The sequence below is a fragment of the Streptomyces sp. NPDC094032 genome, from assembly GCF_040303965.1.
Classification (GTDB): Bacteria; Actinomycetota; Actinomycetes; order Streptomycetales; family Streptomycetaceae; genus Streptomyces.
In genome coordinates this window covers 284,640-394,385 of the sequence record NZ_JBEOUE010000001.1, presented here as the reverse complement: position 1 = coordinate 394,385, position 109,746 = coordinate 284,640, and the positions used below count along the sequence as shown (strand labels likewise).

The window sequence follows — 109,746 nt, the reverse complement described above, 5'->3', positions numbered from 1 at the left end:
ATACTGGAGGGCCCACGGGATCAGCGAGAAGGAGGGCCGGGTGGAGTTCCGCCTGCTTGGGACGGTGTCGATCGCGACCGAGGCAGGTGAACTGCCGCTCGGCCCCGCCAAGCGGCGCAGCGTCCTCGCGGCGCTGCTGCTGCGGGCGAACGCCGTCGTTCCGGTGGACCGGCTGATCGACGCCGTCTGGGACGAGCTGCCGCCCGCCCGGGCCCGCACCGTCGTCCAGGGGCATGTCTCGCGGCTGCGGGCGCTGTTCGAGCAGGGCGGCGCCGGTGAGTACGGGGTCGAGCTGGCCACCCACGGGCAGGCGTACGAGCTGCGGATACCCGACCACCTCCTGGACGCCTACCGCTTCGAGGAGCTGGTCCAGCTCGCCGGGCACCAGAAGCACCCCGGGGACGCGGTCCTCATGCTGCGCGAGGCGCTCGCCCTGTGGCGCGGGCCCGCGCTGACCGGGACGGTCGCCAGCGAACCGCTGCTCGTGGCGGCGCGGGCCCTGGAGGAGACCCGGCTGGTGACCGTCGAGCAGCTCGCGGCCGCGTACGGGCGGCTCGGCGAGCATGTGAAGGCGGCGGCGCTGCTGCGCGCGGAGTCGGTGGCCCATCCGCTGCGCGAGTCCCTGGCGGCGGCGCTGATGCTGTCGCTGTACCGGGCGGGGCACCAGTCGGACGCGCTCGACTGCTACCACCGCACGCGGACCCAGCTCGCCGACGAGCTCGGCGTGGACCCGGGCCCCGCGCTGCGGGCGGCGTACGAGGCCGTGCTGCGCGGCACCCCTCCCGCCGCCCCGCACACCGCGGGCGACGCGCCCGTGGCGGGCGGCGCCGCCGAGTGGCCCGAGGTCGCGGGCGCCCCGGCCGCCGAGCCCGAGCCCGTGGCCCCCGCCCCGGCGCTGCCCGCCCCCGACCTGCTGCCCCGCGCCCCGCGCGGCTTCCTCGGCCGGGCCAGGGAGCTCGCGGCGCTCGACACCGCCGTCGAGCGGGCCCGGGTCGCGCTCGTCACCGGCCCGGCCGGGGTCGGCAAGACCGCGCTCGCGCTGAACTGGGCGCACCGGCGGTCCTCCCACTACCCGGACGGGGTGCTCTACGCCGACCTGCGGGGCTTCAGCCCCGACGACGGGGTCGACAGCGCCGACGTGCTGCGCGAGTTCCTGCCGGCGCTCGGTGTGCCGCCGCGCCAGGTGCCGGAGTCGCCGACGGCCGCCGCCGCGCTGTACCGGTCGCTCACCGAGGACCGGGCGCTGCTCGTCGTCCTGGACAACGTGCGCAGCGCCGACCGGGCCAGGCCGCTGCTGCCCGCCGGTGCGCGGAGCGCGACCGTGGTGACCTCGCGGCTGCGGCTGGGCGGCCTGGTCGTGACCGAGCTCGCCCGCCCGGTGCCGCTCGGCGTGCTCGGACTCGACGACGCGGCGGCGCTGCTCGCCGCCGCGGTGGGCGGGGACCGGGTGGACGCCGAGCCCGCGGCCGCGCGGCGGCTCGCCGCGCTCTGCGACGGCCTGCCGCTCGCCCTGCGGGTCACCGCCGCGCAGCTCGCCGCCCGGCCGCACTGGCGGCTCGCCGATCTGGCCAGTGAACTCGCCGACGAGCAGCGCCGGTTGTCGCTGCTCTCGGTGGACCACTCCGAGGGCTGTGACGGGCAGGGCGTGGCCGCCGCGCTCCGCCTCACCGTGCAGGGCCTGCCGGAGGAGGCCGCGCGGCTCTTCCGGCAGCTCGGCGTGGTGCCCGGCACGGACCTGGACCGGCACGCGGCGGCGGCGCTGCTCGACCGGACGCCGCCGGTGGCGGCCGAGGCCCTCGACCGGCTCTGCGACGCGCACCTGCTCACCGAGTACGCGCCCGGCCGGCACACCCTGCACGACCTGGTGCGGCTGTACGCCCGGGGCCTCGACGCCGACGAGGACGCCCTGCTGCGGCTCCTCGACCACTACACGCTGACCGCCATGGCCGCCGCCCGCGCCGCCGAGCCGGACGACCAGCCCTGCTGCGCTGCGCCGTCCAACGCCCGACGGCCCAGGACGGCGCCGCAGTTCGCGGGGCGGGACGCGGCGCTGCTCTGGTACGCGGCGGAGCGCGACAACCTGGCGGCGGCCGTCGCCGCCGCCCGCGCGGCGGGGCTCCACGACCGGGCCTGGCGGCTGGCCGTCCTCCAGTGGCCGTACATCCTGTGGCACAGCCACGACGGCTGGGTGCCGCTCCTGGAGGCGGCCGCCGACTCCGCCTCCCGGGAGAAGGACGCCGACGCCGAGTCCCGGGTCCGCGCCCTCCTCGGCTGGGTCCTCACCCAGGAGAACCGTCTCCCCGAGGCCCTGGTCCATCTGCGGCTCGCGCCGCCGCTGGCCGCCCGCGCGGGCGAGGCCTCCAGCGAGGCGACCGCGCTGGTCAACCTGGCCGTCGCGCTCGACCGCTTCGGGGTGAGCGACGAGTCCCTCGCCCACACCGAGCGGGCCGCCGCCCTCGTACGCGGCAGCGGGGACGTGATGACCGAGCTGCTGGCCCTGGAGCACCGGGCCCGTCAGCTGCTCTCCGTGGGGGACCCGGCCGGGGCCCTGGCCTGCGCCCGGGAGGGCCTCGCCCTGGACGGCGACACCGTCAACGGCCTGGTGGGCGTGCGGCACAGCATGCTGACGGCGACGGCGGGCGCCGCCCTGCTGGACCTGGGGCTGACCGAGGAGGCCGGCACCCTGCTCGTACGGGCCAGGGAGCTGGGTCTCGCGCACGGCTACAAGGAGAGCGTGCAGCGGGTGGAGGCGCAGCTGCGCCGGCTCGAATCGATGGCCAAGGCAGCGACGGAGCGTTAGCCGGGCGTTAGCGGGGCGGCAGCGGGACGGAAGGGGCCCCCGTGAATGTGGTGGAGACCAATGGAACGGCCGTCAACTCGGCGTCCACCAGCACATTCTTGGGGGAAGGGCAGGCATTCGGGCATGCTCACCAAGCGCGTGGCAGTGACCGTCCACGCTACCGATCCGCTCAGCCGGGCCGGACTCATCAGTCATTTACAGCACCAGCCGACCATAGAGGTGGTGCCCGAGCACGCGGGCGACGAAGCCGAGGAGCGGGGGACCGACACGCCCTCCGTCGCCGTGATGCTCGCCGACCGGATCGACGACGCGGCCACCACCGAGCTGCGGCGCGTCCTGCGCGGCGGGGACCAGCGGGTGGTGCTCGTCGCCGGTGAACTGCGCGAGCCGGATCTGCTCACGGTCGTCGAGTACGGGGTACGGGCGATCCTCTGGCGCCACCAGGCGACCGAGCAGCGGCTCCTGAACGCGGTGCACAGCGCGGCCCGCGGCGACGGGGAACTGCCCCCGGACCTGATCAGCCGCCTCCTCAACCAGGTGGGACGGCTCCAGCGGGCGACGACCACCACCTCCACGGCTACCGCGCCGCTGTTCGGGATGGCGCCCCGCGAGGTGGACGTCCTGCGGCTGCTGGCCGAGGGCCTCGACACCCGGCAGATCAGCGAGAAGCTGGCCTACTCCGAGCGCACCGTCAAGAACATCCTGCACGCGCTGATGACGCGTCTCCATCTCGCCAACCGGGCTCATGCCGTGGCGTACGCACTCCGCGAGGGCTACATCTAGATGATCCACGAGATCGACGCGGCGCTCGGCCGCCTCCTGGCCCCCGCCGTCACCGGGGACGTCTCCTTCGACCCGCCCACCCGCGACTGGGCCGCCCGCCGCAACGCGCCGACCCTCAACGCGTATCTCTTCGACATACGGGAGGACGTGGCCCGCCGCGAGCGCGGCGCCTACGCGGAGCGCGACGCCCGCGGGGCCGTGGTGCGCCGCCGGCAGCCGCGCCGCTGGTTCCGTCTCTCCTACCTGGTGACGGCCTGGACCGCCCGGCCCGAGGACGAGCACCGGCTGCTCTCGGGCGCGCTGGCGCTGCTGCTGCCGCACGAGGCGCTGCCGGAGGAGTTCGTACCCGAGGTGCTGCGCGGGCCCACGGGCACCCCGGCGCTGCCGCTGACCGTCGCGGTGCCGCCGGGCGAGTCCCGTTCCCTGGCGGAGATCTGGTCGGCGCTGGGCGGGGAGCTCAAGCCCTCGCTCGACGTGGTGATCACCACCCCGTTCCCGGTCGTCCCCGTGTACGACGTGGCGCCGCCGGTCACCGAGGGCGTGATCACCGTGCGCGGCACCGACGGCGGGCCGTCGGACGCCGCGCCCCGCGTGATCCGGCGGACGGAGTACCTGCCGTGACCGGGAACGCCTTGACCGACGACTCCCTGACCCGGCGCCTCGCGGCCCTGCGGGAGCGGGTGGCGGCCCTGGTGGAGAGCCGTGCCGCCGACGACCCGACGGCCGGTGATCCGCTGCGCGGCCTGTACGTGACACCGGAGTCGGCCCTGCGGGCGGCGGCGCTGCCGCTGGGCGAAGGGGGCGCGCCTGCGGTCGACGGGCGGGACGACGGGCCGGACGCCGGGCCGGACGCCGGACCCGGTGCGGACCGGCTGGGGTCGCTCGCCCGGGTCTTCGGGCTCTCCGCGCTGGACGCCCACGTCCTGCTGACGGCTCTCGCGCCGGAGGTCGACCCGGCGTTCGAGCCGCTGTTCGGGTATCTCAACAACGACGTCGGGCGCCGGCGGGCGACGGTGGGGCTCGCCCTCGGGCTCGCGGGCACCGGACCCCACGAGGCCGCCGCCCGCGACCGCTTCCATCCCTCGGCCCCCCTGTGCTCCGGCGGCCTGCTGGTCGTCGAGGACGAGGACCGGCCGCTGCCGGGACGCGCGCTGCGGGTCCCGGAGCGGGTGGTGGCGCATCTGCTGGGCGACGACGGCAGGCTGGACGCGGGCCTGCGGGACGCGGGGGTGGAGCTGCTGCCGCCGACACCGGACGAACCGGCCCTGGTGTCCGAGGCGCTGGACGGGCTCGCCGCCCGCGTCCGGGCCGCCGCGCCGGTCGCCGTGCATCTGCGCGAGCGGACCGCCGGAGCCGCGGCGGACGCCGTCGCCGCCGCGCTGTGCGCCGCCGGGCGGACGGTGCTGCGGATGCGCGCGGGCGCCGGTGACGACGGCGCCGCCGTGGCGTCCGTACTGCTGCGGGAGGCCCGGCTGCGCGGTGCGGCCGTCGTGGTCGAGCCGCTGCCCCGGGAGGCCGGTCCGCTGGTGCGGGCCCTGGCGGCGCCGGACGTGACGGTCGTCCTCGCGGGGACGGACGCCCCGGATCCGCGCTGGGCGCCGGGGGTGGAGCTGCTCGCCCTGGAGGCGCCCGGGGACGGCGTGGGCTCCGCCGAGCTGTGGCGCCGCGAACTCGGCCCGGAGGAGCCCGCCTTCGACCTGGCCGAGGCGGTCGCCCCGTACCGGCTCGGTGGCGGCCAGATCCACCGGGCGGCCCGTTCGGCGCGGGCCTTCGCCGCCTTCGAGGGGGCGGAGCTGACGGCCGCGCACGTCCAGCGCGGGGCGCGGCTGATGTCGGCGCCGCTGCTCGACAGCCACGCCCGCCGGGTCCGCCCGGCCGTCGGCTTCGCCGACCTCGTGCTGCCCGAGGAGCCACTGCGGCAGCTCCACGAGCTGACCGGGCGTGCCAGGCACCGGGACCAGGTGCTCGGCACCTGGCGGCTGCGCACCGGCGGCGGGCGCGGGCGGGGCGTCGTGGGCCTGTTCGCCGGGGAGTCGGGTACCGGCAAGACCCTGGGCGCGGAGGTGGTGGCGGGCGAACTCGGCCTGGACCTCTATGTGGTGGACCTGTCCTCGGTCGTCGACAAGTACGTGGGCGAGACGGAGAAGAACCTGGAGCGGATCTTCGCCGAGGTCGACCGGACCGACTGCGTGCTGCTCTTCGACGAGGCCGACGCGGTCTTCGGCAAGCGCTCGGAGGTGCGCAGCTCGAACGACCGCTACGCGAACCTGGAGAGCGCCTATCTGCTCCAGCGCCTGGAGGCCTTCGACGGGATCGCCCTGCTGACCACCAATCTGCGGGCCAACATCGACGAGGCGTTCACCCGGCGGCTCGACCTGGTCGTGGACTTCCCGTTCCCGGACGCGGAACTGCGGCTCTCCCTGTGGGAGGCGTGTCTGGCGGGCGTGCCGCAGGGACCGGACCTGGCGGAGGCGGTCGCCGAATGCGCGAAGGGCTTCGAGCTGGCGGGCGGCGCGATCAGGTCGGCGGCGGTGACCGCCGGCTATCTGGCGGCGGCCCGTGGCGGTCCGGTGACCGGGGACGACGTACGGGCGGGGGCCCGGCGCGAGTACCAGAAGGCGGGCCGGCTGCTGCCGGACGCCGGGGTGCCCTGGGCACCCTGAGGGAAGGATGAGGAGGCCCGCCGGGTGGGACGCGCGGGCCTCCTCGGTCTTTCGGGGCGCTGTCAGGGGCGCCAGACGACTCCGCCGCCGAGCATGGTGCGGACGGTGGCCCAGTCGACGGTGCCGTTCGCCGTCAGGCCCATCGCCTTCTGGTAGTCGCGGACGTGCGCGATGAAGTTGGCGTCGTAGCGGGTGCCGGAACCCCGGACCCCGTTGCGGAAGTAGTCGATGCCGAGGCCGGCGTTGGTCCGGGCGACATCCATGTCGTGGGAGTCGAACGTCCCGTTGATCGCCCAGTAGAACGCGGCCATGAACCGGCTGGTCTCCCAGCCGCCCTGCTTGATCTCGTCGGGCGTGATCCCCTGCATCCACAGCGAGGTGAGGGTGGCGGGGCCGAGCATGCCCTCCTCCTCGACGTCGAGGATCTTCCTCGGGTTCTTGCCGCTCGCGTCGACGCTCCGCTGGTAGCAGACGATCGAGTTGAGGGTCACCGTGTCGATCACGCCGCGGGTGAAGCTGCCGCGGGGGCTGCACGAGTTCTTGAGGGCGACCAGGCGGTCCTGGGCGAACTCCACCACGACGTCCTGCTGGTAGCCGGGGCCCCAGGCCGGACCGGTCTTCTTCGGCGCCGGCACGTTCGGCCGCTGCGCGGGGGTGCCGCCACCGCCGCCGCTGGTGGTGGTCGATCCGCCACCGCCGCCGCCACCGCCGCCACCGTCACCGGAACCGCCGCCGTCGGAGGGCGGCGGGGCGCCGCCGGTGTCGGGGTCGCCCCCGTCGGCGGGCGGCGGCGACGCGCCGCCGGGGCCGCTGCCCGCGTCGTCCCCGGTGTCCGGGGGCAGCGGCGGAGGCGTCGGGAGGTTCTTGCCGTCGCCCTGCTGTACGGGGTTGGGCGCGCCCGAGGCGAGGAGTTCCTTGGCCGAGCTGCCGATCTTCGGCGAGAAGCCGAACCACAGCACCGCGAAGGCGATGACCGCCGCGGTGAGCAGGCCGCCGACCGACATCAGCCAGGCCCCGATCACCGGCCGCTGGACGTAACTGCCCTCCAGCTCCTGCCCGGTGTCGTCGCCCGACCTGCGCAGCGCGAGGGTGAAGCGGTGGGTCTGCTCGCCGCCGGTCCACCGGATGTCCCTGGGGCGCAGCGTCAGCTCGGCGAACGCGGCCCGGCCCGGGTCGACGCGCACGGCGTTCGGCGCCAGGTCGAACTCCAGGGCGTCGGTCTCGTCGCGGGCCACGAGGGAGGCGGTGACCGGGGTGTTGCCGAGGTTGTCGACGGCGGCCCGGGCCTTGCCGCGGAAGCGGCCGGTCAGGGCGGGCGGCAGGAGTTCGGCCCGGATCTCCGTGAAGGGCGCGATGGTGAGCTGCCCCTCGACGACATCCCGTACGGCGGTGTTCTCCCGGGGCTCGACCCGGATGCCGTAGGCGGCGGGCCCCGCCTCCGCGTCCGAGGTGCGCGGCGGGGCGAACGAGATCTCCGCGGTCCCCTCGGCACCCGGGTAGAGGCGCAGCACATCGGGTTCGACGCGGCCCCAGCCCGCGGGCCTGCCGACGAGGGAAAGCCGGTACTCCTCGACGGTGTCGCCGGTGTTCCGCACCCGCAGCCGGGCGGTGGCCCGGGAGCCGGGCTCCACGGCCACGGCGGCCGGGTCCAGAGAGGTCCAGATGGTCATGGGCGGCAGGCTACGGGCGGGCGGGGCGTCCGGGCGTGTCCGATGGTCCCGGTGCGGGGGCAGGCCGGGCTGCCCTTCCGTACGGTCTGCCCTTCCGGGTGTCCGCTGAGGCAGCGATCGCTGCCCTCGGCGCCGCCCGTTCGTCCACGCGCCGGGGCGCGGGGGCGCGAGAGGGTCGGAAACGTCACCGCCCCTTTCCCGTCCTCCGTACCCTCCGAGGAGCGCACGTACCCATGCCCACCTACCTCTCCCCCGGTGTCTACGTCGAGGAAGTCGCCAGCGGCTCCCGCCCCATCGAGGGGGTCGGCACCTCCGTCGCCGCGTTCGTCGGACTCGCGCCGTACGGACCGCTGCACGAGCCGACGCTGGTGACCAACTGGTCCCAGTACGTCGCCTCCTTCGGAGACTTCACGGACGGGTACTACCTGGCGCACTCCGTCTACGGCTTCTTCAACAACGGCGGCACCGCGGCGTACATCGTCCGGGTCGGCGGCGGGGACGCCTCCGGCGCGCTGCCCTCGACGCCGGGCGCGAGCGGTACGGACGCCCCGAAGGAGCTGCTGCCCGGCACCGCCGTCGCGCTCGGCGCCTTCCGGGTCGCCGCCATCGCCGCGGGTTCCGGCCCGGACGGCACGCTCACCGTCGAGGTGCAGGAGGCCGAGGGCGACGACGAGCGCTTCAAGCTGGTCGTCAAGGACGGGGACAAGGCCGTCGAGACCTTCGAGGTCAGCGCGAAGAAGAGCGCCCGCAATTTCGTCGTGACCCAGGTCCGGCAGCGGTCCAAGACGATCGTGGTCGAGGAGGCCGCGGCCGGTGCCGCGCTCGCCCGTCCTGACGCGCAGTCCGTGACCCTCACCCCGCCGGCCCCGGCCGCGCTGCCCGTCGCTGCGGCCCGCGCCGGCCAGGAGAAGGCCCTGGAGTCCGGCGAGTTCATCGGCGACTCGGCGGACCGCACCGGCTTCGGCGGCCTGGAGGCGTTCGACGAGATCACCATGGTCGCCGTGCCGGACCTGATGGCCGCCTACCAGCAGGGCCTCATCGACCTGGAGCAGGTCAAGGCCGTCCAGCTCGGCCTCATCGCGCACTGCGAGCTGATGGGCGACCGGATGGCGCTCCTCGACCCGCCGCCGGCCATGAACGCCCGCGACATCCGCAAGTGGCGGCAGGAGACGGCCGGTTACGACTCGCGCTACGCGGCCCTCTACTACCCGTGGATCAAGGCCTTCGACCCTGCCTCCGGCCAGACCCGCACCGTCCCGCCGTCGGGCCACCTGGCCGGCGTGTGGGCCCGCAACGACTCCGAGCGCGGTGTGCACAAGGCGCCCGCCAACGAGATCGTGCGCGGCGCCGTCGACCTGGAGCTCCAGATCACCCGCGGTGAGCAGGACCTGCTCAACCCCGTCGGCGTCAACTGCATCCGCGCGTTCCCCGGCCGCGGCATCCGCGTGTGGGGCGCCCGCACCCTCGCCTCCGACCCGGCGTGGCGCTACCTCAACGTGCGCCGCTACTTCAACTACCTCGAAGAGTCGATCCTCATCGGCACCCAGTGGGTCGTCTTCGAGCCGAACGACCAGGCGCTGTGGGCCCGTATCCGCCGCAACATCTCGGCGTTCCTCGTGAACGAGTGGCGCTCCGGGGCCCTCTTCGGGCAGCGCCCCGAGGACGCGTTCTACGTGAAGTGCGACGAGGAGACGAACCCGCCGGAGTCCGTGGACCTCGGCCGGGTGGTCTGCGAGATCGGCATCGCCCCGGTGAAGCCGGCGGAGTTCGTGGTCTTCCGGCTGGCGCAGTTCCAGGGCGGCGGCGGCGAGCTGGAGGAGTAGCAGCCCCCCTCCCGGGTGGGAGGAACCCCCTCCCACCCGGCCCCCCCTCGCGCGCCGGTGGCGCCCTACCTCAGCGGACCAGAACCAAGGAGTGACCCCGTATGTCCCTGCAGCCCGGTGACGCCCTCACCACCCATAACTTCGGCCTCCAGATCGACGGCGTCATGGTCGAGTACCTCCAGGAGGTCAGCGGCCTGTCGATGGAGCAGGACGTCATCGAGTACCAGCAGGTCTCGGCCGACGGCAAGCCCGTCGTGAAGAAGATGCCCGGCGTGAAGAAGGCCGGTCAGTGCACGGTCGTGCGCGGCATGACGCAGAGCGCGACCTTCAACGAGTGGATCAACCAGTCCATCGCGGGCGACATGGGATCGGCGCGCAAGAACGCCACGATCATGATGATGGACTACCAGAACAACCCGGTGAAGCGGTACAACCTGCGCAACGCCTGGTGCAGCAAGGTCGACACGAGCGGGGTCAAGGCGGGCGACGCCGCCGCGCTCACCGAGACCGTCACCATCGTGTTCGAAGAGCTGGTCATCGAGTAATGCGACGCGAAGGCCCCGGGGGCGCGGTCGCGTCCCCCTCCGCCGAAGAGCGGCGCGAACCGCTGCGCACGGAGTTCGAGTTCGAGCTGCCGCGCGGTTACGTGGACGAGTCCGGCACCGTGCACCGGCGCGGCGCGATGCGTCTCGCGACGGCCCGGGACGAGCTCGTGCCGCTGCGCGACGTCCGGGTGCGGGAGAACCCCGCGTACCTGTCGGTCGTGCTGCTCGGCCGGGTCGTCACCCGGCTCGGCACGCTGCCGTCGGTGCACGACGGGACGGTGGAGAACATGTTCGCCTCCGACCTGGCGTTCCTCCAGGACTTCTACCGGCAGATCAACGCGGAGGGCCACACCCGGGCCGCCGTGGCCTGCCCGCACTGCTCGGAGTCCTTCGAGGTCGAGCTGGCCGGGAGCCGCCTGGGGGAATCGTGACGTACGCGGCCGACCGGATCGAGGAGGAGACCGCGTACCTCGCCTACCACTTCCACTGGTCCCTCGACACGGTCCTGGACCTCGAACACGGGGACCGGAGGCGGTACGTCGAGCGGGCCGCGTCGCTGGTGGAGCGGTCGGCCCAGGCGTGACGGGGTGAAGTTGAGAGGGGAGCGGGAGGGGATGGGAATGTTCGGCAGGTGGAGGTCGCGGCGCGGCGCGGGCGACGAGACGTCGCCGGAGCCGTCGGCGGAGACCGCGGCGGCGCCGCGACCGGGCCGGGGCGACGCGTGGGCGGCGCTCCCGCCGGTCCAGCGCGTCCTCGCCCCGCCGCAGCGGGTCGCCGACCCGTCCTTCTCCACCCGCCTCGCCACCCACGCGGACCCGTCCTTCCAACGCGAACTCGGCCACGGCCGCACCCCGTCCGCCCCGGGCGGCCTCCTCCTCGACGCCGTCCGCGTCATCCCCGACCCGCCGCCCGGCGTCGAACTCCCGGCCGTACGGCTGCCGGTGACGGGGGCGGGGGCCGCGCCACGGGGCGCGGGGGCCGGCTCGGATCCGGCGGCGCCGGTCCAGCGGGCGTCCGGGGCCGCGCCGGTCCAGCGGGCGTCCGGCGTGCCGGGTGCGGCGACCGGGGTCGCGTCGGCCTCGCGGGCTTCCGGCGTGCCGGGCGCGGCGACCGGGACCACGCCGATCCCACGGGCCTCCAACGTGCCGGTTGCCGCGACCGGGACCACGCCGGTCCAGCGGGCCTCCAACGTGCCGGGGGCGGCGACCGGGACCACGCCGGCCCCGTGGGCCGGCGGCGCCAACGGTCCGGGCGAGGCCGTCCAGCGGGCGTCCGGCGCCTCCGGGACCATGTCGGCCCACCGGGCCGGCGACACCAGCGCTCCCGTCACGCCCGCACGGCGGGCGTCCGGCACCCCGGGGGCGACGCCCGCGGCCACGCCGGTGCGAACGGCGACGGACACCGATGCCGCGGGTGCGGCGCCCAAGGCGGGCGCGGCGGCACCCGTACCTGGCGCGGGGGTGCCCGTCCGGCGGGCCACGGCTCCGGGGTCGGCGGCTGCGCCCGTCCAGCGGGACGCTGGGGTGCCTGGGGCGACTGGTGCGTCCGGGGCGACTGGCTCGACCAGCACGTCCGGCGTGTCTGGCACGTCCGGGTTGATCGGCACGTCCCGGTCGACCAGCACGACCGGCTCGCCCAGCGTGCCCGGCACGTCCAGCACATCCGGCTCGACCAGCGCGCCCAGCGCGCCCGGCACGTCCAGCGTGCCCCGCTCGTCCAGCTCGTCCAGCACGTCCAGCACGTCCAGCACGTCCAGCGTGCCCCGCTCGACCAGCACGTCCAGCACGTCCAGCACGTCCAGCGTGCCCCGCTCGACCAGCGCGCCCGGCACGTCCAGCGTGCCCGGCACGTCCAGCACGTCCAGCACGTCCAGCGTGCCCGGCACGTCCAGCGTGCCCAGCTCGACCAGCACGTCCGGCGCGCCCAGCACGTCCGCATCGGACGCGCCCGTTCAGCGGGCCACGGCGAAGGCGGCCCCTCCGGGTGCCGCCGCGATCGCCGCCCGCCGGGCGGCCGGGACGGCGCACCGCGCCTCCGGGACGCCCGCCGAGGTTCCGGCCTCGGCTCCTCGGGCGACCGAGCCCGTGCGTCCTGCCGTCCCGACGACCGGGACGGCACCCACCACCCCCCGCGCGCAGGACACCGCGGCATCGACCGCCTCCGTCCAGCGCGCGCCCAGGACGAGCGTCGCCCCTGCGGCGCTCCCCGTCAGGGGCGACTCGGCCGTGGGCCCCTCCCCCGTGCCGAGCACCCCTGTCGTCCAGCGGGCCGAACCGGCGCACCCGGTTCGGCCCGCCGTGGACGTCACGCCCGTCGCCCGTCCCGTACGCGAAGGGTTCTTCACCACGGCGCGCGCCACTGCCGGTACGGCACCGCAGCGGCGCCTTGCACCCGTGGGCGCGCCCGGCACACCGCAGCCGACGCCCCCGGTCCAGCGGGCGGAGAGCGCCCCCACTGCAGGAGCCGTAACCGCGACCCCGGCTCCCGAGCCCGAGCCCACGCCCGCGCGACCCCTCGACGGACCCGGGACCCCGTCCGACGACACCGCCGCACGGTCCGGCCCCCCGGTGCGCCGCTCCCGCCGCGCTCCGGGCGCCGACTGGAGTACGGCGACGCCGACGGCCCCGGCCCGCAAGGGAGTCGGGGCGCCGGTCCAGCGCGCCGTGGCGGACCCGGCCGCGACGCCGACCGGACCTCGGCCCCGCCGCTCCCCGATCGGCCCGCCGATCACCCCGGCGGCTCCTTCGACGCCGCCCTCGCAGGCGTCCCACACGGCGACCCCGATCCATTCCGCCACCCCGGCGCAGAGCGCGCCCGCAGCCCCCTCCACCACACCTGTGCAGCCGGCCTCCAAGGCGCCCACGGCGCCGTCCACCACACCCGCGCAGCCGGCCTCGAAGGCAACCTCAGGGCTGTCCACCACCCCGGCACACGGCGCACCCTCGACGGCCCCGGCACCGACCACAACGCCCGTGCAGCCGGCCCCCAAGGCAACCCCGGCTCCGTCCGTCACCCGGGCGCAGAGCACGCCCGCAGCCCCCTCGGCGTCGACCGTCCCACCCGTGCAACTTGCCCCCAAGGCAACCCCGGCGCCGACCAACACCCCTGTGCGCCCGGCCCCCCAGGATCCGGTCCCGCCTGCGTCGGCGACCCCCACGACTCCCGTGCAGTCGGCGCCCCCGGCCACGCCGGAGACGGCCCCGCGTCCCTCCGTCACGCCCCCGCCGCAGGCGGCCACGGGCCGGGCCGGCCCCGTCCAGCGCATCGCGCTCCCCCGCGCCCGGACAACAGGCCCCGCCCCCCTGCCCCTGGCGACGGCACGCCCCCTCGCCCCCCAGCACTCGGCGCCAAGCGCCCCCGCCCCGGCCCCGGCGGCAGGGCCCGTCACGCCCACCGCCCGCACCGCCCCCGCCGCCGTGCAACGAAGCACCCCCGCACCCCCCGTCGTACCCCTGTCGGCACCGCGCCCCGCGCAGCCCGTGCGGACTCCGGTCGCGGTGCAGCAGGCGCCCGCCGTCGTGCCGGCGCCCGTGCCGAGCCGGGCCCTCCCGGTGAGTGCGCCAGCTCCCGCGCCCGCGCCCGCGCCGGTCGTCCCGACCCCGCTACCGCCCCGGGCGCCCGTGCAGCGCTCGGCCGGTTCCGCGCCCGCCCCGGCGGCTCCCGCTCCGGCTCCGGAGCAGGCCGCGGCCACCGCCTCCTCGCCCGCGCAGCTCGACGAGTTGGCGCGGCGGCTGGTCACGCCGCTGTCCCGGCTGTTGCGGGCCGAGCTGCGGGCGGACCGCGAGCGGATCGGGCGGCTGCGTGATCACGGGCGCTGAGATGGCGTCGTCTCCGTCCACCCTCCACCCTCCCCACCGAGTCCGAGAGAACTCCCATGCCCCAGCCCCTGGACCCCGCCTCCACCATCTTCTTCAGACTCACGATCGACGGTCAGGACCTCGGTCTCTTCAACGGCTGTGACGGCCTCGCCTCCGAGGTGGAGGTCGAGCAGCGGCAGGAAGGCGGGAACAACGGCTTCGTGTGGCAGTTGCCCACCCGTGTCACGTTCTCGACCATCCGGCTGACCCGTCCGCTGACCCCGGACACCGCCCGGGTCGCCGCGTGGATCTCCTCGCTGGCCACCGGCATCACCCGCCCGACGGCACAGATCGCCGCGCTGCGCGCCGACAAGTCGGTGGTGGCCCAGTGGGGCCTGGTGGAGGTGCTGCCGGTCCGGTGGACGGGGCCGAGCCTGGACCCGGGGAACCCGGCCGTGGCGACCGAGACCCTGGAGATCGCGCACCACGGGTTCACCGACGCCGGAGGGGCCTGAGATGGCGGCGCCCTCGGGCGGTAAGGCGGCGCGCGGTCTGTCGCGGGCCTCGTTGTCGATCCATCAGCCGCCGACGGACCTCGGCGGCTCGATGGGCGGCGCCATCGGCGAGGTGAAGTTCCAGTTCAACCCGGACCAGCTGCGGCTGAGCCGCTCGGCGGACTGGCACACCGAGCCCGCGGTCGCCTACACCCGGGGCGCGCCGCCGAAGTTCACCGGCAGCCGGCCCGCCTCGCTGGATCTGGAGGTGTTCCTGGACGCGTCGGGGACGCCGAGTTCGACGGCGGTGCAGAGCCAGGTGGAGCTGCTGCTGTCCTGCTGCGAGGTGACGGCGCAGAGCGTCGACTCGAAGGCGCCGAGCCCGCCGTGGGTGCGCTTCTCGTGGGGTTCGTTCTCGACGGTGCAGTTCGTCGCGTACGTGACCAACGTATCGGCGACGTACACCCTGTTCAGCCCGAGCGGTGTGCCGATCCGTGCCACCTGCTCGCTGTCGCTGACCGAGGTCGCCTCCGAGACGAAGAAGCAGAACCCGACGTCCGGCGCGCTCTCCGCGCGCCGGGTGCACCGTACCGTCGCCGGTGACTCGCTGGCCTCCCTGGCGTGGCGGGAGTACGGCGACGCGACCCGCTGGCGGGTGATCGCCGAGGCGAACGGCATCGACGACCCGATGCGGCTGAGCCCCGGCACGGAGCTGCTGCTGCCGTCCGCCTCCGAGCTTCCGGCGGCCGTCCGGCCGCCCGTATCGACCTTCCCATCGCAGACTTCGCCGACCGAGGGCGCCGCATGAGCGAGAAGACCTTCACCACCGTCCTGCACGTGCAGCTGGACGGGGTGACCCTGCCCGACGCGCTGGCGGTCCGCCTCACGGAGGGCTGGGTGGACGCGAGCGTCAACGTGCCGTCGGCGTTCCAGCTGACCTTCAGCGACAAGGACGGCACGCTGACGGAGAAGTTCCCCTTCCTGAAGGTGGGGGCGATGGCGGTGCTTTCGCCGTTCACCGACGGGCGGCTCGGCGCGCCGATGCTCACGGGCGAGGTGACGGCGCTGGAGGCGGACGCGGCGCCGTCGCTCGGGCGGTATCTGATCGTGCGCGGTTACGACCCGGGGCACCGGCTGCTGCGCAACCGCCGGGTCGAGGGCTATCCGAACATGACCGCCTCCGACATCGTGCGGAAGGTGGCGGCGCTGAACCGGGTGCCGCTCGGGAAGGTCGACGCGACGCCCACGGTGTACGAGCTGGCGACCCAGCCGAACATCACCGACTGGGACTTCCTGTCGCGGCTCGCCCAGGCGAACGACGTGCGGCTTTCGGTCGACCCGGCGGGCCGGCTCACCTTCGCCGCCCTGCCGCCCGCCGCCTCCGCGCCCGCCGACACGACGCCGGCCGCGCAGAGCCCGTACGTCCTGGACTTCGGGCACAACACGCTGCACAGCAGGGTGTCGGTGACGGCCGCGGGCCAGGTCGGCCGGGTCGACGTACGGGGCTGGGATCCCCGGACACGGCAGGCGCTGTCCTCGCCGACCCCGGCGGTGAGCAGCACGGAGATCGTCTCGGACATCACTCCGGCGCAGCTCGCCGCGCCGTTCGGGACGGCCGAACTCACGCTCGCGGACCGCCCGTTCACCACCCAGTCGGAGGTGCGGCAGGCGGCGAAGTCGCTCGCGGACGACGTCACGGGCTCCTTCGCGGAGGTGGAGGTGGCCGTGACCGGCAACCCGGAGCTGAAGCCGGGGCAGCCGGTGGCGGTGAAGGGCGCCGGGTTCCCGTTCGAGGGGCGCTACACGGCGACCGGGGTGCGGCATGTCTTCGCCTCGGGGCGGCAGTTCACGTCCTGGCTGACCGTGTCGGGCCGCCAGTTCCGTTCGCTGTACGGGACGGCCGCGGGCGGCGGTGAACCGGCGCCGCCGATGCCCGGGGTGGCGGTCGCGCTTGTCACCAACACCAAGGACCCGCTGTCGCTGGGCCGGGTCAGGCTGCGTTTCCCGTGGCTGTCGGCGACGTACGAGAGCGACTGGTGCCGGGTCGCCCAGCTGGGCGGGCGCGGGGGCGGCGGGCTGATGCTGCCGGACGTCGACGACGAGGTGCTCTGCGCCTTCGACCGGGGCTCGCTGGAGCATCCGTACGTCCTGGCGGGGCTGTACAACGGCGTCGACAAGCACACCCCGGCGACCGACCGGGTGCCGCCGGTCGATCCGACCAGCGGCCGGGTCCAGTGGCGTGCGCTGACCTCGCGCACCGGGCACACGGTGGAGCTGCGGGAGGAGGGCGGCGGCCGGACCCGCGCCTCGCACGGCATCCGGCTGCGCACCGCGAAGGGGAAGCTGAGCATCGAGCTCAACGAGGCCCGTACGACGCTGACCGTCGACAGCGACGGCACGGTGACGATCAGCGGCGCCCAGGGCGTGACGGTGGAGTCGGGGGAGGATCTCACGCTGTCGGCGATGGGGCAGATCAGGCTCGCCGCGGGCCGGGGGGTCGAGATCACCTCGGCCACCGGGGTCGACGTGAAGGCGCTGACGCGGTTCAAGGCGTCGGCGCCGCAGACCGTCATCAACTCCCCCGCCCTGGTCACCTACACGGTCCCGATCCCCAACCCGGTGCTCGCGGCCTCGCCGCTCTGACGGCCCCGTACGAGCGGAGAGAGCAGCTTCCATGAGTGAGCATTTCGTCGGCGCGGGCTGGGCGTTCCCCTTGCGCACCGGCCCGAGCGGGGCCATCGCGCTGGTCCGGCGCGACCGCGAGATCGAGGAGTCGATGCGTCTGGTGCTGGCCACGGCGCCGGGCGAGCGGCCGATGCGGCCCGAGTTCGGCTGCGCGGTGCACGAGCTGGTCTTCGCGCCGGTGAACGACGCGACGACGGGGCGGATCCGGTACGAGGTGCTGACCTCGCTGGAGCGCTGGGAGCCGCGCATCCAGGTGGAGGAGGTCATGGTGACCCCGGCCCCGGGGGATCCGGCCACGCTGCACATCGACGTCCGCTACCGGGTGCGCGGCACCAACAACCCGCGCAACCTCGTCTTCCCCTTCTACGTCATCCCCTCCGAGGACTGAACCGCCATGGCCCTGCCCGCACCCCATCTCGACGACCGGCGCTTCCAGCAGTTCGTCGACGACGCCAAGCGCTACATCCAGCAGGCGTGTCCCGAGTGGACGGACCACAACGTCTCGGATCCCGGCGTCACGCTCGTCGAGGCCGTCGCGCACATGGCGGACCAGCTGGTCTACCGTCTGAACCGGGTCCCGGAGAAGAACCACCTGGCCTTCCTCGACCTGCTCGGCATCACCCTCTTCCCGCCCGCCGCGGCCCACGCCGACGTCACGTTCCGGCTTTCGGCGCCGCAGAGCGAGCCGGTGCTGCTGCCGGCCGGCACGGAGGTGTCGACGGGGCGTACGGAGACGGAGGAGGCGGTCGTCTTCGCCACCACCGACGATCTGACGGTGGTCCCCTGCGAGCTGGCCCGTTTTCTGCGCCAGCCGGCCGACGCCACGCCGGAGGACCGTACGCAGGACGTCCTCGGCGGCTCCGACGTGCCCGCCTTCGGCCCCCTGCCGGCCGTCGGCGACCTGCTGCTGTTCGGCCTGTCGGCGGCCGTCCCGGCCTGTGTCCTGGTGCTTGGCCTGGACAGCCGGGTGGACGGCGTGGGCGTGGACCCGCGGATGCCTCCGCTGGTGTGGGAGGCGTGGACGGCGACGGACGGCTGGGTGGCCTGCGAGGTCGACGAGGACACCACGGGCGGTCTCAACCGGCCCGGCGAGGTGGTGCTGCACATACCGGCCGGGCACGCCGTCTCCCGTCTGGGCCGGCACGAGGCCGGCTGGGTGCGCTGCCGGGTCGTCCGGGCGGCCGAGGGCCAGCCCGCGTACAGCGAGTCGCCGACGGTCCGCGCGGCGAGCGCCTTCACCATCGGCGGTACGGTGCGGGCGGCGCACGCGGAGACGGTACGGGACGAGTCGCTGGGCGCGTCGGAGGGCGTCCCCGGGCAGCGGGTCCGGCTGAGCCACGCGCCGGTGGTGAACCGGCCGCCACTGCTGCTCCAGATCGCCGAGCACCCGGACGGGCCGGGACCCGGGCAGCACGAGGGCGAGGCCCCCGGCGAGGGCGACTCCGCGACCGGGTGGCACGAGTGGACCCTGGTCCCCGACTTCGCGTCCTCGCGCCCCCGCGACCGGCACTTCACCCTGGACGCGACGACCGGCGAGATCGCCTTCGGCCCGAGCGTGCGCCAACCGGACGGCACCCTGCGCCAGTTCGGCGCCGTGCCGCCGAAGGGCGCGGCGATCCGGGTCGCCCGGTACGGCACCGGCGGCGGCCGGTCCGGCAACGTCGCCCGCTCCGCGATCAGCGTGCTGCGCAGCTCCATCCCGTACATCGCCCGGGTCGAGAACCGTGAGGCGGCGCGCGGCGGGGTGGACGGCGAGACCGTCGAGGAGGCGCGGCTGCGCGCGCCGATCGCGCTGCGCGCCCAGGAGCGGGCGGTCACCGCCCGCGACTACGAGGAGCTGGCCCGCCGGGCGGCGCCCGAGACCGCGCGGATCGCGTGTCTCGCGGCGGACGCGGCGGAGGCCGGGGACAACGCGGTGCGGGTGCTCGTGGTACCGCAGGCGGTGCCGGACCGGGGCGGCCGGCTGCGCTTCGAACAGCTCGTGCCCGGCGAGGAGTTGCTGGCCCGGGTGACCGACTTCCTCGACGAGCGGCGTCCGCTGGGCACCCGGCTCGCGGTCGGGCCGCCGTTCTACCAGGGGGCGACGGTGGTGGCCACGCTGCACGCCTTCCGGGCCGTCAAGCCCGAGAAGGTGCGCTCCGACGCACTGGACGCGCTCTACGCGTACCTCGACCCGCTGACCGGCGGTGTGCACGGCGAGGGCTGGCCGTTCGGGCGTCCGCTGCGCGCCGGGGAGATCTTCGCGGCGCTCCAGCGGGTGCCGGGCGTGGAGCTCGTCGACGAGGTGCTGCTCCACCCGGCCGACCCGCTGACCGGCCGCCGCGGCGAGGCGACGGACCGGATCGAACTGGCCCCGTCCGCGCTGCTGTTCCCGTTCGACCACCACGTCCGCGTGATCGAGGCCCGGTGAACGGGCCGCGGCCCGGCGTCGCGGGCGGCTCCGCGCGCGGTACGGTGCCGGGCCTGGCGACGCCGTACCCGCTGGGCGACGCGCTGCCCGCCGTGTACGCGGAGGACGACTTCGGGCGCCGGTTCGTGTCGGGCCTCGACGTGGTCCTCGCGCCCCTCTTCAACGTGCTGGACTCGCTGGAGGCGTACTTCTCGCCCGCGCTGGCCCCCGCCGACTTCGTCGACTACCTGGCGACCTGGGTCGGCGCCGAACTCGACGGATCCGAGCCGCTGGAGACACGCCGCCGGGCGGTCGCGGCGGCCGTCGCGCTGCACCGGGTGCGGGGCACCCGGCGCGGGCTCGTGGCGGCCGTGCGGCTCGCCTTCGGCACCGCCCCCGAGGTCGTCGAGAGCGGCGGCGCGCACTGGCAGGTGCGCCCGCTCGGCCCGTTCCCCGGCACGCCGGTGCCCGGACTCCACGTGACCCTGCGGGTCGCCGACCCGGGCGCCGTGGACCCGTACCGGCTGCGCGCGGTCGTGGCGGCCGCGCGCCCGGCCCATCTTCCGTTCACCACCACGGTGACCACCGCTTCCGCCTCCGAAGGAGCCTCCACCCCATGAGCGACACCGGCAACACCCGTCCCTGCCCGGACTGCGCCCGTCCCGTCCGGGCGACGGACCAGTCCTTCTGCGACGCGTGCGGCGCCTTCCTCCGCTGGGACACGCCCTCGGCGCGCCCGGCGGCGACCGGCTCCGGGGACGGGTCCGGGGACGCCGGTTCGGCGGCCCCCGCCGGGGAGTCCGGCGGCGCAGGTACGGGCGCGGGCGCCCCGGCGTCCGAGGCGGTCACCGCACCGCTGCCCGCGGTGCGGGACGCGGAGGGCGACGGCGGGGAGGACGGTGCCGGATCCGGTACGGGGTCCCCCGAGGCGCCCTCCACGGAGGCGCCCGGCCGCTCCGAAGCCCCGGAAGCACCCCAGGCCACGACGGCACCGGCCCCCGCTCCCACTCCCACTCCCACTCCCCCCGCCCGCCCCTCCGACACCGTCGTCCGCGCCCTCCTCGTCCCGGTCCCGGAGGGCGACCCGTCCGCCCCCGCCGCCGTGCTGCCCGGCCGCCCGGACGCGCCCCGGCCGACGGTGCGGGCGGCCGAGGCGCCCGTGGTCCCCCAGGGCGGCAAGCCCTGCCACGCCTGCGGGACCCCCAACACGCCCGGCCGGCACTTCTGCCGGCTGTGCGCGACGCCGCTGTCCGCCCGGCCGGTGACCGAGGCCGAAGGCCCGTACGCCGGTCAGCGTCCCCGGCTCGCCCGGGACCGGGGGCGCTGGATCGTGCGGGTCGCGGCGACGGCCGCCGTGGTGGCCCTGCTCGTCGGCGGGATCTTCGGCGGCCCGCCCGCCGCCCGCGCGGTGCAGGACCACTTCGCCGACCGGGCCCCGGTCCACCCGGCGGCCTGGCGCGCCTCGCACTCGGCCCCGAAGCAGGGTCCCGCGATGGCGGGCGACGGCTACTCCAACACCTGGTGGGGCACCGGGTACGCGGGCGACTCGGCGGGCCAGTACCTGGAGGCGCTGTTCGGCGAGCCGACGGACCTGCTGGCGGTCCTGATCACCCCCGGCAGCGGGAAGAACACGACCCGGGCCGACGGTCAGGCCACGCCGCGCACCTTCGACCTGGTGGTCACGGACGCGGGCGGCGAGACGCACACCTCCCAGCACCGGATCAACGACGGCGGCACCCAGAAGATCGAGCTGCGGGTGCGTGACGCCGTGTCCGTGCGGCTGGTGGTGCGCACGGCGTGGCGGGCGGACCCGACCCGTCAGGTGGCCGTCGCCGAGCTGGAGTTCTTCGGCCGCTCCTTCTCCTGACCGCGTAGCGGGGGCCGCGTCCCGGGGCCGGTCTTCAGGGCCACGCAGAGCCAGTGGTGGGTGGCGCCCGCCGTCGGCTCGGCGGGGCCCGAGGCCGGTGCGGTGACCTCTCCCACGAGCTCCCAGTAGCGGGCGATCAGCGGGTCGAAGCCCCGGACCATGAGCCCGGCGAGGCGGCGCCGGAAGGCGCGGGTGTCGGGCACGCCGAGCGCGGCGGCGTAGGCGGCGACGAAGCAGTCGAGCGCCTCGCCCCGGTCCGGCGCCCCGCCCTCCCGGATGCGCGCCGCCGCGAGGGCGTACGCCTCGCCGAGGCCGTCGTACAGCACGGCGGGGCGGTGGTCGAGCCCGTCCAGGTGGACGACGGGGGCGGGCGCGCGGGCGACGAGCGCGTGCAGGCGGGCGAAGGCCAGCACCTGGGCGGGGGTGGGGTCCTGGGGAGGTTCGGGCACGGCGACGCCGACCACCGCGGCGGCGAGCCGGGGCGGCAGCCGCACGGGCAGCGTCCGGCGCCAGAAGCGCGCCAGGGCCGTCGTGTCGGGCGGTACGGGCACGGCCCCGAGCAGCCGCAGCCGTTCCGCGCGCTCCTCGGGCGCGCAGTCCTGGAGGAGCCGGAGCGAGGCCTCCTGCCAGCGCAGGGCGGCGAGTCGCCCGCCGACCTCCCGCAACCGGGCCGCGACCACGTCCTCCAGGTCGTCGTCGCGGTCGAGCACCCGCCCGACGGCCGAGACCGGCAGGTCCAGGGTACGCAGGGAGCGGATCAGCCGGATCCGGTCCAGGGCCTCGGGCCCGTACCGCCGATGACCGCCACCGCTGCGCCCGGCCTCGGGCAGGAGACCACGGTCGGAGTAGAAGCGCACGGTCTTGACGGTGACCCCCGCGCGTTCGGCGAGCTCCCCGATGCTCCACCACTCCTCAGCCGACACGCCCTGCCCCCTCCCTCGCCGGGAGCCACCAGGCTATCCGGGGCGTCCCGCTTGAACCTCCCCCAGGGGGAGTTCCTACCGTTCCCGCGTCACCAGGAACGGCAGGAACGTGAGGAGACGGAACGATGACCGCATTCGTATTGGTGTCGGGGCCCTTCACCGGGGGCTGGGTCTGGGGAGAGGTCGCGGAGCGGCTGCGGGCTGCGGGGGCCGAGGTGGTTCCGGTGGGGCTCACGGGGATGGTGGACGGGCCGCCCGGGGGGCCGGAGACGGATCTGGAGACGCATGTCGCCAACGTGGTGCGGGCGGTCGACGGCTGTGCGGCGGACGAGGTGGTGGTCGTGGGGCACGACTACGGCATCCATCCGGCGCTGGGCGCCGCCGACCGGCGGCCGGGGCGGGTGGCGCGGGTGGTGTACCTGGACGCGGGGATGCCGGGGGACGGGGACGCGGCGCTCGCGCTCGTACCCGAGGGGGCCGTGGCGGAGCGGGACGGGTTCGTGGCGCCGCCGTCGGGTGAGGAGTGGCGGCGGTGGGGCAGCCTGGACGGGGTCCCGGCCGAGGCGCTGGCGCGGCTGGACCGGCTCGCCGTGCCGCAGCCCGCGCGGACGCTGACCCAGCCGCTGCGGCTGACCCGCAGTCCCTTCGAGCGGCCGACGACCGGGGTGCTGTGCACGGCGAACGGCAACGGGATCGCGATGGTGGAGATGCTGGTGGCGACGGGCCCGCCGGCGTTCCGGGTGCTCGCCGGGCCACGGGTGGGCTTCCTCGAACTGGCCACCGGGCACTGGCCGATGCTCTCCGCGCCCGGTGAGCTGGCCGGGGCGCTGCTGCGGGCCGCCGCCGACGAGGGGCACCGGGTGGCGGCGCCGGAGCAGGCGTCTCCGGCGCACGCCGGGTCCTTCCTCCTGGACGTCGCCGAGCGGCCCCGGGTGCGCGAGGGGCGGGTCGACCTGCATCTGCCGGAGGCCGAGGGGCCACGCCCGGCGGTGCTGTTCGTGCACGGCGGTCCGGTCTCGCCCGGCACCCGGCCGACGCCGCGCGACTCGCCGACCCTGCTCGGCTACGCCCGGTACGTGGCGAGCCTGGGCGCGGTGGGGGCGACCCTGGACCATCGCCTGCACGACCTGGGGGACTATCCGCGCGCGGCGGAGGACCTGGCCGGGGCGGTCGAGCTCGTCCGGGCCGATCCTCGGGTGGACGGGGAGCGGATCGCGCTGTGGTTCCTGTCGGCCGGCGGCCTGCTCTCGGCGGACTGGCTCGCGGCGCCGCCGCCCTGGCTGCGGGCGGTGGCCCTGAGCTATCCCGTCCTCGCTCCCCCGCCGGCCTGGCGTGCCGTGCATCCCCGCTTCCGGCCGGCCGAGGCGGTGTCGGCGGCGAGCCCGCCGGTGGTGCTGACCCGGGCGGGCCTGGAGCACGAGGTGTTCGCGACGACGGTGGAGGCGTTCGTCGGCGCGGCCGAAGAGGCCGGGGCCGCGCTCGACCTGGTCGATGTCCCGCTGGCCCGGCACGCCTTCGAGACCCTCGACCACACGGCGGAGACCCGCGCCGCCGTGGCCCGCGCGACGCGCGCGGTGCTGGGGCACCTGGAGGGGTAGCCGGGGCGGCGGACGCGCGTCAGCCGCTGGTGCGGGCGGCCTCGATCTCCTGCTCCGCCCAGGCGGCCCACTCGGCCTGGAGCAGCGTGATCCGCTTGCCCCATTCCAGGGTGAGGCGGCCGTAGACGGACAGGCCGCCCTCGTCCCAGTCGGTGTCCCGCTCCACCGCCTGGAGCTCCGCGTGCTTGCGGCGGGCGGCCTCGGCCTCGCGGCGCAGATAGGCCCCGGCCTCGGCGGTGTCGACCGCGCCGAGCAGGAAGACCCGCAGCAGGTTGTCGTTGCGCCGGTAGCCGCTCGGGGGGACCTCCAGGAGCCAGTGGCGCAGTTCGTCGCGGCCCGCCTCGGTGATCTCGTACGTCTTGCGTCCGCGCGGCCCCTCGTCGGCGACGCGGGTGAGACCGGCGGCGTCCAGCTTGGTCAGCTCGGTGTAGATCTGGCTCTGGGTGGCCGGCCAGACGTGCGAGAGCGAGGTGCGGAAAGTGCCGAGCAGGTCGTAGCCGCTGGCCGGGCCCTCCGCGAGGAGACCGAGGAGTGCGTGTCGAAGGCTCATGGGATCACTCTAGCTGCCATATTCCACTGTTGACAGGTCACAGGTGGAGTTTCTACATTCGACATGTCAGCATAGGAATGTCGAGCAGGTGGAAGTGGAACATGAGGAGCGTGGGGGACCCATGACGTACCTGGTCAGCTTTCTTCCGTGGATCGCCGTCAGCGCGCTGACCGGCGTCGTCGACATCCGCTACGCCCTGCTCACCGGCCTGGTGCTCGCCGTCGCGGTGACCCTCCGGCAGCGGCGGGCGGGCCGTGCCTGGGACGCCCTGGTGATCGAGGCGAGCGCGGCCGTCTACTTCGCGGGCTGCGCGGTCGCGGCCTTCGCCGCGCCGGACTCCGCCTTCGTGACGCACTACGCCTCGGCCGGGGCCTCGCTGTGGCTCGCCGCGGTGGCCTGGGGCTCGCTCGCCGTGGGCAGGCCGTTCACGCTGGGGATCGCGCGCACCTCGGTGCCCGCCGAGCTCTGGGACAACCCGCTCTTCCGCCGGGTCAACGTCGTCATCACCCGCGTCTGGGCCGCGGCGTTCACGGTCGGCGGCGTGGGCGCGGTGTGGCTGCGGCACGCACGGCCCGAGGACGGCGCCGCGCGCACGGTCCTGACGGTGGTCTGCTTCCTCGTGCCGATCGTCTTCACCGTGCGCTATCCCGCCGTCGCCCGCGCGCGGTACCTGCGGGACCACGCCGAGTGACCCCCCGGCCGCCCGAGGCGGCCGGGGAGCGGTGACGGCGGCTGCCGGAAGGTCAGTTGACGAAGACCACCGGGCTGCCGGCCTGCGTGGTGTCGCGCACCGGGCCGTACTTGGCGGTGAAGTAGCCGTTGGCCGGACAGGTGCTGGGGCCGCTGAACTTGGTGAACAACTGGTCCTTGAAGCTCAGCGAGTTGTCCGCGTTGGCGGGCGTGGCGGTCAGGCTGCCGGCCCGGTAGACGCAGGTGGTGAGGCCCAGGATCGTGTTGATCTTCAGGGTGGTCTGGATCGGCCCCGCGGCGCCCGCCGAGACGGTGAGCGAACCGCCGGAGGTGACGGCCGCGTTGAAGGGCAGGTTGTTGACGGTGATGCTCTGCACGCCGGTGGCGCCGACGATGTTGGTCGAGCAGGTGCTGAGCGTGTGCGCGGTGACCGTCTCGGTCGCGGTGCCGGGCGCCGTCGGGTTGGTGTTCGCCGTGGCGGTGAACGCCGAGGCGGTGCAGGTGATGCCGGTGCTGCCGCCCAGGGTGGTGGCGATTCTCGCCGTGGACCCGGTGGCGAGCGAGGCGGAGAGCACGTCGCCGGAGGCGACGGCGGGGCCGGTCGGGCTGCCGGTGGTGAGGACCTCGCCGGCGGAGGCGGTCGCGGCGGCGGAGCCGGTGATCGCGAGCACGGCGGCGACGGCGGCACCTAAGGCCGCGGTGAGGGCACGCTTGTCCATGAGGGTTCCTTTCGCACGAGGCGGAGGGTGGGAGAACGCGACGGGCATGCGTGCGTGGCCGGGTACCCGAGGACGTACGGGCACACGGGGACGCACGAGGGGGTCGCGCCGCGCGGGGATCGCGTACCGGGGACGGCCGTCGGGAAACGGCGCGCCGGAGCTCACGGGGACGCGGTGACACGGCGACGACACGAGGGCGACGGACGCCGCCGGAGGGATCCGGCGCCACGGATCTCCGACAGCGGTGTCGCGATACGGGGTGGAGCGTAATACTCGGTGTGCGGTACGCGGCGGCGACGCATCCCGTCCCACAGGGGTGCGGCTCCACCGGCCCGCCCGGAACACCGAGAGGAAAACCCACGAGGGTTGTAATCCTGTCGGGCACGTGACGTCAACAACCACCGGAGGATGTGGCCGATGACGAGCACTCGCCGCGCCGAGGAGGAACTGGTCCTGCCGGGAGCCCGCACGGGCCGCGAGCCCGAGCGCTCGCTGCGGCCCGGGCCGCGCCGGCTCAGCCCCGAGCAGGTGGCCTCGCGCCAGCGCGAGCGGCTCCTCGACGGCATGGCCCGCACGGTCGCGGCCAACGGCTACACGGGCGCCCGGATCAGCGACATCTGCCGGGCCGCCGGGGTGACCCGACCGGTCTTCTACGAGCTGTTCTCCGGCAAGGAGGACGCGATGGTCGCCGCCTACCGCAGCGGCACGCAGACGGTGGTACGGGCCATGGAACGGGCGTACGAGGAGGCGGGCGCGGCCGCCGGCGCCGGGTCCTGGCCGACCGCCGTGCGGGCCGGGCTGCGGGTGCTGCTCACCCTGCTCGCCGAGACCCCGGCCTTCGCCGTGATGGTGGTCGAGATCGAGTCGGTGGGGCCCGCGGGGCGCCGGGCGCGGTCCGAACTTCTGGCCAGTTTTCGCCGGTTCTTCACGGACGCCCCGCCGGGTCCGCCGGGGGTCGGCCGGGCCGAGCTGGTGGACACGGTGGTGGGCGCCGTCCACGCGGCCGTGCACCAGGCGGTCGACGAGGGCCGCTTCGACGCGCTGCCGGACCTCCTCGACGCGCTGGTGCACGTGGTCGTGGCGCCCTTCGCACACCCGGCGGGGCAGCCCGGCGCCCGGCCTTCTTGATCCCCAACACCCTTTTGTTACCGGGTAGTTGACTGCGTGTATAACCCGGCGTACGGTCCGATCGGTTCCCTGCGGCACGACTGCCTCCGCACGAGTCCCGGAAGACCCAGGCGGGTGGGGGAACCGTCCGCGCCAGGACGTCGCCGCGCTCCGATTCCTCACTCATGTCAGGAGCACCGCATGGCCCTGCCCGAAGACACCAACGGACCCGACTCCCCGCCCGACTCCCCGCCCGCCACGGACCGCCGCGGCGGGGTGCGCTACCGCCGCGCCGCCCTGATGGGCGTCCCCGCGTTCCTCATCGCCGGAGCCCTGGTGGGGCTGACCGCCTCCGGGGCACTCGCCGCCCAGTTCGCCATCTCCGGCATGCCGTTCGTCGTGACCGCCGACTCCCTGGAGGGCTCGGGCTTCGGGCAGTTCGGGGCGCTCGACAACATGGCCGACGGCAGCCCCAACGCGGGCGACACCGGCGGCCAGGTCCTGGTGATCGTCACCGCGTTCCGCGAGGCGAAGCTCACCAACCTGTGCCAGAGCGTGGAGCTCGGCGGCACGCATCTGCTGATCACCGCGGGCAACAAGGGCACCCCGGTCAAGGCCTCGGGGCTCACCACCGACTCCTCCGACATGTCGGCCAAGCTGGCCGAGTTCGAGAACATCGAGATCGGCGGCGACGCCAGCACCTACGACAAGCCGCCGATCAAGGGCCCGCTGGGCTCCTTCGGCCAACAGGCCGACTCGGTCACCATCACCAAGGTGCGGCAGAACAACTACGCCACCACCGCGACCCGGTTCACCCTGCCCGACCTCTCCATGGGCTTCAGCTCGAAGGGCTGCTGAGCGTGGCGCCTGACGCCCCGCGGAGCACGGACCAGGCCGTCGCCCCGGCACCGGCGGCCGAGCAACGCGGCCACCCGTGGCGGACCTTCCGGCGCTGGCGGCACCGCAGGCCGTTCGGCGCGGGCCTCGCCGTGGCGCTGGGCGGCGTGGAGATCCTGGTCACCCAGCGCGCGAGCGTCGCCGTGGTGCTCGCGGCGGGGGCGGACAGCCTGGCCGGCTACGTCCTGCCGATCCTGATGGTGGTCTGCGGGCTGCTCATCGTCTTCAACCCCCGCCAGCGCCTGTTCTACTCGATCATCGGCGTGCTGGCCTCCCTGGCGACCTGGGTGACCTCCAACCTGGGCGGCTTCTTCGTCGGGATGCTGCTGGGCGTCGTCGGCAGCTCGCTGGCCTTCGGCTGGCTGCCCGACCGGCCCCGCCGCCGCCGTTGGCTGCGCCGGGGCGTCCGTACGGCCCAGAAGACCGCGTAGCGGTCCGCACGGCCCGCGTCAGGCATCGGCCGGACGCGGGCCTTGTGCTGTCCGCCGTACGCCGTCCGCCATACGCCGTCCGCCGTGCGTCCTCCTCCGACACCCACTTTTTTGTGGGTACTTGTCGGCGTCCCCGCCCCCGGGAGAGTCTGAGGGAGGCCGAGGGACGGCCGGACAGGCCCGGGAACAGGAGGACCGGGCGAGGTATCAGGACGCGGCGCGCTCCTCGGCGAGCCGCTCCAGCCGGCGGTGGCCCCAGTCCGAGAGCGGAGCCAGCGCCCGGGCGAGCTCGCGGCCGAAGCCGGTCAGCGAGTAGACGGTCTTCGGCGGCACCACGTCGTGCACCTCCCGGTGGACGAGACCGTCCGTCTCCATCTCCCGCAGGGCCTGCGTCAGCACCTTCTCGCTGATCGCCGGGACCTTCCGGCGCAGCTCGCCGGGCCGGTGCGGGCCGGATTCCAGCAGCCACAGCAGCAGGGTCTTCCACTTGCCGTCGATCACGGCGACGGCGGCGGTCACTCCGCACACATCCGTCTCCTGGGCGCGGCTGCGCGTCATCGGCGTCGTCCTCCGGCGTCGTACGTCTCGATCCTTCTTCTCTTTCTTCTTACCTCATGCACAAGGGAGTTCCGTCATGTCTTCTTCCCCCGATTCCCCCTCCGCCTCCGCCTCCGGGCAGTCCGCCGTCACGGTGATCGGGCTCGGTCCCATGGGCCGCGCCCTCGCCGGGGCCTTCGTGGCCGCCGGGGTGCGCACCACCGTCTGGAACCGCACGCCCGGCCGGGACGGCGAGCTGGTGGCCCGTGGCGCGATCGGTGCGGCGAGCGCGGAGGAGGCGGTCGCGGCGAGCCCGCTGACCGTGGTCTGCGTGGTCGACTACGACGCCTCGGACGCGGTGCTGCGACGCGAGCCCGTCACCGCCGCGCTCAAGGGGCGCACCCTGCTGAACCTGACCGCCGACACCCCCTCGCGGGCCCGGGACACCGGGCGGTGGGCCGAGGAGCACGGCATCCGCTACCTCGACGGCGCGATCATGACGCCGACCCCGACGATCGGCACGCCGCACGCGGTGTTCCTGTTCAGCGGCCCGGCGGAACTGCACGTCGAGCACCGGCCGGTGCTCGACGCCCTGGGCGGCAGCCACACCCACCTCGGCGAGGACGTCGGGCGGGCCGCCGCGTACGACATCGCGCTGCTGGACATCTTCTGGACCTCGATGGCGGGGTACACCCACGCGCTGGCGCTGGCCGCCGCGGAGGGCGTGTCGCCGCGCGAACTGGCCCCGTTCGCGGAGGGGATCGGGGCGATCCTGCCGCCGCTCTTCCGGGAGTGGGCCGACGACGTGGAGAGCGGATCGTACTCGGGCGAGGGCAATCCGCTGACCTCGGCGGTGTCGTCGATGGCCCACATCGTGCACACCTCCGAGGACCACGGCATCGAGGCGGGCGTGATGCGCGCCGCCGAGGGCCTGGCCCGCAGGACCATCGCCCTCGGGCACGGCGCGGACGGCTTCTCCCGGCTCGCGGAGGTCCTCGGACGGCGCTGAGGGCGCGCCGCGAGCGGCCCCCTCACACCCGGCGCAGGGCTCCCTCCGCCCGCAGGTCGGCGAGGGCCGGGTAGCCGTCGACGGCCATCACGAGGTCGGCCTCGGCGAGCAGGGAGCGCAGGACGTGGACGATGCCGTCGGCGCCGTCGAGGGCGAGCCCGTAGGCGTACGGGCGGCCGACGGCGACGGCGGTGGCGCCGAGGGCCAGGGCCTTGACGACGTCGGCGCCGGTGCGGACGCCCGAGTCGAAGAGCACGGGCAGTCCGTCGGCGGCGGCCACCACGTCCGGCAGGGCGTCGAGCGCGGGCAGTCCTCCGTTGGCCTGCCGTCCGCCGTGGTTGGAGCAGTACACGCCGTCCACGCCGCCGTCCCTGGCGCGGCGGACGTCCTCGGGGTGGCAGAGGCCCTTGAGGATGAGGGGGAGGGTGGTGAGGGAGCGCAGCCAGGGCAGGTCGTCCCAGGTGAGCGGGTTGCCGAAGACGCCGGTCCACTCCAGGACGGCGGCCTGCGGGTCCTCCTCCGGCGACTTGGCGAGGCGGGCGCGGAAGACGGGGTCGGAGGTGTAGTTGGCGAGCGCGTGGCCGCGCAGCTGGGGGAAGTTGCCGGTGGCGAGGTCGCGGGGGCGCCAGCCGGTGACCCAGGTGTCGAGGGTGACGACGATGCCCCGGAAGCCGGCCGCCTCGGCGCGGCGCACCAGGCTCTCGGCGAGGGCGCGGTCGGTCGGGGTGTAGAGCTGGAAGAAGCCCGGGGTGTCGCCGAACTCGGCGGCGACGTCCTCCAGGGGGTCGACGCTCAGGGTGGAGGCGATCATCGGGACGCCGGTGCGGGCCGCCGCGCGGGCGGTGGCGAGGTCGCCGTGGCCGTCCTGGGCGCACAGGCCGATGACGCCGACGGGGGCCATGAGCAGGGGGCTGGGCAGCCGCAGGCCGAACAGGTCGACGGTGAGGTCGCGGTCCTTGGCGCCGACCATCATCCGGGGCACCAGGCCCCAGTCGCGGAAGGCCTCGGTGTTGGCCCGCTGGGTGTGCTCGTCGCCCGCGCCTCCGGCGACGTACGACCAGACGGACGGCGGGAGCGCGGCGCGGGCCCGCTCCTCAAGCTCGGCGAAGGTCATGGGCAGCCTGGGCAGGGTGCCGAAGAGCCCGGCCAGGTAGATCTCGTTCTGGTAGTCGCCGAACCGCTGGGTCATCGCGCGTGTCGTCCTTCCGCAGGTCTTCGCCGTGCGGCGACGCTACCGCCCGGTACCCGCGGAGGGCCATGGCCCGGGACGGCGGGCCGAGGCGTGGTGCGGGAGGGTCAGGCGGTAAGGGTCAGGCGGCGAGGGTCCGCGCGAGGTCCTGGCGCAGGACGATCGCGTTCAGGCGGATCGCGAACGGGACGGCGTCGGTCATCTCCAGGGCGCCGACGGCCGCCTTGCCGAGACCGATGGTGACGTCGATGCAGAAGGCGATGGCGTACATGTGGTCACCGGTCTCCTCGTCCTGGAGGGCGAAGAACAGGTCCCGGTAGTAGCGGGTGCGGTCGGCGCCCTCCTCGTAGTACGCGAGTCCCGGCAGACCCTCCTGGGCGGCGAGGCCCGTGAAGGCGTCGACGAGTTCGCGTTCGACGGTGTCCCAGAAGGACGCCTGCGCCGACTCGGGCGGCAGCGCCTGGCGGACGGCCTCCTTGAGGGAGAGCACCATGACCAGGACGGGGGCGTGCTCCTGGAGTCCCCAGCCGCGCACCATCCTCACGATGGTGCTGTCGGGGATCGCGGCGGCCGCGTCGCGGATGTGGTCGAAGTCGTAGTTGACGGTGGCGGGGGCGATGGCCTCCTGGAAAGCGTGTCCGAGGGCCTGCGCCTGGTCGAGGTGGGCGGGGCCCACCTCGATGACGGTCTTGAAGCTGGCGGCCAAGAGTCCTCCTTGAACAATCTGTTGATCGAGCGGCGTCAGTATGACCCAGCGCCGGGCGGGTGGCCCAGGAGGGTCCGGGCGTAGCCTGGAAGGACCATGTGCCCCTCCGTGATCCCGCGCGGGCCGGGCGCCACCGCATGGGCACCGGAGACGGTGACCACCGACCCGTACAACGCCGAGACGCCGTCGGCCGCCCTGACCGAACCGGTCACCCCCGCCGGCGCCCTCTTCGTCCGCGACCACTTCGGGGTCCCGCGCCTCACCCCCGCCGGCTGGCGGCTGCGGATCGACGGGGCGGTACACGGCCCCTTCGCCCTCGGCTACGAGGAGCTGCTCGTCCTCCCGCACACGGAGCTGGACGTGGTCCTGGAGTGCGCGGGCAACGGGCGCGCCCTGATGACGCCCCTCCCGCCGGGACTGCCGTGGGGGCAGCGGGCGGTCGGCTGCGCGCGGTTCGCGGGCGTGCCGTTCCGGCTGCTCGCGGAGCGGGCCGGGGTCGACGCCGAGGCCGTCGAGTTCGTCTTCACCGGGGCGGACTCGGGGAGCGTGCGCGGGCGCCGGACGCCCTTCGCCCGCAGTCTGCCGCTCGCCGTCGCCCTCCACCCCGGCACCCTCCTCGCCACCCGCCTGGACGGCGCCCCGCTCAGCCCCGAGCACGGGGCGCCGGTGCGCCTGGTCGTCCCCGGCCGGTTCGCCGTGGCGGACGTGAAGTGGCTGGTCGAGGCGCGGGCGGTGACCGAGCCCTTCAGCGGGGTGTTCCAGACCGAGGAGTACGTGTACGTGGACGCGGACGGCGGCGCCGAGGGGCCGGTCGCCGGGCTGCGGGTCAAGTCGCTGATCACCGCGCCCGAGCCGGACGAGGACCTGCGGCGCGGCCGGGAGACGCTGGTGCGGGGCCGGGCCTGGTCCGGCGACGGGGTGGCGGTGCGGCGGGTCGAGGTGCGGACCACGCACGAGGACGACCCGGCGGGGCCGTCGGCGCGCTGGCGGGACGCGGAACTGACGGCGCCCTCCGGGCCGTACGCGTGGACCGGCTGGTCCTGCCGCTGGACGCCGCGCTCCCCCGGCCGCTACCGGGTGCTCGCGCGGGCGACCGACGCGGACGGCGCGGTCCAGCCGGAGCGGGCGCCGTGGAACGCCCGGGGCTACGGCTGCAATCCGGTGGCCTCGGTCGACGTGGTCGTGGTCTGAAGGGGGCACGCGTGCACCGGATCGAGATCGTCACCACCGCGTCGCTCGGCGACAGCAGCTATCTCCTGGTCAGCGGCGACGAGGCCGCCCTGGTGGACCCGCAGCGCGACAGCTGGGCGCTGGTCGAGTCCTGCGCCGGGCGGGGCGTGCGCATCCGCTACGTCCTGGAGACCCATGTCCACAACGACTACGTCTCCGGGGCCCTTGAGGTGCGCGCGGCGACCGGCGCCGTCGTGGCGGGCCCGGCCCGCGCCCCGTGCGCCTTCGGCCATCTGCCGCTCGCCGAGGACGACGAGCTCGCGGTCGGCGACGTGACCGTGCGGGCGATGGAGACCCCGGGGCACACGGCCGAGCACACCGCCTACCTGGTCCTCGACCCGGACGACGGGCCGCCGTCCGCCGTCTTCACCGGTGGCAGCCTGCTCGTCGGCGGCGCGGGCCGCACCGATCTGTCGGGGGCGGCGCGCACCGAGGAGCTGGCCCGCGCCCAGTACCGCTCGTTGCGGCGCCTGTCGCTGCTGCCGGACGCCACCCGGGTGCTGCCGACGCACGGCGCGGGCAGCTCCTGCGCGGCCGGACCCGTGCGGGGCGGCGGGGAGCGGACGACGACGGTCGGGGCGGAACGGCGCGGCAACCCGGCGCTCGTGCCGCCCGACGAGGAGCGGTACGTCGCCGAGCGGGCCACGGGTCTGCCGCCGTACCCGGCCTACTACCGCCACATGGCGCCGATCAACCGCTCCGGGCCCCCGGTCCTCGGCGGGCCGCCGGTGCCCCGCCCGCTCTCCCCCGCGGCGGTCGCCGGTCTGGCCGGCGACGGCGCGCAGGTCGTGGACGCCCGCGACCGCCGGTCCTTCGCGGCGGGACATCTGCCGGGCGCGCTCTGCGAGGAGCTGGACGAACGCTTCGCGAGCCTGGTCGCGGAGGTGGTGCCGTTCGGGACGCGGCTGGTACTGGTCCTTCCCGAACCGGCGGCCGAGGCGGCCGAGGAGGCGCTGGTCCAGCTGCTGCGGATCGGGTACGAGCAGGTGGCCGGTGTGCTCGCGGGCGGGGTCGACGCGTGGCGGATCGCGGGACGGCCGCTGCGCTCCTTCCCCACGGCGGACGCGTCCGAGCTGGCCGCCCGGCTCACCGAGGTCCGGGTCCTCGACGTGCGGCCGGAGCGGCCCGAGGGCGGGATCCCGGGCACGCTCTTCGTCCCGCTGCCCGAACTTCCGCGCCGGGTCGGCGAGTTGCCGCGCGACCGGGAGATCTGGACGGTCTGCGGGAGCGGCCGCCGGGCGACGATCGCGGCGAGCCTGCTGGACCGGGCGGGCCTGGCGGTCCGGGCGGTGACTAGTGGCGGGGTGCGGGACCTTCGGTGACCAGTGGCGGGGGGTGCGGGACCTTCGGACCGGGCCGGGTCAGCCGATCGGATGACCCGAAGGGGCGGGGGACGGCCGGAGCATGGAGTACGGGCGGCCCCGCCGCCCAGCGCACCGCCACCGCCCCGCCCCGCCCCGCCCCAGGAGTCCCGCCGATGAACCGTCACCGCGCCCTCGCCGGACTGGCCGCCGCCGTCGCCCTGCTGGCGGGCTGCGCCCAGGGCGGTGCGGAGGGCGGCGCCATGGGCGGCACCGGAGCCGCCCGGGCCACCCCGCCACCGTCCCCGGCCTCCCCCTCCCCCGTTCCCCCTCCGGCGTCCGCCTCCCCTGCCGCGCCCACCCCGGCGGGCACGCTGCTCGTCACGGACTTCGGCGCGGACACGGTCACCTTCGTCGACCCGGAGCGCGGCCCGGTCGCCTCGGTGCGGGTCGGCACCGCGCCGTACGGGCTCGCGGTGGGCGCCGACGGCCGGGCGTGGGTGGCCACGGCCGAGGGCGTGGCCGTCGTGGACACGGCCGCCCGCACCCGCCTCGCGCTCGTCCCGTACCGGACGGCGACGGGCCCCGTGACCACCGGCGAGTACCGGGGCGGCGGCATGGGCATCGCGCTGTCGCCCGACGGACGCCGGGTGTACGTGGGTGTCAACGTGCCCGGCGGGAACGGCACCCTGGAGGTGCTGGACACGGCGGCCCTGAAGGTCACGGAGACCGTGCCGGTCGGGCGGCGCCCCTTCGACGTGGACGTGGCGCGCGACGGCTCGGAGGTGTACGCGACGAACCACGACTCCTTCGACGTGACCGTGGTCCGCGCCGACACCCTGCGCCCGCGCCGTATCGAAGTGGCCCCGTACGGCACGGAGGGCGGCCTCGGCTCCTGGCTGAAGCCGCACTACGCGGCCGTGCGCCCCTCGGACGGGCGGCTGCTGCTGCCCTTCGAGGGCGAGCGGCTCGTCGTCCTCGACCCGCGCACCGGCCGTTCCGAGGTCCTGCCGATGACCGCGAACACGCATCAGCACGGCGTCACGGTCACCCCCGACGGCACCCTCCTCGCCGTCGGCACGGGCCCCATCGACCCGGCCTCCGACCGTGGCCCGTCCCTCACCGTCCGCTCCCCCGGCGGCGCCGAGCGCGTCTACCCGCTGGACGGCCCGCACGAGGACGTCACGGTCTCCGCCGACGGGCGCACCGCCTACGTCACCGGCGGCTTCACCCGCGACGGCTTCTGGGACGGCCTGACGGTCGTCGACCTCACCGACGGCTCCACCCACCGCCTCCCGGCGGGCTCGCGGCCCCTGGGCGTCGCGGTGCTGTGACCGCTGTCGGTGCGGTGGTGTTGGCTGGGAAGCGCAACGAGCCCCGTTCCGAGGAGAGTCCATGCCGGCCGCCCACCGCAACACCCAGCCCCCGCCCGCGCAGGCCTCCCTCGGCGCGGGCGTGGTGGTGACCGACGCCACCGGACGGGTGCTGCTCGGTCTGCACCGCTCCGGCGTGTGGGAGCTCCCCGGCGGCAAGGTCGAGCCGGGCGAGTCGATCGAGCAGGCGGCGGTGCGCGAGCTGGCCGAGGAGACCACGCTGGTGGCGGACGAGGCGGACGCCCGGGTCGTCGGGCTGATCCTGGACACCCAGACCTCCGCCGCGCTCACCCGGATGACCGCCGCGACGATCGTCCACGCCCACACCGGCACTCCGGCCGTCGCCGAGCCGGACAGGATCGAGCGCTGGGAGTGGACCGACCCCGGCGAGTTGCCTGCGGAGCTGTTCGTCCCCTCGGCCCAGGTGCTGAAGCTGTGGCGTCCCGAACTGCCGCTCCCGGACGGGCCGTTCCACCGCTACGCCGTCGAGCGTCTGGCACCCCGGGGGCGCCCCTGACATCATGCCGAGGAGGGGGAGGGGGGTGCGCTGTGGCGACGGGCGACCGGGTGACGGTGCCACCGCCGGGCGAGGAGGCCACGCGGAGCGCGCGGGCGGCCGGGCTCGGGGTGTATCTGCGGGGGTTTCGGGCGCACCACTCCGAGGGCGAGCGGCGCCGGGGCGTGCCGCCCTCCGCGCTGCTGCTCCTCGCGGTCGCGGCCCTCTGGCTCCCGGTGCTGGCCACGCGGCTGGTCGGGGTCTGGGCCGGGGTCGTGCTCCTCGCGCTGCCGTTCGGGCTGCTCGGGCGGCAGGTGTGGCGGTACGGCAGGGTGCCGAGCGCGTCGCTGCGGCCCGACGAGTACGTGTATCTGTACGAGCGGGGGCTGCTCTGTCCGGGCGCGGACGGGGGTGCGCGGGCGGTGCCCTGGGCCTCGGTGACGGCGATGCACCAGGACGTGACCCGTACGTACGTCCACGGGGGCTACGCGGGGACCCGCTACGCCTACCGGCTGTCGGCCGGCGGGCGCCGGGCCGTGACGGTGGACGGCTTCGTCAACGAGGAGACGGTGCCGAAGCCGAGCGACTCGCAGATCCGCGAGCTGGCCCAGATCGTCCTGGACGAGACGGTGCGCCGTGCGCTGCCGGCGGCGGTGACGGTCCTGGAGGAGGGCGGGAGCGTGGCCTTCGGGGAGGTGTCGCTGGACGGGCGGGGCATCACGCTGCCGTCGGGGACGTCCCCGTGGGAGCGGGTGCGGTGGTGCGAGCTGCGCGGGGACGGCCTGGTGGTGGTGCGGACGGCCGGCGGCGGCCGGTGGGCGCGGGAGTCGAAGGAGATCCCGGACTTCCCGGTCTTCTGGACGCTGGTCAAGGAGCTGTCGCCCACCACCCGCGAGCACCGCCGGTGACACGCCCGGTCACCCTGCGTCACCAGGCGGGCCGGGGCGGACGTGGTTAGCGTGGCCGTAGACACGCACATCGATCGGAAGAAGGTCCCGTCATGGCCTCACGCACGGAAGGCACGCCGGTCTGGACCGACGCGATGTTCGCGGACGTCGAGGGCGCCAAGTCGTTCTACGGCGACGTGCTCGGCTGGACCTTCGGCGAGTCCGCCTCGGAGTTCGGGAACTACACCCAGGCCTACCGGGGCGGCAAGGCGGTCGCGGCGGTCGTCCCGCCGATGCCCGGCCAGGACGGCGAGCCGCAGTCGGCCTGGTGTCTCTACTTCGCGTCGCCGGACGTGGAGACCACGGCGGAGAAGATCAAGGCGGCGGGCGGCACGCTGGTGATGGAGCCGATGCGGGTGGGCACCTTCGGCTCGATGTGCCTGGCGCAGGACCCGGCGGGCGTCGTCTTCGGCGTCTGGCAGGCCGGCGACCACGAGGGCTTCGAGGTCGAGGGCGAGTCGGGCAGCTATGTGTGGGCGGAGGTCTTCACCCGTGAGCCGGCGAAGTCCGACGCCTTCTTCACCGAGGTCTTCGACTTCGGCTCGAAGAAGATCAAGGACGAGCACATGGACTACCGGGTCTTCGACCTGGGCGCCGATCCCGTCCTGGGCCGGATGGTGATGAGCGCGGAGGACTTCCCGGCCGAGATCCCCTCGTACATCCAGATCTACTTCGCCGTCGACAACTGCGACAAGGCCGTGGAGTCGGCCGAGCGGGCCGGCGGGCGGAAGGTGTTCGGGCCGATGGACAGCCCCTTCGGGCGGTTCGCGGCCATCGTGGACCCGCAGGGCGCCGCGTTCGCGGTGATCGACGTGAAGACCACGGTCGGCGAGATGCCCGAGATGGAATGAGCCCCACCACCGGACGGGAGTGCCCGGGACCCCTGGAGGTCCCGGGCACCCGTGTGTCGGCGGGGGCCGTCAGGCGCCGTCGCGGACGGCGACGATGCCGTTGAAGACGCCGACGTACGCGGTGCCGTCGGGGCCGATGGTGATCGGCGCCCAGTTGTTGTCGTAGGCGGGTCCGGTGCCGGTCAGCCGGGACCAGGCCCGCTTGCCGGTGCGGAAGTCGACGGCGGTCAGGTACCAGGCGTCGATGCCGAGGACGTTGGGCCGCTTCTCGTAGAAGTAGAGCAGGCCGTTGGCGGTGGACAGCTTGGGCACGGTGGAGGGCGAGCGGACGTCGCTCTCCCAGACGGTGTCGCAGCCGCTGCCGTCGGCGCGGACGTCGACGCGGGTGGCGCCGCCGACGACGCTGCGGCCGAAGGTCAGCGAAGTGATGTTCTCGTAGCCGTAGTTGTTCTCGACGACGAGGCTGTTGCCCCAGCTGATCAGCGAGTTGTCGGTGGTGGAGGCGCCGGAGCCGAAGACGGGGACCTTGCAGACGAGGCGGTCGGCCTCGGCGACGTCGGTGCCGCGCCGGTAGACCAGGATGTTCATCCGGTCGTCGGCGTTGTCGGTGATGGCGACGTACTTCGCGCCGTTCTGGCCGAAGAGGTCGGGGGTGGTGCCCGAACCCTGGTTCACGGAGCCGGGCTTGGTGCCGGTGCCCCGGTCGTAGGTCTGGCGCCACTGGACGCGCGGGGTGCCGTCGGCGTCGGCGCGGAAGCTGTAGAGCGCGTGGTCGGTGACGATGGAGACGCCGTCCTCGGCGACGGAGAAGGAGTTCTGGATCTCCTCGCCGTCCAGCCGGATCGCGCGCAGGGCGCCGGTGGCGGGGTCGACGGTGCCGACGCGGCCGAGCCGGGTCACCCACCAGATCCGCCCGTCCCAGTCGGGCATCACGGAGGTGACGGGGTCGCACACGCCGCTGGGGAAGAGATTGGTCCAGCTGACGCAGTCGTGCGGGACGAGCGAGGTCAGGTCCCAGTCGTTGTCGACGAAGAACTCCCAGGCGCCGTCGGCCTTCTGACGGTGCGCCAGCCTCAGGATGTGCTGGCGCGAGTCGGCCAGGACGACCCGGTCGCGGTCGTCGAGGTAGAAGTAGGCGCCGCCGGAGGTGTCCTTGAAGATCTTCTCGAAGTCGAGCCGGGTGATGGCCTCGACGGTGGAGGAGCGCTGCGGCAGCTGGTACTCGGCGAGGGTGGCCAGGCTGCGCGGGTCGAGCAGCTTGAGCAGGAAGCCGTTGAAGGTGCCGCAGACGGTGACGAGCCGGCCGCCCGCGTCGAAGGTGACGGTGGCGCACTCGCCGCCGAGCGCGGCGATCTTCTCGCTGCTGACCTTCGGGTCGCGGCCGAGCGGCCCGGAGAAGGGGTGGGTGCCGCTGCCTGCGGCGTCGGCGTGCATGCCGCTGCGCCCGTTGGGGGCGAGGTACGGGTGCTGGGGCGGGGCCTCGGCCGGGACGGGCCGGGCGGTGACGGGCGCCCCCTCGTAGGAGGCGACGAGCCGGTGCCCGGGGGCGAGCGGTATCTCGTCGGCGAGGGCGACGGGCGTGGCGAGGGCGAGCGCGGTCGCGCTCATGGCGGCGATCAGCGCGAGTGCGCGGGCTCGCCGACCGGGGGGTCGGGTGGTCAATGCGGCTCCTCGGGTGCGTGCGGACAAGGTCGCGCCGCCGCGACGCTAAGCCCGAGGGATTGAGATGTACATGGAAACACGGGTCGCTTCACGCGCACTTCACGATCAAGAAACGATCCGGCGGACGCGGTCAGGGCCGGAGGCTGGACACCACCTCGGCGGTGGCGGCGACCCCGTTCTGGATGGAGGGCGCCATGCTCGTGCTGGCCAGGAAGAAGCCGAGCAGCGCGCAGACCAGCGCGTGGGAGAACTTCAGGCCCCCGCTGCGCAGGAAGATCACGGCGAGCACCGCCAGGAGCACCAGTACGGATACGGAAACGGCCATCGCGCAACCTCCTCTCGCCGCACCGGATTGCGGCGTTCGGCCGACAGTGTGGCGGAACGGGCGATCCGGACGGCGGTATGGCGGCGCGCCCATACGGGTGGTCTTCCGGAGCGGGCCGTTCCTCAGGGAACGGGCCGTCCCTCAGCTCCTGGCCCAGACCTCGGCGATGCTCGGGTGGCGCACGGCCTCCAGCTCCTCGTCGGCCAGGAGCGCGGCGATCAGCTCGGCGCTGCCGAAGACCTCGGTGGCGCACAGGTCCCAGTCGGTCAGCACGAACCAGGACCCGTCCACCGCCCACCAGGTGGCGGGGAACTGGCACCGTCCGTCGGTGTCCGGGTCCCAGCAGTGGGCGTGATGGGCGGGCGCGTCGGCGAGCCGGCCGGCGCGGGCCGGGAGGGGCGTGCCGAGCTCCTCGATCGGCGCCTGGGCCGCGTAGCACGGGGTGTCGGGACCGTCGGCGCCGTGCCGGGCGAGCAGGGTGACGAGCCGCGCCAGGCACTCCCGGTCGATCTCCCCGTCCGAGGGGCCCTCGTGCTCGTCCCGCCCCTCGATGCCCTGGAACAGGAGGTACGAGGGGGTCAGCGGCCACTCCGCGAGGCTTCGCCCGGCGCCCGCCAGGACCTCGCGCCAGCGCAGCCGCCGGTCGCCGGAGCGGATCGTGTGCAGCACCCAGCAGCGGTCCGCGTACCCGTCCCGTGGCTCATGGCCGAGGACGGCGTCCGGCGCCTCCAGGACGGGGCGCAGCCCGCCGAGGGGGTGGGAGCCGGGCAGCGGGGTCCAGGGGCTGGTCATGCCGCATTCTCCCCCGGGGCTCCGGCGGCCAGGCAGTCGGCCCACTCCACCGTGCGGTCGCACCAGCGCTCCAGGAGCACCCGGTCGTGCCCGACGGCCAGCAGGCCCGCGCCGGTCTCCGCCCGGTAGGCCTCCACCGCGCCGACCAGGGCGGCGGTCGTCGAGGCGTCGAGCATCGCGGTCATCTCGTCGCAGATCAGCCAGCGGGGCCGCAGCACCAGGGCGCGGGCCAGGCAGGCGCGCTGCAACTGCCCGTCGCTGACCTCGTGCGGGCGGCGCTCAAGGAGGTCGCCGGTGAGCCCGACGGAGGGGGTGAGGGCGGCGAGGCGCTCGGGGATCAGGGCGCGCCGGCCGGTGGCGCGCAGCGGCTCGGCGATCAGGTCGGCGAGCCGCAGCCGTGGGTCGGCGGAGAGGCGGGGCTGCTGGAAGACGACGCCGATCGAGGTGCGCAGCGCGCGCGGGGCGCGGTGCCGCCAGGCCCGTATCTCGGTGCCGTCGAGGCGGACCCGCCCGGCGTCGGGGCGGTGAAGCAGGGCGGCGACCCGGGCCAGGGTGGACTTGCCGCAGCCGCTGGGGCCGAGCAGGCCGACGGCCTCGCCGGGGGCGACGGTGAGCGTGGCGTCCCGGAAGGCGGGCGCGCGGCGCTCGTATCCGGCGGTGACGCCCTGGAGTTCAAGCATCCTCGGCTCCCCACGGGTGGTGGCAGGCGGTGCCCGCCAGGAGGTCCGGCCGGACGGCGCAGGCGGCGTCGGCGCGGGCGCAGCGCGGGGCGAAGGCGCAGCCCTCCGGCAGGTCGGACAGCTCGGGCGGCAGTCCGGGGATCGGGGTGAACTCCCGCTCCGGGAGCGCGTCGAGCAGGCCCCTGGCGTACGGATGGCGGGGGCCGGGGGTGCCGAAGAAGCGGGCGGCGGAGGTGAGTTCGACGATCCGTCCGGCGTACATGACGGCGACCCGGTCGGCGACCCGCCGGGCCGCCGCCAGGTCGTGGGTGATGAGCAGCAGGGCCTTGCCCTCGTCGGCGTGGCGGCGCAGCTCGTCGGCGGTGCGGTCGACGAGTTCCCGGTCGAGTCCGGTGGTGGGCTCGTCGGCGAGCAGCAGCGGGGCGTCGCCGATCAGGGCGAGGGCGGTGGCCGCGCGCTGGGCGAGGCCGCCGGAGAGCTCGTGGGGGTAGCGGTCGAGGTGGCCGGCGGGGAACGCGGCCCGTTCGGCGGCGGCCTCGGCGACGGCCCGCCGGCCGCGCCGGGGGGTGTCGGTGAGGGCCCGGACGGTCTCCTCCAGGTGGGCCCGTACGGTGCGCACCGGGGTGAGGTGGGCGGCGGGGCTCTGGGGGACGAGGCCGACGCGCCGTCCCCGTACGGTGCGGGCGAGGGTGCGTTCGTCGGCGGCGAGCAGGTCGGTGCCGTCGAGGTGGGCGCTGCCTTCGGTCTCGGCGTTGCCGGGGAGGAGGCCGAGGAGGGCGGAGGCGAGGACGGACTTGCCGCAGCCGCTCTCGCCGACCAGCGCGAGGCACTCCCCCGCCGCCAGGTCGAAGTCGGCGCCGGTGACGGCGGCGACGCTCCGTCCGCCGCGCAGCCGGAAGCGTACGGTCAGGCCCCGGACGCTGAGGACGGCGTCCCCGGCCCGCTCGGCGGTGACGGCGGCGAGGGCGCGGGCGATCTGCGGATCCACGGCGTTCCCGGTCACAGGGACAGCTCCGATCGGCGGCGCGGGTTGAGCCGGTCGCGCCAGATCCCGGCGAGTCCGGCGATGGCGAGGGTCGGCACGATCAGCAGCAGCCCGGGGAAGAGCGTCGGCCACCAGGCTCCGGCGAGCAGCGAGGAGCGCGCGGTCTGGACGAGGTTGCCGAGGCTGGCCTGGTGGCTGGGCAGGCCGAGGCCGAGGAAGGAGAGCGCCGACTCGTGCCACATGGCGTGCGGCACCATGAGGACGGCGGCGAGCCCGGCCTGCGGCAGGACGGCGGGCAGCAGGTGCCGGACGCCGACCCGCCATCGCGAGGCGCCGCCCGAGATCGCGGCGTCCACGAAGGGCCGGGAGCGCAGCGAGAGGACCTCGGAGCGCACGATCCGGGCGGTGGAGAGCCAGTGGGTGAGCGCCACGGAGACGATCACGGGCCAGACCCCGGGCCGGAACATGGCCACGATGAAGATGCCGAGCAGCAGGTGCGGCACGGAGGAGAAGGCATCGACGATCCGCATCGTGAAGCGGTCGAAGCGGCCGCCGAGAGCGCCCGCGGCGGCGCCGACGGCCGTCCCGATGACGGTGGCGACGAGGGCGGCGACCAGGCCGACGAGGAGCGAGATCCGCAGGCCGTAGACGCAGCGCAGGAGCAGGTCCCGGCCGAGGTCGTCGGTGCCGAAGGGATGCTCCCAGGACGGCGGCAGCAGCTTGCTGCCGAGGTCGACGGCCTGTTCGTCGAGCTGGACCAGGGGCGGGACAAGCAGGACGGCGAGGACGACGGCGCCGGTGACGAGGGCGGAGCTCCACAGCCGCGCGCGCCGGGTGCGGTCGGCGGGGGCGCCCCTGCGCGGGCGGGCGCTTCGGCGGGTGAGGGTCGTGTCAGCCATCGAATCCCACCCGGGGGTCGGCGAGCCCGTACAGCAGGTCGGAGAGCAGGTTGCCGAGCAGCACGGCCGCGGTGGCGAGCACGGTGAGCGCGGCGAGCAGCGGGAAGTCGACGGAGACGGCGGCCTGCACGGTGGCGGCGGCGATACCGGGCCAGCTGAAGACGGTCTCGACGAGGAGGGCGCCGGTGATGAGCTCGGGCACCCGGGAGCCGATGAGGGTGAGCATGGGGAGCATCCCGGAGCGCAGGGCGTGGCCGGTGAGGACGGTGCGCTCGGAGAGGCCGCGGGCGCGGGCGCCGCGCACCGGGTCCTCCTCAAGCGCGTCGCCGACGCCCTGTCTCACGTACAGGAAGAACCACGGCAGTTGGGAGACGCCGAGGACGAGGGCGGGCAGCACGAGGTGGGTGGCGACCTGGCCGGCGGTGACGGTGTCGCTGCCGGTGTCGGTGAGTCCGCCGGCGGGCAGCGCGCCGAGCCGCAGCGCGAAGAACCAGATGGCGAGCAGACCGAGCCAGAAGGCGGGGGCGGCTTCCAGGGTGTACGCGGCGGAGCTCACCGCCCGGTCGAGGAGGCCGCCGCGGCGGCGTCCGGCGAGGACGCCGAGGAACGTGCCGAGGGTGACGGCGACAAGGAAGGCGGTGGCGGCGAGCAGCACGGACCAGCCGACGCGTTCGGCGATGACGTCGGCGACGGGCTGGCGCATGACGCCGGAGTCGCCGAGGTCGCCGGTGACAGCGCCGCCGAGCCAGTCCCACCAGCGGGTGAGCAGGGGCCGGTCGACGCCGAGGTTGGCGCGCAGCTGGTCCAGGTTCTCCTGGGAGGCGGTGAGTCCGGCGGTCCCGGCGTAGGCCTTGACGGGGTCGAAGGGGGAGGCCTCGGCGACGGCGAAGACCGCGAGGGTGACGCCGAGGAGGACCGGGACGGCGGCCAGGGCGCGCCGTCCCGTCATCCGGGCCATGGCCCCCCAGGGGAGGCGGCGGCTCACGGCTTCGGCTTCCAGCTCTCGACGTTCCACCAGGGGCCGGAGGCGAGGCCGTGGTCGTGCGGCTCGACCTGGGTGCTCAGGCCGGTGGACGTGCTGTCCCAGCGGTCGTTCACCACGTACAGGTGGTCGATGTGGGTGAGGAAGGTGTAGCCGGGGTTCTTGACCAGTTCGCGCTGGACGGTGTCGTACGCGGCGCGGCGCTGGGCCGGGTCGTTGGTGCGGCGGCCGTCCTCCAGGGCGCGGTCGACGGTCTTGTTGTCGTACCAGGCCATGTTGTTGAAGCCGTCGCCCGCGAGGGAGGACTTCAGCAGCAGGTACTGGTCGAAGTCGGGGTCGCCGGGCGAGCCGCCGCCGGCCAGGACGGCGTCGGTCTTCATCCGGGGCTCGATGACCTCCCAGGTGCCGGCCTGGGCTTTGATCTCGATGCCGGCCTTCTTGGCGTCGGAGGCGTAGGCGAGGGCGTGGTCCTGGCGCAGCTTGTCGCCGGAGAGGTACCAGAGCGGGAAGGAGGCGCGGACGCCGTCGCGGACCCGGACACCGTCGGGGCCGGGCTTCCAGCCGGCCTCGTCGAGGATCTTCTGGGCGCCCGCGAGGTCGTGGCGGCGCTCGGTGCCCTTCGTGAACCAGGGGCTGTCGGTGGGGACGGGCCCGTAGGCGGGCTTCCCGGCGCCTTCGAGGATCTTGTCGACCATGGCCTCGCGGTCCACGGCGATGTCGAGGGCGCGGCGGACGGCGGTGTCGCCGGTGACCTTGTGGTGGGTGGGCAGGGTGACCGTGCGGTAGTCGTAGGTCTTCGCCGCGTAGGTCTTCTTCGCCTTGTCCTTCGCGAAGCCGGTGGCGAGGGCGGGCGGCAGGATGGCGCCGTCGAGGTCGCCTGCGCGCAGCCGGGTGGCGCGGACGTCGTCGTCCTTGATGACCGCCATGGTGAACTTCTTCACGGCGGGCTCCCCGCCCCAGTAGCCGGGGTTGGCCTTGAAGGTGAGCTTCTCGCCCTTGGACCAGCCGGTGAGGAGGTACGGCCCGGTGCCGATCGGCCGCGTGGTGAAGGAGCCGGTGTTGACGTCCTGGCGGCCCGCGACGTGCTCGGGGGCGATGGCGAGGACGGTGCGCTCGGCGAAGGGCGCGTAGGGGTACTTGAGGGTGAACACGACGCTGTCGTCACCGACGGCCCGGACGTCCTTGAGGGCGTCGAGCTCGGTCCGGGAGGCGTTGTTGGTCTTCGGGTCGAGCACCGTGCGGTACGTGAAGACGACGTCCTTCGCGGTGAAGGGCTGCCCGTCGCTGAACTTCACGCCCTTGCGCAGCTGGTACGTGTAGGTGAGGCCGTCGGCGCTGATCTTCGGCAGCGCGGTGGCGAGGGCGGGCCGCAGCTTCATGTCGGCGTCGAAGGCGAGCAGCCCGTCGAAGATCTTGGAGTTGCCGTCCTTGCCGTAGCCGAGGAGCGGGCTGAGCGACTCGGGCTCGTAGGCGATGCCGACGACCGCCGCATCCTTGGGACCGCCGGAGCCCGCGCCGCCGCCAGGGGTCGAGCAGGCCGCCGCGGTGAGGGCCAGGGCTCCGGCCAGCGTCGCGGCGGCCGTGCCGCGTATGGATCGGGCGGTCATGGTGTCCACACCCCTTTTGAAGATCAACTGTTGTTGCGAACGACTCGCAATTAAACAGTAGGTAAAGGGGTGCGGACAAAGAGGGCCCCTTACCGGCCCTTACGCGGGGGCCGGAAGGTCCGCCAGAGCGGCGATCGTGTCCTGGTGGCGGCCGGCCGAACCGAGCGCGACGGCATCGGACTTGGCCCGCTTCAGCGCCAGGTGGGCCGGGTGCTCCCAGGTCATCCCGATGCCGCCGTGCAGCTGGACGCACTCCTCCGCCGCGCGCACCGCCGCCTTCGAGCAGTACGCCTGGGCGACGGCCACGGTCAGCGCGGCGTCCTCGGCGCCGGTCGCGAGCGCGTCCGCCGCGGCCCGCGCCACCGCCCTGGCACCCGCGAGGTCCAGCCAGAGCTGGGCCATCCGGTGCTTCAGCGCCTGGAAGGAGCCGACCGGCCGGTTGAACTGATGCCGGTCCCCGGTGTGCCGCACGGTCTCCTCCAGGCACCACTCGGCGATCCCGAGCTGCTCGGAGGCGAGCAGTCCGGCCCCCGTCAGGAGCCCGTGCCGCACCGCCGCGCGCCTGGCACCGGCGTCGGCGAGCCGGACACCCGTGGCGCCGCCCGGGTCCACGGTGGCGAGCGGCCGGGTGAGGTCGAGCGAGGAGACCGGGGTGACGAGGGCGTCCGAGGCATCGACGGCGTACAGCCCGTCGGCGCGCGGGACGAGGAAGACGTCGGCGGCGAGGGCGTCGGGGACGGCGGGGACGGGGCTGCCGGATGCGTCGGGGTCGGGGCTGCCGGATGCGGCCGGGACGGGGCTGCCGGATGCGGCGGGGACTCCGGGCGCGAGGCTGCCGGATCCGGCGGCGGCCCCGACCGGGCCGGCGGCGCCCTCGCCCGTCACGGGCCCCGCCCCCGCCGGACGCCCGTCCGGGGCCGTGGAGAGCGGGACGGCCAGGACGGCGACGCGTTCGCCGGCCGCCAGCGCGCCGAGGAGGTCCGCGGCGGGGCCCGTCTCCGTGCCGAGGGCCAGCAGCGTGGCGGTCGCCACCACCGCGCTCGTCAGGTACGGGGCGGGGGTCACCGCGCGCCCCAGCTCCTCCAGGACCACGGCCGCCTCGCGGGGGCCCGCGCCCTGGCCGCCCAGCTTCTCGGGCACGAGCAGTCCGGCGGCGCCGATGCCGCCCGCGAGGGCCGCCCAGAGGCCCGGCGGGTACGGGTCCGGGGTCTCGATCCGGGCGAGCACGGTCCGCGCGTCCGCCCGGTCCGCGAGCAGGGAGCGGACGGCGGCGCGCAGGTCGTCCTCGGTCCCGGAGTACAGCAGATCGCTCATCGCGCGAGGTCCTTCCAGGCGACGTCCTTGTCATCACGGGGCTCGGCGGGCAGCCCGAGGACCCGCTCGGCGACGATGTTGAGCAGCACCTCGCTCGTACCGCCCTCGATCGAGTTGCCCTTGGAGCGCAGATAGCGGTAGCCCGCGTCGCGCCCGGTGAAGTCGACGAGCTCGGGCCGGACCATCGCCCAGTCCCCGTACGTCAGGCCCTCGTCGCCCAGGAGTTCCACCTCCAGGCCGCTGATGGCCTGGTTGAGGCGGGCGAAGAGCAGCTTCATCGCGCTGCCCTCGGGCCCCGGCCGGCCCGCGACGAGCTGCTGGCGCAGGCGCTCGCCGGTGAGCCGGGCGACCTCGGCGTCCACCCACAGGTCGAGCAGCCGCCGGTGCAGCTCGTGGGTGCGCAGCTCGGGCCGGGCGCGCCAGGTCGCGGCGGCCTTGCCGATCATGCCGCCCTCGCGGGGGATACGGGCGCCGCCGATGGAGACCCGCTCGTTCATGAGGGTGGTCCGGGCGACCCGCCAGCCGTCCCCGACGTCACCGAGGCGGTGGGCGTCGGGGATGCGCACGTCGGTGAGGAAGACCTCGTTGAACTCGGCCTCGCCGGTGATCTGGCGCAGCGGCCGGACCTCGACGCCCGGGTCGGTCATGTCGCAGACGAAGTAGGTGATGCCGCGGTGCTTGGGCAGCTCCGGGTCGGTGCGGGCGATGAGGATGGCCCAGCGGGCCACATGGGCGCTGGAGGTCCACACCTTCTGCCCGTTGACCACCCAGGAGTCGCCGTCCCGTACGGCACGGGTGCCGAGGGCGGCGAGGTCGGAGCCCGCGCCGGGCTCGCTGAAGAGCTGGCACCAGACCTCGTCGCCGACCCAGAGCGGCTTGAGGAAGCGCTCCTTGACCTCGTCGGAGCCGTGCGCGAGGAGGGTGGGGGCGGCCATGCCGAGGCCGATGCCGATCCGGCGCGGGTCGTTGTCGGGGGCTCCGGCGGCGGCGAGTTGGGCATCGACGACGACCTGGAGGGAGCGCGGGGCGTCGAGTCCGCCGAGGCCGACGGGGTAGTGCACCCAGGCGAGTCCGGCGTCGAAGCGGGCCCGCAGGAAGTCGGTGCGGCCGGTGGTGGCGGGCGGGTGCTCGGCGAGCAGCCGGCGGGTGCGCTCGGCCAGGGCCTCGGCGCCGGGGGGCGTGTCCGTCACGCGCGGGCTCCTTCCGGGAGGACGACGAGGCGCCCGGTGGTGACGCCCTCGGAGACGCGCTGCACGGCGTCGGCGGCGCCGTCGAAGGGGACGCGCTCGCTGACGTACGGCTTGATCAGGCCCTTGGCGGCGAGTGCGGTCAGGGTCTCGTGGCAGCGCAGGACGGCGGCCGGGTCCTTGAGGTTGTAGAGGCCCCAGTGCAGGCCCAGGATCGCGTAGTTCTTGATCAGGGCGTGGTTGAGGGCGGGGGCGGGCACGGTGCCGCTGGCGAAGCCGACGACGACGATCCGGCCCTCGAATGCGACCAGTTTGGCGGACTGCTGGTAGGCGGCGCCGCCGACGGGGTCGTAGATCACGTCGGCGCCCCGGCCTCCGGTGGCCTCCTTGACTGCGCCGACGACGTCCTCGGCGTGCCGGTCGACGACGGTGTCGCAGCCGAGCGCGCGGGCGGCGGCGGCCTTGTCGGCGCCGCCGACGACGCCGATGACGGTGGCGCCCGCGGCCTTGCCGAGCTGGACGGCGGCGCTGCCGACGCCGCCCGCGGCGGCGTGCACGAGCAGCGTCTCGCCCTCCTTCAGGGCGGCCCTGCGGTGCAGGCCGAACCAGCCGGTCTGGTACGCGATGTGGAGGGCGGCGGCCTCGGCGTCGTCCAGGGCCTCGGGGGCCGGCAGCAGGGCGGCGGCGTCGGCGACCGCGTATCCGGCGAGGCCGCCGTACGGGAGGGCGGGGGTGGCGATCACCCGGCGCCCGTCCTCGGTCTCGGCGCAGATCTCCACGCCGGGGGTGAAGGGCAGCGGGGGCCGCACCTGGTACTGGCCGCGGCAGAGCAGCGCGTCGGGGAAGTTGATGCCGGTGGCGAGGACCCTGAGCAGGACCTGACCGTCGCCGGGCACCGGCCGTTCGACCTCGTCCCGCTGCATCACCTCGCCCGGTTCGCCGTTCTCGTGCACTCGCCATGCCTGCATCGGGGGCCTCCAGCAGCCGTCGTCGGTCCTGCGCGGTTCTTCGGAGCTGTCGGCATACTAAGCGGTCGCTTGGACTGGCGGAACCAGGCGCTCGCGACTTCCCGGGGGCGCGCCTCACTTCTTGGGGCGCGCCCTCACATGCATCCGCTCCCCCTGCGGCCCGTACAGGCTCAGGAACTCCACCGGCCGGTCGCCCGCCGGGCCGAACCAGTGCGGCACCCGGGTGTCGAACTCGGCCGCCTCGCCGGAGCCGAGCACCACGTCGTGGTCGCCGAGCACGAGCCGCAGGCTGCCGGAGAGCACGTACAGCCACTCGTACCCCTCATGGACCCGCGGCTCGCCCGTCTCGGCGCCGGGCTCCTGGACGATCTTGTATGCCTGGAGGCCGCCGGGCTGGCGGGTGAGCGGGTACATGGTGCGCCCGTGCCGGACGATCGGCTTCGCCCGGACCCGGGGGTCGCCGACCGGCGGGGCGCCGACCAGCTCGTCGAGCGGCACCTGATGGGCGCGGGCGATCGGCAGCAGCAGCTCAAGGCTGGGCTTGCGCTGCCCGGACTCCAGCCGCGAGAGGGTGCTCACGGAGATGCCGGTGGCGGCGGAGAGCTCCGCCAGGGTGGCCCCGCGCTCCCGCCGGATGCGGCGCAGCCGGGGGCCGACCTCGGTCAGCACGGCGTCGATGCGGTCGTCGTCTTCGGTCATGCGTCCATTGCAGAAACGGCAACTTCATTTGTCAAGCGAGCACGGCCCGCGTGACCCTCGCGGCATGAACGGCATCGAGCAGAACCTTGACACGTACGACGTCGTGGTCGTCGGCGGCGGCGCGGCCGGCCTGAGCGCGGCCCTCGTCCTCGGCCGGGCCCGGCGCGGGACCCTGGTGGTCGACGCGGGCGAGCCCCGCAACGCGCCCGCCGCGCACATGCAGGGCTACCTCACCCGGGACGGGATGAGCCCGGCAGCGTTCCTGGAGGCGGGGCGGCGGGAGATCGCCGGGTACGGGGTGGCGTACACCGAGGGCCTGGTGACCGCCGCGGCCCCGGACGGGGACGACGGCTTCACGGTCACCCTGGCGGACGGGCGCCGCATCCGGGCCCGCCGGCTGATCGTCACGACCGGGCTCGCGGACGAGCTGCCGGAGCTGGACGGTCTGGCCCCGCGCTGGGGCCGGGACGTGCTCCACTGCCCGTACTGCCACGGCTGGGAGGTCCGCGACCGGGCCTTCGGGGTGCTCGCCCACCCGGAGCTGCCCGCGCAGCAGGCGCTGATGGTCTCGCGGTGGTCGGCCGACGTGACCCTCTTCCTGCACACGGCCGCCGCCCCCTCCGCGCAGGACGCCGCCCGGCTGGCGGCGGCCGGTGTGACGGTGGTGACCGGTGAGGTGGCGGGGCTCGTGGTCGAGGAGGACCGGCTGACGGGCGTACGGATGGCCGACGGGCGGACCGTGGCGCGCGAGGTGCTGTTCGTGGGCCCCCGGCCGGTGCCCCGCGACGGGCTGCTCACCGCGCTGGGCGCGGCCACCCGGGCGACGCCCTTCGGCGAGTTCGTCGCCGTGGACGAGACGGGGCGCACCGGCGTGCCGGGCGTGTGGGCGGCCGGGAACGCGATCGGCGCGCACGAGCAGGTGGTCAACGCGGCGAGCGGCGGCTACCGGGCGGCGACCGCCGTCAACGCGGACCTGCTCCTGACCGACCTGGACCGGAGGGCGGCGGCCGGGTCCGCACGCTGACGCGTCTTCAGTTCTCGGGCGCGGCGCGCTATCGATGCGCCATGGACGAGACGAGGGACACGCCGCACGACGGCTTCGCGGACACCCCGGGGCTGCCCGCCCCTCCCCCGCTCGGCGCGAGCGCGCTGCCGGCGGGCACGTTCGAGGGCCGGGTGGTGCTGGTGACCGGCGGGGGCTCCGGCCTGGGCAAGGCCATCGCCGCCGAGTTCGCCCGGCTCGGCGCCGACCTGGCGATCCTCGGGCGCACGGCGGGGCGGCTCGCGGCGGCCCGCGAGGAGCTGGCGGCGGTCGCCGGGACGCGGGTGGTGACGGGGGTGTGCGACATCCGGGACCCGGAGCGGATCGCCGGGGTCCTGGACGCCTGCGAGGCGGGGCTCGGCGCCCGGCCGGACGTCCTGGTGAACTGCGCGGCGGCCAACTTCCCCGTACCGGCGGAGGATCTGACGCCCAACGGCTGGCGGGCGGTGGTCGACATCACGCTCTCCGGGACCTGGTTCACGACCCGGGACTTCGCCCGGCGGCACCTGGCCGCGGGGACGCCCGGTTCGGTCGTCAACGTCGGCGCCTCCTACGCCTGGACCGGCGGGCCCGGGTACGCGCACTCGGCGGCGGCGAAGGCCGGGGTGAAGAACCTGACGGAGACCCTGGCGGTGGAGTGGGGGCCGTACGGCATCCAGGTCAACGGCCTGGTGCCGGGTCTGATGCCGCACGAGGAGATGGTGCCCGCCGTCCGGGCCACCCTGGACCGGGCCGGGCGTCCGGAGCTGCGCCAGCCCGCCCTGCGGGTGGGGCGTCCGCGCGAGCTGGGCTGGGCCGCGACCTTCCTGGCCTCGCCGTACGCCCGCTTCGTCAGCGGGCACACCCTGGTGGTCGACGGCGCCAACTGGCAGCGCCGCGCGCTGGTGAACGAGCCGGTGGTGCCGGTGCGGGCGCAGCTGGGGCGCGGCCGGTTCACCGGGGAGGGTCCCGGCGGGGGCTGAAGCGCGCTGGGCCGTGCGGATGAAACCGGGGTGGCCGGGCAGCGGAAGGGGCGACCGGGGGCGAGGATCGGCCATGGTGGCCGGAACCCTGCCACCCGCTCCGCCTCGGCACGGCCTCCCCACCCGGAAGGACGGGACTCATCCCCATGCTCGGTACGGACTTCACCACGGGCTCGCCCGACTGGCTCGACCTCGGCAGCCCCGACACGGACGCCGCCGCCGCGTTCTACGCCCATGTCTTCGGCTGGGCCTTCGTCTCGGCGGGGCCGGAGGCCGGCGGCTACGGCTTCTTCCAGCAGGACGGCAAGATCGTCGCCGCCCTCGGCCCGCTCACGGAGGAGGGCGCGAGCAGCGCCTGGACGATCTACTTCCAGACCCCGGACGCCGATGCCACCGCCAAGGCCGTCGAGCAGGGCGGCGGCAGGGTCCGGATGGCCCCCATGGACGTGATGGAGGCCGGCCGGATGGCCGCCCTCACCGATCCGGGCGGCGCCGATTTCGCCATCTGGCAGCCGGGCGCCGTGAAGGGCCTGGAGCGCACCTCCGAGGACCACAGCCTGCTCTGGGCCGAGCTGCACACCGCCGACCCGGAGGCGGCGCTCGCCTTCTACCGCTCCCTGTTCGGCTGGCGCTGGGCGGAGATGGAGGCGCCCGGCATGACGTACCGGGTGATCTCGACGGCCGAGGGGGACCAGCAGGACGCCTCCTTCGGCGGGGTGGCGCCGCTCCAGCCGGGGGCGGACCAGTCGCGCTGGATCCCGTACTTCGCCACGGCCGACGCCGACGTGGTCGCCGCCTCGGTCCAGGAGGCCGGCGGATCGGTCCTGATGCCGCCCGCGGACGTCCCGGACGTGGGCCGGATCGCCTGGCTCGCGGACCCGTTCGGCGCCCCCTTCGCCGTACTGAAGCCCGCTCCCACGATGTGACCCGGGGCCGCCCCCCTCAGCGGCCCTCGAAGCGGGGCGGCCTGCGGGCCGCCTTCGCCGCGTAGCCCTCGCGGGCGTCCTCCGAGGTGAGGGTGAGCGCGGCGGCGAACGCGGCGCGGTCCAGGGCGGCGGCGAGGCCCTGGTCGGCGAAGGCGTCGATGCCGCGCTTCACCGCCCGGACGGCGAGCGGGGCGGCCGCCGCGACCGCCTCGGCCGTCTCGTACGCCGCCGCCGCCAGGTCCTCGGGGGCGGTGACGCGCTGGACCAGACCGAGGCGCTCGGCGGTGGCGGCGTCGATCCGCCGGCCGGTGAGCGCCAGGTACTTCGCCCAGCCCGCGCCCGCGTCCCGGGCGATCCGCAGGTCCCCGCCCGCGTCCACGGCCACGCCGATGGAGGTCTCGGGGAGGGCGAAGAGGGCGTCGGCGGCGGCGACCCGGATGTCGGCCATCAGGGCGAGCTCGAAGCCGAAGCCGAGGCAGTAGCCCTGGACGGCGGCGACGACGGGCTGCGGCAGCCGGGCGAAGGCGGCGAAGCGCTCGTGGACCCAGCGGATCCCCTCCGCGTAGTTCTCGGTGCGCTCGGCCGCCGAGCGGCCGGTGATGGCCCCGCCGGGCGCGGTGACGTCGATCCCCGCGCAGAAGGCCCGCCCCTCGGCCCGCAGCAGCACCACCCGCACCCGCTCGTCGAAGCGGATCCGGTCCGTGACGAGCCCGAGCTGGCGACTGGCCTCCCAGCTCCAGCCGTTGAGCTTCTCCGGGCGGCACAGGGTGACCACCCCGATGCCGTCCTCGACCCGGAGGGTGAGCCGCTCCTCGCCCTCCGGGACCGTCTGGTCCAGTGTGTCGATCACCGCACCGCCCCCTGACTCCTGACTGACCGTCAGATACATGAGGGGGCGGAGCCTAGCGCCGGGCCCCTACCGGGGGAACACCTCGAACGCCACGGCCGGGCGACCCCCGAAGCGGTCCGAGGCGCGGCCGGTCGACTGGGCGACGAAGTCACGGCAGTACGCGTCCGGGTCCTGGTCCGTCAGTGCCTCGATGTACGTGCGGTGGGCGAGCAGCGAGCGGGCGGCCCGCTCCAGGCCGGGACCGGCGTCGACCGCGTGGGTCGGCAGGTTCGAACCGGCGACGGCGACCCAGCGCACCCCGTTCCAGGGTTCGAGCCCCCGCTCGGTGAGCTCGGGGAAGATCCAGCGGTTGCCCGCGTCGGCGGCGGCGTCCAGGGTGGCGCGGCCGACGGCCAGGTGGTCGGGGGTGTTCCAGGCGCCGCCGGGCTCCGGACCCCAGGTGTCCCGGTGGTTGAGGGTGAGGACGAGTTCGGGGCGGTGGCGGCGGATCGCGGCGGCGATGTCGCGGCGCAGCCCGAGCCCGTACTCGACCACACCGTCCCGGTGGTCCAGGAACTCCACCGTCCGCACGCCCACCACCGCCGCGCTGTCCCGCTGCTCCCGCTCGCGCAGCGGGCCGCACACGGCCGGTTCGAGGCCGTCGATGCCCGCCTCGCCCCGGGTGGCGAGGACGTAGACGACCTCCTTGCCCGCGTCGGTCCAGCCCGCGACGGCCGCGGCGCAGCCGTACTCCAGGTCGTCGGGGTGGGCGACGACGGCGAGGGCGCGCTGCCAGTCGGAGGGCATCTCTTCCAGTTGCGGCGGGGCCTGCCCGGCGGTGTCGATCATGGGCGCAGGATACGTCCGGCGCCCGGCGCGCGGGGCGGCCCCGCGCGCGGTTCAGCGGGCCCCGGCGAGGATCACCGAGCGGGTGAGGTGCCGGGGGCGGTCGGGGTTGAGGCCGCGGCGGTCCGCGACGGCGACGGCGAGGCGCTGGGCGCGCACCAGGGCGGCGACCGGGTCGACGGCGTCGGAGACGAACCGGGCGCCGGTGGCGGCGACTTCGTCGGCCAGGCCGGGCGGGACCGGGCCGAGGCACCAGACCAGGCTGCCCGGGTCGCTGATGCCGATCGGCCCGTGCCGGTACTCCATCGCCGGGTACGACTCGGTCCAGGCGCGGGCGGCGCCGCGCAGCTTGAGCGCCGCCTCGTCGGCCAGGCCGACGGTCCAGCCGGTGCCGAGGAAGGTGAACTGCCCGTGCCGTGCCCAGCTCGCGGGCAGCGGTTCGTACAGGGCGAGTTCGGCGTCGGCGACCGAGGGGCCGAGGTCGACGCCGAGACCGGCCCTGAGCAGTTGGAGCGCGGTGGTGGGGAAGCGGGTCTGCACCACGGAGCGTTCGTCGGCGAAGGGCAGGTCGAGGACGGCGTCGGCGAGCCGGGCGGCCGGGCTGCCGGGGACGCCGGTGAGGACGAGGGTCGGGGTGCGTCCGGCGGCCCGGGCGAGCAGCTCGGCGACCTCGGTGGTGGTGCCCGAGCGGGTCAGCGCGACGATCCGGTCGTAGCCCCGGCCGAGCGGGGTCGGGTCGGAGGCGGGGAAGGCGTCGGTCTCGCCCGCGCCGAGCGACTCGCGCAGGGCGGCGTAGGCGCGGGCGATGAAGTACGAGGTGCCGCAGCCGACGACGGCGACCCGCTCGCCGGTCCGGGGCAGCAGCTCGGCCCGCGCCGCGGCGATCTCGGCGGCGCGCCGCCAGCACTCCGGCTGGCTGGCGATCTCGCGGTCCACATGGGTGGTCATGGGCGTCCTTTCGGGACCGGGTCCCGGGGCGGACGCCGGGGCTCGAACGGTGTTCTACACCCGGAGACGCTAGCGAACAATGAGCAAATGGTGAGCGGAGTTTGCGCTTTCGTGAGCGAAAGCCGCTCCAACACTCACCCTCGCGCACTCCGGGGCGCCCCGCACGAGGCCCGCACGACCAGGCGTGGCCGCAGCCGCACCTGCTGGACCGGGGCCGCGTCGCCCTCGGCCAGCCGGCGCAGCAGGATCTGCGCGGCGAGCCTGCCGAGCTGGAACTTCGGCGGGGAGACGGCCGTCAGCGGGGTCTCCGCCAGGTCCGCGAACTCGTTGTCGTAGCTGATCAGGGCGAGGTCGTCGGGGACCCGGAGCCCGGCCCGGCGGGCGGCGGCGAGGACGAGGGCGGCCTCCCGGTCGCCGAAGCAGAGCGCGGCGGTGACCCCGGCGGCGCGCAGCGCGGCCACGGCCCGGTCGGCGCGGCCGGCGTTCCACTCCCCCATGGTCCCGCTCTCCCGGCACGGCTCGGGCAGCCCCAGGTCGGCCATGGCGCGGGCGAAGCCGTACTCGACGGGCGCCGTGGTCGGCGCGCCGGAGCGCACGACGAGCCCGAACCGCCGGTGCCCGAGCGCCCGCAGATGCCGTACGGCGTCGTAGGCGCCGCCCTCGTGGTCGGTGCGGACGTGCTCGGTCGGGTCGCCCGGGCCGTGGGCGGCGAGCCGTCGCTCGGCCAGGACGGCGGGCACGGGCAGGGCCATGAGCCGCTCGGCGCGGAGCGCGGGGTCGGCGGCGGTGTGCAGGGTGGGGACGAGCAGCAGCCCGTGGACGCCCGAGCCGAGCAGCCGGGCGACGGCGGCGTCCTCCTCGGCCTGGTCGTAGTGGGAGCAGGCGAGGACCAGCCGGGCACCGGCGGCGGCGAGCTCCTTCTCGATGCCCTGGAGGACGCGCGGGTAGTAGAAGGAGGTGTCGGGGACGAGGACGCCGACCACCCGGCGGTCGGCCCGGACCTCCTCGGCGCGGTGGGCGGCGAACGTGCCCGCGCCCTGGCGCCGCCGGACCAGACCGAGGGCGACGAGGTCCTCGTACGCCCGGCGGACGGTGGTCACGGAGAGGCCGGTCTCGGCGGCGAGGGCGCGCTCGGTGGGCAGCTTGCTGCCGGGCGGCCAGGTGCCGTCGAGCAGGCCCCGGCGCAACTGGGCCGTCAGGGCCCGGAACTTCAGCTCGCGCCCGGACGCCGGTATCCCGTCGTGTGCCACCGGACCCCCTGGTGCTCTCGGCTCGCCCCGGCCGGGCGCGCGGCGCATCCTATCCCCGCGCGCCGGGTGGGCCGGGGCTCAGAGCTCGCCGCGGACGAGGGCGAGCAGCCGGTCGAGGACGCGGGGGCCGCCGGCCCGTACACCGTCGTGCTCGAACTCGTCGGTGACCCAGGTGCGCAGCCCCCGGACGGCCCGCGCCGTGTCCAGGGAGTGGGCGGTGTCCACGTACATGTCGTCGTGGTAGACGGCGGCGGCGACCGGGACCTCGTTGGCGGCCAGCCGCGCGGGGTCGTAGAGCGGGGCCCAGTCGGTGCGGGCGGCGAGGAGTTCGGCGGTCTCGCGCAGCGGGCGCAGGGCCGGGTCGGTGGCGAAGTGCCAGGGGTGGATCGTCTCCCCGGTGAAGAGCAGCGGGGCGTCGCCCGCGAGGGTCCGCGCCGCGTCGAACTCGGGGAACCCGGCCCGTACGCGTTCGGCGGCCCAGGCGGTCGGGCCCTGCCCCTGCGCGTAGATGGCCTCGTGCAGCAGGGCGTAGAGCGGGTGGCCGGCGAAGGAGAGGTGGGCCTGGACGGCTTCGAGGAAGGCGTCGGACAGGGCGGGGCCCGCCGGGGTGGGGACGAAGGCGTCCTCCAGGAGCAGATGGAGCTGGTGGGTGCCGTCGCCGCCGCCGAGCAGGATGCCGAGGGACTGGAAGACCTCGGGGGTCAGCGCCCCGCCGCCCGGCAGCGTGACCTCGTGCGCGGCGAGATGGGCGGCGATCCGGCGGGCCCGCTCGACGTCGTCGGGGTAACGGGCGTAGTGGGCCTCGTTCTTGCGCCGCACGCGCGGGTAGGCGGCCCGGTAGACCTCGTCGGCGGTGGCCGTCAGGGAGGGCAGCCCGCCCGTGACGAGCACGGCCGCCAGGCCCTCGGGGGCGGTGCCGAGGTAGTGGGTGGCGCAGAAGCCGCCGAAGCTCTGGCCGAGGACGGTCCACGGGGCGCCGCCGGTCAGCTCCCGGCGGATCAGCTCGCAGTCCTTGACGATGGAGTCGGCGCGGAAGTGGGCGAGATAGTCGCCCTGTTGGCGCGGGGTGCCGCGCAGGGGCAGCGTCTGCCGGTTGGCGGGGGTGGAGGCACCGGTGCCCCGCTGGTCGAGGAGGAGCACCCGGAACTCCCGGACGGCCCGCCCGAGCCAGGCCTGCGGCCCGATGAAGCGGCGGGCCCCGAAGCCGGGCCCGCCCTCCAGGTAGAGCAGCCAGGGCAGGTCGGTCCTGGCGGCCGGGTCGCCCGCGACGACCTCACGTCCGTGGATCTCGATGCGTTCGCCGTCGGGGGCGCCGTGGTCGAGCGGGACGCTGAAGCGGTGGTCGGTGAGGACGAGTCCGGGCTGCCGGAAGGTGGACACCTGGCTGTTCCTGTTCGTGCTGAGCGGTGTGGTGCTGTCGTGCTGAGCGGTGCTTGTGCGTGCTTGTGGGGTCAGGGCGCGATCGGCAGCCGGCGCTTGTGGTCGGTCAGCTCGTAGCGGCGGACGATCGCGGCGAAGGCGGCCTCGCCGACCGGCTTGCCCTCCAGGAAGTCGTCGATCTCGTCGTACGTCACGCCCAGCGCGTCCTCGTCGGGCTTGCCCGGGTCGAGGGTCTCCAGGTCGGCGGTGGGGACCTTCCAGACCAGCTCGGCGGGGGCGCCGAGCTCGGCGGCCACGGCACGGACCCGGCGCTTGGTGAGGCCGGTGAGCGGGACGAGGTCGGCGGCGCCGTCGCCGTACTTGGTGAAGAAGCCGGAGACCGCCTCGGCGGCGTGGTCGGTGCCGACGACCAGACCGTTGTGGGCGCCCGCGACCGCGTACTGGGCGATCATCCGCTGCCGGGCCTTGATGTTGCCGTGCGTGAAGTCCTGGTGGTGCGCGTCGCGGAAGGTGATCCCGGCGGCCGTGGTGGCCTCCAGGGCGGCGTCGGCGGCCGGCTTGATGTCGACGGTGAGGACCTCGTCGGCGCGGATGAAGCCGAGGGCGAGCTGGGCGTCGCGCTCGTCGGCCTGGACGCCGTAGGGCAGCCGCATGGCGTAGAAGGTGGCCTGGTGGCCGGCGGCGCGGGCGCGCTCGACGGCGAGCTGGCAGAGCCGTCCGGCGGTGGTGGAGTCGACGCCGCCGCTGATGCCGAGGACCAGGCAGCCCAGGCCGGTGGAGGTGAGGCGCTCGGTGAGGAAGGCCACCCGGCGCTCGATCTCCGCGCGCGGGTCGAAGGTCTCGCCGACCTCAAGATCGCGGGCGATCCGCTGCTGCGGGGCGGTGGTCTCCGGGTCGGTCACGGAAGGCTCCTCGGTGGTGCGTGGTGTGCGGTGACGTCCGGGACCGACTCTATGCGGCCCGCGCGGCGCCTGTCGCCCGGCCCCGGCCGCCCGCCTCACGCGACGCAGAGCACCTCCACCCGGTGCACCAGGTTGTTCCCGAAGCCGCCCCGGTTCCACGGCGCCGTGAGCGGCTGCGTACGGCCTGCGGCGTCGGTGGCGCGGACGGTGAGGAGGTACGGGCCCGGGGCCGCCGTCCAGGTCGTGCGCCAGGCCGCCCAGGCCCAGGGGCGCCGGGGGTCGGCGGTCACCTCGGCGTCGGTCCAGGTGCGCTCCCCGTCGGCGCTGAGCTCCACGCGGGTCACGGGCGCGTGGCCGGACCAGGCGCGGCCCGCGAGCGGGACGGGTCCTGGCCGGACGACACGGGTGCGGGACATGAAGTCGGGGAAGCCGGGCGGGATCATCAGGGCGCGTGGCGCGATGACGTCCACGGGGGCGCCGGGGTCGTCGGGACCCTGCCGGTAGCGGTAGGCGACGGCCTGCTGGAAGCCGGTGAACGGGGCGGCGGTGACGGTGATGTCGCGCAGCCACTTCACCGAGGCCATGCCGTACCAGCCGGGCACGACGAGCCGCAGCGGATACCCGTGCTGGGGCGGCAGCGGGGCGCCGTTCATGGCGTACGCGACGAGCACGCCGCGCGCCGGGTCGGCGGCGAGCGGGAGCGGGAGGCTGCGTCGGTAGTCCTGTTCGACGCCGCGCTCGACCCCGTGGTCGGCGCCGGTGAAGACCGCTTCGGCAGAGGTGTCCGCGCCGTCGGCGGGGCCCGCCTCGGCGAGCAGGGCGGCCAGCGGGACGCCGGTCCAGTCGGCGGTGCCGACCGCCTCGACGAGCCAGGGCTGGCTGACCGGGCGGGGGCTGAGCCGGGCCCGGCCGTTGCCCGCGCACTCCAGGGTGACCCGGTGGGTGACGGAGGGCCGCTCGCGCAGCTCCGCGACGCCGAGGCGGAGCGGGCGGCGCACCCGGCCGCCGACGGTGAGCCGCCAGTCCCCGGCGTCGGCGGCGGGGATGTCGTAGTGGACCAGGACGTAGTGCAGGCCGGGCGGGGTGGTGTCGTAGCGCAGCGCTTCGAGGGGCAGGCCGTGGTTGCGGGCGGCGAGGGCGAGCTCGGCCGCGCCGATGCCCTCGTCGGGTCCCGCGACCCGGCCCGGGGCGCTGACCTCGCCCAGCCCGGGGGCGCGCCCCGGGCCGGCTGTGCCGGCGGTGCCGTTCATGTCTTCATGGTGCTCCGCCGGTCCGCCCCCGGCACCCCGGCGCCGGGCGGTACGGTGCGGGCCATGACGGAAGTACGCGCGAGAGTACGCGAGTTGGGCGTTCCGCTGACCGGTGAGCCGGGGCCCTGGAACGCGATCACCGATGTGCCGGGGGTCGAGGTCGGCCATGTGACCCTGATCGAGGGCGAGGACGTCCGCACGGGCGTGACGGCGGTCCTGCCACGGGGCCGGGCCGGGGTGGGGGTGCCGTGCGCGGCGGGCTGGTACGCGCTCAACGGCAACGGCGAGATGACCGGGACGACCTGGGTGGAGGAGACCGGTTCGCTCGCGGTGCCGGTGCTGCTGACCAACACGTACGCGGTCGGTCCCGTGCACCGGGGGGTGGTCGAGTGGGTGGGCCTGCACCGCGCGGACATGGCGCCCGAGTGGCTGCTGCCGGTGGTGACGGAGACCTGGGACGGGCATCTCAACGACATCCACGGCTCCGCCGTGCGCCCGGAGCACGCGGCCGCCGCGATGGACGCGGCGGCCTCGGGCCCGGTCGCGGAGGGCTGTGTGGGCGGCGGGACGGGGATGCGCTGCTACGGCTTCAAGGGCGGGGTCGGTACGGCTTCCCGGGTCGTCCCCTACGGGGAGGACCGGTACACCGTCGGGGTCCATGTGCAGGCCAATTTCGGCGCCCGCCACGAGCTGGTGGTGGCGGGGGTCCCGGTGGGCCGGGAGCTCCCGCCGGCCGAGGAGGCGGGGCGCGTGCCGCCGGGCGCGGGCTCCGTGGTGGTGGTCGTGGCGACGGACGCGCCGCTGCTGCCGGGCCAGTGCAAGGCGCTCGCCCGGCGGGTGCCGCTGGGGCTCGCCCGGACGGGCACCACGGGCAGCCACTTCTCGGGCGACCTGTTCCTGGTCTTCTCCACGGCGAACGAGTCGGCGCTGACCAGCACCTTTCCCGAGAAGGAGGACCCGGCCCCGTACGAGACGCTGCGGTTCGTGCCGTGGGGCCGGATCGACCCGTTCTGCACGGCGGTGGTGGAGGCGGTCGAGGAGGCCGTCCTGAACGCGCTCACGGCCGCCCGGTCGACGACGGGCCGCGCCGGGCACCACGTACCGGCGCTCCCCCTTGAGCTCATCCGACGGTGACGGTCACGGAGTGCAGTCCGGTGGCACCGTCGGGCATGGTCCCGGCCTGCTGATCGGTCTGCACGGCTCCGGTGCCGTCGGTCGCCCGGGCGGTGAGGGTGTGCCGTCCGGGCTCGGCGGGCCAGCGGTACACCCACTCGCGCCAGGTGTCGCGGCTGTCCTGGGCGCCCAGCTCGGCGTCCTGCCAGGGGCCGTCGTCGACCCGTACCTGGACGCGTGAGATGCCCCGGTGCTGGGCCCAGGCGACCCCGGCGACGGCGACCGTGCCCGCCTTCGGGCTGCTGAAGGCCTTCGGGGTGTCGATCCGGGACTGGGTCTTCACGGGGGCCTGCGCCGACCAGCCGCGCGGCACCCAGTAGGCGTCGTAGGCGGCGAAGGTGGTCAGTTCCAGCGAGGTGATCCACTTGCAGGCGGAGACATAGCCGTACAGGCCGGGGACGAGCATCCGCACGGGGAAGCCGTGGACGAAGGGCAGCGGCTGTCCGTTCATCCCGAAGGCGAGCAGGGCGTCGCGGCCGTCCATGACGGTCTCCACGGGGCTGCCGATGGTCATGCCGTCCACGGAGCGCGCGACGAGCTGGTCGGCGGGCCCGCCGGCCGAGGGCGGGCGCACCCCGGCCTCCCGCAGCAGGTCGGCGAGGTGGACGCCCAGCCAGCGGGCGTTGCCGATGTAGGGGCCGCCGACCTCGTTGGAGACGCAGTTGAGGGTGATGTCCCGCTCGACGACCTCGCGCCGGAACAGGTCGGCCAGGGTGACGGTGAGCTCGCGGGCCACGCCCTGGCCGTGGATGCGCAGGCTCCACGTACCGGCGTCGATCCGGGGTACGACGAGGGCGGTGTCGACTCGGTAGAAGTCGTGGTTCGGGGTGACGAAGGAGCTGATGCCGTCGACCCTGAGCTGGGCGCCGGGCGGCACGGCGGGGGCGGGCGAGGCGGGGCGCGGCAGCCGGAGGGCGTCCCGGGAGGCGGTGGCGTTCTCGGAGCGGGTGGCACCGGCCGTCCGGGCGAGCAGGGTGGCCCCGGCCGCGCCGACGAGGGTGCCCGCCCCGGCGACCAGGAAGCGGCGCCGGGCCTGCGCGGGGGCGGTCGTGGGCGTGCCGAGCAGCCGCCGGACGAGCAGGTACAGGAGCCCCGCCGCGACCGCCGCCCCGGCCAGCGAGGGCAGGGCGTCGGTCCAGGACTCCGAGTCGGGGCGGGTCACGGCGGCCAGGGCGCCGACCAGGCCGAGCACGCCCACCCCGGCGAGGGCGGCGGCGCGGTGGGTCAGGGCGAGCGCCCCGAGGACGGCGGCGAGCAGGACGAGCACGATGAGCACGCCCATCTGGAGGACGTCCTTGTCGCTCTCGCCGAAGGTGCGGATGGCCCATTCCTTGACGCCCGCCGGGGTGTGGTCGACGACGAAGCCGCCGACGGCCGCGACGGGCGCCGCCTCGGGGCGGACGGTGACCGTGACGAGCGCGGCGACGGCGAGCCCGCCCCATCCGGCGAGGATCCCGCCGAGGGCGGCGAGCAGGCGGTCGGTGCGGTCCGGCGCGCGGGTCGGCCGCGACGGCGGCGCGGGCGTGAAGGTCATGCACTGGGTTTCGGCAGACCACCGTCCGGGGCTGAGCGTCCGTGGGCCGCGGACCGTGGCGGGCCGCCCCCGGAGGAGCGCCGGCCGCGGCGCAGGCGGCGCTCCAGCCAGGAGGCGAAGGTGGTGAGGGCGAGGTTGAGGACGACGAAGACGACGGCGACCACGGTGAAGGAGGCGATGGTGTTGGCCCCGTAGTTGGCGCTCATCGGGCGGACGGAGGCGAGGAGTTCGGAGAAGCCGAGCATGGCGCCGCCGAGCGCCGTGTCCTTGACGATGACGACGAGCTGGCTGACCAGCGCGGGCAGCATCACCGTGACCGACTGCGGCAGCAGCATGTACGCCATCGTCTGGCCCTTGCGCATCCCGATCGCCTTGGCCGCGTCGGTCTGGCCGGCGGGCAGCGCGAGGATCCCGGCGCGGACGACCTCGGCGAGGACGGAGGCGTTGTAAAGGACGAGCCCGGTGACGACCGCGTACAGGGGGCGGCTCTCCGGGCTGACACCGGTGAACCGGGCGTAGGCGGCGTCGGCGAAGAGCATCAGGATCAGTACGGGGATGGCGCGGAAGAACTCGACCACGGGGCCGGCCGTGCCGCGCAGCCGGCGGTGGTCGGAGAGCCGGGCGATGCCGAGGAGGGCGCCGAGCGGCAGGGCGAGGCCCATGGCGAGGGCGGCGGCGGTCACGGTGTTGCGCAGGGCCGGCAGCAGGTAGGTGTGCCAGACCCGGGGGTCGGTGAAGAAGGGGGCCCACTTGGCCCAGGCGAGCTGGTTCTTGTCGGCGAGGCTCGCCACCACCCACCAGAGGACGCCGCCGACGGCGAGGACGAAGAGCAGGGTGTAGAGGAGGTTGCGGCGCCGGGCCCGGGGGCCGGGGACGTCGTAGAGGACGGTCCCGGTCTCCCGGGGCTCGCGTACCTCCGGCGGCTCCCGCGGTTCCGTCGGCTTCGTCGGCTTCGTCGGCTCCGGCAGCTCCTTCATCGTTTCACCGCGACCTTCCTGGCGATCCAGCCGAGGAGCAGTCCGGTGGGCAGGGTGAGGCAGAGGAAGCCGACGGCGAAGACGGCGGAGATGAGAAGGAGCTGGGCCTCGTTCTCGATCATCTCGCGCATCAGCAGGGCGGCTTCGGCGACGCCGATGGCGGCGGCGACGGTGGTGTTCTTGGTGAGGGCGATCAGGACGTTGGCGAGGGGGCCGACGACCGAGCGGAAGGCCTGCGGCAGCACGATGAGACGCAGGGTCTGCGAGAAGTTCAGCCCGATGGCGCGGGCGGCCTCGACCTGGCCGAGGGGGACGGTGTTGATGCCGGAGCGCAGCGCCTCGCAGACGAAGGCGGAGGTGTAGGCGGTGAGGCCGAGGACGGCGAGCCGGAAGTTGATGGTGGTGAAGTCCGAGGCGCCCAGGCTGACGCCGAGGGTCTGGAAGAGGCCGAGCGAGGTGAAGACGATGATGACGGTGAGGGGGATGTTGCGGACGATGTTGACGTAGACGGTGCCGAAGCCCCGCATCAGGGGGACGGGGCTGACCCGCATGGCGGCCAGCAGCGTCCCCCAGACCAGGGAGCCGATCGCGGAGAAGACGGTCAGCCGGACCGTCGTCCAGAAGGCTCCCAGCAGGTCGTAGCCCCGCAGGAAGTCGAACACGACGGCCCGCTCACTGGACCACCACGCCGATCTTCGGTGCGGGCTCGGCCTTGTACCCGGCCGGGCCGAAGTTCTTCTGCACGGCCGCGGCCCAGGACCCGTCGGCCACCATCTTCTCCAGCGCGGTGTTGATCTTCGCCTTGAGCTCGCTGCCCTTCTGGACGCCGATGCCGTAGTTCTCGTTGCTCAGCTTGAAGCCGCCCAGCTTGAACTGGCCCTTGAACTCGGGCTGCGCGGCGTATCCGGCGAGGATCGAGTCGTCGGTGGTGATCGCGTCGATGACGCCGTTCTCCAGGCCGGTGAGGCACTCGGAGTAGCCGCCGTACTCCTGGAGCTGGGCGTCCGGGGCGATCTTCGTCTTGACGTTCTGGGCGGAGGTGGAGCCGGTCACGGAGCAGAGCTTCTTGTGGTTCAGGTCCGAGGGCTTGGTGATGGAGTGGTCGTCGGCGCGGATCAGCACGTCCTGGTGGGCGAGCAGATAGGGGCCCGCGAAGTCGACCTTCTCGGCCCGCTTGGGGGTGATCGAGTACGAGGCCGCGATGAAGTCCACGTCGCCGCGCTGGAGCAGGCTCTCGCGGTCGGCGCTCTTGGCCTCCTTCCAGACGATGTCCTTCGGGTCGTGGCCGAGCTGCTTCGCGATGTACGTGGCGACGTCCACGTCGAAGCCGGTGTAGGTGCCGTCCGGGGTCTTCAGGCCGATGCCGGGCTGGTCGAACTTGATGCCGACGGTGATCTTCCCGTCGTCGCGGTGCGCGGCCGCCCCGCCGGAGGCGAAGGCGGTGCCGGTGAAGGAGAGGGCGACGGCCGCCGCGGCGGCGACGGTGAGCCTGCGGGCCCTGAGCGGATTCATGGTCATCACCCCACGGTGTGCCGATGGTGTGCGGATCAGTGATGGAGGATCTTCGACAGGAAGTCCCTGGCGCGCTCGGTGCGCGGATGGCCGAAGAACTCCTCCGGTGTGGCCTGTTCGACGATCCGGCCGTCGGCCATGAACACCACGCGGTGGGCCGCCGACCGGGCGAACCCCATCTCGTGGGTGACGACCACCATCGTCATGCCGTCCAGGGCCAACTGCCGCATGACCTCAAGGACCTCGTTGATCATCTCCGGGTCGAGCGCCGAGGTCGGCTCGTCGAAGAGCATCACCTTCGGGTCCATGGCGAGCGCCCGGGCGATGGCGACCCGCTGCTGCTGGCCGCCGGAGAGCTGCGCCGGGTACTTGTCCGCCTGTTCGGCGACCCCGACCCGCTCCAGGAGCGCCCGGGCGCGTTCCTCGGCGCTCCTGCGGTCCTTCTTGCGGACCTTGATCTGGCCGAGGGTGACGTTGTCGAGCACCGTCTTGTGCGCGAAGAGGTTGAAGGACTGGAAGACCATGCCGACGTCGGCGCGGAGCGCGGCCAGTTCGCGGCCCTCGGCGGGCAGCGGCCTGCCGTCGACGACGATCTCGCCCGAGTCGACGGTCTCCAGGCGGTTGATCGCGCGGCAGAGCGTGGACTTGCCGGAGCCGGAGGGTCCGATGACGACCACGACCTCGCCGCGGTGGACGGTGAGGTCGATGGACCGGAGCACATGGAGCGTCCCGAAGTGCTTGTCCACGTCGTGGAGTACGACGAGTGCGTCACCGCCGTCCGGGACGGGCATGGCACCCTCCTGCTCGCCGCCCCCGCCGGGCCGCTCCCTCCTCACGTTCATGCTCCGCCCTCCGCCGGACGGGCGCACGCCGGAGCGGCGTCCCGTCATGCGGGACGCGCGGTGAAAGGCCTTGCCCGGGGCCGCCCGGATTGCTTGGATCTTCACCGTTCCCCACGGAGAGGCACCCCACGGTGACGTACCCGAGACCGGCCGACATCCCGCCCGTACTGTCTGCACCCCCCGTACCCCCCGCACCCCCCGTACCGGAGCATCTGCGCGCCGAGGGCGCCGTGCTCACGGACTCGCTGATCCCGCTGGTGAACCGCTTCCGGGCCCGGCAGGCCGAGGACGGGACGGTGGCCCGGCCCGACGCCGCCGACCGCGCCCTGCTGCTGCGGATCCGGGAGGAGGGCGCCGCCTGGTGCCGGCGGCACGCGCTGGACGGTCAGGCGGAGGCCCTGGAGGCCGACGTCGACGGCTGGCTGGCGGCGGGGCTCGGCACCCGGCCCGTCTTCGGGCGCTCGATGGACGCGGTCGGGCGGCCCGCCCCGGGCGAGACCGTGTTCCTGCTGGCCCCGGCCGAGGACGCGGGCGACCGGCTCGACTGCCTGTTCGCCCTGCGCGCGCCGGGCGCGTTCCCGGCTCTCGTCCCGGTCTGCGGCAGCGAGGGCTTCGCGCGCGGCGCGCGGCCCGAGCTCTTCACCGAGCCCGCCCGGCAGGGGGCCGCCATGTGACGGACGCCGGTCCGGCGGGGGCCGGCCCGTGACCGACACCCGCCGGGCAGGAGCGCGTACGGCCGCGCCGGTCAGCCGGCGGTCTCGCGGGCCGCGGACTCGATGAGGTCGGAGACCTCGCCGGGATGGGTGGCCAGCGAGGCGTGGCTCGCGTCGAGCTCGATGGTCTTGACGGGGTTCATCCGCGCGGCCATGCGGCGCTCGTTGTCCGGGTGGATCATCCGGTCCTGGGCCGAGACCTGGTACCAGCAGGGCTTGACGCGCCAGGCGGGCGCCGTGACGTTGTCGCCGAAGGTGGAGGCGAGCGGCGCCTTCTGCGTGACGCTCATGACGAGGGCCTCGTCGGCGCTCAGGTCCTGGCAGAAGCTCTCCTGGAACTTGTCCTGCTTGATCCAGAGGTAGCCGTCGGAGTCGGGCACGATGTTGTCGAACGCGGCCGGCGGGTGCTCCTGGCTGATCTGCCCGGGGCTCTCGCCCGCGTCGGGGGCGAAGGCGGCGATGTAGACGAGGGCAGAGACGTTCGGCAGGTCCCCCATCTCGGAGAGGACGGCGCCGCCGTAGGAGTGGCCGACGAGCACGACCGGTCCCGCCACCTGGCGGACCATCTTGCGGGTGCGCTCGGCGTCGTCGGCGAGCGAGGTCAGGGGGTTCTCGACGGCGTGCAGGTCGCCGAAGCCGCGCCGGTGCAGCTCGGTGATGACGTGCGACCAGTGGGCGGCTCCGCCCCAGAATCCGTGGACCAGGACGATCGAGGGCTTGTCTGCCATGCGAGGCACCGTTCTACGTGGGGGTCCCCCCGGGAGTCCCACGCTAGGCGGACGGTGACCGCGCCGCCACCGACCGTTCCCGGCCCGCTCCGGCGCGCGCCGCGTGCCGTACGGCGTCCGTGTGACCGGCCGCGTGCGGCGACTGCGTACCGTGCGCGGGCGACGGACACTGGAGGCGGGACGCACCGCTGTCGCCGGTCCGAGGAGGCCCGCCATGAGCACTGCCGCACCCAAGGTCAGCACGCTGCCGCCCGAGCACCGGGAACGGCTGATGGCCTTCGCCGAGGACGTCTACTTCGAGTCCGGCCACCGGCTCTTCGAGGAGCAGCAGCACGCCGACCGGTTCTGGATCGTCAAGACGGGCGCGGTCACCCTCGACGCCAAGGTCCCCGGGCGCGGTTCGCCCGTGATCGACTCGCTGGGCCACGGCGAGCTGGTCGGCCTCTCCTGGCTGTTCCCGCCCTATCTGTGCCAGTCGGGCGCGGAGGCGATGACCCCGGTGCGGGCCCATGAGTTCGACGCCACGGCCGTGCGGTCGATGTGCCGCACGGACGCGGAGTTCGGCGTCTCGGTGGTGTACTGGGTCGGCCAGATCCTCGCCCACCGCCTCCATGTGACGCGGGTCCGACTGCTCGACCTGTACGCGCCGCACGGCAGCGGCATCCTCGCGTGACGGGACCGCCCGCCGGACGTGCGGTGCTCAGGCGCGGGCCAGCTCCCGTACGTACCAGTCGAGGACGGTGCCGTCGCGGTGGCTGATCTGGCCGCGCCGCAGGAATCCGGCGCGGCGCGCGACGGCCGCCGCGGCCGGGTCGTCCGCCGGGGTCTGGATCACGGCGCGACGGGCGCCCTCGCAGCGGGCGTGGGCGCACGCGAGGAGGACCGCGCGGGTGGCGAAGCCGCGGCCTCGGGCGTCGGGGTGGAGTCGGTAGGTCACGTCGACGTCGCCGTGGGCGAGTCCGGCGGCGGCGAACCGCAGACCGACGCTTCCCACGCACCGCCCGGCCCGGATCCCGAAGGAACGGACCGGGTCGCCCGCCCCGGTGTCCTCGTCGGCGGGGGGCGGCAGCAGGGTCACGACTCCGTCGGACAGCTTGGCGGTCCCGGGCGTCTCGGGCGTCTCGGGCAGCTCTGCAGGCATCTGTTCACGCACTCCAGCGATCCTTTCGCCTCTCCGCCGCGACCACAATCGGTATCCGGCCGGACCCGCCGAGGTGGCCTGCCGAGGCGTCACCCGAACGGGCCTGTGGGTGCGGTGCCGGAGCGCGTGGGGTACGAGGCTGGGGTCGAGACATGGGGAGGCAGAGGTGAGTGAATCCGGTACGGGGGCGCGGGCCCGGTCGCGGGAGCGCCTGCTGGCGCGCTGCGCGCTGCTGGCGGCGGTGGCGGCGGTCCTCGCGCTGTTCGTCCCGTTCGGGAGCGGCGGTCTGGTGATCGTCCTGAGCGGGCTCGCTGCGCTCGTCCTGTGCGCGGCCGGCACCTGGTGGTTCCTGGCGCATCGCGGTCCCGTGCGGTTCCTGGGCGCGCTGCTCGCCGCCGGGGCGCCCCTCGGCCTGCTCGTCCTCTACGTCCGGGACGGCCTGTGGCCGACCGCCCTGCTCTCGCTCGGCCTGTGGGGCGTGGGCCTGCTCTGCGCGCGGCGGGCGCTGCCCCGGCCGCGCCCGCACCGTCCCGCCGCGCCCGCGGCCCGCCCCCTGCGGCCCGTGCTCCTGATGAACCCGAAGTCGGGCGGTGGCAAGGTCGAGCGCTTCGGCCTGGTCGAGCGGGCCGAGGCGCTCGGTGCCCGGGTGGTGCTGCTCGGGCCGCCGGACTCGGGCGGGCAGGCCGACGTGGCGGCGCTGGCCCGCGAGGCGGTCGCGGACGGCGCCGATCTGCTCGGGGTGGCGGGCGGCGACGGCACCCAGGCGCTGGTCGCGGCGGTCGCCGCCGAGCACGGTCTGCCGTTCCTGGTGATCAGCGCCGGCACCCGCAACCACTTCGCCATGGACCTGGGCCTCGACCGCGCCGACCCGGCCCGCTGCCTGGACGCCCTCACGGACGGCGAGGAGCTGCGGGTGGATCTGGGCGAGGTCGCCGGGCGCCCGTTCGTGAACACGGTCTCCTTCGGGGTGTACGCGGATGTGGTGCAGCGCCCCGAGTACCGGGACGCGAAGGCGGAGACGGCCCTGAACGCGATGCCGGAGCTGCTGGCCGGCGGCGAGGGCGGCCGCCTGGACGCCCGGGCCGACGACACCTCGCTCCGCGCCCAGCAGGCGCTGCTCGTCAGCAACAACCCGTACGTCTCGCCCGACCCGCTCGGCGGCGGGCGGCGCCCCCGGCTCGACCGCGGGGAGCTGGGCGTCATCGCCGTCCGGGTGGAGGGCGCCGCGCAGGCCGCCGACCTCGCGGTCCGGGGCACGCAGTCCACCGGCCTGAACGTCCTGACCGCCCGCCGGGTCGAGGTCACCGCCGACAGCGACACCCTCCCGGTGGCCGTCGACGGCGAGGCGCTGACCCTGCCGACCCCCGTCCTGTGCACCCTGCGGCCGCGCGCCCTGCGCGTCCTCGTGCCGCGCGACCGCCCCGGGACCGCACCGCCCGTGCCCCCGCTGAACTGGGGCCGGATCGTCGTCCTGGCCTTCGGCCCCCGAGGAGAGAGCCATGCCCGAGCCCACGAACGGACCCGTGAACGAGCCGCCGACCGGACCGACCGGCCCGGCTGACAAGGTGCCGCCCGCGCCCCCGCCCAGCGGCCCCCACGCCGTGCTCGCCGATCTGCGCGCCGTGGACGGCGCCCTGTACGCGGCGGTCGCCGCCACCCCCACCCCGGCCCTGGACCGGGGGCTGCGTCTGCTGTCCAACGCGGCCGACAACTCCAAGATCTCGTTCGCCGTGGCCGCCGCGCTCGCCCTCGCCGGGGGCCGGGCCCGTGCCGCCGCGTTCGTCGGTGTCGGCGCCATCGGGGTGGCCTCGGCCTCGGCGAACCTGCTCGGCAAGCGGCTGGTGCGCCGGCCCCGCCCGGACCGGGAGGCGGCCCGGGTGACGGTGGACCGCCATGTGCCGATGCCGAGCTCGGCCTCGTTCCCGTCCGGGCACACCGCCTCGGCGGTCGCGTTCGCCACGGCGGTGGGCGTGATCCTGCCCCCGGCCGCGGTCCCGCTCTCCATCCTGGCCTGGGCCGTCGGGTACTCGCGGGTCCACACGGGCGTCCACTACCCGGGTGACGTGGCCGGCGGCGCGGTGCTCGGCCTGGGCAGCGCCGCGGTGGCGCTGGCCGGGGCGAGCGCGTGGGCCCGACGCGGGGAGATTAAGTAATTGCTCATTTTCGCAATTAACAGGTCCGCGACTTACCATCGCCGGGTGAACGAGACCCTTCCCCCCTGCCCCGAGTGCTCCGGCGCCTACACCTACGAGATGGGCGCGCTCCTCGTCTGCCCCGAGTGCGGCCACGAATGGACGCCCGCCGCGGGCGACGCGACCGCCGGTGACGCCGGGGGCGAGCGGGTGGTGAAGGACGCGGTCGGCAACGTGCTGGCCGACGGCGACACCGTGACCGTGGTCAAGACCCTCAAGGTCAAGGGCAGCCCGAGCGGCATCAAGGCCGGCACCAAGGTCCGCAACATCCGTCTCGTGGACGGGGTCGACGGGCACGACATCGACTGCAAGGTCGACGGCTTCGGCCCGATGCAGCTGAAGTCCAGCGTCGTGAAGAAGGCCTGAGGGAACAAAGCGCCCCCGCCGGGGACTTGGAACGGTCATGACGACCACACGCTTCGACGCCCGCGAGCTGCTCGCGAAGAGCCGGCTGGGTGTCCTCGCCACGATCAAGGCCGACGGGCGCCCGCAGCTCTCCCCGGTCATGCCCTTCTACGATCCGGCCACGGACACGGTGTACGTGTCGATGACCGAGGGCCGCGCCAAGACGGCGAACCTGCGCCGTGACCCGCGCGCGGCCCTGGAGGTCACCAGCGCCGACGGCTGGTCCTGGGCGACCGCCGAGGGCACGGTGACGCTCACCGGGCCCGGCACCGACCCGCACGGGCCGGAGGTCGAGGCCCTGGTGGAGTACTACCGGCTCGCCGCCGGCGAGCACCCCGACTGGGACGAGTACCGGGCGGCGATGGTGGCCGACGGGCGGGTGCTGATGCGCATGCCCGTCGACCACGTGTACGGCCAGAGCGTGCGCTGACCCAGCCCTCGCGCCTGGCCCTTTCGCCTAGCCCTTGCGGACCTGGCCGAGCCGCCCGGCGGCGCGCTCGACCGGTTCGTCGCGGGCCTCGGCCCACAGCGAGCGGACATGGCCCAGGTGGCGGTGCATACAGGCCTCCGCCGCCTGGGCGTCGCCCGCGATCATCAGGTCGAGGAGCTCGACGTGCTCCTCCGCCGAGGAGACCAGCTTGCCCGCCTCGTCGAGGCCGGTGAGCCCGTAGAGCCGGGAGCGCTTGCGCAGGTCGCCGACGGTCTCCACGAGCCGGTCGTTCCCGGCCAGGCCGAGCAGCGTGAGGTGGAAGAGCCGGTCCGCCTCCAGATAGCCGATGAGGTTGTGCTCACGGGCGTTGGTCACGATCTCCTGGGCGAGCGGCCGCAGCGCCTCCAGCTGCTCGGGCGTGGCCAGTTCGGTGACCCGGCCGATCGTCGGCACCTCGATCAGCATGCGCAGCTCGGTGCACTGGTCGAGCTCGCGCTCGCTGACCTCGGTGATCCGGAAGCCCTTGTTGCGGACCGGCTCGACCAGGCCCTCGCGGGCGAGGTCGAGCATGGCCTCGCGCACCGGCGTGGCCGACACGCCGAGCTCGGCGGCGAGGCCGGGCGCCGAATAGACGCTTCCCGGCCGTAGTTCGCCCGCTATCAAAGCGGCCCTCAGCGCGTGACCGACCTGGTCGCGCAGCCGTTCCTGGGCCTTGATGAGACTGTGCTGCTTCAGGTCACCCACGCTCGTCCTCCGAAAACTCGCAGGAGGACAGCGTACAATGTCACGTTTCGCTGACCGACCCTCCGTCCGCATCCGCAGCATCCGCAGCTTCCGGAGCCTCCGAGGCCGCTTCCAGCTGAGCCGCCCGGTACACCGCGACCGCCACCGCCAGATCCTCCCAGGCCATGCCGACACTCTTGAAGAGGCGCGGGGCGGCGGGATCCGCCGGGGCGCGCCCGGCGACCAGGTCGGCGAGCGTGCCGGCGATGTGTCCGGGTCCGATCGCGCCCTCGGCCTCGGGGATCAGCAGGTCCCCGGCCTCGCGCAGCGCCGCCGTCCGCGACTCGACGTACACCTCGGCCCGCCGGACCAGGGCGGTGTCGACCTCGCGGGCCTCCGGCTCGTGCGAGCCGACGGCCACGACGGTGGCCCCGGGCTCCACCAGCCGCCCGTCGAAGAGCGGTTCGCGGGCCGTGGTGCAGCAGACCACGAGGTCCGCCCCCGCCACGTCGTACGCCGTGCCGGTACGGGCCTTCGGCACGCCGAGCCCCTCCGCGTACGCGACCAGCCGCCGGGCCCCCTCCGCGTTGCGGGCGACGACCACCACCTCGGCGAGCTCCCGTACCGCGAGCAGGACGTCCAGGTGGGCGTACGCCTGCGGTCCCGAGCCGAACAGCACCAGGCGCAGCGGCCCGTCCCCCGAGGCGAGGTGACGGACCGCCAGGGCGGAGACCGCCGGGGTGCGCAGGGAGGTGAGCGCGATGCCGTCGAGCAGGGCGACCGGGCGCAGCGTCGGGCCGTCGAGGAGCAGGTAGCCGCCGGTGATGCGGGGCAGCCCGAGGGCCGGGTTGTCGGGCGCGATCCCGACGACCTTCACCCCGACCCAGGACTCCGAGGCGGCGGGCATGAGCAGCAGTTCGCCGCCGGGCACCGGCAGGGCGCTCCGCTGCGGGGAGGACTCCGGGTCGAGTCCTTCGCGGAGCACGGCGGCCAGCGCGTCGACCGCGCCGGCCGGGGAGAGCAGCCGGGCCACGGCCGGGGCGTCGATCCACTGCGGGGCCCCGGCCCCGAGCGGTGCGGCGGTCACAGCGGGAACCCCGAGCCGAGGGTGTCGAACGGGTCGAGCGTGAAGAGGTGCTCGCCCGTGCGGTGGGCGCTGCCGGTCACCAGGGTGACCAGGCCCTGCGGCGTCTCGCCGCCCGGTGCGATCCGGCCGGTGAACACGGTGCCCACGAGGGATTCGTGGGTGAGCGTGTCGCCCTCCTTCAGGCGTCCCTCGTCGGCGAGGAGGGCGAGCCGGGCGGAGGTGCCGGAGCCGCAGGGCGAGCGGTCGATCTGGCCGTCGGCGAAGACGGTGACGTTCCGCTGGCGCGGCCCGGCCGGGGTGTCCGGGAGGTCCTCGTGGAGGATCACGCCGTACACCCCGGACAGCAGCGGGTCGTCCGGGTGGCGGGTGGCCGGGTGGCCGGCGAGCGCCGCCCGGATCTCCCGGCCGACGGCCACGAGTTCGGACAGGTCCGCGCGGTCGACCGCCAGGCCGAGGTCGCGGGCGGCGACCGAGGCGTAGCAGGCGCCGGCGTGGGCGAGGTCGACCTCGACCCGGCCGCGGCTCGTGGCCACCTCGACGCCCCGGCCGGTCACGCGGGCCGGGACGTTGCGGAAGGTCACACCGGTGGTGCGGCCTCCCGCGCGGTGGACGGTCGCGGTGACCCGTCCTGACGGGACGTCGATCCGCACCTCGACGTCCCGTCCGTCCTCCGGGACGGCGACCCGGCCGGAGTCCACGGCCCAGGCGCCGAGCGCCATGGTGCCGTGGCCGCAGGCGGTCGAGTAGCCGTCCTTGTGCCAGAACAGGACGCCGAGGTGCGCCCCGTCGTCGTCCGGGGGCACGACGAAGCCGCCGTACATGCCCGCGTGGCCGCGCGGTTCCTGGACGAGCAGCCGGCGCAGGCCGTCCAGCGGGCCCGGCCGGGGGGCCGTGCCGTCGCCGCCGGGGCCGAGGAGCGTGGCCCAGCGCTCGGCGACGGTGTCGCCGGGCAGCGGGGGCAGCCCTTCGGCGGCCAGGTCGACGATCCGGAAGGGTTCGCCGGCCGTGTGGTAGTCGGTGGTCCGCACCTCCGTGGAGCTCACAGCTGGAATCCCGCCGGGAAGGGGTCGGTCGGGTCCAGGAAGTACTGGCCGGTGCCGGTGATCCAGGCGCGGCCGGTGACGGTGGGCACGATCGCGGGGAGTCCGGCGATCGTGGTCTCGCCGACGATCCGGCCGGTGAACTCGGTCCCGATGAAGGACTCGTTGACGAAATCCTGGCCCGGGGCGAGGAGTCCGCGCGCGTGCAGCTGGGCCATCCGCGCGCTGGTGCCCGTACCGCACGGGGAGCGGTCGAACCAGCCGGGGTGGATCGCCATGGCGTGCCGGGAGCGGCGCCCGTCCGAGCCGGGGGCGGCCAGGTAGACGTGCTTGACGCCGCCCTGCCGCGGGTCCTCCGGGTGGACCGGGCGGTCCGGGCCGGAGTTGATCGCGTCCATGAGGGACAGGCCGAAGGAGAGCAGGTCCTCCTTGCGGGCCCGGTCGAAGGGCAGGCCGATCGAGTCGAGCTCCACGAAGGCGTAGAAGTTGCCGCCGTACGCGAGGTCGTAGGTGACCGTGCCGAAGCCGGGGACCTCGGTCTTGAGGTCGAGACCGGCGCTGAAGGCGGGGACGTTGGTGAGGGTGACGGAGCGGGCGGCGCCGTCCTCGACCTGGACGTCCACGCTGACCAGTCCCGCCGGCGTGTCGAGCCGGACCGTGGTCACCGGCTCGCTGACCGGGACCATGCCGGTCTCGACCAGGACCGTGGCGACGCCGATGGTGCCGTGGCCGCACATCGGCAGCAGTCCGGACACCTCGATGAAGAGCACGCCGTAGTCCGCGTCGGGGCGGGTGGGCGGCTGGAGGATGGCGCCGCTCATCGCGGAGTGCCCGCGCGGCTCGAACATCAGCAGCTGACGCAGGTGGTCCAGGTGCTCGATGAAGTGGACGCGCTTCTCCGCCATGGTGGCGCCGGGGATCACCCCCACTCCCCCGGTGATGACGCGGGTCGGCATGCCCTCGGTGTGCGAGTTGACCGCGTGGTAGACGTGACTGGTGCGCATGGTTCCCCTCCGTCGGTGTTGGGCGTCGTACGGCCTGCTGTCAGCGGTGGCCGTCGGCCAGCGCCTTCTCGGTGGCCGAGCGTACGGCCGTCAGGGTCTCGCCGGTGAGCGGGAGACGCGGCGCGCGGGTGGCGCCGCCGGGGCGTCCCGCGAGGTCCATGGAGAGCTTGATGGCCTGGACGAACTCGGTCTTGGAGTCCCAGCGCAGGAGCGAGTGGAGGGACTTGTAGAGCGGCAGCGCGGTGGCCAGGTCGCCCGCGACGGCGGCGCGGTAGAGCTCGGAGCAGGAGGCGGGGAGCGCGTTCGGGTAGCCGGCGATCCAGCCCACGGCGCCGGCGAGCGCCAGCTCCAGGAGGACGTCGTCCGCGCCGATCAGCAGGTCGAGCTCCGGGGCCAGTTCGGCGATCTCGTAGGCGCGGCGCACGTCCCCGCTGAACTCCTTGACCGCGACGATGTCGCCGTCGGCGTGCAGCTTGGCGAGCAGGCGCGGGGTCAGGTCGACCTTGGTGTCGATCGGGTTGTTGTAGGCGACGATCGGCAGTCCGGCCTTGGCGACGTCCGCGTAGTGGGCGCGGACGGCGTCCTCGTCGGCGCGGAAGGCGTTCGGCGGAAGCAGCAGGACCGAACCGGCGCCCGCCTCGGCCGCCTGCTCCGCCCAGCGGCGGGACTCGGCGCTGCCGTAGGCGGCGACGCCGGGCATGACCCTGGCTCCGTCGCCGGCGGCCTCGACGGCGGTACGGACGACCTGGGCCCGCTCCTCGGCGGTCAGGGTCTGGTACTCGCCCAGCGAGCCGTTGGGGACCACACCGTCGCAGCCGTTGTCGATGAGCCAGCGGACGTGCGCCGCGTAGGCGTCGTAGTCGACGGACCGGTCCTCGCGCAGGGGCAGGGTGGTGGCGACCATGATGCCGCGCCAGGGGCGGGCGGGGGTCCAGGCGCCGATGGTGGTGTCAGTCATGAAGAGCTCCTTTGTAGTGTGTGACATTTTACTGAGTGGTGTGGGGCGACCACAAGAGGGCCGCGGAAGAGGATCAGTCGGTTTCCGAGGGAAGTTCGGCCAGGTGGCGGAGCGGGACCGGGCACGCCAGCGGTCTGCGGTCCGGGGTCGCGCCCGTGCCGCAGAGCGCCGCCACCGCCGGGCCGCACATCCGGCCCTGGCACCAGCCCATGCCGGCCCGGGTCAGGAGTTTGACCGTACGGGGGTCCCGCGCGCCCAGCTCCTCGACCGCCTCGTGGATGTGGCCCGCCGTCACCTCCTCGCAGCGGCACACGTCCGTGTTCTCGCGGAGCCAGGACGTCCAGCCCTCGCCGGGGCGGTGCGCCGCGCCCATCGCGTCCGCGAAGGCGCGCAGGCGGTTCCGGGTGCGGCGCAGCCGCGCCGTGGCCTCCGCGCCCGGGGCCCCGCGCAGGCTCGTCGCGATCGAGTGGGCCGCCAGCTCGCCCTCGGTCAGGGCCAGTTGGGCGCCGCCGATGCCGCCGGTCTCGCCCGCCGCCCAGATGCCGGGGACCGAGGTGCGCTGGTCCGCCGAGAGCGCCAGCGCCACCGTGCCGTCGGTCGCCGTCCTGGTCGCGCAGCCGAGGCTGGTGGCCAGGGACAGTTCGGGGACCAGGCCATGGCCCACCGCCAGCGCGTCGCACGGGATGCGGCGGGCGGTCCCGGGGACCGGACGCCAGTCACGGTCGAGCCGCGCGACCGTGACGGCCTCGACCCGGTCCGTGCCGTGCGCCTCGACCACGGCGTGCCGGGTGAGCGGGCGCACGTGGTGCCGGGCGAGCGCGGCGCCGTAGCGGGCGCCCTCGATCAGCTTGGCCGGGTTGCGCAGGAGCGTGCCGGTGCTGCGGGCGTACCCGGCGCCGTACGCCGCGGCCTCCACCACGGCGGGGACGCGGGCGCCGGCGGCGGCGAGGGTGGCCGCCACGGCGAGGAGCAGCGGGCCGCTGCCCGCCACGACCACGCGGCGGCCGGGCAGCACCAGGCCGCTCTTCAGCATGGCCTGCGCCCCGCCCGCTCCCACGACGCCGGGCAGGGTCCAGCCGGGGAAGGGGAGTTGGCGTTCGTACGCGCCCGTTGCCAGCAGGACCGCGCGCGCGTGGACGGTGGTCGGCGCGTCGTCGTGGGCGGCGCGGGCGTGCAGGGTCCAGCCGTCGTTGTTCGGCAGCACCGCCCACACATGGCACTCCGGGCGGTGGTCGACCCGGCCGGCCGCGCGCAGCCGCTCCTCGCGGGAGGCGAAGGCGCGCCAGTCGTGGTGCAGGGCCTGCGGGCGCTCGGCGCCCAGCTCCGGGGCGGGGCTGCGGTAGTACTGGCCGCCGGGGCCGCGGCCCGCGTCCAGGAGGACCACGGACAGGCCCAGGTCGGCGGCGGTCACGGCGGCGGCGAGCCCCGCGGGGCCCGCGCCGACGATCGCGAGATCAGCAGCCGAGTTCGGCACGGCCGGTTCCCTCCTGGGTGGTGATCGTGTCGCCCGGGTTCGCCGGGACCAGGCAGGCCCGCTGGTTGGGGCGCCCGTTGACGGTGACCAGGCAGTCGAAGCACTGGCCGATGCCGCAGAAGACGCCTCTCGGAGCGCCGTTCTCGCGGGTCCTGCGCCAGGACAGGATGCCCGCGCTCCAGAGGACCGCGGCGATGGACTGGCCTGCCTGTACGGGGAGTTCACGCTCGTCGAACGTGACGGTGTGCGTGGCGGTGGGCGTGCCGCCCACCAGGTCGCGCGGGGTGCTCATCGGGGTGCTCCGTCGGTGGGTTGCCTCATGCCTCCGCCTCCTCGCCGAAGTCCCGGTCCGGGCGGAACGGGCCGGGGTCCATGGGTGGTTCCCCGGCGGTGAGCGTCGCCGCGATCAGCGCGCCCGTGCCGGGGGCCAGGCCGATGCCCGCGCCCTCGTGGCCGCACGCGTGGTGCAGCCCCGGGACCCTGGGGTCCGCCCCGATGGCGGGGAGGTGGTCGGGGAGGTAGGGGCGGAAGCCGTGGTAGACGCGCTGGACGTCCACTCCGGCCAGGATCGGGAAGAGGGCCTGGGCCTGGGCCGCCAGGCGGCGCAGGGCCTCCGTGGACAGGGAGCGGTCGAAGCCCACGCGTTCCCGGGTGGCGCCGATCAGGACCGGGCCCGAGGGCGTACCCTCGACGACCCCGGAGGACTGGAGGGACGCGGAGTCGCTCGCCACGTCGGCCACGTAGTCGGCCGCGTAGACCTTGTGGCGGACCACGCGGGGCAGCGGCTCGGTGACGAGGACGAAGCCGCGGCGGGGCAGCACCGGGAGGTGGGTGCCCGCCAGGCGGGCGATCTCACCGCCCCAGGTGCCCGCCGCGTTCACCACGGCGGGGGCCAGGAGTTCGCGGCGCGGGGTGCGGACGCCCCGGACCGCGCCGGTGGCGTCGGTGAGGATCTCCGTCACCTGTTCGCCCAGGTACGTGGTGGCCCCCGAGGCCGCCAGGAGGCGCGCGGCCGCCTTGGCGGGCTGGACCTGGGAGTCCTGCGGGTAGTGGAAGCCGCCGGCCAGGCCGGGGGCCAGATGGGGTTCGAGGTCGTGCAGCCGGGCGGCGTCGATCTCGGTGTTCTCGACACCGGCGGCGCGTTGGCCCTCCGCATAGGCGCGGAGCGCCTTCAGGGTGGTCTCGTCGGGCGCCACGACGAGACCGCCCTTGGGCTCGTACTCGGTGTCCGGCAGTTCGCCGGCCAGCTCGCGCCAGAGTCTTGTGGACAGCAGCGCGAGGTCGAGCTCGGGGCCCGCCTCCTTGTCGGAGACGAGCAGGTTTCCTTCCCCGGCACCTGTGGTGCCGCCCGCGACGGGACCGCGGTCGACGACGGCGACGGAGAGGCCGGAGCGGGCCGCGTAGTAGGCGCAGGCGGCTCCGACGACGCCGGCACCGATGATCACGGCATCCAGGGAGTGTCTCTTGGGCACGGCAGTAATATGTCACATTCTTCTGGCCGTGCCCAGGCCCTTCCCGGACCTGGGCACGGATCGGGCGATTGCTAGCTGCGGAGGGGACCCTCGCAGGTGAAGGCGGACGTGCCCGCGACCCGGTTGGACCAGATCTCCACCGGGCCGAAGGAGCAGTTCATGTCGGCCAGGTTGTTGGAGGCCGCGCCGGCCCGGTCGAGGATGAAGTAGTCGACCGTCTCGGACATGTCCTTGAAGACCTGGTCCTGGCTGTTGGCGTCCTTCAGGTTGGCGGTGATCCGGCCCGTACAGACGAAGCGCTTCTTGCCGGGGTCGCCGTTCTCCACGCAGTCCGGGTTGGCGTACGTGGCGGTGTAGAAGGCGGAGCGGACCGCCTCGGCGCCGGAGTCGCGCAGCTGGTCGTTGGGCGTGAAGGTGGTGTTCGGCACGTAGAGCTTGTCGACCTGGGCGATCTGGGTGTCCAGGAAGCGGTCGTACGCGGCCTGGAGGCCCGGGTCCGCGCTCATCCGCTCGCGCCAGGCGTCGTAGCCGGCCACGTCGTTGGCGCGCATGTTCGTGTACATCTCGCGGAGCAGGGACGGGCGCTCCGTCCACAGGAACTCGAAGAAGGTGCCCGCGTAGTTGTAGAAGCGGAAGCCGTCGCCGTCGTAGGTGGCGTGCAGGAGCTGGCGGACGCTCATGCGGGGGCCGCCGCCGGCGGTGTCGTTGATGATGCCGCGCACCAGGGACTTGCGGACGGCGATGCCGTTGTCGCGGGTGGCGCCGTCGAAGAACTCCGCGGTGCCCTCGTCCATGGCGGTGGTGCGGTCGCCCTGGTACCAGGCGCCCTGGCCGAAGGTGCCGGGGACGGCCCAGCGGCCGTTGAGGTAGTGGGTGTACTCGTGCCGGAAGAGCTCTTCCAGGGTGAGGCTGGAGTCCTGCGGGACGCGGCGCTGGTACGTGTAGAAGGTGGCGCCGTTCTCGATGTAGATGCCGCCGTTGCTGGTGCTGTAGCCGGTCAGGACCGGGTGGTAGATCTCGTAGTCGGCGCGCGAGGCGTACAGGACGATGTTGAGGGTGCTGTTGGTGTCGCCCGCGAGCGGCTGGTCGGTGCCGAGCACGCGGTGGAACTGCGACTTGACCTGCTTGCTCGCGTAGTAGAGCTGGTCGACGGTGGCCCGGTCGAGGGCGGTGCGGACCTTGATGCCGCCGTTGTCGTACGTGTACGTGTTGGGGAAGAGCTTCTTCTCGATGTCGGCCTTGCAGACGCCGTACGGCGCGCAGGCGTTGTAGTAGTTGAGCCAGGAGACGACCGAGCCCCACTGCACGCTGATGCCGAAGGTGGACTGGACGGTCCCGAGCACGGTGCCGAGGTCCGTGGCGATGGCGTCCTTGAGGCCGTCGATCTGGCCGAAGCGGCCGTACTCGTTCATCGCGTCGCGGACCACCCAGGCGTTGGCCGTGCCCTTGAGGTGGGCGTAGCCGGCGAAGGCGCGGAAGGTGGCGCGGTAGGCGGGGTCCGCCTTCGCGGCGGCCTGGAAGGCGGCGTCCTGGTTGCCGGGGTAGACGCCGAGGTAGTTGGTCGAGAGCCCGGCGAGCGCGGCGCCGGCCCAGTCGGGGCTCTGGTTGGTCGTGGTGTGCGAGGCGTCCATGGTGGCGAGCACCCGGGTGATCAGGCCGAGCTGGTACTGGCGCAGGCCGGGGCCGCTGCCCGCGTAGAGGGCCTCGCGCAGGGTGCGGGCGTTGGAGGCGGTGACGTCGAAGGTGCGGGCGGCGTTGCCGAAGTCGGCTATCGCCTGGCGCATCGCGTTCACGGTGGGGGCGTCGGTGACGTCGATCTCGGTGCGCGAGAAGTCGTGGTACACGACCGCGTGGAGGTACGTGAACATCTCCTCCAGGTTGGAGGAGTTGGTCCCGTCGTGGGTGGCGGAGAGCGCCGAGATACGGCGGGAGACCGCCTGGACGTGCGCGTCGGACATGACGGGCGCCAGGCGGGCGTCCCAGCGCCAGATCAGGCCGCGCAGACAGACGTCGGCGGTGACGGCCTTGTCGGCGAGGAAGTCCGCGAACTGCTCGGGCGACAGGCCGGTGATGCCGTCGAGGGTGCAGGGGACGCCGGACGCGAGGGTGGGGGCCTCCGCGGTACGGGCGGCCGAGCGCCGGTCGGCCTTCGCGGTGCTCTTCGCGGCACCCGGGACGCTGGCCTCGGGGCCGCCGCCGGGGGCGGGGGCCGGGGCGGGCTTGTGCGGCTTGGCGTCGGCGAGGTGGTCGACCTCGTCGAAGGGGTTCGCGTCGGTGGCGGGCCCGGCGGCGAAGGCGGCGGGCACGGCCGCGGGGCGCTGGGGGGCGGCCTGGGGGGCGGACTGGCCGACGGCCTGTCCGGCGGAGGCGACGAGGGTCACCGCGACGGCGGTGGCGAGGAGGGTGGAACGCACAGCTTTGTGCTGGTTCACCTGGGGACTCCTGGTCGGGTGGGATGGGGGGTCTACACGGCCTGAAAGTCCCTGGCTCACGTAGGACTTGACGGAGTACCGTCACCGCGTGAGCTGTAACATAGTAATGTGAAATTGCACTGACAACCCCTGTGCACCTGTGAGTTCCTTTCGGTTCACGGAGGTGTCGGTCGGGGCCCCGCCCGGCACGGACACCTAGGCTCTGCGCGTGAGCGAGGGCGAGCGGTCCGGCGCGGAGCGCGTGATGCTGATGGCGGCCCTGTTCGCCGTCCCCGTACTGAAGCTGTCCTGGACGCTCGGCGGCGGCGATTCCGCCCGGGACGCGCTGGACACCATGGGCCCGAAGAACTGGCTCGACGTCATGAGCGGGATGTTCCTCTTCGAGCCGCTGCTCTCCACCGTGCTCGGGGTGGCCGCCGCCCGGGCCTTCTATCTGTATCTCGGCGAGCACGGCCGTGGACCCGCCCACCCCGGACGGGGCGTCGCGGCCACGGCGGCCTCCGCGGCGATCGTGCCGGGCGCCCTGGCGCTCGTCATCGGCTCGCTCAACGGCTGGGGCTGGGCCCTGGTGGCCGGCGTCGTCGCCTACGCCCTGCGCCTCGGCGTGCTGCTCGACCACCGCACCGGCCGGTACGCGGGCGGTCACCGGCGCACCCGCGCGGCGGGCCCGCTCCACCGCACGGCCGACCTGGTGTGGGGCGCGGGCCTCCTCCTCACCCTGGTCGCGCTGCCCCTGCTCGCCCTGGCGGCCGCGCTGGACGGGCGCTCCTGGGCCGGCGTGGTGCGCTGCGACGTCGACACCGGCGCGGGATCCTCCCGTACCCGGCTCATCGAGTTCGAGCGCGAGGGGGACGGCGTGGTCGGCTGGGACGTCGCGGGCGGCGTCGTCGTCAACGGGACCGCCTGCGCGGGGGACGCGGACGACGTGATCCGCGAGCCCTGGTGGCGCGCCTGATCTCCCCTCGCGCTGCGGTTACCCTGTCGGCCGCGGTGGAGCCGATACGAGGAGGACAACCATGGCGCGGATGCCGTCGGCGGAACGACGCCGGCAGCTGGTCGAGGCGGCCGTACGGGCGATGGCGAGGGACGGCGTGGCCCGGACGACGACCCGGTCGATCTGCGCCGAGGCGGGGGTCTCGCTGAGCGTCTTCCACTACTGCTTCGACTCCAAGCAGGCCCTCCTGGAGGCCGCGATCGAGTCGATCACCGGCAACTACGTCGCCCACGTGCGGTCCGCGGTCGAGCCCCGGGCGACCCTGCGCGAGACGGTCCGGGGCGCCCTCGGCACGTACTGGGACCATGTGACGGCCCACCCGGCCGAGCACATGCTCACGTACGAGCTCACCCAGTACGCCCTGCGCGAGGAGGGGTTCGAGCATCTCGCGCGGGCCCAGTACGAGCAGTACGTGGCCTCGGGGACCACCCTGCTCGACGAGGTCTGCGCGGTGTGCGAGGTGGAGCCTCGGGTGCCCATGAGCCTGCTCGCGCATCTGCTCGCGGCGATGATCGACGGGCTCACCCTCCAGTACCTGGTGCTCGGCGACGAGCGGACCGCCGCGGCCCTGCTCGACGCCACGGCCGACCAGCTGGTGACGCTGATCGGGGGCTGACGGATCATCAACAGGTCATTTGACCCGGACTCTTGACTCACTCGGCGATCCTCGCGATCCTCTGGCCAACCGCTGTTACCGCAAGAAACACCCGGCGGCCCCAGCCCGGTACACCCCCATGACCGAAGGCATCGCTGACCATGACTCGACCCACAACGCGCAGAGCGGGCTGGCGGTTCGCCCTCGCCTCGCTTCTCATCGCCCTGGCCACCGTCGTCTTCGGCGCGGGGCCGGTCCCCGCGGCCGACGCCGGTTCGTGGTGGGAGCCCACCGCGCGGCCCGCGCCCGACTCCCAGATCAATGTCACCGGCGCCCCCTTCAAGGGCACCGACGCCCAGGGCAAGGTGCGCGGCTTCGTCGACGCGCACAACCACCTCATGTCCAACGAGGGCTTCGGCGGCCGGATGATCTGCGGCCAGACCTTCTCCGAGGCGGGCGTCGCCGACGCGCTCAAGGACTGTCCCGAGCACTACCCGGACGGCTCCGGCGCCCTCTTCGAGCACCTGACCGGCGGCGACAACGGCAAGCACGACCCGGTCGGCTGGCCCACCTTCAAGGACTGGCCCGCCAACAACTCCCTGAGCCACCAGCAGAACTACTACGCCTGGGTCGAGCGGGCCTGGCGCGGCGGCCAGCGGGTGCTCGTGAACGACCTGGTCACCAACGGGCTGATCTGCTCGCTGCTGCCCCGCGACCGCGGCTGCGACGAGATGGACGCGATCCGTCTGGAGGCCCGCAAGTCGTACGAGATGCAGGCGTACATCGACAAGATGTACGGCGGTCCCGGCAAGGGCTGGTTCCGCATCGTCCTGGACTCTGCCCAGGCCCGCTCGGTGATCGAGCAGGGCAAGCTGGCGGTCGTGCTGGGCGTCGAGACCTCGGAGCCCTTCGGCTGCAAGCAGATCCTGGACGTCGCCCAGTGCGGCAAGGCGGACATCGACAAGGGGCTCGACGAGCTCTACGGGCTCGGCGTGCGCAGCATGTTCCTCTGCCACAAGTTCGACAACGCCCTGTGCGGGGTGCGCTTCGACAGCGGCACCACGGGCGTGGCGGTCAACATCGGCCAGTTCCTGTCCACCGGCACCTTCTGGACCACCGAGAAGTGCGCGGGCGCGCAGCAGGACAACCCGATCGGCCTGGTGGCGCCCGCCGCGATGGCCGAGAAGCTGCCGGCCGGGGTGAGCGTCCCCTCGTACGCCTCGGACGCCAAGTGCAACACCCGCGGTCTGACCCGGCTCGGGGAGTACGCCCTGAAGGGCATGATGCAGCGCGGCATGATGCTGGAGCTCGACCACATGAGCGTCAAGGCCGCCGGCCGGGCCCTGGACATGCTGGAGGCCGAGGAGTACCCGGGCGTCATCTCCAGCCACAGCTGGATGGACCTGGACTGGACGGAGCGGGTCTACCGCCTCGGCGGCTTCGTCGCCGAGTACATGCACAACGCCCCGGGCTTCATCGGCGAGGCGGCGCAGAAGGCGGCGCTGCGCAAGAAGTACGGGGTCGGGCTCGGCTACGGCACCGACATGAACGGGGTCGGCGGCTGGCCCGGCCCGGTCGGCGCGGACGCCCCGAACGCGGTGAAGTACCCCTTCCGCAGCTTCGACGGCGGCTCGGTGATCGACCGGCAGGTCACCGGGGAGCGCACCTGGGACCTCAACCTGGACGGCGCCGCGCACAACGGCCTGGTGCCGGACTGGATCGAGCAGATCCGGCTGACCCCGGGCGGCCCGGGGGTCGTCGACGAGCTGTCGCACGGCGCGGAGTCGTACCTGACCACCTGGAAGGCGACCGAGAAGCACGAGCTCGGCGTCAACCTGGCCGCGGGGCGGCCGGCCTCGGCCTCCACCACCCAGTGGTGGAACCCGTTCGTGAACTACTCCCCCGGCCTCGCCGTCGACGGCGACACCGGCACCCGCTGGGCCAGCGAGTGGTCCGACGACCAGTGGATCCAGGTGGACCTGGGCGAGCTGCGCCGGGTCGGCCGGGTCACCCTCGACTGGGAGAGCGCCTACGCCCGCGGCTACCGGATCGAGCTGTCCGAGGACGGCGCGAACTGGAAGAGCGCGTGGTCCACGGACGCCGGTGACGGCGGCTACGACACGGCGGAGTTCGCCTCGCAGCCCGCCCGCTACGTGCGCGTCCACGGGGTCACCCGGGGCACCCAGTGGGGCTACTCGCTCTACGAGCTGACGGTCAGCCGCTCCTAGAGCACATCACGAGGGGGCCCGCCGGATTCCGATCCGGCGGGCCCCTTCGCGTGGACGCCGTCAGCCGGCGGAGGGGCCGGTCCAGTCGGCCGGGACGCGGGCGAGCCGGACCCGCTGGGGGTGGTCGCCGACGGCGACCGAGGCCACCCGTCGCCCGGTGGCGAAGTCGATGGCGGTCACCCGGTCGGCGCCGCTCTCGGAGATGACACAGGACTTCCCGTCGCCGCTCACGGTGGCCCAGTACGGCTTGCTCGCCTCGACGAGCGGGCCCTCCTGGAGGGTGGCCCGGTCCACCACGGTCGCGTAGTCGTCCATCGTCCCGGCCACGCACAGCTTGCCGCCGTCGGGGCTGATCGACAGGCCGTGGTGGCGGGAGTCGTTGACCCAGGTGGTGCGGTCCGTGCTGGTCGCCGGGTTGACGGGCAGCGCCTTGGCGCGGGTGATGCGGTCGGTGGCAAGGTCGTACTCCAGGAAGCCGTTGTAGAACGAGACCTGGAAGTAGAGCTTCTTCTCGTCGGGGGTGAAGACGAGCGGGCGGACGGCGTCCGAGAGGTCGCCGCGTCCGAAGGCGTCGAGGCGCTCGCGCATGTCGATGACGCGGACGGTCCGGAGGGTGTCGGCGTCCACGACGGTGATCTTCCGGTCGCCCTTGGTCCAGTCGAGCCAGGGGGCGTCGAGGGCGGTGGTGACCTCGCCGATGGACATGTTCCACAGCAGGCCGTCGGAGGTGAAGACGTTCTCGTGGGGCTTGTCGCCGGTGGTGAAGGAGCCGACCTGGCGGCCGGTGACGATGTCGAGGACGTGCACGGTGTTCGCGGTGGACGCGGAGACGGCGACGCGGGTGCCGTCGGGCGAGACGGCCATGTGGTCGGAGCGGTAACCGGCCACGGGAAAACGCCAGTTGATCTTCCCGGTCCGCAGGTCGAGGGAGACGACGTCGGCGAAGCTGGGCCGCGAGACGACCATGGCGGAGCCGTCGGGGGTGGCGTACATGTCGTCGACGAACTGGTCGTGGCCCTCGCCCGGCCCGCTGCGCACCCCGAGGAAGAAGGCCAGCTTCACCGGGTCGAGCTGGATCTCGCGCATCCGCTCCGCGCGGTCCGGTATCACGTTCACCCGTCCGACACGCGCGAAGTCGCCGCGGGAGGCGATGACATCGGCCGTTCCGTCCCAGTTGTTCCCGACGAACATGACCTCGCGCAGCCCTTCGGCGCTCCGCTGCCCGGTCGGCGCGGCGGCGCCGGTGCCGCCGAGGGTCGCGAGAAGGGCGAGGGCGGCGACGAGGACCGTACCGAAACGGCCATGGGCGCGGGGGGAGCCTGGCTGGCGAAGGGAGGGCATGGGGGTTCCTTCTTCCGGGACGGGAGGGACGGGTGGGGCGGGAGGGAGGAGGGGACGAGGGGCTTACCCGAGGTAACCATGGACATGCGGCGCCCAACAAGGCCCGGGACGGGTCGTGTTACCACCCGGTAGAGCATGGCCCGAAAGCCGCCCACAGCACCCGCACACCGCCTTCACAGCCTCCACAGAACGGCTGGCAGACGCCCTGTCGGCCGGTTCTCGCTCGGGCAGAATGCGGGACGAAGGCGACGGTTGCGGACGCGGGAGGGCGTGGTCTTGCCGGTGGGGTCCTTGGCGATGGAGCGATTACGAGCACTGCGGCGGACGACGTGGGCGGGATCCGGACTCCAACGCGCGCAGTCCTTTCTGATTCTGGCCACGCTCCTCTACCGGGCGAGCCATCTGACCGTCGGCGTCCTCGCCGTCGCCCAGCACCGGCAGGGCCACCCCGTGCAGTACCTGGGGCTCGCCGCCGCCCTCGGCCTGAGCCTCCTCCTGTACGGGACGGCGCTCGCCCGCGGCTGGTTCGACCGCCGGTTCGTCTGGGCCGACGTCCTGGTCACCGGCTGCCTCCTGCCCTTCGCGCTGTACGTCTGGGGCGGTGTGCGGGAGACCCCCGCGCTCGGCTGGGCCATGCTGCTCGGCGGCTCCGCCAGCGCCGTGGTCTCCGTCGCCCTCCCCCGGATCCAGGCGCTCACGGCGCTCGTGGCGCTGGTCGTCACCCACCTGATCGGCTACCACCTGGTGGGCGCCAGCCGCGCCGTCCTGGGCGGACACGTCAACTCGCTGCTCTCCTCCGCCGTGATGACCTGGGTGTTCTGGTGGTACCTGCGCCGCCAGGGCCGGCTGCTAGACGAGGCCAACGCCCGCGCGCTGGCCGCCGAGACCCAGAAGGCGCGGTACGCCGAGCGGCTCCAGCACCACCGGGCGCTGCACGACACCGTTCTCGCCACCCTCACCACCCTCGCGGCCGGCGGCATCGACGCCAACGCGCCCGAGGTGCGCGAGCGGTGCGCCAAGGAGGCCGCGTATCTGCGCAGGCTGATCCAGCAGACCGCCGACGAGGTCCCGCACCCCGAGATGGGCGCCGCCCTCGAAGAGGCCGTCAGCTCCGCCGAGAGCCTGCGGCTGCGGGTCACCGCCCAGTACCACGAGCTGCCCCCGGTGCCGCCCGAGGTCGCCGCCGCCTTCGCCGACGCGGCGCGCGAGGCCCTCAACAACGTACGGCGGCACGCGGGCACCGGACACGCCTATCTCACCGCGACCGGCGTCCCCGACGACCCCGCCGCCCCCGGCCGGCCGGGCGGGGCCGTCGTCACCGTGGTCGACCGGGGCCCCGGCTTCGACCCGGACCACCCGGTGTCCGGCCTGGGGCTGCGCCGCTCGGTGCGCGAGCGGATGGCCGAGGTCGGCGGGCACGCCACCGTCGACACGGCGCCCGGCGAGGGCGTGCGGGTGGAGCTGAGATGGCCCGCGTGATCACCGTCGGCGTCGTCGACGACGACCGGATGCTCCTCGACGGCATGCGCTCCTGGCTGGGCCAGGTGCCCGAACTGCGGGTCGTGGCCATGGCGGCGACCGTCGGGGAGCTGCTCGCGGGCCCCGCCGCCCCGCCCGACATCGTCCTGCTCGACCTGCTGCTGCGGGACGGCTCGGCGCCCGCCGACAACATCCGGCGGGTGCTGCGCTCCGGCAGCCGGGTCCTGGTGATCAGCACCGTCCCCGACCGGCCCCGGGTCATCGAGGCGGTACGGGCGGGCGCCGACGGCTATCTCACCAAGGACAACGACCTGCCGACGCTCGTCGCCGCCATCAAGGACGTGGTGGCGGGACACGGCGCCCACTCCCCCGAACTGGCCTTCGCATGCGCGCACGACAACAGTCCCGAAAGTCCCCGTCTTTCGCCGAGAGAACGTCAGATCCTGCTCGATTACGCCTCCGGGATGACCCTGAAATCGGCCGCGCGGCGGGCCGGGATCACGGTCCACACCGCCAAGGACTACCTGGACCGGGTCAAGGCCAAATACCAGCAGGCGGGCCGTCCGGCGTACACGAAGATCGACCTCGCCGTGCGGGTCCGCGAGGACCGCATCGAGGGGGTCTGACCACGTAAGGAGCCCCCGCAAGCCCCCCAAACGGACGGCTGCAGGGGGCACCTGTCCGCTTCTTATCGTCATGCCCGGCGACGCGGCCATCGCCACGGCGCCGACCTCCCTCTTCCCCCACCCCCTAGGAGAGGCAGATGACGAACCCCTACGCCTGTACCACCCCGGTCCGGGACGGTGTCCCCCATCCCGAGGGACAACTCGTGGGCCGGGGAACCGAGACGGGGCGGATCGCGGACACGCTCGCGGCCGCCCGCACGGGCCGGGGCGGAACGGTGATCGTCACCGGCGAGCCCGGCGTCGGCAAGACCCGGCTCGCCGCCGAGGCGATCACGGCCGCCCGGGACGCCGGGATGGCCGCCGCCCGGGGCGGCGCGGGCACGGTGGGCCCCGCCGTCCCCTACCGGCCGCTGGTGGAGGCGCTGCTCGCGCTCTCCCGCGCCGAGCCCTCGCCCGGTCCTGAGGAACCCGGCCGCTACGGCCCGGTGCTCGCCCGGCTGCTCTCCGACCCGCTCGGCGCCGAGGTCGCCGCGGTGTCGCCGCTGATGGTCGCCGAGGCGGTGCTGCGGCTGATCGCCGACGTCGGCCGCCGACGGGGCTGTCTGCTCGTCCTGGACGACCTGCACGAGGCCGACCCCGGCACCCTGGCCGTCGTCGAGTACCTCCTCGACAACCTCGGACACCTGCCGGCCGTCCTGCTGCTCACCACCGAGCGAGGGCCCTGCGGCGCCCTCGCCCTCGCGGCCCGCGCCCGCCAGGACGGCGTCGCGACGGTCGTCGACCTCAACCCGCTCGGCCACTCGGCGGTGCGCCGCCTGGTCGCCGCCGAACTGGGCATCGCCCCCGAGGAGGTCAGCCCCGCGCTCGTCCGGCGCGCGGCGACCGGCGGCGCGGGCCTGCCCTTCGTGGTCAAGGAGCTGGTCCACGGCCTCGACGGGGTCGCGCAGAACCTGCGGCTGCGGGCCGCCCGGCTCGGCCCGCGCGGCGAGGAGCTGCTCAGCCTCGCGGCCCTGCTGGGGCCGCGCTTCCCGCTGCCGGTGCTGCGGCACGCGGCCGGCTGCGACGAGGCCGAGCTCTCCGCGCTGCTGCGCGCCGGGACCGCCGCCTCCCTCGTCGTGCCGGACGGCCCCGGCGCGGACTGGTACGCGTTCCGCTACCCGCTGGCCGCCGAGGCGTTACGAGGCGCCCTCGGGCCCGTCGAGCACGCCACGCTCGCCCGCCGCGCCGCCGACGCCCTCACCACGCTGCACCCCCGGCTGCCCGGCGCCTGGTGCGGCCGCGCCGCCGAGCTCCACGAGCAGGCGGGCGACACCCCGCAGGCCGTCCGCCTGTACGCCGAGGCGGCCCGGCGGGCGACGGCCGAGGCCACCCCCGACCGGGCCCTCGACCTGCTGGCCCGGGCCCATCGCCTGTCCGACCCCGACACCGCGCCGGAGCCCCACGCGGCCGTCCTCGAACGGCTCCTGGACGCCGTCGGCAGCTCGGGGCGGCTCGACCGGCTGCCCGCGGCGGCCGGCGGCGGGCTCCCGGACGACGGCACCGGACGCCCCTGGGAGCCGGGGCCGACCGTGCCCCCGGCCCTGCGGGCGGGCCTGCACGCGCGGCTCGCGGAGTTACAGGTGCAGGCCGGGCGGCCCGTGGCGGGTCTGCACCAGCTCGACCTGGCCCGGCGGCTGCTCGCCGGACGCGACGCCGACCGGGCCGACGGGACCGACCGGGCCGACCGAGCGGACTGGGCCGACGGGGTCGTCGCCCGGGTGGAGCTCGCGGCGGCCCTGGTGGAACCGGTCCGGCTGGCCCCCGAACGGCTGCGCACCGCCGAGGAGTCCGCCCGGCGGGCCGTCGAGACCGCGCACCGCGCCGGGCTGCCCGAGGTGGCCGGCCGGGCCCTGCTGGCCCTGGCCCGGCTGGTCCGGGACCGGGACGAGCCGGCCGCGGTGGCCCGTCTGGAGGAGGCCAGGTCGCTCGCCGAGGCGTACCGCCTGCCGGGCGTCCGACTGTCGGCCGAGCTCGGCCTGGCCCGCGTCGAGGCGCGCCGCGACGGCGGTACGGCCCCGCTGGAGCGGGCGCGGACCGAGGCCCTGCGGGCGGGGCTGCTGCCGACGGCGCACGAGGCCGGTCTGGAGCTGGCCCACGACCGGGTGCGGCGCGGCGCGTTCGACTCCGCCGGGGAGCTGGTCCACGAGGGGATCGCCGAGGCGGCCCGGCTGGGCCTGGGCCGGGCGCTGTCCCGGTGGCGTCTTGTCGACGCGGTGCGCTGGGCGCACCAGGGCCGGCGGGCCGAGATGGGCGAGGCGCTGGAACGTCTCGCCCCGCTGCTCGACGCCGCGCCGGGGGTACGGCCGGTGGCGTACGGGCTCGCCCGGGGGTTCTGCGCGCTCCTGGAGGAGGACCACGAGGCCGTCGAGCGGGACTTCGCGCGGGCCCTGGCGTACGACGCGGAGAATCCGGCGACCGGCGAGTTCGGCCGGCACGGGGTCGTGCTGCTGCTCGGGGTGCTGGCGGGCCGAATGGGCCGGCGGCATCACGAGGGGGTCGTGGCGGCGAGCGCGGCCGGGGCCCGCTGGAACCGCCCGTACGTCGGTCTGGCGCACGCGGTGCTGCTGGGCCGGGAGGGCAGGACCGGCGAGGCGACGGCCGCCGCCGCGGCAGCGCTCGACGCGGCCTCGCCGTACCCGGTGACCCGCCATCTGTGTCTGCGTCTGGTCGCCCGCCCGGCGCACGAGGACGGCTGGGGCGCCCCGGTGGAGTGGCTGCGCGAGGCCGAGGAGTTCTTCCACGGCGCGGCCCTGCCCGCACCGGCGGGTGCCTGCCGTTCGCTGCTGCGCGGGATGGGGGCCCCGGTCCGGCAGCGCCGCTCGGGCGCCGACCGGGTGCCGCCGGGGCTGCGCCGGTGCGGGATCACGGTGCGGGAGTTCGAGGTGGCGCGGCTCCTCGCGGAGCGGTTCGGCAACCGGGACATCGCCGGCCGGCTGCACATCTCGCCCCGTACGGTCGAGAAGCACGTGTCGAGCCTGCTGCAGAAGACCGGCCACCCGACCCGGGCGGCCTTCGCGTCGGCCGCGCGCGAGCTGGTGGCCGGTCCGGCCATGTGACGCCCGGGAGTTCGTGTCCGGAAAGCGGCGCCGCCCGGCCCACGGGCCGGGCGGTACCTTCCGGACACGGCCTCAGGCCGGGGTCCCGACGCTTCCCGGGACCTCGGCCACGGCCAGGTTCACCACCCGGTCGAAGGCGCTGTCGAGGTCCTCGTCGCCGTGGTGCACGACAAGGAGCGCCCGCCCCTCGGTGCGCTCCCGCAGCATGCGCAGGACCAGCGCGCGGCCGGTGTCGTCGAGGTTCGCGAAGGGCTCGTCGGCGAGGTACACGTCGGCGTCCTCGCCGAGCAGCGCGGCGACGCCGAGCCGCTGGCGCTGGCCCGAGGACAGCTCCGAGGGGAGCTGGTCGGCGAGGCCGTCGAGCCCCATGACGGTGCGAAGTCCGGGGTCGCCGACGAGGTCCCGTACCGGCAGCGGGGGCAGGTGGACGGGCGAGGTGAGGCTCGCGACCCGGGGCGGCAGGGTGACCGTGCCGCTGTCGGGGGCGAGGGTCCCGGCGACGATGTGCAGGAGGGTGGTCTTGCCGCAGCCGTTGGGGCCGCGGAGCAGGACCCGCTCGCCGGGGCGCAGCCCGAAGTCGGGGATGGCCACGGAGGTGTCGGCGTCGGACCGCTTGTCGAGGTCGACCGCGTCGACGTCGTCCGGCACGGTCCCGTCCCCGTCCCCCTCGTCCTCCGCCTTCCCGTAGCGGACCCGGGCGCCGCGTACCAGCACGAGGGAGCCCTCGTCGTGGTACGGGTCGCTGCCGGCGGCGCGCAGGATCTCGATCCGCTTGAGGACGGCCGTGTTGCGGCGGGTCTGCGGGATCATGTTGACGAGGTCGAAGATGCCGGTGACGGCCCGCCACAGCGAGTTCACGAAGGCGAGGAAGCTGCCGAAGGACATCCGGCCGCTGAAGACGAAGAAGGCTCCGATGACCATCGACGCGGTGTCCGACAGGTTCATCACCAGGTCGCTGAGGGTCCGCTGGCGCTGCGCGAGGCGGTAGTTGGCGTAGGTGATGCCGAGGAAGCCGTTCAGGGCGTCCTGGTTGGCGGCGCGGGCGCCGGGCAGCAGCGAGCGCAGTCCGCGCAGGGCGTGGAAGGCTTCGAGGGTGCGGGTGAGGGTGTTGACGTACCGCGCCTCGGCCTCGCGCTCGGGGTCGGTGTTCTTCTCGATCCGCCGGGCCAGGTCGTTGCTGACCAGGACCAGCGGCGGGATGATCACCAGCAGGATGAGGCTGGCCTGCCAGGAGAGGTAGAGCAGGACGCCGAGGAAGACGACCGAGGCGCAGGCCTGGCGGGCGATGCGGATGCAGACGTCGACGGCCGGCAGCACGCCCTCGCGGACGTCGTTGTGGATGCGGCTGACGTAGGAGGCGTTGCCCTTCTGCGAGATCTTCCGGCCGTCGAGACCGAGGGTCCGGCCGAGGAGCTCCGTCTCCAGGGCGAGGACGAAGGCGTTCTCGAACCGCTTGCGCCACAGGCCGATCCCGTAGCCGGAGAGGTTGAGGGTGAGGCCGAGGACCAGGTAGCAGCCGCCGAGGAAGAGGAACCTGCCGAAGTCGGCGGTGAGGATCGCCTGGTCGAACAGGGCCTTCAGGAGCAGCGGGTGCAGCAGGGCCTCGGTCCCGCCGAACAGGGCCTCGGCGACGAGGATCCCGGTGAAGGGGCGCTGGTGGCCGCGCAGGGTGCGCCAGATCTGTTTCACCGGTTGGTCCCGTCCGTCCCGTCGAGCTCGTCGAGGAGGAAGTCGGCCATGCCGCCGTGGTTGGCGCGGTGCAGCACCCGCAGCACTCCGGCGGAGCCGGTGAGGTAGTCGGTGGAGCAGCGCAGCAGGCCTTCGCCGGGGACGCCGAGCGGGGTGACGCCGGCCCGGCGCGGGACCTCGAAGTGGGCGGCGGGCTCGAAGAGGAACACCTTGCGGAGGAAGTCGAGCTGGCGCAGGGCGGTCTCGCGGTAGGAGGCGTCGCCGGTGATCTCGGCGGCGTCCAGGAGGGCGTCCGCGATGCCGCTCATGCCGAAGGAGTAGCCGGGGAGCACGGAGTGGCCGACGTCGAGGGCGCGCAGCACGGTCCGCGCCGAGTCGAGGTCGCCGTAGCGCAGCAGCACCTGCGCCACGCCCGCGGAGCCCACCTCGATGTAGGGCTCCATGGTCCCTTCGTGCTCGAACATGATCAGGCCGGAGTCCTCCAGGGGCTTCGCGTGGGCCATCTCCCAGGCGAGCGCGTCACGGCCGAGGTCCCGGTAGTGCTCCTCGCCGGTGACCTGGTGCATCCGAAGGAGGAACATCGCCACGCCGGCCTGGCCGAAGCCGAGCCCGGTCAGCGGGCCCTCCTCCGAGAAGTCGTTGAGCCAGTAGGCGAGCCGGCCGTCCCGCTGGACGGTGTCGAGCAGCACCCGGGCGCAGTCCTTGGCCGCGGCGAGGTCGCGGGGGTCGCCGCCGCGCAGGAAGAAGCGCAGGTTGGTCATGCCGATGCCGGACAGGCCGTAGTAGAAGGTGTGGTCGGCGGTCTCCAGGGCGCGCCGGTTGGCGTGGCCGAGGAGTTCCCTGGCCTGGCGGCGCATGCCGAGCGACTCGGCCGCCCAGGCGATGCCGGCGAGGCCGCTCATCAGGCCGTCCGGGTAGGCGTCCAGGTCGATCCGGGTGAGCTGCTCGCGCAGCCAGTCGTGCCATTCGGGCCGTACGGGGACGCCGGAGGCGTTCAGCGACCACAGCACGCCGCTCGCGCCGAAGCCGAGGCTGAGCGGGTTGGTGACGTGCGCGAACGGGTCGACGGGGAAGAGCGTGGCGCGCTCGGTGTCGGCGGCGGCCTCGACGAAGGCGGCGACGCCGGCTTCGGTCGCCCGCAGTCCGGACGGCTCGATCTCGGGGCGGACGCGCTCGGTCCTGACCTGGGCGAGGAGGTCGGCCTCCTCCGCGTCGAGCAGGGCGACGACGTCGGCGAGTCCGATCCGGGTGGCGGCGAGGTCGGTGACAAGACGGTGGACCCGCTCGGGCCAGCCGAGGCCGTCGAAGAAGACCTGGTAGGTGTCGAGGACGTCCTCGCGCAGATAGGACATGGCGGCGATGGGGAAGACGAAGTACGCCATGGTGGAGGCCAGGGAGTAGAGGTCGCCCTCGATGCCGGCGGGCTTGAAGCCGCCCCGGGAGAGGCTGAAGCCGGGGGTGTAGAGCTCGACGGGCCGGGTGAGGCCGTCGCCGCTCTCGCCCGTGGCGCCGGAGCCGTCGACGAGGCGGCAGGCCTCCAGGTCGACGATGCTCACGTCGTACGTGTCGGGGTCGATCAGCAGGTTCGCCGGGGTGAAGTCGCCGAGGACGACGCCGTGCCGGTGGGCGGCGTCGATCGCGCGGGCGAGGCCGCGGAAGACGGTGATGAAGATCCGCAGGTACTCCCGCGAGCGCTCCGGGTCGAAGCCGGGGCGGGCGAGCGGGTTGTGTTCGAGCAGCACCGAGCGGATGTCGGTGCGGTCGATGAACTCCTCGGCGATGTAGTGGTGTTCCCAGTGCCGGAAGCGGGCGATCGGGTCCGGGTAGGCCTCGACGTCGGCCAGCCGGTTGAGGAACATCCACTCGCGGCCGAGGACGTCGACGGCGTCGTAGTCGAGGCGCGGGTTGAGGTTGGTGTGCGGCCGGGCCTCCTTGACGACCACCTGCCGGTCGCCGTCCAGGGTGTCCTCGGCGGTGTACACGCCCCCGCTGTTGGAGAACTGCAGGGCTCCGGTGACCCGGAAGCGACCGCCGAGAAGGCCCTCCCCCTCGGCCTCCTCGGCGGGCTTCCAGTCGGCGAACGGCCACGGCACCCACCAGGGGTGGGTGTCCCCCGGCCGCCGGCCGTCCGTCTCGGGCTTCCCGTCGGGTCCCAGGATGTGCGGGATCCTGCGGCCCAGGATGTCCACGGTGTGCGTGGAGAGCAGCTGGCCGTACCGGAAGTACAGCGCCTTGCTGTCCCGATATCGCAGATCGGACAGCACGTACGCGCCCTCGGCGCCCTCCAGCAGACGGGCCAGGTCGGCGAGGCACGTCCTGAATTCGTCCTCGTCGCGCGGGTAGACGGTGAGCAGCTTGCCCCCGCTCCCCCTGGACATCGCCTTGGAGTTGAGCATCTCGAAGACGTTGAGGTCGAGCGCGATCTTGAAGTCGATCTCCCGGGCGACGAGATGGCCGATCACCGTGGCCGCTACCTCCCTCACCTGACGGTGGTTGGAGGACACGTGGATCTTCCATCCCTGCTTCGGGAGGTCGGGGTTGTGCCGATGGCTCCACCAGATGCCGCTGCGGACGAAACGCGCCCGCGTCCGCTCGTCGAGGTCGGCCAGGAAGTGGTCCTTCCTCGGCCTGTAGTACACGTCGAGCGGATCGAAGAAGAGGGTGTCGTTCCAGGCGAAGAGGAACCGGTGGACCCATCGTTGGTCGCGCATGTCAGCCTCTGTGGTCGTCGAGATGCCGCCGACGGCAGCGGCGGGGCGAGTGCGCCACGGTCCGGGCGGGGGCGCCGGGCGCTCCCGCCCCGACCGTGCCGGCCGTGCGGATGTCTACTCGGGGTCCCTGTTGCAGCAGTCCGCCGCGGAGCTGGTGAGGCTCGCGACGGGGACCCTGCTCGCGGTGGTGCGGGGCTGCAGGTTCTGGAGCTTGAGGACGCTCATGTCGTCTCCTCCGTGAGGCGCCACCGACGACTGCGGCGGCGCGACGGGTGCGCCACGGTCCGGGTGGGGGCGTGGGGCGTCCCCACCCGGACCGTGGCGGCCGTGGTGGTGACTACTGCGGGTCGTTCTTGCAGCAGTCCGAGCCGGAGCTGGTGAGGCTCACGGAGACGGCCTTGCTGGCGGTGGTGCGGGGCTGCAGGTTCTGGAGCTTGAGGACGCTCATGTCGTCTCCTCCGTGTCGAGTGCGCGGGACGCGCACTGCTGCTGGTGTTCCGTCTGCCGTTCGGCGCCGAGCGACATGCGCAAGTCAACGCGATGCGCACGGGGGGCACATGGGAGCTCCCACCCCATAATTCGGCCGCACGTCCCCCACGAAAGATGGGTGTACGGGCGGGCGGAATGGTGGTGGTCGAGACCCGGAAGCCGCTGATGGTGAAGCCGCTCGGCATCACCCGAATGGGCGCACCCGAATGGCCGTACGCACCCTCCGGTCCTAGGGTCGGTTCAGATCCCGGTTCACGTCTCGGTTCCGAGACAGATGGCTAGCCAGGGAGGTCAACCATGAACCGACTTCGCACCCTCGCCATCGCGGCCGCACCCGCGGCACTGCTGATCGGCCTGGCCTCTCCGGCGTCCGCCGCGCCCGCGCCGCAGGCGCCCGCCGCACCGGCCGCCAGCTGCTACAGACCGGGGGCCGACCAGGTCCTCACCGCCGAGGAGGGCATCGCGCTCGTCAGCGCCTGCAAGAGCCAGAAGCAGGACCCGTCGTGGCACTGGATGGGCAACTACGGCTCGGTCTACGACGTGGCCAACGTCGCCAACAGCAGGGGCGTCGGCCCCGGCGGACTGGTCACCATCCCGAACGCCAGCGGCGGCGGCCTGATCCCCACGTTCATGTACTACTGAACCACCGGCGCCTCGCGGCGGCACGGCGGGCACTCTTCCTGATGCCCGCCGTGCCCGCGCGTCAGCGACCGCAGGTGTCCAGCATCCCTCCGAGCGCGGTCTTCTCCGCCTTCGTCACCGTCAGGCCGTAGAAGGACTTCACCGAGGTCCAGGAGCGGGCGTACGCGCACCAGTACGTCCGGGAGGGCGGCTGCCACTCGTCGGGGCCCTGGTCGCCCTTGGAGCGGTTGGAGACGGCCGAGACGGCGAGGAGCTGGGGGCGGGTGAGGTCGTTGGCGAAGGCCTTGCGCTTCTCCTGGGTCCAGGTGTTCGCGCCGGAGCGCCAGGCGTTGGCGAGAGGGACCGTGTGGTCGATGTCGAGGCCGGCGGCCTTGGTGAAGGCCTTGCCGTCGTAGACGCTGGTCCAGGTGCCGGAGACGGCACGGCACTGCGCGTCGCGGCGCACACCGCGGCCGTCGCGTTCCAGGACGGTCTCGCGGGTGTTGCAGTTGTCGCCCTGCTCGGCCCAGTGCGGGAAGCGGTCGCGGCTGTACCCGGTCATCGAGCCCTGGGGCGCGACCTTCAGGCGGGCGAGCTGGGTGCGGGCCTGGGAGGCCGTCGGGACACCGGGCAGGGTGCCGGCGGGCGTGTCCCCCGCGGGGCCCTTCGGCTTGGCGTCGCCCGACGAGCGGGGCGCCTTCGGCTTCGCGTCGCCCGGGCCCCCGCCCTGACCCGCGCAGCCCGCGACGACGAGCAGCGCCGCCACCGCCGATCCCGCTATGCACAGCCGCTTCTGACGCCCCATGAGCCGCATCTTCCCCTCCGCCTGGACCTTCGTACGCGGGGCAGCGTACGACGTCGCGCGTAGGGTGCCGGAATGATCGTGGTTCCCGAGGAGTTCGTACGGAGCACCGTCGCGCGTGAGGGCGGGCCGGGCGCGGCGTGGACGGACCGGCTGCCGGTCCTCGTCGCGGAGGCGCTGGACCGCTGGGGCTGTGTCCCGGACGGCGGGGTGCTGCACGGGGGCGTCGGCGTGATCGTGCCCGTACGGCGTGCGTCCGGGGAGCCCGCCGTGCTCAAGGTGTCCTTCCCGCACCCGGGCAACGTGCACGAGCCGGACGCCTTCGCCGTGTGGGGCGGCCGCGGGGCGGTGCGGCTGTACGAGCGGGACGACGAGCGGTTCGCGATGCTGCTGGAACGGGCCGGGGTCTCGACCCTGGCCGAGGTGCCGGACGGCGACGAGGTGGCCAGGACCGCGGGCCTGCTCGGACGCCGCCTCGCCGTGCCCGCGCCGCCCGGCCTGCCCCGGCTGAGCGAGCGGGCCGACGCGTGGGAGGAGGAGCTGCGGCGGGACGCCGGGGAGCTCGCGCACGCGATGCCGCGCCGTGTCGTGGACGCCGCCGTGGCGACCGTACGGGAGCTGGGACGCGTCCAGCCCGACACCCTGGTCCACGGCGACCTGCACGCCCGGAACGTCCTGCGGGCGGAGCGCGAACCGTGGCTCGCGGTCGACCCCAAGGGGTACGCGGGGGACCCGGCCTACGACGGGGGGACGTTCCTGAAGACCCACGCCCCGCGCCTCATGGGCGCGGCCGACCCGGGGGCCGCCGCCTTCCGGGTCCTCGCGGTGTACGCGGAGGCCGCCGGGCTGGATCGTGAACGGGTGCGCCGGTGGGCCCAGTTGCAGGTGGTGCAGACGGCGTTCTGGGGGCGCAGGCACGGTCTGCGGCGGGCACGGGGCGGGCCGCAGCTCGACGGGCTGATGGCGCTCGCCGACCGGCTCGCGGAGCTCCTCACGGATCCGCGATAGCCCCCGTGGGTTCTGAGTCAACTGCCGCATACTGTTGATGACTTGTCATCTTCTCCTGTTCTCCCGCCCTCACGCGGTGCACCATGGACCCGAGTTGCTGGGGGGATCATGACGGGGGGCTCAAGGTGACCTTGTACGGACGGGCGGCGGTGCTCGACACCGTGGTGCCCTCCTTGGTGGGGCTCGGGGGCGAGGGGGCCGCCCGGGAGCGCATCCCGGGCGGGAGCCCGCTGCTGATCGAGTGCGGTGGCGGGCGGCTCACCGGCAAGACCGCTCTCCTGACGGAGCTGTCGGCGCGGTACGCGCAGCGCATACCGCAGGCGTACGCGGATCTGGGGGCGGCGGACTTCGGCCAGCCGGGGATCGCCCCCGCGGCCGAGGGCGCCGCCGCGAGCGCCTCGCGGACCTTGGACCTGCTGTTCTACCTGAGCGACAAACTGAGCCAGAAGGCGGGCAAGTTCAGCGGCAGGCTGTCCTTCCCCCGGCTCACCCAGGGCCTTGTCGCGGCCACCGGCTGGCAGGTCGTCCGGCCCGCCGAGCTCCCGGCCGCCCGCCGCCGGCTGGAGGGTCTGATCCAGGAGACCCAGCCCGATCCCCAGGCGCGCCGGGACCGCGTGGCGGGGTGGATCACGGAGATCAACCAGGGCCTCGCCGGCGCGCCGGGGCTGCCGCTCGGGGTGAACGGGCTGGTGGCCGGGTTCGCCAACATCCTCGCCACCGAGCTGCTCGGCCCGCGCGCCGACCGGCACGGTCTCGCCTGGTGGGCCAGGCGCGGGATCGCCCCCCAGGGCGACGAGCACGCCCAACTGGCCGCGCTCGCCATGAGCTTCCACGGCAGCCCGACGGCCCGGCAGGGCGCGGAGCGGCACCTGCTGGCCGCCTTCCTGGAGGACATGGCCGACCACTACACCCGGCCGCGCGTGTGGAACCGGGTGCCCCGCCCGCTGCTGCTCCTCGACAACGTCCACACCGAGCTGGGCCAGGAGTTCCTGGGCGCGCTGACCCGCGCCTGGCACGACGAGCCCGCCCGGATGCGCCCCGGCGTCGTCGTCACCGCCCTCACGGCCGAGCCGTCCGACCCGGGCCCCGAGGGCACCCCGTCGACCAGGGCCTCGGCGGGCTCCGCCTGGCGGGGGGACCGGCCGGCGACGGCGGACGGCTGGGTGCTGCGGCTGCCGCTGGCACGCCTCGAACTCGAAGAGATCGAGGCGATGTTCGACACGGCCCGGCCGGATCCCGACACGGTCCGTCTGATCCACCGGCTCAGCGCGGGGCGGGCGGGGATCGCCCACACCCTGGTGGAGGCGGTCCGTCAGCGGCTCCTCGGCGACGGACCCCTCGACCACCGCACCCTGCTCGACCTGCCGATCGGCGCCGCCCCGGGACAGCCCGTGTACCAGCGGCTGCTGCGGCGCCTGGTCCCCCAGGACGTCGCCCGGTCGCGCCTGACCTACTACGCCGCGGCCCTGGACGACGGGGCCGCGCGCCGGCTCAGCGCCGACTACCCGCCCGACGACCCCGGCGGCCTGCCCGTACAGGAGACCCGCGAGCTGCTGCACCGGGACCACGGGGGCGATCGACCCTGGCCGGGCACCGAAGGACCGTTCGTCGGCGACCCCACCCTGCGCGCCCTGTTCGCGCACGAGCTCCGCACCCGGGCCGAGACCCTGTCCGCCGACGGAGAGCCATGGCGGAACATCCACCTGCGCCTGCGCGCCCGGTACACCCCGGACGCCGGGAGCACCGTCGCCGGGCCGCCCGACATCCGCGCCCTGCACCACTCGCTCGCGATCGGCGACACGGAGACCGTCGTGAACGCCCTGCACCACAGTCTGGCCGACCAGGACGCGTCCGCCTGGCTCGCCTCCCTCAACCTGGTCTGCGCCGCGCCGTACCCGCCCCGCAACCTGGCCGCCCCGGCCACCGCCCCGGAGAACTGCCCGGCCTGCGCGGCCGGCGGCGACCCCGTGCACGAGGCCGTACGGCTCCTCGTGGTCACCCTGTGGAAGCAGTCCCACCCGCTCGCGGTCCCCGACCCGGCGAAGGCCAACCGGATCCGGCTGAAGCTGCTCACCCTGACCCAGCAGAGCGCCGACGTCCCCCAGGAGATCTTCTACCGCGCCCACGCGCAGTGGCCGTCCCTCCTGAACGACTGGCACCAGGCACCCGAACTGCCCACCTACGAAGGGCCCCACGCATGAGCATCGGATGGCCCGCGGGCCCCCTCAACCGCGCCCTCGTGATCGCCTCCGCCGCCGTCCTGCTGACGATCGGCGGCTATCTGGCCTACGGCTGGTGGGCCCCCGACCCGACCTGCGCCACCGGCGTGGAGAAGCAGGGCCCGCTGGAGGAGTGCGTCGGCGTCACCGACGGCGGCTACGTCTTCACCGAGGCGCTGAGGCAGGTCACCGGCCGCATCAAGGCGGAGAACGACGACGTCGCCGGAAAGTCCCCGGCCACCGTCGCCCTCATGATCCCGATGATCTCCGACAACCCCGCCCAGCAGCGGGAGTACGTCGAGCAGGTGCAGGGGGCCTACCTGGCCCAGTACCGCGCGAACCACAAGGCCAACAACAAGCAGCCGCCCATCCGGCTGGTGCTCGCCAACCCCGGCCGGGGCTACAAGCAGTGGCAGACGGTCGCCGACCAGCTGGTGCGGTCCGCGGCGGACGGCAAGGAGAACCTGAGGGCCGTCGCCGGCATCAACATCAGCATCCCGGAGACCGCGGCGGCCGTCCGCTACCTCACCAAGGAGAAGGGCATCCCCGTCGTCGCGGGCCCCATGACGGCGGACGACATCAAGAACTCCGCGACCGAACCCCACGCCTTCCCGGGGCTCGCCCGTGTCGCGCCCAGCAACACCGACCAGGTCGACGCCCTTGCCGCGTACGAGTCGGACATCAAGCCCGCCGAGACGATCGTGGTCGAGGACATCCGCGAGGGCGACAACTACCTGGCCACCCTGCGCCAGACCTTCGAGAAGCTGGCCAAGGGCGCGCCCAACGCCCCGGAGACCTTCCGGTCGCCCCCCGACTTCAACGACGAGGGCAACCTCGCCAACGACTTCCACCAGATGGTCCCGGATATCTGCGCCTCCGCCGCGAAGACCATCTACTTCGTCGGCCGCCCGGTGCAACTGCGCCAGTTCCTCGTGGAGTTGGGCGACCGTACGTGCAACAAGCACTACACGGTGATGACCGGCTCGCACGCCTCCACCCTGACGGTCGACCAGAAGTTCACCGAACAGTGGGGCGTCCTCGCCAAGGGCGCCGGGATCACCCTGCGCTACGCGGCCCTGGCCCACCCCGACGCCTGGGGCGGCAAGGGCACCCAGGCCACCGGCGGCTCCCGGGCCGCCGCGACCGAGCTGTCCGACCTGCTGCGGAAGGCGAGCGGCAAGGGACCCGACTCGATCGGCCCCGCCACCCTCCTCGACGGCCGCGTCATCATCACGTACGACTCGGTCTCCACCGCCATCGCGGGCATCCGCAACGACACGGTGGGCGACGTGAAGATGCCCTCTCTCACCGAGGTCGCCGACAGCTGGCTGCGGCTGCACGGCGTCAACCGGGTCGAGGGCGCCAGCGGCTGGATCTGCCTCGACCGCTACGGCAACCCGTACAACAAGGCGGTCCCGATCGTCCATCTCGACCCGGCCACCAAGACCGCCGTCTTCGACGGCATCGCCTGGCCCCGGGGCCGCGCACCCGACGCGAACTGCTCGATCCCCAACTGAAAGGGACCCCTCCCGCTTCGACGGCTCCTATGCGACTCCCGCCGCGACCGCCATGTCCGGGAGGGCCCGCCAGTGGACCGGGACGTCGCGCATGACCAGGACGGAGTCCAGGGTCGCGGTGCCCGCCGGGAAGCGGCCGGGGTCGTCGAAGTAGGTGGAGCGGGCCGAGGTGACGTGGCCCGCTTCGATGTGCCAGGCGTCCGTGTGGAGCCGCATGCCGTCCAGGGAGCGGCCGGAGCGGGTCGCCGACCAGCCCTTGCTGCCCGCGCGGAAGAACGCGGAGGCCTCGGCGAGGTCGGCGAAGAGCTCGCTGCCCTCCAGGCGGTCGGTGACGCGCGCGGTGACGTCGACGGCGGTCAGCCCGTCGCGCGTCGCGTACGCCACGCGCAGGGTGTCGGGGGTCTCCCGCACCTCGAAGTCGGCGTGTCCGTGCTCGCCGGGGAAGACCCGGCCGCCGGCCCAGCGGTTGACGAGCGAGGCGGTGTCCCGGCGCGGGATGTAGACGCCGGTCTCGACGCCGTCCGGGCCGTCCCACTCGACCGCGATACGGTGCGCCGCGTTCTCGCTGGTCAGCCCGACGGCGGCGGGTGCCCAGGCGGGCCGCACCGCGCCGAGCCGCAGCAGGCAGATCCCGGCGACGGCGTGACCGCGCACGAGCTGCGGGCGCAGCGGGGCGGGGAGCAGGGGGGCCACGGCGTCCGGGGCGACCCGGTAGTTGACGAGGAGGCGCCGTTCGATCACGGAGGCCAGGCGCGGGGGTCTCATGCGTTCTCCTCCCGCACGCGGGCGTCACGGCCCGGCCCGGTGCGCCACTTCGTGTGGCGCAGGACGATCTGCTCGGGGCACACGGCGCTCAGGAAGCGGCCCACGCTGGTGGCCAGCCGGTCCTCGACCAGGGAGTAGAGGATCCGGTTGCCGTCCCGCCGCTCCGCGACCAGCCCGGCGCCCTTGAGGACCCCGAGGTGGCGGGAGATGGAGGGGGCGCTGATGGGGAAGCGGCCGGCGATCTCTCCGGCGGCGAGCTCACCGCCGCCCCGGAGGTCTTCGAGGATCTGCCGCCGGGTGGGGTCGGCCAGGGCGCGGAACACTCCGGCGTCGTCGTCTGGGTCGCTCGTCTCGTTCACGAGATCTTTTTAGCACCTTAGCTAAATAGCTAACAACGCAAGGGCGGTGCGATGTCCGGATCTGCAAGTCGCATGACATTGCCGCCATCGGGTGCCCGTTCGTAGCGTGGAGGCATGACTTCCACCACCCTTCGTGACCTCAACGGATTCGACCGGACCCCCGCCTCGCTCGCCGACGCCACCCTGCTCCTGATCGACTACCAGAACACCTACACGCGCGGCGTGATGGAGCTGGACGGCTGGGAGGCCGCCCTGGAATCCGCCGCCGAGCTGCTCGCCCGGGCCCGGGCGGCCGGTGCCACGGTCGTCCATGTCGTCAACGACGGCGGCGAGGGCACGCCGTACGACATCCGTGCGGAGATCGGGCGGATCCACCCACGGGTGGCCCCCGTCGAGGGCGAGGCCGTCGTCGTGAAGACCGCGCCGGACGCCTTCGTCGGCACCGATCTGGCCGAGCACCTCGACGCCGCAGGCCACAAGGACCTCGTGGTCGCCGGCTTCATGACCCACATGTGCGTCGCCTTCACGACCGCCGGGGCCTTCCTGCGCGGCGACCGCCCCACCGTCGTCGCCGACGCCTGCGCCACCCGCCCGCTGGGCAGCGCCGTGGCCGAGGTGTCGGCCGAGGAGCTCCACCGGGCCGCGCTCGCGACCATCGGCGACCTGTACGGGGTCGTCGTGCCGAACGGCGCCGCGCTCGGCTGAGGCGTACGGCGGGGGGTCCGGGGGCGGCGCGGGGGACCGCCCCCGGACCCGTGCTCTCACGGCCGCTGGAACTTCACCTCCGGGTGCAGCGGGCTCGGGCCCGCCAGGAGCGGCTGCGGCACGCCCCGCAGGTGCCGGTCGAAGAAGGCGCCGACGTACGCGCGGGTGACGGCGAGCGCCCGTTCGGCCGGGATGTCCCCGGCGGGCAGGCCGAAGTGCCGCTGGAGCACCGGCCCGTCGGAGAAGCTGAAGTGGTCGGAGCCCGCCACCGTCAGCCAGCGCTTCCAGCCGCCGAGCAGCGGCCAGGTGGCGTTCCAGGTGACGTCCTGGCCGCCGGGCAGATGCATGCCGTCGTCCGTGCCGAGCATCAGGAACGGGCGCCCGCCGAGCCCCTTCGCGGGCAGGGTGTCCCAGAACGAGCCGTCCATGTTCACACCCGCGTCGATCCGGCGGTCCGCGAGCATCGCCGTGGCGGCGGCCGCCCCGCCGATGGAGTGGCCGGCCATGCCGATCCGGCTCCGGTCGATCGTCGCCGCGTACCGCCACACGGGCCGGGGGCCGGTCAGCCGGTCCAGGAGGAAGCGCATGTCCCCCGCGCGGGCGGCGGTGACGACGCTGCCGTGGACGCCGTCCTCGTCGAGGGCCTTGCAGGCCACGCAGGTGAGGATCCGTCCGTCGGGCAGGGCCGTGCCCGAAGTCTCGTAGGCGTGGTCGACGGACGCGACGACGTAGCCGCGCGAGGCGAGGTCCTCGGCCAGGTTGGTGAGGGTGAAGCGGGGCGCGCCGAAGCCGGGCGAGAGCAGCACCAGCGGGTGCTTCCCGGGCGCGGGCCGTACGCCGCTCTCGCTGTACGTGTCCATCCCGGCCAGCGCCCGCGCGGCGCCCGGGTCCCCGACGCTCACGCTCCCCAGGAGCAGCCGGGCCTCCGCCTCGGTCGTGTACGGGGCGGGGGCGCCGTGCGAGCGGCGGGCCGCCGGGTAGTGGAGCGTCACCATGAGCTCGCGGCCGTCGGCCGTGGGCACCCACGGGTCCTTCCGGGACCGGTCGACGAGGTGCAGGACGGTGCTGCCGACGCGTTCCCCGCCGGTGGGCGCGGGCAGTTCGAGCGGGGCGGGCGCGGGCGCGGGGGCCGAGGTCCCCGTGGCGCGGGGCGCGGCGGCGGCGGGCAGCACCGTCGCCGGTAAGGCGAGGGCGCAGGCGAGGAGGGCGACGAGCGCCCTGGTCTTGGTCGACATGGTGCCGACGCTACGGGGCCGGGCGGGGCCGACACGTCAACCCACGGTCGGACCCCGGGGCGGGGGCGTACACCGGAAGTCTGATCGTTCCGCGTACGCTCACGACGCTGCCCCATGCGACGAGGAGGACCCATGAACGCCCACGACGGAGGACGGCAGCAGCTGGACGCGGCCAGCGTCCTCAACGCCCGCACCACGCTGGTCCAGCTGCTCGCCCGGGCCGGGGTCTACTCCGGCGACGCCGAGGAGCTGATCGGGCTGATCGAGGCGGGCGCCCTCGCCCTCGCCCACCAGGAGGTCGACGGGCTCGCGCACGACGCCCCGCGCGGGGCCGACGAGCGCTACGGCTCCGGCTGGCTCGACGGCGCCCGGGCCGCCGCCGACGGCCTCGGCGGGATCGCCGAGCACGCCCTGCGCCAGGCGGTCGCGGCGGGCGTGCCGGACCGCTCGGCGGACGACCGGCCGCCCGTCGGCCGGATGGAACTGGAGCGGGCCAAGGTCGCGGTGCTGCCGCTGTACCTGTCGTTCAGCGACGTGTCCGACCTCGACCCCGAGGCCACCGACCAGGTGCTCAAGGCCGTCCTCGCCACCCTCACCTCCCGGCAGCGGGCCGGCTACCCGGGGAGGATCACGGAGTTCGCCGCGCTCCACCGCCCGCGCCTGGAGCGGCTGTACGAGGAGTACGGCCCCGGCAGCGCCATCGCGATCCACGGCCGCTACTCCCTCGTCCACTCCCCCACCAGCCTCGCCGTCCTGGAGCGGCTGCTCGGGGACCCGGCGCCGCTGCGGGAGGAGTGGGACGCGGCCGAGCTGCCGCCCGCGTGGCTGGACGGGCTCCTGACGGCCTGGGAGAGCTCGGCCCCGGCCTGATCCGCCGTCAGCCGAAGCGGCCCTCCACGTAGTCGGCGGTGCGGGGGTCCGAGGGGGCGCCGAACATGGCGGGCGTCGGGCCGTGCTCGACGATCGCGCCGGGGGTGCCCTGTTCGGCGAGGAAGAAGGCGCACTGGTCGGAGACCCGGGCGGCCTGCTGCATGTTGTGGGTGACGATCACGATGGTCACCTCGTGGGCGAGCTCGCGGATGGTCTGTTCGATGCGGCGGGTCGAGGTCGGGTCCAGGGCCGAGCACGGCTCGTCCATCAGGAGGACCTTGGGGCGTACGGCGAGCGAGCGGGCGATGCACAGGCGCTGCTGCTGGCCGCCGGAGAGCGCTCCGCCGGGCTGGCGGAGCCGGTCCCCGACCTCCTTCCACAGCCCCGCCTTGGTCAGGCACTCCTCGACGAGGTCGTCCTTGGCGGCGCCGCCGAGCCGGGTGCCGGTGAGCCGGAGCCCGGCGGTGACGTTGTCGTAGATCGACATGGCGGGGAACGGGTTGGGCTTCTGGAAGACCATCCCGACCGTCCGCCGGGCCGCCGTGAGCCGCTGCCCGGCGGCGTAGACGTCCTCGCCGTCGACCAGGACCTCACCGGCCAGCGAGGCCGAGGGGACCAGCTCGTGCATGCGGTTGAGGATCCGCAGGAAGGTCGACTTGCCGCAGCCGGACGGGCCGATCAGGGCGGTGACCAGGCCGGCGGGCATGGTCAGGGACACCCGGTCGAGGACCTTCCGGTCGCCGAACCAGGCCGAGATCCGGCGCGCTTCGAGCGTCGCCCCGGTCGCGGCGGCCCGGGGCCCCGGCACCACGGGGAGCGGGAGCGTGGTCTGGGTCGGGAGGGTCTGTTCGGTCACGGCGGGCACGTCCTTCACTCGGGTCACAGCAGGTCGGGCAGGAGGAGCAGCAGTTGGTCGGCGGTGGCCAGGCCGAGCGCGCCGAGGAGCGGGACGCCGACCACCCAGGTGTGCGGGCGGCCCCAGCGGGCGTGGGCCCACGCGAGGGCGACGGCCGCGAGGAGCAGCGCCTGCCCCCACAGGACCAGCGGCAGCCAGGCCGACGGCTGGGTGGCCATGGGCTTCTCGTCCTCCGGCAGGGCGCCGGGCGGGACGGCGGGCGGCGGGGTGGGCTGGGCGTCCGAGACGAGCTCGGCGTCCACCCGCAGGACACCGCCGGGCATGAAGGGCGTGCCGTCGGCCGTGATGAGGGTGAGCCGGCCCCGGCCCGCCGCCGGGGCGGGCGGCTGGGGGTCGCCGGCCCGGCGCGGGCCGAGCACCCGGTAGCGGTGGGTGCCCTGGCCGGTGGTGACGGTGAACGTGTCGCCGGTGCTCAGTTCGCCCAGGTGCCGGAAGGGTCCCCCGTAGGCGGCCTGACGGCCCATGACGACGCTGGTGCCCGACTGGCCCGGCAGGGGGGTGTCCCGGCGGTGGCCGGGGCCCCGGGTCAGGCCCTCGGCGGTGGTGCCCTCGCGGACGACCTCGCGCAGCCGGAGCGCGGGGATCTCCAGGACGGCCACCGGTTCGCCGGTCTCGGGCGCCCGGCCGCCGCCGGCCGACTTGCCCACCGGGGCGACGCCGTTGGCGAGGGCGGCGCGGAAGGCGGCGTAGTCGACCTGCCGGTCGCGGGCGTGCCGCAGGTCGCTGACCGGGCCCGCGTCGACGACGACCCCGAGCAGCAGGGCGGCGAGGATGCTCAGCGCGGCCCCGGCGACCCGCAGCCGGGGGCCGGCCTGCGGGGCCGCGGCCCGCGCGGGCGGGGCGGGGGGCGCCGCGAGTGCCGTGGGTGCTGCGGTCATCCGATCCTCACCGGGGCGGAGGTGGCGGTGCCCTTGGCGTATCCGGGGCGCTGGGCGGTGACGGTCACGGTGAGCCGGTGGCCCCGGTCGGCGCGGGTCGCGGTGTAGGTGGCGCGGGTGGCGCCCCCGATGACCCGGCCGTCGCGCTTCCACACGTAGGTGTACGTGGTGGCGGCGGGGGTCCAGCTGCCGGTCCTGGCGGTCTGCCGGTAGCCCGCGCGGTGGGTGCCGGCGATGGCGGGCTTCGTGCCGTTGCGCAGGG

General features: G+C 74.5%; 105 protein-coding genes (1 of these 105 cut by a window edge). 50 read left to right on the top strand and 55 right to left on the bottom strand.

Annotation, left to right across the window (positions count from 1 at the left end; all coding sequences use genetic code 11):
* The first annotated feature begins 40 nt into the window (after nt 1-40).
* The 4 genes from ABTZ54_RS01555 (at nt 41) to ABTZ54_RS01540 (ending at nt 6,246) form a co-directional block, all read left to right on the top strand.
* A complete protein-coding gene (locus ABTZ54_RS01555; RefSeq protein WP_351655523.1) occupies nt 41-2,800 on the top strand; it encodes an AfsR/SARP family transcriptional regulator in 2,760 nt (919 codons plus the stop codon).
* Nucleotides 2,801-2,923: 123 nt separating this feature from the next.
* On the top strand, nt 2,924-3,583 hold the full coding sequence (locus ABTZ54_RS01550) for a helix-turn-helix transcriptional regulator (protein ID WP_351655521.1): 660 nt from the start codon (nt 2,924-2,926) through the stop codon (nt 3,581-3,583).
* Nucleotides 3,584-4,204 (top strand): Pvc16 family protein, encoded by a 621-nt coding sequence (locus ABTZ54_RS01545; RefSeq protein ID WP_351655518.1) that lies wholly within the window; start codon nt 3,584-3,586, stop codon nt 4,202-4,204.
* Nucleotides 4,201-6,246 carry an ATP-binding protein gene (locus tag ABTZ54_RS01540; RefSeq protein WP_351655515.1) on the top strand — a complete coding sequence of 682 codons (2,046 nt, stop codon included), beginning with the start codon at nt 4,201-4,203 and terminating at the stop codon, nt 6,244-6,246. Before ABTZ54_RS01545 ends, ABTZ54_RS01540 begins: the two co-directional genes overlap by 4 nt.
* Before the next feature lie 62 nt (nt 6,247-6,308).
* Here ABTZ54_RS01540 and ABTZ54_RS01535 read toward each other — a convergent pair whose 3' ends face one another.
* Nucleotides 6,309-7,916, bottom strand: coding sequence for a COG1470 family protein (locus ABTZ54_RS01535; protein WP_351655512.1), 1,608 nt, complete (start codon nt 7,914-7,916; stop codon nt 6,309-6,311).
* A 233-nt stretch (nt 7,917-8,149) separates the two neighbouring features.
* Between ABTZ54_RS01535 and ABTZ54_RS01530 the strand changes: the two genes are divergently transcribed.
* The 4 genes from ABTZ54_RS01530 (at nt 8,150) to ABTZ54_RS01515 (ending at nt 10,867) form a co-directional block, all read left to right on the top strand.
* Entirely contained in the window at nt 8,150-9,739 is a 1,590-nt protein-coding gene (locus ABTZ54_RS01530) for a phage tail sheath family protein (protein ID WP_351655509.1), read from the top strand.
* Between the two features lie 101 nt (nt 9,740-9,840).
* The gene (locus ABTZ54_RS01525) at nt 9,841-10,284 is read left to right on the top strand and encodes a phage tail protein (RefSeq protein WP_046912465.1); all 444 of its coding nucleotides are present in this window, start codon (nt 9,841-9,843) and stop codon (nt 10,282-10,284) included.
* Nucleotides 10,284-10,715, top strand: coding sequence for a hypothetical protein (locus ABTZ54_RS01520; protein WP_351655504.1), 432 nt, complete (start codon nt 10,284-10,286; stop codon nt 10,713-10,715). Before ABTZ54_RS01525 ends, ABTZ54_RS01520 begins: the two co-directional genes overlap by 1 nt.
* The gene (locus ABTZ54_RS01515) at nt 10,712-10,867 is read left to right on the top strand and encodes a DUF6760 family protein (protein WP_351655502.1); all 156 of its coding nucleotides are present in this window, start codon (nt 10,712-10,714) and stop codon (nt 10,865-10,867) included. The genes ABTZ54_RS01520 and ABTZ54_RS01515 overlap by 4 nt, the downstream gene beginning before the upstream one ends.
* A 1,368-nt stretch (nt 10,868-12,235) precedes the next feature.
* Here ABTZ54_RS01515 and ABTZ54_RS01510 read toward each other — a convergent pair.
* Complete coding sequence (locus tag ABTZ54_RS01510) at nt 12,236-12,592, bottom strand: hypothetical protein (protein WP_351656473.1); 357 nt, start codon at nt 12,590-12,592, stop codon at nt 12,236-12,238.
* A 1,189-nt stretch (nt 12,593-13,781) separates the two neighbouring features.
* Between ABTZ54_RS01510 and ABTZ54_RS01505 the strand changes: the two genes are divergently transcribed.
* Genes ABTZ54_RS01505 through ABTZ54_RS01470 form a run of 8 tightly spaced genes read left to right on the top strand, consistent with a single transcriptional unit; the run spans nt 13,782 to nt 21,516 of the window.
* Nucleotides 13,782-14,102, top strand: coding sequence for a hypothetical protein (locus ABTZ54_RS01505; protein ID WP_351656470.1), 321 nt, complete (start codon nt 13,782-13,784; stop codon nt 14,100-14,102).
* A gap of 56 nt (nt 14,103-14,158) precedes the next feature.
* Nucleotides 14,159-14,596, top strand: coding sequence for a phage tail protein (locus ABTZ54_RS01500; protein ID WP_351655499.1), 438 nt, complete (start codon nt 14,159-14,161; stop codon nt 14,594-14,596).
* A 1-nt stretch (nt 14,597) separates the two neighbouring features.
* Nucleotides 14,598-15,383: a CIS tube protein gene (locus ABTZ54_RS01495; protein ID WP_351655496.1), complete on the top strand. Its 786-nt coding sequence runs from the start codon at nt 14,598-14,600 to the stop codon at nt 15,381-15,383.
* A complete protein-coding gene (locus ABTZ54_RS01490; RefSeq protein WP_351655493.1) occupies nt 15,380-17,218 on the top strand; it encodes a VgrG-related protein in 1,839 nt (612 codons plus the stop codon). Before ABTZ54_RS01495 ends, ABTZ54_RS01490 begins: the two co-directional genes overlap by 4 nt.
* A gap of 31 nt (nt 17,219-17,249) precedes the next feature.
* Nucleotides 17,250-17,648, top strand: a complete 399-nt coding sequence (locus ABTZ54_RS01485; RefSeq protein WP_351655490.1) for a GPW/gp25 family protein — start codon at nt 17,250-17,252, stop codon at nt 17,646-17,648.
* Between the two features lie 6 nt (nt 17,649-17,654).
* A complete protein-coding gene (locus ABTZ54_RS01480) occupies nt 17,655-19,670 on the top strand; it encodes a putative baseplate assembly protein (RefSeq protein ID WP_351655487.1) in 2,016 nt (671 codons plus the stop codon).
* Nucleotides 19,667-20,269, top strand: a complete 603-nt coding sequence (locus tag ABTZ54_RS01475) for a phage tail protein (protein ID WP_351655484.1) — start codon at nt 19,667-19,669, stop codon at nt 20,267-20,269. Before ABTZ54_RS01480 ends, ABTZ54_RS01475 begins: the two co-directional genes overlap by 4 nt.
* Nucleotides 20,266-21,516, top strand: a complete 1,251-nt coding sequence (locus tag ABTZ54_RS01470; protein ID WP_351655481.1) for an NADase-type glycan-binding domain-containing protein — start codon at nt 20,266-20,268, stop codon at nt 21,514-21,516. The genes ABTZ54_RS01475 and ABTZ54_RS01470 overlap by 4 nt, the downstream gene beginning before the upstream one ends.
* Here the strand turns inward: ABTZ54_RS01470 and ABTZ54_RS01465 are convergent.
* On the bottom strand, nt 21,468-22,439 hold the full coding sequence (locus ABTZ54_RS01465) for a helix-turn-helix domain-containing protein (RefSeq protein ID WP_351655478.1): 972 nt from the start codon (nt 22,437-22,439) through the stop codon (nt 21,468-21,470). The two genes, ABTZ54_RS01470 and ABTZ54_RS01465, sit on opposite strands and share 49 nt — an antisense overlap.
* A 125-nt stretch (nt 22,440-22,564) precedes the next feature.
* Here ABTZ54_RS01465 and ABTZ54_RS01460 point away from each other — a divergent pair, with 125 nt between their 5' ends.
* Nucleotides 22,565-24,037, top strand: a complete 1,473-nt coding sequence (locus tag ABTZ54_RS01460; protein WP_351655475.1) for an alpha/beta hydrolase — start codon at nt 22,565-22,567, stop codon at nt 24,035-24,037.
* A gap of 19 nt (nt 24,038-24,056) precedes the next feature.
* Here ABTZ54_RS01460 and ABTZ54_RS01455 read toward each other — a convergent pair whose 3' ends face one another.
* Nucleotides 24,057-24,587: a PadR family transcriptional regulator gene (locus tag ABTZ54_RS01455; RefSeq protein WP_351655472.1), complete on the bottom strand. Its 531-nt coding sequence runs from the start codon at nt 24,585-24,587 to the stop codon at nt 24,057-24,059.
* A gap of 121 nt (nt 24,588-24,708) precedes the next feature.
* Here ABTZ54_RS01455 and ABTZ54_RS01450 point away from each other — a divergent pair, with 121 nt between their 5' ends.
* On the top strand, nt 24,709-25,278 hold the full coding sequence (locus ABTZ54_RS01450; RefSeq protein WP_351655469.1) for a hypothetical protein: 570 nt from the start codon (nt 24,709-24,711) through the stop codon (nt 25,276-25,278).
* A 52-nt stretch (nt 25,279-25,330) separates the two neighbouring features.
* Here ABTZ54_RS01450 and ABTZ54_RS01445 read toward each other — a convergent pair whose 3' ends face one another.
* Complete coding sequence (locus ABTZ54_RS01445) at nt 25,331-25,996, bottom strand: Tat pathway signal sequence domain protein (RefSeq protein WP_351655466.1); 666 nt, start codon at nt 25,994-25,996, stop codon at nt 25,331-25,333.
* 417 nt (nt 25,997-26,413) lie between these two features.
* Here ABTZ54_RS01445 and ABTZ54_RS01440 point away from each other — a divergent pair, with 417 nt between their 5' ends.
* From ABTZ54_RS01440 to ABTZ54_RS01430, 3 genes are all read left to right on the top strand, one after another.
* Nucleotides 26,414-27,124, top strand: a complete 711-nt coding sequence (locus ABTZ54_RS01440) for a TetR/AcrR family transcriptional regulator (protein ID WP_351655464.1) — start codon at nt 26,414-26,416, stop codon at nt 27,122-27,124.
* A 180-nt stretch (nt 27,125-27,304) separates the two neighbouring features.
* On the top strand, nt 27,305-27,961 hold the full coding sequence (locus tag ABTZ54_RS01435) for a DUF6230 family protein (protein ID WP_351655460.1): 657 nt from the start codon (nt 27,305-27,307) through the stop codon (nt 27,959-27,961).
* A complete protein-coding gene (locus ABTZ54_RS01430) occupies nt 27,955-28,431 on the top strand; it encodes a DUF6114 domain-containing protein (protein ID WP_502997167.1) in 477 nt (158 codons plus the stop codon). The genes ABTZ54_RS01435 and ABTZ54_RS01430 overlap by 7 nt, the downstream gene beginning before the upstream one ends.
* 207 nt (nt 28,432-28,638) lie before the next feature.
* On the opposite strand, the gene ABTZ54_RS01425 is transcribed toward ABTZ54_RS01430, so the two are convergent.
* The gene (locus ABTZ54_RS01425) at nt 28,639-28,989 is read right to left on the bottom strand and encodes a winged helix-turn-helix transcriptional regulator (RefSeq protein WP_351655455.1); all 351 of its coding nucleotides are present in this window, start codon (nt 28,987-28,989) and stop codon (nt 28,639-28,641) included.
* 76 nt (nt 28,990-29,065) lie between these two features.
* On the opposite strand from ABTZ54_RS01425, the gene ABTZ54_RS01420 reads away from it, so the two are divergent.
* Entirely contained in the window at nt 29,066-29,977 is a 912-nt protein-coding gene (locus ABTZ54_RS01420; RefSeq protein WP_351655452.1) for an NAD(P)-dependent oxidoreductase, read from the top strand.
* 22 nt (nt 29,978-29,999) lie between these two features.
* Here the strand turns inward: ABTZ54_RS01420 and ABTZ54_RS01415 are convergent, their stop codons facing one another.
* Nucleotides 30,000-31,166, bottom strand: coding sequence for an alpha-hydroxy-acid oxidizing protein (locus tag ABTZ54_RS01415; protein WP_351655449.1), 1,167 nt, complete (start codon nt 31,164-31,166; stop codon nt 30,000-30,002).
* Nucleotides 31,167-31,287: 121 nt separating this feature from the next.
* Nucleotides 31,288-31,872, bottom strand: a complete 585-nt coding sequence (locus tag ABTZ54_RS01410) for a Type-2Aa cytolytic delta-endotoxin (protein WP_351655446.1) — start codon at nt 31,870-31,872, stop codon at nt 31,288-31,290.
* Between the two features lie 96 nt (nt 31,873-31,968).
* Between ABTZ54_RS01410 and ABTZ54_RS01405 the strand changes: the two genes are divergently transcribed.
* The 6 genes from ABTZ54_RS01405 to ABTZ54_RS01380 all read left to right on the top strand — a co-directional run bounded on the left by ABTZ54_RS01405 (nt 31,969) and on the right by ABTZ54_RS01380 (nt 38,070).
* Nucleotides 31,969-33,063: a sulfite oxidase gene (locus ABTZ54_RS01405; protein WP_351655443.1), complete on the top strand. Its 1,095-nt coding sequence runs from the start codon at nt 31,969-31,971 to the stop codon at nt 33,061-33,063.
* Between the two features lie 11 nt (nt 33,064-33,074).
* Nucleotides 33,075-34,424 (top strand): MBL fold metallo-hydrolase, encoded by a 1,350-nt coding sequence (locus ABTZ54_RS01400; RefSeq protein ID WP_351655441.1) that lies wholly within the window; start codon nt 33,075-33,077, stop codon nt 34,422-34,424.
* 155 nt (nt 34,425-34,579) lie between these two features.
* Nucleotides 34,580-35,737 (top strand): YncE family protein, encoded by a 1,158-nt coding sequence (locus ABTZ54_RS01395; RefSeq protein WP_351655438.1) that lies wholly within the window; start codon nt 34,580-34,582, stop codon nt 35,735-35,737.
* 61 nt (nt 35,738-35,798) lie between these two features.
* Complete coding sequence (locus tag ABTZ54_RS01390) at nt 35,799-36,293, top strand: nucleotide triphosphate diphosphatase NUDT15 (protein ID WP_351655435.1); 495 nt, start codon at nt 35,799-35,801, stop codon at nt 36,291-36,293.
* Between the two features lie 32 nt (nt 36,294-36,325).
* A complete protein-coding gene (locus ABTZ54_RS01385; protein WP_351655432.1) occupies nt 36,326-37,180 on the top strand; it encodes a DUF6585 family protein in 855 nt (284 codons plus the stop codon).
* A gap of 92 nt (nt 37,181-37,272) precedes the next feature.
* Entirely contained in the window at nt 37,273-38,070 is a 798-nt protein-coding gene (locus tag ABTZ54_RS01380; RefSeq protein WP_351655429.1) for a VOC family protein, read from the top strand.
* A gap of 69 nt (nt 38,071-38,139) precedes the next feature.
* On the opposite strand, the gene ABTZ54_RS01375 is transcribed toward ABTZ54_RS01380, so the two are convergent.
* The 12 genes from ABTZ54_RS01375 to ABTZ54_RS01320 all read right to left on the bottom strand — a co-directional run bounded on the left by ABTZ54_RS01375 (nt 38,140) and on the right by ABTZ54_RS01320 (nt 50,170).
* Nucleotides 38,140-39,678 (bottom strand): hypothetical protein, encoded by a 1,539-nt coding sequence (locus ABTZ54_RS01375; RefSeq protein ID WP_351656391.1) that lies wholly within the window; start codon nt 39,676-39,678, stop codon nt 38,140-38,142.
* 184 nt (nt 39,679-39,862) lie between these two features.
* Entirely contained in the window at nt 39,863-40,057 is a 195-nt protein-coding gene (locus ABTZ54_RS01370; RefSeq protein WP_351655427.1) for a hypothetical protein, read from the bottom strand.
* A 141-nt stretch (nt 40,058-40,198) separates the two neighbouring features.
* Nucleotides 40,199-40,849 (bottom strand): hypothetical protein, encoded by a 651-nt coding sequence (locus ABTZ54_RS01365; RefSeq protein ID WP_351655424.1) that lies wholly within the window; start codon nt 40,847-40,849, stop codon nt 40,199-40,201.
* On the bottom strand, nt 40,846-41,529 hold the full coding sequence (locus tag ABTZ54_RS01360) for an ABC transporter ATP-binding protein (RefSeq protein ID WP_351655421.1): 684 nt from the start codon (nt 41,527-41,529) through the stop codon (nt 40,846-40,848). The genes ABTZ54_RS01365 and ABTZ54_RS01360 overlap by 4 nt, the downstream gene beginning before the upstream one ends.
* Entirely contained in the window at nt 41,522-42,517 is a 996-nt protein-coding gene (locus ABTZ54_RS01355; protein WP_351656388.1) for an ABC transporter ATP-binding protein, read from the bottom strand. Before ABTZ54_RS01355 ends, ABTZ54_RS01360 begins: the two co-directional genes overlap by 8 nt.
* An 11-nt stretch (nt 42,518-42,528) precedes the next feature.
* A complete protein-coding gene (locus ABTZ54_RS01350; protein WP_351655418.1) occupies nt 42,529-43,413 on the bottom strand; it encodes an ABC transporter permease in 885 nt (294 codons plus the stop codon).
* Nucleotides 43,406-44,398, bottom strand: coding sequence for an ABC transporter permease (locus tag ABTZ54_RS01345; RefSeq protein ID WP_351655415.1), 993 nt, complete (start codon nt 44,396-44,398; stop codon nt 43,406-43,408). Before ABTZ54_RS01345 ends, ABTZ54_RS01350 begins: the two co-directional genes overlap by 8 nt.
* Nucleotides 44,395-46,002, bottom strand: coding sequence for an ABC transporter substrate-binding protein (locus ABTZ54_RS01340; RefSeq protein ID WP_351655412.1), 1,608 nt, complete (start codon nt 46,000-46,002; stop codon nt 44,395-44,397). Before ABTZ54_RS01340 ends, ABTZ54_RS01345 begins: the two co-directional genes overlap by 4 nt.
* A gap of 99 nt (nt 46,003-46,101) precedes the next feature.
* Nucleotides 46,102-47,316, bottom strand: a complete 1,215-nt coding sequence (locus ABTZ54_RS01335) for an acyl-CoA dehydrogenase family protein (protein WP_351655409.1) — start codon at nt 47,314-47,316, stop codon at nt 46,102-46,104.
* Nucleotides 47,313-48,506 (bottom strand): acyl-CoA dehydrogenase family protein, encoded by a 1,194-nt coding sequence (locus ABTZ54_RS01330; RefSeq protein WP_351655406.1) that lies wholly within the window; start codon nt 48,504-48,506, stop codon nt 47,313-47,315. The genes ABTZ54_RS01335 and ABTZ54_RS01330 overlap by 4 nt, the downstream gene beginning before the upstream one ends.
* A complete protein-coding gene (locus tag ABTZ54_RS01325) occupies nt 48,503-49,471 on the bottom strand; it encodes an NADPH:quinone oxidoreductase family protein (protein WP_351655403.1) in 969 nt (322 codons plus the stop codon). Before ABTZ54_RS01325 ends, ABTZ54_RS01330 begins: the two co-directional genes overlap by 4 nt.
* Nucleotides 49,472-49,585: 114 nt before the next feature.
* Nucleotides 49,586-50,170: a helix-turn-helix domain-containing protein gene (locus ABTZ54_RS01320; protein WP_351655400.1), complete on the bottom strand. Its 585-nt coding sequence runs from the start codon at nt 50,168-50,170 to the stop codon at nt 49,586-49,588.
* A gap of 64 nt (nt 50,171-50,234) precedes the next feature.
* On the opposite strand from ABTZ54_RS01320, the gene ABTZ54_RS01315 reads away from it, so the two are divergent.
* The 3 genes from ABTZ54_RS01315 to ABTZ54_RS01305 all read left to right on the top strand — a co-directional run bounded on the left by ABTZ54_RS01315 (nt 50,235) and on the right by ABTZ54_RS01305 (nt 53,100).
* Complete coding sequence (locus tag ABTZ54_RS01315) at nt 50,235-51,194, top strand: NAD(P)/FAD-dependent oxidoreductase (RefSeq protein ID WP_351655397.1); 960 nt, start codon at nt 50,235-50,237, stop codon at nt 51,192-51,194.
* Nucleotides 51,195-51,235: 41 nt separating this feature from the next.
* Complete coding sequence (locus ABTZ54_RS01310; protein WP_351655393.1) at nt 51,236-52,174, top strand: SDR family oxidoreductase; 939 nt, start codon at nt 51,236-51,238, stop codon at nt 52,172-52,174.
* Between the two features lie 146 nt (nt 52,175-52,320).
* The gene (locus ABTZ54_RS01305) at nt 52,321-53,100 is read left to right on the top strand and encodes a VOC family protein (RefSeq protein WP_351655390.1); all 780 of its coding nucleotides are present in this window, start codon (nt 52,321-52,323) and stop codon (nt 53,098-53,100) included.
* Nucleotides 53,101-53,116: 16 nt separating this feature from the next.
* On the opposite strand, the gene ABTZ54_RS01300 is transcribed toward ABTZ54_RS01305, so the two are convergent.
* The 7 genes from ABTZ54_RS01300 to ABTZ54_RS01270 form a co-directional block, all read right to left on the bottom strand.
* A complete protein-coding gene (locus tag ABTZ54_RS01300; protein WP_351655387.1) occupies nt 53,117-53,950 on the bottom strand; it encodes an enoyl-CoA hydratase/isomerase family protein in 834 nt (277 codons plus the stop codon).
* Nucleotides 53,951-54,016: 66 nt separating this feature from the next.
* Nucleotides 54,017-54,778 (bottom strand): PIG-L deacetylase family protein, encoded by a 762-nt coding sequence (locus ABTZ54_RS01295; RefSeq protein WP_351655384.1) that lies wholly within the window; start codon nt 54,776-54,778, stop codon nt 54,017-54,019.
* A gap of 51 nt (nt 54,779-54,829) precedes the next feature.
* Nucleotides 54,830-55,723 (bottom strand): SIS domain-containing protein, encoded by an 894-nt coding sequence (locus ABTZ54_RS01290; protein WP_351655381.1) that lies wholly within the window; start codon nt 55,721-55,723, stop codon nt 54,830-54,832.
* A 134-nt stretch (nt 55,724-55,857) separates the two neighbouring features.
* Nucleotides 55,858-56,973, bottom strand: coding sequence for a LacI family DNA-binding transcriptional regulator (locus tag ABTZ54_RS01285; protein WP_351655379.1), 1,116 nt, complete (start codon nt 56,971-56,973; stop codon nt 55,858-55,860).
* Nucleotides 56,974-57,051: 78 nt separating this feature from the next.
* The gene (locus tag ABTZ54_RS01280) at nt 57,052-58,353 is read right to left on the bottom strand and encodes an alpha/beta fold hydrolase (RefSeq protein WP_351655377.1); all 1,302 of its coding nucleotides are present in this window, start codon (nt 58,351-58,353) and stop codon (nt 57,052-57,054) included.
* 71 nt (nt 58,354-58,424) lie between these two features.
* Nucleotides 58,425-59,255, bottom strand: coding sequence for an NAD(+) synthase (nadE, locus tag ABTZ54_RS01275; protein WP_351655374.1), 831 nt, complete (start codon nt 59,253-59,255; stop codon nt 58,425-58,427).
* A gap of 95 nt (nt 59,256-59,350) precedes the next feature.
* The gene (locus ABTZ54_RS01270) at nt 59,351-60,505 is read right to left on the bottom strand and encodes a sulfite oxidase (RefSeq protein ID WP_351655371.1); all 1,155 of its coding nucleotides are present in this window, start codon (nt 60,503-60,505) and stop codon (nt 59,351-59,353) included.
* A gap of 63 nt (nt 60,506-60,568) precedes the next feature.
* Between ABTZ54_RS01270 and ABTZ54_RS01265 the strand changes: the two genes are divergently transcribed.
* A complete protein-coding gene (locus ABTZ54_RS01265) occupies nt 60,569-61,639 on the top strand; it encodes a DmpA family aminopeptidase (protein WP_351655368.1) in 1,071 nt (356 codons plus the stop codon).
* On the opposite strand, the gene ABTZ54_RS01260 is transcribed toward ABTZ54_RS01265, so the two are convergent.
* The 5 genes from ABTZ54_RS01260 to ABTZ54_RS01240 are packed head-to-tail and all read right to left on the bottom strand — an operon-like array spanning nt 61,626 to nt 66,492.
* On the bottom strand, nt 61,626-63,212 hold the full coding sequence (locus ABTZ54_RS01260; RefSeq protein WP_351655364.1) for a molybdopterin-dependent oxidoreductase: 1,587 nt from the start codon (nt 63,210-63,212) through the stop codon (nt 61,626-61,628). The genes ABTZ54_RS01265 and ABTZ54_RS01260 overlap by 14 nt on opposite strands.
* Nucleotides 63,209-64,189: an ABC transporter permease subunit gene (locus tag ABTZ54_RS01255; RefSeq protein ID WP_351655361.1), complete on the bottom strand. Its 981-nt coding sequence runs from the start codon at nt 64,187-64,189 to the stop codon at nt 63,209-63,211. Before ABTZ54_RS01255 ends, ABTZ54_RS01260 begins: the two co-directional genes overlap by 4 nt.
* Complete coding sequence (locus tag ABTZ54_RS01250) at nt 64,186-64,851, bottom strand: amino acid ABC transporter permease (protein WP_351655358.1); 666 nt, start codon at nt 64,849-64,851, stop codon at nt 64,186-64,188. Before ABTZ54_RS01250 ends, ABTZ54_RS01255 begins: the two co-directional genes overlap by 4 nt.
* 10 nt (nt 64,852-64,861) lie before the next feature.
* The gene (locus ABTZ54_RS01245; RefSeq protein ID WP_502997166.1) at nt 64,862-65,701 is read right to left on the bottom strand and encodes a glutamate ABC transporter substrate-binding protein; all 840 of its coding nucleotides are present in this window, start codon (nt 65,699-65,701) and stop codon (nt 64,862-64,864) included.
* Nucleotides 65,702-65,736: 35 nt separating this feature from the next.
* Nucleotides 65,737-66,492, bottom strand: coding sequence for an amino acid ABC transporter ATP-binding protein (locus ABTZ54_RS01240; RefSeq protein ID WP_351656384.1), 756 nt, complete (start codon nt 66,490-66,492; stop codon nt 65,737-65,739).
* Nucleotides 66,493-66,674: 182 nt separating this feature from the next.
* Here ABTZ54_RS01240 and ABTZ54_RS01235 point away from each other — a divergent pair, with 182 nt between their 5' ends.
* Nucleotides 66,675-67,217: a hypothetical protein gene (locus ABTZ54_RS01235; RefSeq protein ID WP_351655353.1), complete on the top strand. Its 543-nt coding sequence runs from the start codon at nt 66,675-66,677 to the stop codon at nt 67,215-67,217.
* A 71-nt stretch (nt 67,218-67,288) separates the two neighbouring features.
* On the opposite strand, the gene ABTZ54_RS01230 is transcribed toward ABTZ54_RS01235, so the two are convergent.
* Nucleotides 67,289-67,984 (bottom strand): alpha/beta hydrolase, encoded by a 696-nt coding sequence (locus ABTZ54_RS01230; RefSeq protein WP_351655349.1) that lies wholly within the window; start codon nt 67,982-67,984, stop codon nt 67,289-67,291.
* 214 nt (nt 67,985-68,198) lie between these two features.
* On the opposite strand from ABTZ54_RS01230, the gene ABTZ54_RS01225 reads away from it, so the two are divergent.
* A complete protein-coding gene (locus ABTZ54_RS01225; RefSeq protein WP_351655346.1) occupies nt 68,199-68,657 on the top strand; it encodes a Crp/Fnr family transcriptional regulator in 459 nt (152 codons plus the stop codon).
* Between the two features lie 27 nt (nt 68,658-68,684).
* On the opposite strand, the gene ABTZ54_RS01220 is transcribed toward ABTZ54_RS01225, so the two are convergent.
* Nucleotides 68,685-69,125: a GNAT family N-acetyltransferase gene (locus tag ABTZ54_RS01220; RefSeq protein WP_351655343.1), complete on the bottom strand. Its 441-nt coding sequence runs from the start codon at nt 69,123-69,125 to the stop codon at nt 68,685-68,687.
* Nucleotides 69,126-69,291: 166 nt separating this feature from the next.
* Between ABTZ54_RS01220 and ABTZ54_RS01215 the strand changes: the two genes are divergently transcribed.
* The 4 genes from ABTZ54_RS01215 to ABTZ54_RS01200 are packed head-to-tail and all read left to right on the top strand — an operon-like array spanning nt 69,292 to nt 72,152.
* Nucleotides 69,292-70,686: a diacylglycerol/lipid kinase family protein gene (locus ABTZ54_RS01215; protein ID WP_351655340.1), complete on the top strand. Its 1,395-nt coding sequence runs from the start codon at nt 69,292-69,294 to the stop codon at nt 70,684-70,686.
* On the top strand, nt 70,625-71,278 hold the full coding sequence (locus ABTZ54_RS01210) for a phosphatase PAP2 family protein (RefSeq protein WP_351655337.1): 654 nt from the start codon (nt 70,625-70,627) through the stop codon (nt 71,276-71,278). The genes ABTZ54_RS01215 and ABTZ54_RS01210 overlap by 62 nt, the downstream gene beginning before the upstream one ends.
* Nucleotides 71,279-71,323: 45 nt before the next feature.
* Entirely contained in the window at nt 71,324-71,683 is a 360-nt protein-coding gene (locus tag ABTZ54_RS01205) for a zinc ribbon domain-containing protein YjdM (RefSeq protein ID WP_351655334.1), read from the top strand.
* Nucleotides 71,684-71,720: 37 nt separating this feature from the next.
* On the top strand, nt 71,721-72,152 hold the full coding sequence (locus ABTZ54_RS01200) for a PPOX class F420-dependent oxidoreductase (protein ID WP_351655331.1): 432 nt from the start codon (nt 71,721-71,723) through the stop codon (nt 72,150-72,152).
* Between the two features lie 27 nt (nt 72,153-72,179).
* On the opposite strand, the gene ABTZ54_RS01195 is transcribed toward ABTZ54_RS01200, so the two are convergent.
* From ABTZ54_RS01195 to ABTZ54_RS01155, 9 genes are all read right to left on the bottom strand, one after another.
* Nucleotides 72,180-72,896 carry a GntR family transcriptional regulator gene (locus ABTZ54_RS01195; protein ID WP_351655328.1) on the bottom strand — a complete coding sequence of 239 codons (717 nt, stop codon included), beginning with the start codon at nt 72,894-72,896 and terminating at the stop codon, nt 72,180-72,182.
* Between the two features lie 40 nt (nt 72,897-72,936).
* Nucleotides 72,937-73,962, bottom strand: a complete 1,026-nt coding sequence (locus ABTZ54_RS01190; RefSeq protein WP_351655325.1) for an ornithine cyclodeaminase family protein — start codon at nt 73,960-73,962, stop codon at nt 72,937-72,939.
* Nucleotides 73,959-75,005: a proline racemase family protein gene (locus ABTZ54_RS01185; protein WP_351655322.1), complete on the bottom strand. Its 1,047-nt coding sequence runs from the start codon at nt 75,003-75,005 to the stop codon at nt 73,959-73,961. Before ABTZ54_RS01185 ends, ABTZ54_RS01190 begins: the two co-directional genes overlap by 4 nt.
* Nucleotides 75,002-76,006 carry a proline racemase family protein gene (locus ABTZ54_RS01180; protein ID WP_351655319.1) on the bottom strand — a complete coding sequence of 335 codons (1,005 nt, stop codon included), beginning with the start codon at nt 76,004-76,006 and terminating at the stop codon, nt 75,002-75,004. Before ABTZ54_RS01180 ends, ABTZ54_RS01185 begins: the two co-directional genes overlap by 4 nt.
* A 40-nt stretch (nt 76,007-76,046) precedes the next feature.
* Complete coding sequence (locus ABTZ54_RS01175) at nt 76,047-76,964, bottom strand: dihydrodipicolinate synthase family protein (protein ID WP_351655316.1); 918 nt, start codon at nt 76,962-76,964, stop codon at nt 76,047-76,049.
* Between the two features lie 73 nt (nt 76,965-77,037).
* Nucleotides 77,038-78,438: an FAD-dependent oxidoreductase gene (locus ABTZ54_RS01170; RefSeq protein WP_351655314.1), complete on the bottom strand. Its 1,401-nt coding sequence runs from the start codon at nt 78,436-78,438 to the stop codon at nt 77,038-77,040.
* The gene (locus ABTZ54_RS01165; protein WP_351655311.1) at nt 78,419-78,730 is read right to left on the bottom strand and encodes a (2Fe-2S)-binding protein; all 312 of its coding nucleotides are present in this window, start codon (nt 78,728-78,730) and stop codon (nt 78,419-78,421) included. The genes ABTZ54_RS01170 and ABTZ54_RS01165 overlap by 20 nt, the downstream gene beginning before the upstream one ends.
* A 25-nt stretch (nt 78,731-78,755) precedes the next feature.
* The gene (locus tag ABTZ54_RS01160; RefSeq protein WP_351655308.1) at nt 78,756-79,910 is read right to left on the bottom strand and encodes an NAD(P)/FAD-dependent oxidoreductase; all 1,155 of its coding nucleotides are present in this window, start codon (nt 79,908-79,910) and stop codon (nt 78,756-78,758) included.
* Between the two features lie 71 nt (nt 79,911-79,981).
* Nucleotides 79,982-82,342, bottom strand: coding sequence for a collagenase (locus tag ABTZ54_RS01155; protein ID WP_351655305.1), 2,361 nt, complete (start codon nt 82,340-82,342; stop codon nt 79,982-79,984).
* Between the two features lie 208 nt (nt 82,343-82,550).
* Here ABTZ54_RS01155 and ABTZ54_RS01150 point away from each other — a divergent pair, with 208 nt between their 5' ends.
* From ABTZ54_RS01150 to ABTZ54_RS01140, 3 genes are all read left to right on the top strand, one after another.
* On the top strand, nt 82,551-83,297 hold the full coding sequence (locus ABTZ54_RS01150) for a hypothetical protein (RefSeq protein WP_351655301.1): 747 nt from the start codon (nt 82,551-82,553) through the stop codon (nt 83,295-83,297).
* A gap of 61 nt (nt 83,298-83,358) precedes the next feature.
* Nucleotides 83,359-83,952, top strand: a complete 594-nt coding sequence (locus ABTZ54_RS01145) for a TetR/AcrR family transcriptional regulator (protein ID WP_351655298.1) — start codon at nt 83,359-83,361, stop codon at nt 83,950-83,952.
* Nucleotides 83,953-84,092: 140 nt separating this feature from the next.
* On the top strand, nt 84,093-86,159 hold the full coding sequence (locus tag ABTZ54_RS01140) for a galactose-binding domain-containing protein (RefSeq protein WP_351655295.1): 2,067 nt from the start codon (nt 84,093-84,095) through the stop codon (nt 86,157-86,159).
* A gap of 60 nt (nt 86,160-86,219) precedes the next feature.
* On the opposite strand, the gene ABTZ54_RS01135 is transcribed toward ABTZ54_RS01140, so the two are convergent.
* Complete coding sequence (locus ABTZ54_RS01135) at nt 86,220-87,500, bottom strand: YncE family protein (protein ID WP_351655292.1); 1,281 nt, start codon at nt 87,498-87,500, stop codon at nt 86,220-86,222.
* A gap of 297 nt (nt 87,501-87,797) precedes the next feature.
* Here ABTZ54_RS01135 and ABTZ54_RS01130 point away from each other — a divergent pair, with 297 nt between their 5' ends.
* The 3 genes from ABTZ54_RS01130 to ABTZ54_RS01120 all read left to right on the top strand — a co-directional run bounded on the left by ABTZ54_RS01130 (nt 87,798) and on the right by ABTZ54_RS01120 (nt 92,700).
* Nucleotides 87,798-88,979 (top strand): sensor histidine kinase, encoded by a 1,182-nt coding sequence (locus ABTZ54_RS01130; protein WP_351655289.1) that lies wholly within the window; start codon nt 87,798-87,800, stop codon nt 88,977-88,979.
* Nucleotides 88,967-89,605 carry a response regulator gene (locus ABTZ54_RS01125; RefSeq protein WP_351655286.1) on the top strand — a complete coding sequence of 213 codons (639 nt, stop codon included), beginning with the start codon at nt 88,967-88,969 and terminating at the stop codon, nt 89,603-89,605. The genes ABTZ54_RS01130 and ABTZ54_RS01125 overlap by 13 nt, the downstream gene beginning before the upstream one ends.
* Before the next feature lie 137 nt (nt 89,606-89,742).
* Nucleotides 89,743-92,700, top strand: a complete 2,958-nt coding sequence (locus ABTZ54_RS01120) for a helix-turn-helix transcriptional regulator (RefSeq protein WP_351655283.1) — start codon at nt 89,743-89,745, stop codon at nt 92,698-92,700.
* 72 nt (nt 92,701-92,772) lie between these two features.
* Here ABTZ54_RS01120 and ABTZ54_RS01115 read toward each other — a convergent pair whose 3' ends face one another.
* From ABTZ54_RS01115 to ABTZ54_RS01100, 4 genes are all read right to left on the bottom strand, one after another.
* Entirely contained in the window at nt 92,773-94,389 is a 1,617-nt protein-coding gene (locus ABTZ54_RS01115; protein WP_351655280.1) for an ATP-binding cassette domain-containing protein, read from the bottom strand.
* Nucleotides 94,386-97,100, bottom strand: coding sequence for a class III lanthionine synthetase LanKC (gene lanKC, locus ABTZ54_RS01110; protein WP_351655278.1), 2,715 nt, complete (start codon nt 97,098-97,100; stop codon nt 94,386-94,388). The genes ABTZ54_RS01115 and lanKC overlap by 4 nt, the downstream gene beginning before the upstream one ends.
* A 114-nt stretch (nt 97,101-97,214) precedes the next feature.
* A complete protein-coding gene (locus ABTZ54_RS01105; protein WP_351655275.1) occupies nt 97,215-97,325 on the bottom strand; it encodes a class III lanthipeptide in 111 nt (36 codons plus the stop codon).
* A gap of 112 nt (nt 97,326-97,437) precedes the next feature.
* Nucleotides 97,438-97,548: a class III lanthipeptide gene (locus ABTZ54_RS01100; protein WP_329426498.1), complete on the bottom strand. Its 111-nt coding sequence runs from the start codon at nt 97,546-97,548 to the stop codon at nt 97,438-97,440.
* Nucleotides 97,549-97,886: 338 nt separating this feature from the next.
* Here ABTZ54_RS01100 and ABTZ54_RS01095 point away from each other — a divergent pair, with 338 nt between their 5' ends.
* Complete coding sequence (locus ABTZ54_RS01095; protein ID WP_351655271.1) at nt 97,887-98,231, top strand: hypothetical protein; 345 nt, start codon at nt 97,887-97,889, stop codon at nt 98,229-98,231.
* A 61-nt stretch (nt 98,232-98,292) separates the two neighbouring features.
* Here ABTZ54_RS01095 and ABTZ54_RS01090 read toward each other — a convergent pair whose 3' ends face one another.
* Nucleotides 98,293-99,015 (bottom strand): HNH endonuclease family protein, encoded by a 723-nt coding sequence (locus ABTZ54_RS01090; protein ID WP_351655268.1) that lies wholly within the window; start codon nt 99,013-99,015, stop codon nt 98,293-98,295.
* 72 nt (nt 99,016-99,087) lie between these two features.
* Between ABTZ54_RS01090 and ABTZ54_RS01085 the strand changes: the two genes are divergently transcribed.
* The 3 genes from ABTZ54_RS01085 to ABTZ54_RS01075 all read left to right on the top strand — a co-directional run bounded on the left by ABTZ54_RS01085 (nt 99,088) and on the right by ABTZ54_RS01075 (nt 103,756).
* Nucleotides 99,088-100,020, top strand: a complete 933-nt coding sequence (locus tag ABTZ54_RS01085; protein WP_351655265.1) for an aminoglycoside phosphotransferase family protein — start codon at nt 99,088-99,090, stop codon at nt 100,018-100,020.
* Between the two features lie 125 nt (nt 100,021-100,145).
* Nucleotides 100,146-102,221 carry a hypothetical protein gene (locus tag ABTZ54_RS01080; RefSeq protein WP_351655262.1) on the top strand — a complete coding sequence of 692 codons (2,076 nt, stop codon included), beginning with the start codon at nt 100,146-100,148 and terminating at the stop codon, nt 102,219-102,221.
* Nucleotides 102,218-103,756: an ABC transporter substrate-binding protein gene (locus ABTZ54_RS01075; protein WP_351655259.1), complete on the top strand. Its 1,539-nt coding sequence runs from the start codon at nt 102,218-102,220 to the stop codon at nt 103,754-103,756. The genes ABTZ54_RS01080 and ABTZ54_RS01075 overlap by 4 nt, the downstream gene beginning before the upstream one ends.
* A gap of 27 nt (nt 103,757-103,783) precedes the next feature.
* Here the strand turns inward: ABTZ54_RS01075 and ABTZ54_RS01070 are convergent, their stop codons facing one another.
* Together ABTZ54_RS01070 and ABTZ54_RS01065 are read right to left on the bottom strand one after the other, a co-directional pair.
* Nucleotides 103,784-104,521 carry a DUF2071 domain-containing protein gene (locus tag ABTZ54_RS01070; protein ID WP_351655256.1) on the bottom strand — a complete coding sequence of 246 codons (738 nt, stop codon included), beginning with the start codon at nt 104,519-104,521 and terminating at the stop codon, nt 103,784-103,786.
* Nucleotides 104,518-104,880, bottom strand: coding sequence for a metalloregulator ArsR/SmtB family transcription factor (locus ABTZ54_RS01065; RefSeq protein WP_351655253.1), 363 nt, complete (start codon nt 104,878-104,880; stop codon nt 104,518-104,520). The genes ABTZ54_RS01070 and ABTZ54_RS01065 overlap by 4 nt, the downstream gene beginning before the upstream one ends.
* A 114-nt stretch (nt 104,881-104,994) precedes the next feature.
* Here ABTZ54_RS01065 and ABTZ54_RS01060 point away from each other — a divergent pair, with 114 nt between their 5' ends.
* Nucleotides 104,995-105,585, top strand: a complete 591-nt coding sequence (locus tag ABTZ54_RS01060) for an isochorismatase family protein (RefSeq protein ID WP_351655250.1) — start codon at nt 104,995-104,997, stop codon at nt 105,583-105,585.
* A gap of 56 nt (nt 105,586-105,641) precedes the next feature.
* On the opposite strand, the gene ABTZ54_RS01055 is transcribed toward ABTZ54_RS01060, so the two are convergent.
* Nucleotides 105,642-106,820, bottom strand: coding sequence for an alpha/beta hydrolase family protein (locus ABTZ54_RS01055; protein ID WP_351655247.1), 1,179 nt, complete (start codon nt 106,818-106,820; stop codon nt 105,642-105,644).
* A 132-nt stretch (nt 106,821-106,952) separates the two neighbouring features.
* Between ABTZ54_RS01055 and ABTZ54_RS01050 the strand changes: the two genes are divergently transcribed.
* Entirely contained in the window at nt 106,953-107,690 is a 738-nt protein-coding gene (locus ABTZ54_RS01050) for a hypothetical protein (protein ID WP_351655244.1), read from the top strand.
* A 7-nt stretch (nt 107,691-107,697) separates the two neighbouring features.
* Here the strand turns inward: ABTZ54_RS01050 and ABTZ54_RS01045 are convergent, their stop codons facing one another.
* From ABTZ54_RS01045 to ABTZ54_RS01035, 3 genes are all read right to left on the bottom strand, one after another.
* Complete coding sequence (locus ABTZ54_RS01045; RefSeq protein WP_502997165.1) at nt 107,698-108,498, bottom strand: phosphate ABC transporter ATP-binding protein; 801 nt, start codon at nt 108,496-108,498, stop codon at nt 107,698-107,700.
* A 71-nt stretch (nt 108,499-108,569) separates the two neighbouring features.
* Nucleotides 108,570-109,484, bottom strand: a complete 915-nt coding sequence (locus ABTZ54_RS01040) for a sortase (RefSeq protein ID WP_351655241.1) — start codon at nt 109,482-109,484, stop codon at nt 108,570-108,572.
* A protein-coding gene (locus ABTZ54_RS01035; RefSeq protein ID WP_351655238.1) for an Ig-like domain-containing protein crosses the window boundary here: on the bottom strand, nt 109,481-109,746 show its final stretch. 1,036 nt of this gene lie beyond the right edge of the window; only the last 266 of its 1,302 coding nucleotides appear in the window; its start codon lies beyond the right edge, outside the window — the gene reads right to left on this strand; the stop codon is at nt 109,481-109,483. The genes ABTZ54_RS01040 and ABTZ54_RS01035 overlap by 4 nt, the downstream gene beginning before the upstream one ends.

What these genes read in the sequence shown, in the direction of transcription:
- ABTZ54_RS01550 (WP_351655521.1), top strand. Translation starts at nt 2,924, where the DNA reads ATGCTCACCAAGCGCGTGGCAGTGACCGTCCACGCTACCGATCCGCTC.
- ABTZ54_RS01545 (WP_351655518.1), top strand. Translation starts at nt 3,584, where the DNA reads ATGATCCACGAGATCGACGCGGCGCTCGGCCGCCTCCTGGCCCCCGCC.
- ABTZ54_RS01535 (WP_351655512.1), bottom strand. Translation starts at nt 7,916, where the DNA reads ATGACCATCTGGACCTCTCTGGACCCGGCCGCCGTGGCCGTGGAGCCC.
- ABTZ54_RS01530 (WP_351655509.1), top strand. Translation starts at nt 8,150, where the DNA reads ATGCCCACCTACCTCTCCCCCGGTGTCTACGTCGAGGAAGTCGCCAGC.
- ABTZ54_RS01525 (WP_046912465.1), top strand. Translation starts at nt 9,841, where the DNA reads ATGTCCCTGCAGCCCGGTGACGCCCTCACCACCCATAACTTCGGCCTC.
- ABTZ54_RS01520 (WP_351655504.1), top strand. Translation starts at nt 10,284, where the DNA reads ATGCGACGCGAAGGCCCCGGGGGCGCGGTCGCGTCCCCCTCCGCCGAA.
- ABTZ54_RS01500 (WP_351655499.1), top strand. Translation starts at nt 14,159, where the DNA reads ATGCCCCAGCCCCTGGACCCCGCCTCCACCATCTTCTTCAGACTCACG.
- ABTZ54_RS01495 (WP_351655496.1), top strand. Translation starts at nt 14,598, where the DNA reads ATGGCGGCGCCCTCGGGCGGTAAGGCGGCGCGCGGTCTGTCGCGGGCC.
- ABTZ54_RS01490 (WP_351655493.1), top strand. Translation starts at nt 15,380, where the DNA reads ATGAGCGAGAAGACCTTCACCACCGTCCTGCACGTGCAGCTGGACGGG.
- ABTZ54_RS01485 (WP_351655490.1), top strand. Translation starts at nt 17,250, where the DNA reads ATGAGTGAGCATTTCGTCGGCGCGGGCTGGGCGTTCCCCTTGCGCACC.
- ABTZ54_RS01480 (WP_351655487.1), top strand. Translation starts at nt 17,655, where the DNA reads ATGGCCCTGCCCGCACCCCATCTCGACGACCGGCGCTTCCAGCAGTTC.
- ABTZ54_RS01470 (WP_351655481.1), top strand. Translation starts at nt 20,266, where the DNA reads ATGAGCGACACCGGCAACACCCGTCCCTGCCCGGACTGCGCCCGTCCC.
- ABTZ54_RS01460 (WP_351655475.1), top strand. Translation starts at nt 22,565, where the DNA reads ATGACCGCATTCGTATTGGTGTCGGGGCCCTTCACCGGGGGCTGGGTC.
- ABTZ54_RS01455 (WP_351655472.1), bottom strand. Translation starts at nt 24,587, where the DNA reads ATGAGCCTTCGACACGCACTCCTCGGTCTCCTCGCGGAGGGCCCGGCC.
- ABTZ54_RS01450 (WP_351655469.1), top strand. Translation starts at nt 24,709, where the DNA reads ATGACGTACCTGGTCAGCTTTCTTCCGTGGATCGCCGTCAGCGCGCTG.
- ABTZ54_RS01445 (WP_351655466.1), bottom strand. Translation starts at nt 25,996, where the DNA reads ATGGACAAGCGTGCCCTCACCGCGGCCTTAGGTGCCGCCGTCGCCGCC.
- ABTZ54_RS01440 (WP_351655464.1), top strand. Translation starts at nt 26,414, where the DNA reads ATGACGAGCACTCGCCGCGCCGAGGAGGAACTGGTCCTGCCGGGAGCC.
- ABTZ54_RS01435 (WP_351655460.1), top strand. Translation starts at nt 27,305, where the DNA reads ATGGCCCTGCCCGAAGACACCAACGGACCCGACTCCCCGCCCGACTCC.
- ABTZ54_RS01425 (WP_351655455.1), bottom strand. Translation starts at nt 28,989, where the DNA reads ATGACGCGCAGCCGCGCCCAGGAGACGGATGTGTGCGGAGTGACCGCC.
- ABTZ54_RS01420 (WP_351655452.1), top strand. Translation starts at nt 29,066, where the DNA reads ATGTCTTCTTCCCCCGATTCCCCCTCCGCCTCCGCCTCCGGGCAGTCC.
- ABTZ54_RS01415 (WP_351655449.1), bottom strand. Translation starts at nt 31,166, where the DNA reads ATGACCCAGCGGTTCGGCGACTACCAGAACGAGATCTACCTGGCCGGG.
- ABTZ54_RS01405 (WP_351655443.1), top strand. Translation starts at nt 31,969, where the DNA reads ATGTGCCCCTCCGTGATCCCGCGCGGGCCGGGCGCCACCGCATGGGCA.
- ABTZ54_RS01395 (WP_351655438.1), top strand. Translation starts at nt 34,580, where the DNA reads ATGAACCGTCACCGCGCCCTCGCCGGACTGGCCGCCGCCGTCGCCCTG.
- ABTZ54_RS01390 (WP_351655435.1), top strand. Translation starts at nt 35,799, where the DNA reads ATGCCGGCCGCCCACCGCAACACCCAGCCCCCGCCCGCGCAGGCCTCC.
- ABTZ54_RS01380 (WP_351655429.1), top strand. Translation starts at nt 37,273, where the DNA reads ATGGCCTCACGCACGGAAGGCACGCCGGTCTGGACCGACGCGATGTTC.
- ABTZ54_RS01375 (WP_351656391.1), bottom strand. Translation starts at nt 39,678, where the DNA reads ATGAGCGCGACCGCGCTCGCCCTCGCCACGCCCGTCGCCCTCGCCGAC.
- ABTZ54_RS01370 (WP_351655427.1), bottom strand. Translation starts at nt 40,057, where the DNA reads ATGGCCGTTTCCGTATCCGTACTGGTGCTCCTGGCGGTGCTCGCCGTG.
- ABTZ54_RS01365 (WP_351655424.1), bottom strand. Translation starts at nt 40,849, where the DNA reads ATGACCAGCCCCTGGACCCCGCTGCCCGGCTCCCACCCCCTCGGCGGG.
- ABTZ54_RS01360 (WP_351655421.1), bottom strand. Translation starts at nt 41,529, where the DNA reads ATGCTTGAACTCCAGGGCGTCACCGCCGGATACGAGCGCCGCGCGCCC.
- ABTZ54_RS01350 (WP_351655418.1), bottom strand. Translation starts at nt 43,413, where the DNA reads ATGGCTGACACGACCCTCACCCGCCGAAGCGCCCGCCCGCGCAGGGGC.
- ABTZ54_RS01340 (WP_351655412.1), bottom strand. Translation starts at nt 46,002, where the DNA reads ATGACCGCCCGATCCATACGCGGCACGGCCGCCGCGACGCTGGCCGGA.
- ABTZ54_RS01335 (WP_351655409.1), bottom strand. Translation starts at nt 47,316, where the DNA reads ATGAGCGATCTGCTGTACTCCGGGACCGAGGACGACCTGCGCGCCGCC.
- ABTZ54_RS01325 (WP_351655403.1), bottom strand. Translation starts at nt 49,471, where the DNA reads ATGCAGGCATGGCGAGTGCACGAGAACGGCGAACCGGGCGAGGTGATG.
- ABTZ54_RS01320 (WP_351655400.1), bottom strand. Translation starts at nt 50,170, where the DNA reads ATGACCGAAGACGACGACCGCATCGACGCCGTGCTGACCGAGGTCGGC.
- ABTZ54_RS01315 (WP_351655397.1), top strand. Translation starts at nt 50,235, where the DNA reads ATGAACGGCATCGAGCAGAACCTTGACACGTACGACGTCGTGGTCGTC.
- ABTZ54_RS01310 (WP_351655393.1), top strand. Translation starts at nt 51,236, where the DNA reads ATGGACGAGACGAGGGACACGCCGCACGACGGCTTCGCGGACACCCCG.
- ABTZ54_RS01305 (WP_351655390.1), top strand. Translation starts at nt 52,321, where the DNA reads ATGCTCGGTACGGACTTCACCACGGGCTCGCCCGACTGGCTCGACCTC.
- ABTZ54_RS01295 (WP_351655384.1), bottom strand. Translation starts at nt 54,778, where the DNA reads ATGATCGACACCGCCGGGCAGGCCCCGCCGCAACTGGAAGAGATGCCC.
- ABTZ54_RS01290 (WP_351655381.1), bottom strand. Translation starts at nt 55,723, where the DNA reads ATGACCACCCATGTGGACCGCGAGATCGCCAGCCAGCCGGAGTGCTGG.
- ABTZ54_RS01270 (WP_351655371.1), bottom strand. Translation starts at nt 60,505, where the DNA reads ATGAACGGCACCGCCGGCACAGCCGGCCCGGGGCGCGCCCCCGGGCTG.
- ABTZ54_RS01265 (WP_351655368.1), top strand. Translation starts at nt 60,569, where the DNA reads ATGACGGAAGTACGCGCGAGAGTACGCGAGTTGGGCGTTCCGCTGACC.
- ABTZ54_RS01260 (WP_351655364.1), bottom strand. Translation starts at nt 63,212, where the DNA reads ATGACCTTCACGCCCGCGCCGCCGTCGCGGCCGACCCGCGCGCCGGAC.
- ABTZ54_RS01255 (WP_351655361.1), bottom strand. Translation starts at nt 64,189, where the DNA reads ATGAAGGAGCTGCCGGAGCCGACGAAGCCGACGAAGCCGACGGAACCG.
- ABTZ54_RS01245 (WP_502997166.1), bottom strand. Translation starts at nt 65,701, where the DNA reads ATGAATCCGCTCAGGGCCCGCAGGCTCACCGTCGCCGCCGCGGCGGCC.
- ABTZ54_RS01240 (WP_351656384.1), bottom strand. Translation starts at nt 66,492, where the DNA reads ATGCCCGTCCCGGACGGCGGTGACGCACTCGTCGTACTCCACGACGTG.
- ABTZ54_RS01230 (WP_351655349.1), bottom strand. Translation starts at nt 67,984, where the DNA reads ATGGCAGACAAGCCCTCGATCGTCCTGGTCCACGGATTCTGGGGCGGA.
- ABTZ54_RS01225 (WP_351655346.1), top strand. Translation starts at nt 68,199, where the DNA reads ATGAGCACTGCCGCACCCAAGGTCAGCACGCTGCCGCCCGAGCACCGG.
- ABTZ54_RS01220 (WP_351655343.1), bottom strand. Translation starts at nt 69,125, where the DNA reads ATGCCTGCAGAGCTGCCCGAGACGCCCGAGACGCCCGGGACCGCCAAG.
- ABTZ54_RS01210 (WP_351655337.1), top strand. Translation starts at nt 70,625, where the DNA reads ATGCCCGAGCCCACGAACGGACCCGTGAACGAGCCGCCGACCGGACCG.
- ABTZ54_RS01200 (WP_351655331.1), top strand. Translation starts at nt 71,721, where the DNA reads ATGACGACCACACGCTTCGACGCCCGCGAGCTGCTCGCGAAGAGCCGG.
- ABTZ54_RS01180 (WP_351655319.1), bottom strand. Translation starts at nt 76,006, where the DNA reads ATGCGCACCAGTCACGTCTACCACGCGGTCAACTCGCACACCGAGGGC.
- ABTZ54_RS01175 (WP_351655316.1), bottom strand. Translation starts at nt 76,964, where the DNA reads ATGACTGACACCACCATCGGCGCCTGGACCCCCGCCCGCCCCTGGCGC.
- ABTZ54_RS01165 (WP_351655311.1), bottom strand. Translation starts at nt 78,730, where the DNA reads ATGAGCACCCCGCGCGACCTGGTGGGCGGCACGCCCACCGCCACGCAC.
- ABTZ54_RS01145 (WP_351655298.1), top strand. Translation starts at nt 83,359, where the DNA reads ATGGCGCGGATGCCGTCGGCGGAACGACGCCGGCAGCTGGTCGAGGCG.
- ABTZ54_RS01140 (WP_351655295.1), top strand. Translation starts at nt 84,093, where the DNA reads ATGACTCGACCCACAACGCGCAGAGCGGGCTGGCGGTTCGCCCTCGCC.
- ABTZ54_RS01135 (WP_351655292.1), bottom strand. Translation starts at nt 87,500, where the DNA reads ATGCCCTCCCTTCGCCAGCCAGGCTCCCCCCGCGCCCATGGCCGTTTC.
- ABTZ54_RS01130 (WP_351655289.1), top strand. Translation starts at nt 87,798, where the DNA reads ATGGAGCGATTACGAGCACTGCGGCGGACGACGTGGGCGGGATCCGGA.
- ABTZ54_RS01125 (WP_351655286.1), top strand. Translation starts at nt 88,967, where the DNA reads ATGGCCCGCGTGATCACCGTCGGCGTCGTCGACGACGACCGGATGCTC.
- ABTZ54_RS01120 (WP_351655283.1), top strand. Translation starts at nt 89,743, where the DNA reads ATGACGAACCCCTACGCCTGTACCACCCCGGTCCGGGACGGTGTCCCC.
- lanKC (WP_351655278.1), bottom strand. Translation starts at nt 97,100, where the DNA reads ATGCGCGACCAACGATGGGTCCACCGGTTCCTCTTCGCCTGGAACGAC.
- ABTZ54_RS01105 (WP_351655275.1), bottom strand. Translation starts at nt 97,325, where the DNA reads ATGAGCGTCCTCAAGCTCCAGAACCTGCAGCCCCGCACCACCGCGAGC.
- ABTZ54_RS01100 (WP_329426498.1), bottom strand. Translation starts at nt 97,548, where the DNA reads ATGAGCGTCCTCAAGCTCCAGAACCTGCAGCCCCGCACCACCGCCAGC.
- ABTZ54_RS01095 (WP_351655271.1), top strand. Translation starts at nt 97,887, where the DNA reads ATGAACCGACTTCGCACCCTCGCCATCGCGGCCGCACCCGCGGCACTG.
- ABTZ54_RS01090 (WP_351655268.1), bottom strand. Translation starts at nt 99,015, where the DNA reads ATGGGGCGTCAGAAGCGGCTGTGCATAGCGGGATCGGCGGTGGCGGCG.
- ABTZ54_RS01085 (WP_351655265.1), top strand. Translation starts at nt 99,088, where the DNA reads ATGATCGTGGTTCCCGAGGAGTTCGTACGGAGCACCGTCGCGCGTGAG.
- ABTZ54_RS01075 (WP_351655259.1), top strand. Translation starts at nt 102,218, where the DNA reads ATGAGCATCGGATGGCCCGCGGGCCCCCTCAACCGCGCCCTCGTGATC.
- ABTZ54_RS01070 (WP_351655256.1), bottom strand. Translation starts at nt 104,521, where the DNA reads ATGAGACCCCCGCGCCTGGCCTCCGTGATCGAACGGCGCCTCCTCGTC.
- ABTZ54_RS01060 (WP_351655250.1), top strand. Translation starts at nt 104,995, where the DNA reads ATGACTTCCACCACCCTTCGTGACCTCAACGGATTCGACCGGACCCCC.
- ABTZ54_RS01055 (WP_351655247.1), bottom strand. Translation starts at nt 106,820, where the DNA reads ATGTCGACCAAGACCAGGGCGCTCGTCGCCCTCCTCGCCTGCGCCCTC.
- ABTZ54_RS01050 (WP_351655244.1), top strand. Translation starts at nt 106,953, where the DNA reads ATGAACGCCCACGACGGAGGACGGCAGCAGCTGGACGCGGCCAGCGTC.
- ABTZ54_RS01040 (WP_351655241.1), bottom strand. Translation starts at nt 109,484, where the DNA reads ATGACCGCAGCACCCACGGCACTCGCGGCGCCCCCCGCCCCGCCCGCG.